Origin of the sequence: Nocardia amikacinitolerans NBRC 108937 (assembly GCF_001612615.1) — a bacterium.
In the GTDB taxonomy this organism is placed as follows: domain Bacteria; phylum Actinomycetota; class Actinomycetes; order Mycobacteriales; family Mycobacteriaceae; genus Nocardia; species Nocardia amikacinitolerans.
The window spans coordinates 173,015-285,129 of the sequence record NZ_BDAU01000019.1 but is presented as its reverse complement, the minus strand read 5'-3'; the positions used below and the strand labels follow the sequence as shown (position 1 = coordinate 285,129).

The 112,115-nt window shown below is 68.9% G+C and carries 105 protein-coding genes, 1 tRNA gene, 1 other RNA gene and 2 pseudogenes (2 of these 109 running past the window's edge); 58 read left to right on the top strand and 51 right to left on the bottom strand.

Annotated elements, in window-relative coordinates:
- A protein-coding gene (locus tag NAM01S_RS16585) for a TetR/AcrR family transcriptional regulator (protein WP_067786101.1) crosses the window boundary here: on the top strand, positions 1-65 show its end. It extends 568 nt beyond the left edge of the window; the window shows 65 of its 633 coding nt (coding positions 569-633); the start codon falls outside the window, past its left edge; it ends in the stop codon at positions 63-65.
- A 27-nt stretch (positions 66-92) separates the two neighbouring features.
- Here NAM01S_RS16585 and NAM01S_RS16580 read toward each other — a convergent pair whose 3' ends face one another.
- Entirely contained in the window at positions 93-362 is a 270-nt protein-coding gene (locus NAM01S_RS16580; protein WP_067786100.1) for a hypothetical protein, read from the bottom strand.
- 198 nt (positions 363-560) lie between these two features.
- Between NAM01S_RS16580 and mraY the strand changes: the two genes are divergently transcribed.
- Together mraY and NAM01S_RS16570 are read left to right on the top strand one after the other, a co-directional pair.
- Entirely contained in the window at positions 561-1,637 is a 1,077-nt protein-coding gene (gene mraY / locus NAM01S_RS16575; RefSeq protein ID WP_067786097.1) for a phospho-N-acetylmuramoyl-pentapeptide-transferase, read from the top strand.
- Between the two features lie 266 nt (positions 1,638-1,903).
- Positions 1,904-2,500 (top strand): TetR/AcrR family transcriptional regulator, encoded by a 597-nt coding sequence (locus tag NAM01S_RS16570; protein ID WP_067786095.1) that lies wholly within the window; start codon positions 1,904-1,906, stop codon positions 2,498-2,500.
- Here the strand turns inward: NAM01S_RS16570 and NAM01S_RS16565 are convergent.
- A complete protein-coding gene (locus NAM01S_RS16565) occupies positions 2,478-3,407 on the bottom strand; it encodes an alpha/beta hydrolase (RefSeq protein WP_067786090.1) in 930 nt (309 codons plus the stop codon). The genes NAM01S_RS16570 and NAM01S_RS16565 overlap by 23 nt on opposite strands.
- Before the next feature lie 577 nt (positions 3,408-3,984).
- Between NAM01S_RS16565 and NAM01S_RS16560 the strand changes: the two genes are divergently transcribed.
- The 3 genes from NAM01S_RS16560 to NAM01S_RS16550 all read left to right on the top strand — a co-directional run bounded on the left by NAM01S_RS16560 (position 3,985) and on the right by NAM01S_RS16550 (position 8,683).
- Complete coding sequence (locus NAM01S_RS16560; protein ID WP_067786088.1) at positions 3,985-5,901, top strand: ATP-binding protein; 1,917 nt, start codon at positions 3,985-3,987, stop codon at positions 5,899-5,901.
- 114 nt (positions 5,902-6,015) lie between these two features.
- The gene (locus tag NAM01S_RS16555) at positions 6,016-7,521 is read left to right on the top strand and encodes an ABC transporter substrate-binding protein (RefSeq protein WP_253784089.1); all 1,506 of its coding nucleotides are present in this window, start codon (positions 6,016-6,018) and stop codon (positions 7,519-7,521) included.
- Positions 7,522-8,017: 496 nt separating this feature from the next.
- Positions 8,018-8,683 (top strand): trypsin-like serine protease, encoded by a 666-nt coding sequence (locus NAM01S_RS16550; RefSeq protein WP_067786083.1) that lies wholly within the window; start codon positions 8,018-8,020, stop codon positions 8,681-8,683.
- A 52-nt stretch (positions 8,684-8,735) separates the two neighbouring features.
- Here NAM01S_RS16550 and NAM01S_RS16545 read toward each other — a convergent pair whose 3' ends face one another.
- Positions 8,736-8,933: a con-10 family general stress protein gene (locus NAM01S_RS16545; protein WP_067786230.1), complete on the bottom strand. Its 198-nt coding sequence runs from the start codon at positions 8,931-8,933 to the stop codon at positions 8,736-8,738.
- A 292-nt stretch (positions 8,934-9,225) separates the two neighbouring features.
- Between NAM01S_RS16545 and NAM01S_RS16540 the strand changes: the two genes are divergently transcribed.
- On the top strand, positions 9,226-9,693 hold the full coding sequence (locus NAM01S_RS16540) for an SRPBCC family protein (protein WP_067786081.1): 468 nt from the start codon (positions 9,226-9,228) through the stop codon (positions 9,691-9,693).
- Between the two features lie 80 nt (positions 9,694-9,773).
- On the opposite strand, the gene NAM01S_RS16535 is transcribed toward NAM01S_RS16540, so the two are convergent.
- Positions 9,774-11,231, bottom strand: coding sequence for an MFS transporter (locus NAM01S_RS16535; protein ID WP_067786079.1), 1,458 nt, complete (start codon positions 11,229-11,231; stop codon positions 9,774-9,776).
- 55 nt (positions 11,232-11,286) lie between these two features.
- Here NAM01S_RS16535 and NAM01S_RS16530 point away from each other — a divergent pair, with 55 nt between their 5' ends.
- Positions 11,287-12,030, top strand: coding sequence for a TetR/AcrR family transcriptional regulator (locus tag NAM01S_RS16530; RefSeq protein WP_084483007.1), 744 nt, complete (start codon positions 11,287-11,289; stop codon positions 12,028-12,030).
- 149 nt (positions 12,031-12,179) lie between these two features.
- On the top strand, positions 12,180-13,565 hold the full coding sequence (locus tag NAM01S_RS16525; RefSeq protein ID WP_067786075.1) for a vWA domain-containing protein: 1,386 nt from the start codon (positions 12,180-12,182) through the stop codon (positions 13,563-13,565).
- Positions 13,566-13,592: 27 nt separating this feature from the next.
- On the opposite strand, the gene NAM01S_RS16520 is transcribed toward NAM01S_RS16525, so the two are convergent.
- Entirely contained in the window at positions 13,593-13,868 is a 276-nt protein-coding gene (locus NAM01S_RS16520; RefSeq protein WP_067786073.1) for a hypothetical protein, read from the bottom strand.
- A gap of 266 nt (positions 13,869-14,134) precedes the next feature.
- Between NAM01S_RS16520 and NAM01S_RS16515 the strand changes: the two genes are divergently transcribed.
- Positions 14,135-14,428, top strand: coding sequence for a hypothetical protein (locus NAM01S_RS16515; protein ID WP_067786071.1), 294 nt, complete (start codon positions 14,135-14,137; stop codon positions 14,426-14,428).
- Between the two features lie 48 nt (positions 14,429-14,476).
- Here the strand turns inward: NAM01S_RS16515 and NAM01S_RS16510 are convergent, their stop codons facing one another.
- Positions 14,477-14,914 (bottom strand): globin domain-containing protein, encoded by a 438-nt coding sequence (locus NAM01S_RS16510; protein WP_067786069.1) that lies wholly within the window; start codon positions 14,912-14,914, stop codon positions 14,477-14,479.
- 177 nt (positions 14,915-15,091) lie between these two features.
- Between NAM01S_RS16510 and NAM01S_RS16505 the strand changes: the two genes are divergently transcribed.
- The gene (locus tag NAM01S_RS16505) at positions 15,092-15,571 is read left to right on the top strand and encodes an SgcJ/EcaC family oxidoreductase (RefSeq protein ID WP_067786068.1); all 480 of its coding nucleotides are present in this window, start codon (positions 15,092-15,094) and stop codon (positions 15,569-15,571) included.
- Positions 15,572-15,589: 18 nt separating this feature from the next.
- Here the strand turns inward: NAM01S_RS16505 and NAM01S_RS36145 are convergent, their stop codons facing one another.
- Positions 15,590-17,617 carry a TerD family protein gene (locus NAM01S_RS36145; protein ID WP_067786067.1) on the bottom strand — a complete coding sequence of 676 codons (2,028 nt, stop codon included), beginning with the start codon at positions 17,615-17,617 and terminating at the stop codon, positions 15,590-15,592.
- Between the two features lie 133 nt (positions 17,618-17,750).
- On the opposite strand from NAM01S_RS36145, the gene NAM01S_RS16495 reads away from it, so the two are divergent.
- A complete protein-coding gene (locus NAM01S_RS16495; RefSeq protein ID WP_067786066.1) occupies positions 17,751-18,245 on the top strand; it encodes a hypothetical protein in 495 nt (164 codons plus the stop codon).
- 6 nt (positions 18,246-18,251) lie between these two features.
- Here the strand turns inward: NAM01S_RS16495 and pabB are convergent, their stop codons facing one another.
- Complete coding sequence (gene pabB / locus NAM01S_RS16490; protein WP_067786228.1) at positions 18,252-20,627, bottom strand: aminodeoxychorismate synthase component I; 2,376 nt, start codon at positions 20,625-20,627, stop codon at positions 18,252-18,254.
- Positions 20,628-20,707: 80 nt separating this feature from the next.
- Here pabB and NAM01S_RS16485 point away from each other — a divergent pair, with 80 nt between their 5' ends.
- From NAM01S_RS16485 to NAM01S_RS16475, 3 genes are all read left to right on the top strand, one after another.
- Complete coding sequence (locus tag NAM01S_RS16485; RefSeq protein ID WP_084482992.1) at positions 20,708-21,772, top strand: phosphotransferase family protein; 1,065 nt, start codon at positions 20,708-20,710, stop codon at positions 21,770-21,772.
- 72 nt (positions 21,773-21,844) lie between these two features.
- Positions 21,845-22,429: a DinB family protein gene (locus NAM01S_RS16480; RefSeq protein ID WP_067786065.1), complete on the top strand. Its 585-nt coding sequence runs from the start codon at positions 21,845-21,847 to the stop codon at positions 22,427-22,429.
- Between the two features lie 146 nt (positions 22,430-22,575).
- Positions 22,576-23,706: an NDMA-dependent alcohol dehydrogenase gene (locus NAM01S_RS16475; protein ID WP_067786063.1), complete on the top strand. Its 1,131-nt coding sequence runs from the start codon at positions 22,576-22,578 to the stop codon at positions 23,704-23,706.
- Between the two features lie 247 nt (positions 23,707-23,953).
- Here NAM01S_RS16475 and NAM01S_RS16470 read toward each other — a convergent pair whose 3' ends face one another.
- Positions 23,954-25,144 (bottom strand): serine hydrolase domain-containing protein, encoded by a 1,191-nt coding sequence (locus NAM01S_RS16470; protein ID WP_067786061.1) that lies wholly within the window; start codon positions 25,142-25,144, stop codon positions 23,954-23,956.
- Between the two features lie 111 nt (positions 25,145-25,255).
- Here NAM01S_RS16470 and NAM01S_RS16465 point away from each other — a divergent pair, with 111 nt between their 5' ends.
- The 4 genes from NAM01S_RS16465 (at position 25,256) to NAM01S_RS16450 (ending at position 29,783) form a co-directional block, all read left to right on the top strand.
- On the top strand, positions 25,256-26,086 hold the full coding sequence (locus NAM01S_RS16465; RefSeq protein WP_067786059.1) for a serine hydrolase domain-containing protein: 831 nt from the start codon (positions 25,256-25,258) through the stop codon (positions 26,084-26,086).
- 96 nt (positions 26,087-26,182) lie between these two features.
- The gene (locus NAM01S_RS16460; protein ID WP_067786224.1) at positions 26,183-26,719 is read left to right on the top strand and encodes a DUF3145 domain-containing protein; all 537 of its coding nucleotides are present in this window, start codon (positions 26,183-26,185) and stop codon (positions 26,717-26,719) included.
- Positions 26,720-26,918: 199 nt separating this feature from the next.
- Positions 26,919-28,028 carry a flavin-containing monooxygenase gene (locus tag NAM01S_RS16455; RefSeq protein ID WP_067786057.1) on the top strand — a complete coding sequence of 370 codons (1,110 nt, stop codon included), beginning with the start codon at positions 26,919-26,921 and terminating at the stop codon, positions 28,026-28,028.
- 129 nt (positions 28,029-28,157) lie between these two features.
- Positions 28,158-29,783 (top strand): helix-turn-helix domain-containing protein, encoded by a 1,626-nt coding sequence (locus NAM01S_RS16450; protein WP_067786055.1) that lies wholly within the window; start codon positions 28,158-28,160, stop codon positions 29,781-29,783.
- 100 nt (positions 29,784-29,883) lie between these two features.
- Here NAM01S_RS16450 and NAM01S_RS16445 read toward each other — a convergent pair whose 3' ends face one another.
- The 9 genes from NAM01S_RS16445 to NAM01S_RS16405 form a co-directional block, all read right to left on the bottom strand.
- Positions 29,884-30,627 (bottom strand): YwaF family protein, encoded by a 744-nt coding sequence (locus NAM01S_RS16445; RefSeq protein ID WP_067786053.1) that lies wholly within the window; start codon positions 30,625-30,627, stop codon positions 29,884-29,886.
- A gap of 262 nt (positions 30,628-30,889) precedes the next feature.
- A complete protein-coding gene (locus NAM01S_RS16440; RefSeq protein WP_067786051.1) occupies positions 30,890-31,759 on the bottom strand; it encodes a metal ABC transporter permease in 870 nt (289 codons plus the stop codon).
- A 1-nt stretch (position 31,760) separates the two neighbouring features.
- Positions 31,761-32,510 (bottom strand): metal ABC transporter ATP-binding protein, encoded by a 750-nt coding sequence (locus NAM01S_RS16435; protein WP_067786049.1) that lies wholly within the window; start codon positions 32,508-32,510, stop codon positions 31,761-31,763.
- On the bottom strand, positions 32,507-33,376 hold the full coding sequence (locus tag NAM01S_RS16430) for a metal ABC transporter substrate-binding protein (protein ID WP_084483006.1): 870 nt from the start codon (positions 33,374-33,376) through the stop codon (positions 32,507-32,509). Before NAM01S_RS16430 ends, NAM01S_RS16435 begins: the two co-directional genes overlap by 4 nt.
- Positions 33,377-33,604: 228 nt before the next feature.
- Positions 33,605-35,086, bottom strand: coding sequence for a glyceraldehyde-3-phosphate dehydrogenase (locus tag NAM01S_RS16425; RefSeq protein ID WP_067786048.1), 1,482 nt, complete (start codon positions 35,084-35,086; stop codon positions 33,605-33,607).
- 1,423 nt (positions 35,087-36,509) lie between these two features.
- Positions 36,510-36,581 (bottom strand) — tRNA-Val (locus NAM01S_RS16420).
- 31 nt (positions 36,582-36,612) lie between these two features.
- Positions 36,613-37,077, bottom strand: a complete 465-nt coding sequence (locus tag NAM01S_RS16415) for a peroxiredoxin (protein ID WP_067786220.1) — start codon at positions 37,075-37,077, stop codon at positions 36,613-36,615.
- A gap of 73 nt (positions 37,078-37,150) precedes the next feature.
- On the bottom strand, positions 37,151-37,573 hold the full coding sequence (locus NAM01S_RS16410; RefSeq protein ID WP_067786218.1) for a DUF3052 domain-containing protein: 423 nt from the start codon (positions 37,571-37,573) through the stop codon (positions 37,151-37,153).
- Positions 37,574-37,690: 117 nt separating this feature from the next.
- Positions 37,691-38,248, bottom strand: coding sequence for an Rv2240c family protein (locus NAM01S_RS16405; protein ID WP_067786047.1), 558 nt, complete (start codon positions 38,246-38,248; stop codon positions 37,691-37,693).
- Between the two features lie 281 nt (positions 38,249-38,529).
- On the opposite strand from NAM01S_RS16405, the gene aceE reads away from it, so the two are divergent.
- The 8 genes from aceE to NAM01S_RS16365 all read left to right on the top strand — a co-directional run bounded on the left by aceE (position 38,530) and on the right by NAM01S_RS16365 (position 48,043).
- Entirely contained in the window at positions 38,530-41,448 is a 2,919-nt protein-coding gene (gene aceE, locus NAM01S_RS16400) for a pyruvate dehydrogenase (acetyl-transferring), homodimeric type (RefSeq protein WP_067786045.1), read from the top strand.
- 11 nt (positions 41,449-41,459) lie between these two features.
- Positions 41,460-42,794, top strand: coding sequence for a PucR family transcriptional regulator (locus NAM01S_RS16395; protein ID WP_067786044.1), 1,335 nt, complete (start codon positions 41,460-41,462; stop codon positions 42,792-42,794).
- A 128-nt stretch (positions 42,795-42,922) separates the two neighbouring features.
- On the top strand, positions 42,923-43,837 hold the full coding sequence (locus NAM01S_RS16390; RefSeq protein ID WP_067786042.1) for an ACP S-malonyltransferase: 915 nt from the start codon (positions 42,923-42,925) through the stop codon (positions 43,835-43,837).
- Between the two features lie 124 nt (positions 43,838-43,961).
- Positions 43,962-44,261 carry a meromycolate extension acyl carrier protein AcpM gene (acpM, locus tag NAM01S_RS16385; protein ID WP_040688302.1) on the top strand — a complete coding sequence of 100 codons (300 nt, stop codon included), beginning with the start codon at positions 43,962-43,964 and terminating at the stop codon, positions 44,259-44,261.
- A 9-nt stretch (positions 44,262-44,270) separates the two neighbouring features.
- A complete protein-coding gene (locus NAM01S_RS16380) occupies positions 44,271-45,521 on the top strand; it encodes a KasA/KasB family beta-ketoacyl-ACP synthase (RefSeq protein WP_067786040.1) in 1,251 nt (416 codons plus the stop codon).
- Between the two features lie 123 nt (positions 45,522-45,644).
- On the top strand, positions 45,645-47,078 hold the full coding sequence (locus tag NAM01S_RS16375; RefSeq protein ID WP_067786039.1) for an acyl-CoA carboxylase subunit beta: 1,434 nt from the start codon (positions 45,645-45,647) through the stop codon (positions 47,076-47,078).
- 69 nt (positions 47,079-47,147) lie between these two features.
- The gene (locus NAM01S_RS16370) at positions 47,148-47,378 is read left to right on the top strand and encodes a hypothetical protein (RefSeq protein ID WP_067786038.1); all 231 of its coding nucleotides are present in this window, start codon (positions 47,148-47,150) and stop codon (positions 47,376-47,378) included.
- 167 nt (positions 47,379-47,545) lie between these two features.
- Positions 47,546-48,043 (top strand): winged helix-turn-helix transcriptional regulator, encoded by a 498-nt coding sequence (locus NAM01S_RS16365; RefSeq protein ID WP_067786036.1) that lies wholly within the window; start codon positions 47,546-47,548, stop codon positions 48,041-48,043.
- On the opposite strand, the gene NAM01S_RS16360 is transcribed toward NAM01S_RS16365, so the two are convergent.
- Positions 48,033-48,728 carry a nitroreductase gene (locus NAM01S_RS16360; protein WP_067786034.1) on the bottom strand — a complete coding sequence of 232 codons (696 nt, stop codon included), beginning with the start codon at positions 48,726-48,728 and terminating at the stop codon, positions 48,033-48,035. The genes NAM01S_RS16365 and NAM01S_RS16360 overlap by 11 nt on opposite strands.
- 232 nt (positions 48,729-48,960) lie before the next feature.
- Between NAM01S_RS16360 and NAM01S_RS37310 the strand changes: the two are divergent.
- Positions 48,961-49,578: pseudogene (locus tag NAM01S_RS37310) on the top strand (HsdM family class I SAM-dependent methyltransferase); the annotation flags it as partial.
- 1,077 nt (positions 49,579-50,655) lie between these two features.
- Here NAM01S_RS37310 and NAM01S_RS16355 read toward each other — a convergent pair.
- Positions 50,656-51,273 carry a TetR/AcrR family transcriptional regulator gene (locus NAM01S_RS16355; protein ID WP_067786032.1) on the bottom strand — a complete coding sequence of 206 codons (618 nt, stop codon included), beginning with the start codon at positions 51,271-51,273 and terminating at the stop codon, positions 50,656-50,658.
- A 388-nt stretch (positions 51,274-51,661) separates the two neighbouring features.
- Between NAM01S_RS16355 and NAM01S_RS16350 the strand changes: the two genes are divergently transcribed.
- A complete protein-coding gene (locus NAM01S_RS16350) occupies positions 51,662-52,471 on the top strand; it encodes an SDR family NAD(P)-dependent oxidoreductase (RefSeq protein WP_157107758.1) in 810 nt (269 codons plus the stop codon).
- A 53-nt stretch (positions 52,472-52,524) separates the two neighbouring features.
- On the opposite strand, the gene NAM01S_RS16345 is transcribed toward NAM01S_RS16350, so the two are convergent.
- Together NAM01S_RS16345 and NAM01S_RS16340 are read right to left on the bottom strand one after the other, a co-directional pair.
- Positions 52,525-52,662 (bottom strand): hypothetical protein, encoded by a 138-nt coding sequence (locus tag NAM01S_RS16345; protein WP_245910181.1) that lies wholly within the window; start codon positions 52,660-52,662, stop codon positions 52,525-52,527.
- A gap of 177 nt (positions 52,663-52,839) precedes the next feature.
- Complete coding sequence (locus NAM01S_RS16340; protein ID WP_067786026.1) at positions 52,840-53,355, bottom strand: gamma carbonic anhydrase family protein; 516 nt, start codon at positions 53,353-53,355, stop codon at positions 52,840-52,842.
- Positions 53,356-54,379: 1,024 nt separating this feature from the next.
- Between NAM01S_RS16340 and ald the strand changes: the two genes are divergently transcribed.
- Positions 54,380-55,495: an alanine dehydrogenase gene (gene ald, locus NAM01S_RS16335; protein WP_067786216.1), complete on the top strand. Its 1,116-nt coding sequence runs from the start codon at positions 54,380-54,382 to the stop codon at positions 55,493-55,495.
- 22 nt (positions 55,496-55,517) lie between these two features.
- Here the strand turns inward: ald and NAM01S_RS16330 are convergent, their stop codons facing one another.
- The gene (locus tag NAM01S_RS16330) at positions 55,518-57,092 is read right to left on the bottom strand and encodes an MFS transporter (protein WP_067786024.1); all 1,575 of its coding nucleotides are present in this window, start codon (positions 57,090-57,092) and stop codon (positions 55,518-55,520) included.
- A 57-nt stretch (positions 57,093-57,149) separates the two neighbouring features.
- Here NAM01S_RS16330 and NAM01S_RS16325 point away from each other — a divergent pair, with 57 nt between their 5' ends.
- Positions 57,150-57,542 (top strand): MerR family transcriptional regulator, encoded by a 393-nt coding sequence (locus tag NAM01S_RS16325; protein WP_067786214.1) that lies wholly within the window; start codon positions 57,150-57,152, stop codon positions 57,540-57,542.
- Between the two features lies 1 nt (position 57,543).
- Here NAM01S_RS16325 and sigJ read toward each other — a convergent pair whose 3' ends face one another.
- Positions 57,544-58,488 carry an RNA polymerase sigma factor SigJ gene (gene sigJ / locus NAM01S_RS16320; RefSeq protein ID WP_067786022.1) on the bottom strand — a complete coding sequence of 315 codons (945 nt, stop codon included), beginning with the start codon at positions 58,486-58,488 and terminating at the stop codon, positions 57,544-57,546.
- A 129-nt stretch (positions 58,489-58,617) separates the two neighbouring features.
- Between sigJ and NAM01S_RS16315 the strand changes: the two genes are divergently transcribed.
- The 4 genes from NAM01S_RS16315 to NAM01S_RS16300 all read left to right on the top strand — a co-directional run bounded on the left by NAM01S_RS16315 (position 58,618) and on the right by NAM01S_RS16300 (position 62,414).
- Positions 58,618-59,565, top strand: coding sequence for a cobalamin biosynthesis protein (locus NAM01S_RS16315; RefSeq protein ID WP_067786020.1), 948 nt, complete (start codon positions 58,618-58,620; stop codon positions 59,563-59,565).
- Between the two features lie 341 nt (positions 59,566-59,906).
- Complete coding sequence (locus NAM01S_RS16310) at positions 59,907-60,725, top strand: class I SAM-dependent methyltransferase (RefSeq protein ID WP_067786018.1); 819 nt, start codon at positions 59,907-59,909, stop codon at positions 60,723-60,725.
- Positions 60,726-60,869: 144 nt separating this feature from the next.
- A complete protein-coding gene (locus NAM01S_RS16305) occupies positions 60,870-61,583 on the top strand; it encodes a FadR/GntR family transcriptional regulator (protein ID WP_067786016.1) in 714 nt (237 codons plus the stop codon).
- Between the two features lie 3 nt (positions 61,584-61,586).
- Positions 61,587-62,414, top strand: coding sequence for a sterol desaturase family protein (locus NAM01S_RS16300; protein WP_067786014.1), 828 nt, complete (start codon positions 61,587-61,589; stop codon positions 62,412-62,414).
- A gap of 50 nt (positions 62,415-62,464) precedes the next feature.
- Here NAM01S_RS16300 and NAM01S_RS16295 read toward each other — a convergent pair whose 3' ends face one another.
- Both NAM01S_RS16295 and NAM01S_RS16290 read right to left on the bottom strand, forming a co-directional pair.
- Positions 62,465-63,364 carry an SURF1 family cytochrome oxidase biogenesis protein gene (locus NAM01S_RS16295; RefSeq protein WP_067786012.1) on the bottom strand — a complete coding sequence of 300 codons (900 nt, stop codon included), beginning with the start codon at positions 63,362-63,364 and terminating at the stop codon, positions 62,465-62,467.
- Positions 63,364-63,867: a low molecular weight protein-tyrosine-phosphatase gene (locus tag NAM01S_RS16290; protein WP_067786010.1), complete on the bottom strand. Its 504-nt coding sequence runs from the start codon at positions 63,865-63,867 to the stop codon at positions 63,364-63,366. The genes NAM01S_RS16295 and NAM01S_RS16290 overlap by 1 nt, the downstream gene beginning before the upstream one ends.
- A 44-nt stretch (positions 63,868-63,911) precedes the next feature.
- Here NAM01S_RS16290 and cobC point away from each other — a divergent pair, with 44 nt between their 5' ends.
- The 3 genes from cobC (at position 63,912) to NAM01S_RS16275 (ending at position 67,080) form a co-directional block, all read left to right on the top strand.
- The gene (gene cobC, locus NAM01S_RS16285; RefSeq protein WP_067786009.1) at positions 63,912-64,979 is read left to right on the top strand and encodes an Rv2231c family histidinol phosphate aminotransferase CobC; all 1,068 of its coding nucleotides are present in this window, start codon (positions 63,912-63,914) and stop codon (positions 64,977-64,979) included.
- Positions 64,980-65,256: 277 nt separating this feature from the next.
- The gene (locus NAM01S_RS16280; RefSeq protein ID WP_067786007.1) at positions 65,257-66,381 is read left to right on the top strand and encodes a Nif3-like dinuclear metal center hexameric protein; all 1,125 of its coding nucleotides are present in this window, start codon (positions 65,257-65,259) and stop codon (positions 66,379-66,381) included.
- Positions 66,382-66,435: 54 nt separating this feature from the next.
- Positions 66,436-67,080, top strand: coding sequence for a hypothetical protein (locus tag NAM01S_RS16275; protein WP_067786005.1), 645 nt, complete (start codon positions 66,436-66,438; stop codon positions 67,078-67,080).
- Between the two features lie 7 nt (positions 67,081-67,087).
- On the opposite strand, the gene NAM01S_RS16270 is transcribed toward NAM01S_RS16275, so the two are convergent.
- The 4 genes from NAM01S_RS16270 to NAM01S_RS16255 are packed head-to-tail and all read right to left on the bottom strand — an operon-like array spanning position 67,088 to position 70,276.
- Positions 67,088-67,852 carry an ESX secretion-associated protein EspG gene (locus tag NAM01S_RS16270; RefSeq protein WP_067786003.1) on the bottom strand — a complete coding sequence of 255 codons (765 nt, stop codon included), beginning with the start codon at positions 67,850-67,852 and terminating at the stop codon, positions 67,088-67,090.
- Between the two features lie 52 nt (positions 67,853-67,904).
- The gene (locus tag NAM01S_RS36980) at positions 67,905-69,269 is read right to left on the bottom strand and encodes a hypothetical protein (protein WP_067786001.1); all 1,365 of its coding nucleotides are present in this window, start codon (positions 69,267-69,269) and stop codon (positions 67,905-67,907) included.
- Complete coding sequence (locus NAM01S_RS16260) at positions 69,269-69,673, bottom strand: hypothetical protein (protein ID WP_067785999.1); 405 nt, start codon at positions 69,671-69,673, stop codon at positions 69,269-69,271. Before NAM01S_RS16260 ends, NAM01S_RS36980 begins: the two co-directional genes overlap by 1 nt.
- Positions 69,674-69,721: 48 nt before the next feature.
- Positions 69,722-70,276: a DUF3558 domain-containing protein gene (locus NAM01S_RS16255; RefSeq protein WP_067785997.1), complete on the bottom strand. Its 555-nt coding sequence runs from the start codon at positions 70,274-70,276 to the stop codon at positions 69,722-69,724.
- 238 nt (positions 70,277-70,514) lie between these two features.
- Between NAM01S_RS16255 and NAM01S_RS16250 the strand changes: the two genes are divergently transcribed.
- From NAM01S_RS16250 to NAM01S_RS16240, 3 genes are all read left to right on the top strand, one after another.
- On the top strand, positions 70,515-71,252 hold the full coding sequence (locus NAM01S_RS16250; protein ID WP_067786212.1) for a zinc ribbon domain-containing protein: 738 nt from the start codon (positions 70,515-70,517) through the stop codon (positions 71,250-71,252).
- A 37-nt stretch (positions 71,253-71,289) separates the two neighbouring features.
- On the top strand, positions 71,290-72,738 hold the full coding sequence (locus tag NAM01S_RS16245; RefSeq protein WP_084482990.1) for a bifunctional RNase H/acid phosphatase: 1,449 nt from the start codon (positions 71,290-71,292) through the stop codon (positions 72,736-72,738).
- A 296-nt stretch (positions 72,739-73,034) separates the two neighbouring features.
- Positions 73,035-73,724 carry a chymotrypsin family serine protease gene (locus tag NAM01S_RS16240; RefSeq protein WP_067785995.1) on the top strand — a complete coding sequence of 230 codons (690 nt, stop codon included), beginning with the start codon at positions 73,035-73,037 and terminating at the stop codon, positions 73,722-73,724.
- On the opposite strand, the gene NAM01S_RS16235 is transcribed toward NAM01S_RS16240, so the two are convergent.
- On the bottom strand, positions 73,638-74,534 hold the full coding sequence (locus NAM01S_RS16235; RefSeq protein WP_253798873.1) for a helix-turn-helix domain-containing protein: 897 nt from the start codon (positions 74,532-74,534) through the stop codon (positions 73,638-73,640). The two genes, NAM01S_RS16240 and NAM01S_RS16235, sit on opposite strands and share 87 nt — an antisense overlap.
- 95 nt (positions 74,535-74,629) lie before the next feature.
- On the opposite strand from NAM01S_RS16235, the gene NAM01S_RS16230 reads away from it, so the two are divergent.
- Entirely contained in the window at positions 74,630-75,034 is a 405-nt protein-coding gene (locus NAM01S_RS16230; RefSeq protein WP_067786208.1) for a hypothetical protein, read from the top strand.
- A complete protein-coding gene (locus tag NAM01S_RS16225) occupies positions 75,031-75,435 on the top strand; it encodes an SgcJ/EcaC family oxidoreductase (protein ID WP_067785993.1) in 405 nt (134 codons plus the stop codon). The genes NAM01S_RS16230 and NAM01S_RS16225 overlap by 4 nt, the downstream gene beginning before the upstream one ends.
- A 130-nt stretch (positions 75,436-75,565) precedes the next feature.
- On the opposite strand, the gene NAM01S_RS16220 is transcribed toward NAM01S_RS16225, so the two are convergent.
- Positions 75,566-76,150, bottom strand: coding sequence for an NUDIX hydrolase (locus NAM01S_RS16220; protein WP_067785991.1), 585 nt, complete (start codon positions 76,148-76,150; stop codon positions 75,566-75,568).
- An 87-nt stretch (positions 76,151-76,237) separates the two neighbouring features.
- Between NAM01S_RS16220 and NAM01S_RS16215 the strand changes: the two genes are divergently transcribed.
- Entirely contained in the window at positions 76,238-76,558 is a 321-nt protein-coding gene (locus tag NAM01S_RS16215; RefSeq protein ID WP_067785989.1) for a hypothetical protein, read from the top strand.
- A gap of 5 nt (positions 76,559-76,563) precedes the next feature.
- Here the strand turns inward: NAM01S_RS16215 and NAM01S_RS16210 are convergent, their stop codons facing one another.
- A complete protein-coding gene (locus tag NAM01S_RS16210) occupies positions 76,564-77,451 on the bottom strand; it encodes an alpha/beta hydrolase (protein ID WP_067785987.1) in 888 nt (295 codons plus the stop codon).
- 64 nt (positions 77,452-77,515) lie between these two features.
- On the opposite strand from NAM01S_RS16210, the gene rnpB reads away from it, so the two are divergent.
- Positions 77,516-77,931, top strand: an RNA gene (rnpB, locus tag NAM01S_RS16205) — RNase P RNA component class A.
- A 118-nt stretch (positions 77,932-78,049) separates the two neighbouring features.
- Here rnpB and NAM01S_RS16200 read toward each other — a convergent pair.
- Positions 78,050-78,436 (bottom strand): hypothetical protein, encoded by a 387-nt coding sequence (locus NAM01S_RS16200; protein ID WP_067785985.1) that lies wholly within the window; start codon positions 78,434-78,436, stop codon positions 78,050-78,052.
- Between the two features lie 359 nt (positions 78,437-78,795).
- Here NAM01S_RS16200 and NAM01S_RS16195 point away from each other — a divergent pair, with 359 nt between their 5' ends.
- Both NAM01S_RS16195 and NAM01S_RS16190 read left to right on the top strand, forming a co-directional pair.
- Entirely contained in the window at positions 78,796-79,185 is a 390-nt protein-coding gene (locus NAM01S_RS16195; protein WP_253798870.1) for a hypothetical protein, read from the top strand.
- Between the two features lie 11 nt (positions 79,186-79,196).
- Positions 79,197-80,633 (top strand): RNB domain-containing ribonuclease, encoded by a 1,437-nt coding sequence (locus NAM01S_RS16190; protein ID WP_067785981.1) that lies wholly within the window; start codon positions 79,197-79,199, stop codon positions 80,631-80,633.
- Positions 80,634-80,868: 235 nt separating this feature from the next.
- Here the strand turns inward: NAM01S_RS16190 and NAM01S_RS16185 are convergent, their stop codons facing one another.
- The 4 genes from NAM01S_RS16185 to panB all read right to left on the bottom strand — a co-directional run bounded on the left by NAM01S_RS16185 (position 80,869) and on the right by panB (position 84,152).
- Positions 80,869-81,738 carry a CHAD domain-containing protein gene (locus tag NAM01S_RS16185; RefSeq protein ID WP_067785979.1) on the bottom strand — a complete coding sequence of 290 codons (870 nt, stop codon included), beginning with the start codon at positions 81,736-81,738 and terminating at the stop codon, positions 80,869-80,871.
- Positions 81,739-81,741: 3 nt separating this feature from the next.
- On the bottom strand, positions 81,742-82,704 hold the full coding sequence (gene pip, locus NAM01S_RS16180; RefSeq protein ID WP_067785976.1) for a prolyl aminopeptidase: 963 nt from the start codon (positions 82,702-82,704) through the stop codon (positions 81,742-81,744).
- On the bottom strand, positions 82,704-83,150 hold the full coding sequence (locus NAM01S_RS16175; protein WP_067785974.1) for a hypothetical protein: 447 nt from the start codon (positions 83,148-83,150) through the stop codon (positions 82,704-82,706). Before NAM01S_RS16175 ends, pip begins: the two co-directional genes overlap by 1 nt.
- Before the next feature lie 144 nt (positions 83,151-83,294).
- Positions 83,295-84,152 carry a 3-methyl-2-oxobutanoate hydroxymethyltransferase gene (panB, locus tag NAM01S_RS16170; protein ID WP_067786206.1) on the bottom strand — a complete coding sequence of 286 codons (858 nt, stop codon included), beginning with the start codon at positions 84,150-84,152 and terminating at the stop codon, positions 83,295-83,297.
- 310 nt (positions 84,153-84,462) lie between these two features.
- Here panB and NAM01S_RS16165 point away from each other — a divergent pair, with 310 nt between their 5' ends.
- The 3 genes from NAM01S_RS16165 (at position 84,463) to NAM01S_RS16155 (ending at position 90,744) form a co-directional block, all read left to right on the top strand.
- Positions 84,463-85,995, top strand: coding sequence for an alpha/beta hydrolase (locus NAM01S_RS16165; protein WP_067785973.1), 1,533 nt, complete (start codon positions 84,463-84,465; stop codon positions 85,993-85,995).
- 306 nt (positions 85,996-86,301) lie between these two features.
- Entirely contained in the window at positions 86,302-87,642 is a 1,341-nt protein-coding gene (gene glnA / locus NAM01S_RS16160) for a type I glutamate--ammonia ligase (RefSeq protein WP_067785971.1), read from the top strand.
- A 36-nt stretch (positions 87,643-87,678) separates the two neighbouring features.
- Positions 87,679-90,744 carry a bifunctional [glutamine synthetase] adenylyltransferase/[glutamine synthetase]-adenylyl-L-tyrosine phosphorylase gene (locus NAM01S_RS16155; protein WP_067785969.1) on the top strand — a complete coding sequence of 1,022 codons (3,066 nt, stop codon included), beginning with the start codon at positions 87,679-87,681 and terminating at the stop codon, positions 90,742-90,744.
- A 103-nt stretch (positions 90,745-90,847) separates the two neighbouring features.
- On the opposite strand, the gene NAM01S_RS16150 is transcribed toward NAM01S_RS16155, so the two are convergent.
- Positions 90,848-91,120, bottom strand: a complete 273-nt coding sequence (locus tag NAM01S_RS16150; protein WP_067785967.1) for an HPr family phosphocarrier protein — start codon at positions 91,118-91,120, stop codon at positions 90,848-90,850.
- Between the two features lie 110 nt (positions 91,121-91,230).
- Here NAM01S_RS16150 and NAM01S_RS16145 point away from each other — a divergent pair, with 110 nt between their 5' ends.
- Together NAM01S_RS16145 and NAM01S_RS16140 are read left to right on the top strand one after the other, a co-directional pair.
- Positions 91,231-92,172: an endonuclease/exonuclease/phosphatase family protein gene (locus tag NAM01S_RS16145; protein WP_067785965.1), complete on the top strand. Its 942-nt coding sequence runs from the start codon at positions 91,231-91,233 to the stop codon at positions 92,170-92,172.
- A gap of 259 nt (positions 92,173-92,431) precedes the next feature.
- On the top strand, positions 92,432-93,886 hold the full coding sequence (locus NAM01S_RS16140; RefSeq protein ID WP_067785963.1) for a neutral zinc metallopeptidase: 1,455 nt from the start codon (positions 92,432-92,434) through the stop codon (positions 93,884-93,886).
- 21 nt (positions 93,887-93,907) lie between these two features.
- On the opposite strand, the gene NAM01S_RS16135 is transcribed toward NAM01S_RS16140, so the two are convergent.
- The 4 genes from NAM01S_RS16135 to NAM01S_RS16120 all read right to left on the bottom strand — a co-directional run bounded on the left by NAM01S_RS16135 (position 93,908) and on the right by NAM01S_RS16120 (position 98,331).
- Entirely contained in the window at positions 93,908-94,375 is a 468-nt protein-coding gene (locus NAM01S_RS16135) for a 6,7-dimethyl-8-ribityllumazine synthase (protein ID WP_067785961.1), read from the bottom strand.
- 9 nt (positions 94,376-94,384) lie between these two features.
- The gene (locus tag NAM01S_RS16130; protein ID WP_067785959.1) at positions 94,385-95,224 is read right to left on the bottom strand and encodes an alpha/beta hydrolase; all 840 of its coding nucleotides are present in this window, start codon (positions 95,222-95,224) and stop codon (positions 94,385-94,387) included.
- A complete protein-coding gene (locus NAM01S_RS16125; protein WP_067785957.1) occupies positions 95,221-96,597 on the bottom strand; it encodes a M20 family peptidase in 1,377 nt (458 codons plus the stop codon). Before NAM01S_RS16125 ends, NAM01S_RS16130 begins: the two co-directional genes overlap by 4 nt.
- A gap of 84 nt (positions 96,598-96,681) precedes the next feature.
- Positions 96,682-98,331, bottom strand: a complete 1,650-nt coding sequence (locus NAM01S_RS16120) for a CocE/NonD family hydrolase (protein WP_253798867.1) — start codon at positions 98,329-98,331, stop codon at positions 96,682-96,684.
- A 202-nt stretch (positions 98,332-98,533) separates the two neighbouring features.
- Between NAM01S_RS16120 and NAM01S_RS16115 the strand changes: the two genes are divergently transcribed.
- Positions 98,534-98,986: a TY-Chap domain-containing protein gene (locus NAM01S_RS16115; RefSeq protein ID WP_067785953.1), complete on the top strand. Its 453-nt coding sequence runs from the start codon at positions 98,534-98,536 to the stop codon at positions 98,984-98,986.
- A gap of 22 nt (positions 98,987-99,008) precedes the next feature.
- On the opposite strand, the pseudogene NAM01S_RS16110 reads toward NAM01S_RS16115, so the two are convergent.
- The 3 genes and pseudogenes from NAM01S_RS16110 to NAM01S_RS16100 form a co-directional block, all read right to left on the bottom strand.
- A pseudogene (locus NAM01S_RS16110) lies at positions 99,009-100,264 on the bottom strand (type II toxin-antitoxin system HipA family toxin).
- The gene (locus NAM01S_RS16105; RefSeq protein WP_067785951.1) at positions 100,257-100,565 is read right to left on the bottom strand and encodes a helix-turn-helix domain-containing protein; all 309 of its coding nucleotides are present in this window, start codon (positions 100,563-100,565) and stop codon (positions 100,257-100,259) included. Before NAM01S_RS16105 ends, NAM01S_RS16110 begins: the two are co-directional and overlap by 8 nt.
- Before the next feature lie 245 nt (positions 100,566-100,810).
- Complete coding sequence (locus tag NAM01S_RS16100; RefSeq protein ID WP_067785949.1) at positions 100,811-101,701, bottom strand: tyrosine-protein phosphatase; 891 nt, start codon at positions 101,699-101,701, stop codon at positions 100,811-100,813.
- Between the two features lie 388 nt (positions 101,702-102,089).
- Here NAM01S_RS16100 and NAM01S_RS16095 point away from each other — a divergent pair, with 388 nt between their 5' ends.
- From NAM01S_RS16095 to NAM01S_RS16085, 3 genes are read left to right on the top strand one after another with little or no spacing between them, the layout of a single operon-like run.
- Positions 102,090-102,482, top strand: coding sequence for a hypothetical protein (locus NAM01S_RS16095; RefSeq protein WP_218018408.1), 393 nt, complete (start codon positions 102,090-102,092; stop codon positions 102,480-102,482).
- A 15-nt stretch (positions 102,483-102,497) separates the two neighbouring features.
- Entirely contained in the window at positions 102,498-102,854 is a 357-nt protein-coding gene (locus tag NAM01S_RS16090; RefSeq protein ID WP_218018407.1) for an STAS domain-containing protein, read from the top strand.
- Entirely contained in the window at positions 102,851-103,780 is a 930-nt protein-coding gene (locus NAM01S_RS16085; protein ID WP_067785945.1) for an anti-sigma factor RsbA family regulatory protein, read from the top strand. The genes NAM01S_RS16090 and NAM01S_RS16085 overlap by 4 nt, the downstream gene beginning before the upstream one ends.
- Before the next feature lie 83 nt (positions 103,781-103,863).
- Here NAM01S_RS16085 and NAM01S_RS16080 read toward each other — a convergent pair whose 3' ends face one another.
- Together NAM01S_RS16080 and glnA (NAM01S_RS16075) are read right to left on the bottom strand one after the other, a co-directional pair.
- Positions 103,864-104,568, bottom strand: coding sequence for a hypothetical protein (locus tag NAM01S_RS16080; protein ID WP_067785943.1), 705 nt, complete (start codon positions 104,566-104,568; stop codon positions 103,864-103,866).
- Between the two features lie 181 nt (positions 104,569-104,749).
- Positions 104,750-106,186, bottom strand: coding sequence for a type I glutamate--ammonia ligase (glnA, locus tag NAM01S_RS16075; RefSeq protein ID WP_067785941.1), 1,437 nt, complete (start codon positions 106,184-106,186; stop codon positions 104,750-104,752).
- Positions 106,187-106,576: 390 nt separating this feature from the next.
- Here glnA (NAM01S_RS16075) and NAM01S_RS16070 point away from each other — a divergent pair, with 390 nt between their 5' ends.
- Positions 106,577-107,029 carry an RDD family protein gene (locus tag NAM01S_RS16070; RefSeq protein ID WP_067785939.1) on the top strand — a complete coding sequence of 151 codons (453 nt, stop codon included), beginning with the start codon at positions 106,577-106,579 and terminating at the stop codon, positions 107,027-107,029.
- 119 nt (positions 107,030-107,148) lie between these two features.
- Here NAM01S_RS16070 and NAM01S_RS16065 read toward each other — a convergent pair whose 3' ends face one another.
- From NAM01S_RS16065 to NAM01S_RS16055, 3 genes are all read right to left on the bottom strand, one after another.
- Positions 107,149-107,700: a dihydrofolate reductase family protein gene (locus NAM01S_RS16065; protein WP_067785937.1), complete on the bottom strand. Its 552-nt coding sequence runs from the start codon at positions 107,698-107,700 to the stop codon at positions 107,149-107,151.
- A 271-nt stretch (positions 107,701-107,971) separates the two neighbouring features.
- Positions 107,972-108,715, bottom strand: a complete 744-nt coding sequence (locus NAM01S_RS16060; RefSeq protein WP_067786202.1) for a DUF4191 domain-containing protein — start codon at positions 108,713-108,715, stop codon at positions 107,972-107,974.
- Between the two features lie 56 nt (positions 108,716-108,771).
- Positions 108,772-110,973, bottom strand: coding sequence for an elongation factor G-like protein EF-G2 (locus NAM01S_RS16055; protein ID WP_067785935.1), 2,202 nt, complete (start codon positions 110,971-110,973; stop codon positions 108,772-108,774).
- 269 nt (positions 110,974-111,242) lie between these two features.
- On the opposite strand from NAM01S_RS16055, the gene NAM01S_RS16050 reads away from it, so the two are divergent.
- Positions 111,243-112,115, top strand: partial view of a vWA domain-containing protein gene (locus NAM01S_RS16050; protein ID WP_067785933.1) — the 5' end (the start) only. 978 nt of this gene lie beyond the right edge of the window; the window shows 873 of its 1,851 coding nt (coding positions 1-873); the start codon lies at positions 111,243-111,245; the stop codon falls past the right edge of the window.

The window sequence follows — 112,115 nt, the reverse complement described above, 5'->3', positions numbered from 1 at the left end:
TCTTCACCCTTGTCCTGGACATGCTGACGACCTACGCCGAATCCCTGGCGCGGCAGCGGAAATAGTTCGTCTCGATACTCGCGTTGCGGCGGTCAGTAGGGCCGGTCGATGGTCTGCGGGACTTCCCATTCGTCGGTGATGTCGAGGGCGCGGTTTCGGGCCTCGCCGAGCAGGGCGTGCGAATGCCTGCTGCGCTTGGTCAGTTCGTAGCGGCGGGCGCCGAGGCCCGTCGTGGTCTGCAGCTCGTAGTCGAGGTCGTCGATCAAGTGGTGTAGCTCGTCGACCTCCGCGAGTGTCGGCCGGTCGCCAAGACCCTCGAGTTGGTCGATGACGTCGCCGAATCGGTCTTCCAGACTGCGCATCGCGCGCCCTCCCCTGTATCGCCGTGTGCCCCTTGCCATCTCAGGGTAAGGCGGAATCCGGTATTCGGCGAACGATCGGGAACACGTCCGTGCCGGTTCGACCCGAATCCGGCGTACACCGCGCGCGTTGGCTAGCATCTGACCGAGGCGTACGGGTGTGGTGGATCGGGCGGAAGCTCAGCGGCGGTACGGGAGCCCATGAATCAGATCTTGTTCTCGGCGATGATCGCGCTGGCGGTGTCGATCATGGTGACGCCGTTCCTGATCAAGGCCTTCGTCACGAGGCAATTCGGTCAGGAGATCCGGGTCGACGGCCCGGCAAGCCATCAGGCCAAGCGCGGCACGCCGACGATGGGCGGCATAGCCATCATCGCCGGTCTGTGGGCCGGATATCTGGGCTCGCACATGATAGTGGTCCGGGACGGCGTCGATGGCCCGTCGGCTTCCGCGCTGCTCGTTCTCGGGTTGGCGACCGCTCTGGGGTTCGTCGGCTTCCTCGACGACTCCATCAAACTGCGCAAGCGACGCAATCTCGGCCTGACCGCAACGGGCAAGTACATCGGCCAGCTCGGCGCGGCGGTGTTGTTCGGCGTGCTTGCGCTGCGATTTTCCGATGGCGCCGGGCTGACGCCCGCCAGCAGGCACATCTCCTACGTCCGGGATTTCACCGCCATGTCGCTGGGGGTGGTCGGCTTCCTGCTCGTCGTCTGCTTCCTCGTGGTGGCCTGGTCGAACGCCGTGAACATCACCGACGGCCTCGACGGTCTCGCCGCCGGATCCATGAGCTTCGCGCTCGGCGCCTACGTGATCATCACCTTCTGGCAGTACACCAACGCGTGCGCGACCGGCGCCGCTCCGGGCTGCTACGAGGTCCGCGATCCGCTCGATCTGGCGGTGGTCTGCGCCTCGGGCGTCGGGGCGTGCATCGGATTCCTGTGGTGGAACGCCGCGCCGGCGAAGATCTTCATGGGCGACACCGGCTCGCTGGCCCTCGGCGGCCTGCTGGCGGGCCTCTCCATCACCACCCACACCGAGTTGCTGATGGCCGTGGTCGGCGCGCTGTTCTGCGCGGAGATCCTTTCGGTCCTGCTGCAAATCGTCGTCTTCCGCACCACGGGCAACCGGGTGTTCAAGATGGCCCCGTTCCACCACCATTTCGAACTCAGCAAATGGGCCGAAACCACGGTCATCATCCGCTTCTGGCTCCTCGCGGGCATCGCCGCGGCGGTGGGGCTCATGCTCTTCTACGGCGAATATCTCGCCGTCGTCGGCTGACCTCGAACGGCGTCTGTCTCGCAGCCGGGGCGAGGTAGAACCTGCGGTCGTCGCCGTGGGATACCGGCGCACCGCGTCACTGCCCTCCGCTTCGGCTGGAGAGCACTTCGGTCGCCGCGCCGGGCGCCCGATCATGACGGCCCGCCGGTGCACGCGCCGCCGGATTCGCCCCGCTCGGGCGACACCGTGCTGCTGGCTCCCTGCGTTTCTGGTGACGGACGGCGGGCGGGCGCGATGCGGGTGACGCGGACTACCGTGGAGGGATCATGGCCGATACACCGCGCAAGGCGCCGCGGCAGCGGCGGTCGAAGGAGACCGTGGACACGCTGCTCGAGGCGGCCGCGCAGATGTTCGGGCGGGAGGGGTTGGCGACGACGACGAATCGGATCGCCGAACGCGCCGGGGTGTCGATCGGGTCGCTATATCAGTATTTTCCGAACAAGCACGCGCTGTTGCACGCGCTTGCCGAACGGCATGTGGCCGAGGCGATGGTGCGGCTGGACGCGGTGTTCGCGGAGGCGCGCGAGACGCGGCCGGGGTTCGACGAGACCATGCGGGCGATCCTCGAGGCGGTTGTCGACCTGCACCGGGACCGGCCCACACTGCACGCGGTGCTGCATCGGGTCGCGCCCCGGTTGCCAGCCGAGGTGGCGGCGATGCGGGCGTTCGAGGACCGGTTCGTCGACGAGGTGGCGTTCCACCTGGAGCGGTGCGGCCGGGGTGGCGAGGATCCGAACTATTTGGCGCGCACCGTCGTTCATGCCGTGGACGTTCAGCTGCATCGGGTGCTGATCCCACACCGGCTCGACACCGAGCGGCTGTTGGAACTGGTCCGCCGGATCACCGCCGATCCGGCGGCGTGAGCGCGGACGTTTCGGCCAGCACCGCGCGCAAGGTCGTCGCCAGCTGGCTCAGGCCGGGTTCTTCGATCGGGAAGTGACCGCAGCCGTCCAGGAGAACGGCCCGGGTCCGGCCGGGGATCCTGGCCAGGAACCGGAGGCTGAGCGACGGCGGCGTCCACCGGTCGGCCCCCGGATGCACCAGCGTGACCCGTGCGGCGGTGAACTCCTCCGGCGGGGTGTGCCGGAAGTTCAGGAAGCTGGCGAGAAATCCCAGCGGGACGTGCACGCCGCCGCCCTTCGGGTCCCTGCCGCACAGGTCGGAGAGGGCGGGATCGAGGCTCATGTTCCGCATGTCGACCAACCACCGGATCGGCACCCGCAGTCCGGCCAGCGGTGTGAGCGATCGCAGCAATTCGGGAGCGAAGCCGCCCGTGAACGACCAGCGTGCCGCGGCCCGGCGCGCCGCGGGGTCGGCCGGATCCAGCAGGCAGGTGGCGACGACGTGCGCCACCGCTCGCGTCCGCGCGGCGGCCTCGTAGGCGAGCATCCCGCCCATGCTCGCGCCGAACAGGATCAGCGGCCGGTCGTCGGATTCCTTTTCGGCGCCGACGAATTCGCTGAGCAGCCGCACCCAGTGGGCGTAGCGCACCGAGTTCGGATCGGGTTCGACGGTGTCGCCGTAGAGCGGCAGATCGATGGCCATCGCCTCGACGCCCTCGTTCGCGGCGAGCGAGGCGAACGGCCAGAGCAGTCCCGCGTGCCCACCCGCACCGTGGATGAGCAGCACCCGCACCGCCGCATCGGGACGCACCGCCCGGGCGACGTGCACGCTGCGCCCGCGCCACTGCCACCAGGTCGAGGTCGGTTCGACCAGCGGTTCGCGTCGATAGCCGGCGGGCAGGAACTGGGCGTATCGCAGGTATTCCATGTACCCAGACTCCGGCCCGGCGTCCTGCCCCACAACTCGCATTCGACCCGGTCGACTCGGCCGCAAAGGACCCGCTGACCTGCGAAGATGGGCGCCTCCCGAGCCTCCGCGATAACCAGCTCACATTCGGAACCCCTTCGCCGCCGAAGGCTGACCGGGCGGGTGAGCACGCCGCCGCACCGACCGCCTGCTTGCATCGGGAGAGACCACGCGATATCCCACAAACCGTCTGCACGCCTCACATAGCCACCGCCTATGTGAGGCGTGCAAAACCTGTGTGCGAGCGAGGCTGCCGTGCTTGGGCGCGCGAAGGTCCGGCAGGCAGGCAGGTGGGCGGGACGGCTTCGCCGATGTGCGCCCGCTGGCCACCGACATGGACCCTTTGGATCCGGTGCCCCGCATGCTGTGCAAGATCTGCCACATCGACGGTCGGGTGTCGCGCTACCGCGGCGAACCCGCGCCCAGCCCACGCCGAGCCCGCCGCCACACCTCCTTGGGACGCGGATCGAGTTGTCTCACAGCGGAATCGGCGCCGCGCTGCTAGAGTCGCGCGCAAGCCCGAGGGAGGTGAGGCTTGGTGATCGTGGGGCGCGCCGAGCTGCTGGAACTGATCGACACCCTGGTGCGGGTTCCGAGGGGGAACACCGAAGAAACCGGGAACCCGGTGCTGGTGCTGGAAGGGTACGGCGGGTCGGGGCGCACCACCGTGCTCGAGCAGGTGCTCGACCGGTGGCAGCGACGGACGCCGACCGTGTTGGTCCGGCCGTTGGAACGTCCGTACGACCAATTCAACCCGGCCCGTCCGGTGCTCGCCGCGGCGATGCTCGGCCTGAGCATGGATCTGCCCGGCTTCCCGATGGCGTTTCCGCGCATCGTGGTGGCGCAGATCGCGATCAACGAGAACTTCACCGAGATCCCCGCGACCGAACATCGAGAACGGTTGCGCACGGTACTGAATCAGTACAAGGATCGCGCGGCGCTGGTCGGCTTCATCGGCGATCTGGTCGGGTTGGTCGGCGCGCAGGCCGCCAATATCAAGCTGCCCGGCGCCAGCGTGATCGCGCCGACCCTGAGCCAGCACCTGTCGAACCTGGTGGTGGGCAGGCTGACTCGCGGCAGGCTGATCACCAAGATCACCTGGGGCTCGGCGGTCTCCTGGTACGGACACCAGGACCTCGGGCTGCGGGCCGACGCCGAGACCGTGCTCATCGAACTCGCCATCAAAGCGGCCAGCGAGGACCCGGCCATCCGGCGCGGCGTGGACGACCTGCTGATCAGCGCCTTCCTCGCCGACCTGCGGCACAGCGCGGCGCGGGTCGCCGGACGACCGTCGAATGTCGTTGTGCTGCTCGACGATGGCGACGCCCCGGCCGCGATCGCCTTCACCAGCGCACTGCTGCGTGCGCGAAAGGCGATGGCCGCCACCGGTTCTCCACTGACGGATCCGCTGACGCTCGTCACCACCAGCTCCGGAGTGCTCGCGGAGGAACTCGACGGACAGGTCGCCGCGCCCGTGACGTGGACGCCGCGCCGGCGCGCCGACCCGACCGCACGCGACGCGTGGGCGCGGTTGCGGCTCGGCGACTTCACGGAGTTCGAGGTCAAGACCCTGGCCAAGGAGGTCACCTCGATCGAGGCGGACCGGATCGGCGAACGGGTCTACCAGCTGACCGACGGCCACCCCGCCGCGACCGCCTACGTCCTCGACCGGATGCGTCGGCAGTCGACCGACGATCTGGACGCCTTGTTGCGCGGCAACCACGCGGGGCCGGGAACCGCCGTCCAACGCCACCTGCTGGGGGCGTTCGCCAGAGACCTGGACCCGCGCAAGCAACTCGACGAGAGCATGCTCGACGCGCTCGTCACCGTGTCCGCGGCCCGCACCAAGGGCGACGCGCTTCGCCTCGTCCCGATGCTGCCTTCCGGGATCGGGGAGCGTTCGCCGCTGTTCCGATCCCCGTCGCTGTGGAGCGGACCGGGCAACAGCGCGGTGCTACCCGCCTTCGTTCGTCGCATGGGTCTGCGCGAGCTGGCGGCGCGCACGAACAGTCGCCCCGGCTGGGCCGAAGTGTTCGAAAAGCTGTTGGACACAGTGTCTTCCGGCGATCGAGCGAGCAGGCTGTATTACACGCGGCTGCTGCGCCGCGGCACGGACATCGTCGAGGAACTCGGTGAGCTGCTGCCGACCATGGCCGCTACCGGGTGGTTGTCGCTGTTCGACAAGATCGTGGAGATGTCCGATCCGCGCAGGCCGGACGCCGCCCTCGTCGACGGGAGCGACCGCGCCACGAGTCGCGACGAGCACATCGCGGCGCTGCTCGCGCTCGTGCCCGCGGAGGAGTCGGACCCGCGGGTCGCTCGCGACGAGCGAAGGTCGATCCTGTGCACACGGGTGGCGCACAGCTACGAACGGCTCGCCGACCATGCCACCGATCGAAGCCCGTTCCTGTTGCGCGCCAACGAGTATCACGAACGCGCTCGCCGAACCCGTTGACCCGACCTCGATGAGGAGCCCGCTGTGGAGTCGCGTTACTTGGCAGGCCTATTCCCCAAGCGGCACAGGCCCATTCCGCGACCATGGACCGACTGGGTCCGACTGGGCGTCGTCGTGATCTTAGTGGTCGGCGCGGTTGGCGCGTTCGCGGCACGCGATCCCCTGCGGCGCCTGGCCACCTGCAACGACGGCTGGCCGAACACGGCGGCGTGGGCGGCGGGCGACCAGTGCGTCGGATTGTCCGAAGGTCCCTACGCTTTCGGCCTTCCCGCGTTCGAGCACGTCATGCGGGTCGTCGACGAGCAGAACCGCACTGCGGCCGACGGATGTCCCGGCACGCCGGTGACCGTCGGTGTGCTGCTGACCATGACCGACCATTTGGCGGGCAGCCGCGCCGTGCACGAACTGGAGGGCATGGCCGTCGGTCAGCGCCGGGCCAACGGCACCGGATGCGTGCACCCGTTGCGGCTCGTCGTAGGCAATCTCGGCGATTACGGACGCCGGGGCGACGCGCTGGCGGTGGCGCGGAAGCTGGCGCAGCGCGGCGACGTGGTCGCCGTCGCGGGGATAGGGCTGAGCGATCAGACGACCGCCGAAGTGGCTGATCTGCTTGCCGCCGAGAAGATTCCGATGGTGTCGGACCTGGTGACCGCCGAGGGCTTCGATCAAAGCGGTTCCGCGGGCGACGATCCCGACTTCGCCCGGTGCGACGAGGACATCACCTACCCGGGGGGTGTCGGGAAGGACTACTTCTACCGGGTCGCCTTCCGCGTCGCGGTGCAGGTGCGCGCGTTGGGCGCCGTCGCGCCGACGCGGCCGGATTTCGTCATGGTTCCGACCGGCGGGTCCGACCCGTACACCTGCACGACGCTGCCGTTGCTGCACCGGCAGTACGGCGGCGAGCTGCTGGAGGTGAAGTTCGACGCCGAAGAGCCGACCACCGTCTCGCAGACGGCGCGACGGGTCTGCGCGACGGCCGCGGACGTGACGATCGCCTATCTGGCCCGCGGCCGCGATCTCGGTCGGCTGCTCTACAGCCTGGACGAGTCGTACACCAACGGTCAGTGCGCGGCCACCTCGATCACGGTGCTGAGCACCTCCGACGGCAATCGCCTGCGCACCGCGGAATCGGATGCCGCACTGGAGGATCTGCGCGGCAAGGCACTGCGCTCGCCGAGCTTCTCCAGCGGACGCGTTCGGCTGCTGTTCACCCGCGTCGCGGGGGCGGACGGACCCGACCAAGGCAATCCGCAGTGGGGCGCGTTCGAAGAGGCATACGCCGCAGCCGGATTCGACCTCGCGCACATCGGCGACGGCTGGGCGGTCAACGCCTACGACGCGCTTAGCACCGTCGTGGCCGCGGTGCGCGCCCTCCCGGCCGCGTCGACGGTTCAGCGCAGTCAGGTCAACATCACCATCGGCGGCTTCACCTCACCCGATCTCGCGGTGAACGGCGCGGGCGGCCCGATCGTCTTCGACAACAGCGGTAACCGGGCCGGACCGGGTCCCGCGGTGGTGCGACTGTGCCCCGCGGGTGAAGCAGGGGGCAGGCCGTACGTGCCGACCGTCGAGGCGAAGCCCGGCGAGCCGATTCCTAATTGTGCCCGGTCGACGGCGTGACGGGTTCGCGGCGGTCGGCACCCGGACCGCCGGCCCTCGACTGTGCCCGGTCGACGGCGTGACGGGTTCGCGGCGGTCGGCACCCGGACCGCTGGCACCGGCATTTCCGTCGCCGCGAACAGATCCCGGAGTGCACCAAGCCCGTGCGTGACGGGTCCGCGGCGGCCTGGGCAGGGTACCCTCGCGCCGCATCGGGCATTGCTCCGCACCACGGAGCAGCCGTGATTCATCAAGGGGCGCTGCGTATTCGGCGCTCTGACGGTGGTGTCGGCGGTGCGTGATACGGTACGGCGCGAACGGCGAGAGGTCGTTCGTCAGGGGTGAGGGGGAGTGGGCGAGTCCGCCGCGTGATCCGGGTTTCGGGTAGCCGATCGTCTCGCGTGTCGGGGCGTGCGTCGGTCGGCTGTCCGTGGATTCGCGGCGAGCCTTCCGCCGATCGGGCGCATCGAGTTACACCGGCCGACCGCGCCTCGGCCACCCATGAGGAAGCGTGAACATGAACTACCGCAACAAGCTGACGCAGCTCCTGCTGGCGGCGGCCTTGGCGACCGGTCTCGGCGCGGCGTTCCCCGCCGCCGCGCAAGCGCAGGGCATCGCCTACCCCGGCATGACCATCACGACGGGCGAGAGCATCTGCTCGGTCGGCGCGACCGGGCACATGGGCGACGCGCAGTACGCGGTCACCGCCGCGCACTGCTTTCAAGAAGGACGCACCGTCTACGACGAGAGCGGCAGGGTGATCGGCCGCTACGAGCAGAGCTACGGCGACGACGCCACCATCGGCGGGCTGGGCTTCGCGCTCATCCGGCTGGCCGCCGGGGTGGGTGTCTCGGCCTCGCTCGGCAACTTCGGCATCGAGTCGACCTACACCGATGCCCAAGTGGGACAGGAGGTCTGCCACGTCGGCTGGGCGACCAACTGGACCTGCGGCCGGGTCACCGAGGTCGGTGCGACCTTCTTCGTCGCGGATTTCGTGGCCGACCGCGGTGATTCGGGCGGCATCGTCTACTTCCCGACCCCGGAGGGACGTGCGGCCTTCCTCGGCATCGTGATCGGCAGCCTGGAATCCGGTGGCGTGCTCGTCGAGTCGGCCAACTACCTGCGCGACACCATCGATGCCCACGCGCAAGGTCCCGACCACTTCCGGTGGTACGTGGAGTGATTCGAAGCCGGGAAGAGCGGGACGCAAAGTCCCGCTCTTCCAGTGCGGTTCGCTAGCGGCCCTGGTGGCTGTGCCGGCCGCCGAGCCGCTTGGCCTCGACCGGCTGGGCCGCGGCGCCCTTCTTGCCCGCTTCGCTCGCCCTTCGCGGGTCGTTGTCGAAGCTGCCGCCGCTGGCCTTGCCGCCCTGGCTGGCGATCCTGCGCTGCTGCTCGGAATCCATTGCCGCGAAACCTCGTCGGTTGTCTGCCATCGTCATCCTCCCTCGGAAGGTCGGCGGTCGCGGTGACGCGGGATTGCGCCACCACTGATGGCGCTACCCGGGGCCGCTGGACACAAACATGCGCTGCGATCGTCGGTGCGGTGGACGGATGTCGGACACGCGCCGGGTTCGCGGCGGCGCAGGAGCTGTCCGAGGCAGGCGAGCCAGTGTGGTGCGTGAGTTGAATCACGGTCCGCGGCAGAGGCTTCCGCTGCGGGGCAGCATCCGGCATCACCACCTACCCTCGATATGAACGGGGCGGACCGGCGGAAGGGGAGCAGTCATGGGGCATGTCGAGCACTCGGCGACCGGCGAGGCGCCGGTGGATTTCGTGTTCGAGTACGTCGCGGACTATCGGAACGTGCCGAAATGGATGTTCGGAGTTCGGCATTTCACGCCGGTCGGCGAGCAGACCTCCGGCGTCGGCGCGGTGTTCGACACGGCACTGCACCTTGGCCCGACCACACTGCACATGCGCGCCGAGATCATCGAATGGGAAGACGGCGCGAAGGTCTCGCTGCACGCGATCAAGGGCATCGAGGGCACGGTCCGCTGGAGCTTCGCGGCCATCGACCAGAGCACGACCGAGATCGGCGTGGTTGTCGATTACCGGGTGCCGGGCGGATTCGCCGGACGCGCACTGGACAAGATCATCCAAGCCTTCGTCGGCCCCGCCATCCGGCACACCGAGAAGAGCCTGCGCGAACAGGTATTGGCGGGATACCGGGAATCTCTCGGCGACAAGGCCTGAGGGCGAGACGTATCGAGGTGCGCCGTCCAGCGGAACGGCGCGCCCTCGCGACTGATTCATCCAAGACAGAGCCCACTCGGCTACGCCCGCACGGACTCGGCCTCCGGTTCGGCGACCGGCGTCTTCCGCGCCCGCAGTAGGAGCAGGCCGAGCACGGCCGCGGCGATGCTGAAGCCCGCGCTGATCCACGCACCACTCGACATCGCTTCGGTGAACGCGGTCTTGGCCGGTTCCTCGAAGCCGAGTTGGAATGCGGCGCCGATGGATTCGCGCGCGGCCTCGGGCGCGTCGGCGGGCATGTTCGACGTGAACACCCCAGCGAGCACACTGCCGAGCACCGCGATGCTGATCGCCATGCCGACCTGTTGGAGCGTGTCGTTCATGGCCGAGCCGACGCCCGCGTGCTCCAGCGGAATGGCGCTCATGATGGCGGCGTAGGCGGCCGGTCCCGCCAAGCCGCCGCCGACACCCATCACCAGCATGCTGACCAGGACCCAGGTGTAGCCGCTTCCGACGGCGAGGATCGCGAAGGCCAGGCCCATGACCAGCAGACCGGACACGATCAGCGTCTTGTTGCTCAGCGTCTTGCCGAGCGTCGCGCCGAGTCCGTTGCACACGGCCGCCGCCACCGCGTACGGCAGCAGTGCCAGACCCGCCTTCATCGGGCCGTACCCGAGTACGAACTGCAGGTACTGGGTGAGCATCAGCATGATCGCGCCCATGCCGAAGACCATGAGCAGCAACGTGAAACAGGTGCCGGTGAAGTCCCGATTGCGGAACACCCCCAGCGGCAGCATCGGATGCTCCGATCGGCTCTCCCACGCGACGAATCCGAGCGCCGCCACCGCCGCGAGCACGATCACCGGGATGTTCCATTCGCGCTCGATGATGACGTAGACGATCGAGACGAGCGCGACGACCGACAGCAGCACACCGACCAGGTCGACGGGCCGCTGCTCGCCGGTGGTCTCCGGCATCAGCACGAGCGCGGCGACGATGGCGAGCACCGCGACCGGAATGTTCAACAGGAACACCGACCCCCACCAGTAGTGCTCCAGCAGGAACCCGCCCAGCGTGGGCCCCGCGACGATGCCGACCATCGAGACGGTGCTCCACGCGGCCATCGCGGTGCGCCGTTCGTCCTCGGCGAAGGTGGTCATCAGGATGGACAGCGTCGACGGCATGAGCAGCGAGCCGCCGACGCCCATCGCGGCTCTGGCGGCGATCACCTGCCACGGTTCGGTGGCGAGGACGGCGGCCAGCGACGCCGCGCCGAAGACGGCGAGGCCCGTGACGAGCATCCGCCGCCTCCCGAACCGGTCGGAGAGGCTGCCCGCCGTGAGCAGTAGTCCGGCGAAGACCAGCACGTAGGCGTCCAGGATCCACTGCACGTCGGAGGGTGTGGCGCCGAGTTCTCGGATCAGTGACGGGATGGCGAGATTGAGGACGGTGCCGTCGATCATCAGCACCAGCAAGGACAGGCAGAGGACCCCCAGCACCCACCAGCGGCGGGGATCTCGTACAGTGTTCGATTCCACTCGCACACCGTACTAGTTTCTCGAACAGTGTGCGAGTGAATATAGGATCATGGTCGTGGCCAAGCAGTTCACTTCGGTATGGACCCGCGAACTCCGGCAGCCGAGGGCGTGGGGGTTGGATCGCGCGCAGATCGTCGCGGCGGCACGCGAGATCCTCGATTCCGAGGGGCTCGACGCGTTGAGCATGCGCAAGATCGGCGCGAAGCTGAACGCGGGCGCGACCAGCCTGTACTGGTACGTCGCCAACAAGGACGAACTGCTCGAGCTCGTCCTCGACGAGTTCTGGGGGATGCTGCGAGCCCCGGAATCCGAACAGGCGTCCTGGCGCGAGGTGCTCACCGCCTTCGCCTACAGCCTGCGCGGCACCATGCGCGCGCACCCGTGGGTCGCCGGGCTCATCGGCCACATCCCGAGCATCGGGCCGAACGCGATGCGCATGACCGATCGGCTGCGGCGGGCGTTCACGGAGGCGGGTTTTCACGGTGTGGACATCTACCTCGCCAGCGGCACGGTGATGTCCTTCGTACTCGGCCAGGTTCTTCCGGAAATCGCGTACGCCAAGGCCGTCGGCGAGGACTACGACACCGAGGGCATCTTGCAGGTGATGAGCAAAGTCACCGCGGACTATCCCGAGATGTTCGCCGACTACCGCGAAGTCACACCGACCGACCCGGAAGTCGCTCGCGCGCTTGCGTTCGATTTCGGGCTGGTGTGCGTGCTCGACGGGCTGGAGTTGCGTCTGCGCGATGGTGACCGGTCGCGGCCGCGGAGTGAGGCGGCGGCGCGAGACGGTTCGTAGTTCGCGGATGCCGACGTGGGTGTGCACGGCCGAAGCGACTCGCATGCCCGGAAGGCGTTGCGGCCGACGCGATCCGCCGGTTGTGGAACCTCAGCCGGTCGGCTGCGGCCTGCCGTACGCTGAGCCGGTCGCGGCGACAGGAGTTTTCGGTGGGCACATTCTTGGTCAAGGGGCAGAACGGGCCGGTGGAGGCGAGGCTGGTCGTGGTGTCCGTGCGCACCGAGGCGGTGGTCGACGTCTCGGCACTGCTGGTCACCGAAGCAGGCACGGTGCGTTCCGACGCGGACTTCGTGTTCTTCAACCAGCCCGTCGCGCCCGGTGTCGAGCTGACGCCGGCTCCGCCCGCCGCACTGGCGATCTCGCCCGCCGACCTGCCCGACGAGATCGCGCAGGTGCGCGCGGTGCTCACCCTGGACGACCCCGCCGCCACCTTCGGACGATTCGCTCCGCCGGTCGCGACCGTCGCGGACGAGTTCGGAAATGTCCTGTACGAGTACGCGATCGAGGGGCTGGGCAGCGAATCGGTGGTGATCGCGCTCGAGCTCTACCGGCGCGGGCCGCAGTGGAAGGTGCGCGCGGTCGGGCAGGGGTACGCGGGCGGGTTCGCCGCGCTGGTCACCGATCACGGAGTGGTCGTCGACGAGCCGTCGCCGAGCGCCGATAGTGAACCGATGCCCCACGCGCACGTGGCCGGGGCCGTATCGCCGCCCTCCGCTCCGTCGACCGTCTCGGCCTCGGTATCGACGCAACCGGCCGTGGTGCGCCCCGGATCCGCCCTGGGCGAGGTGAAGCCGTCGGCCACACCCGAGGTCCGCACCGTCCCAGGGGAGGCCAAGCTCTCCTTCGAGAAGCGCACCGTGCTCGATATGCGCAAGCGCGAGGTCGCCAAGGTCCTCATCGACCAGCGGGCCGTCGGCGTCCGCGCGCGAGTGGTGCTCGTCATCGACAAGACCGGCAGCATGCAGAAGCAGTACCGGAAGAAGGTCGTGCACCGGGTGGTGGAGCGGATGATCCCGATCGCCACCCAACTCGACGACGACGGGACGCTCGAGGCCTACCTGTACGCGCTGTCGTACGCCAAGCTGCCGGATATCGAAGTGGCCGAGGGCGATCAGTGGTCGGAGACGCACCTGCATCTCAGCGGCACGCACGCGGGCATCGACTACGGCGCACTCGGCGGGCGCAACGACGAGTTGCCGATCATGCGCGCCGTCATCGATACGCTGCGCCCCGGCGATCGACCGACGCTGGTGCTGTTCTTCACCGACGGCGGCTTCGCCAAGAAGCCGGAGATCACCGCGCTGATGCGGGAAGCCGCACGGCTGCCCGCGTTCTGGCAGTTCGTCGGGCTCGGTCAGGCCAACTACGGTCTGCTGCGCAGCATCGACGAGATGGACGGCAGGCTCGTCGACAACGCCGGCTTCTTCGCGCTCGACGACATCGACAGCGTCGACGACGCGCAGCTGTACGCCAGGTTGCTCGGCGAATTCCCGCAGTGGTTGCGCGCCGCGCGTGCCGCGGGCGTGACGAGCTGAGCCGCGGCGTTCAGTGGTCGAGGGCGATCAGCCGATCACCGCGTTCATGATGGTGCCCGCGCTGGTGGCGACCACGCCGCCGATCATCGCGCCCGCCACCATCTTCGGCGACTCGAGTCCGCCGCCGGTCCACTTCTCCCAGGCGAACCGGCCGCCCGCGTAGATGATGCCGCAGACACCCGACAGCAGAACGAACCAGGTCAGGTAGCGGACGAGCTGCAAGATCTTATCGGACACCGGCGGCGCCTCGGGCGTCGGATTGCCGATCTGCGCCAGGGTGTCGTATGCGACGGCCAGGATCATCGTTGTGCTGCTCATTCCGGGTTCGGGACAAGGAGAATCACTGAAAAGATGGTATCCGGTTCTTCGGCCCGACGCAGACACCTCGCGCCCGTGGCGCGGTCGTCTCCGCCACCGTGACCGGCTCGGCGTAGCCAGGCTGTCGCTGTGGCGCAGACGTCGTTGTGGCACAGCGCCTTGCGAGCGGCCGGGTCCGTCCGGATCATGGGTGGGACGTGGTGGTCGACGCCCGGCCGCCGTGAAACCGGTGAATCCCGAGGTAACCAACAGTGAGCATGATCTTGATGTCGGTCGGGGACACGTATTCCACCCTGGCGCAGATCGGTAACCCGACTCCCGAGGCGCCGCCGTTGTCGGACAAACTCATGCAGTTCGTTCGGTACGCGACCTGGTTCGCGCTGCTGTCCGGCATCATGAGCATCATCTACGCGGGCGGCCGCTTCGCCTGGGAGAAATGGTCCGGCGGGGCGCTGCAGTCGCCGAAGATGGTGGCGGGCGCGATGATCGGCGGTGTGGTCGCGACCAGCGCGGGCACCATCATGAACGCCGTCGTCGGAGGCTGACCCGAGACCGACCGGTCCGAACTTTTCGGGCCGCGGTTTGTTGGGCGCTCAGCCCTCCCAAGTCCAGCGCGGCACCGCGCGGATCGGATGCAGTTCCTCGTCGGTGCTCGCGTGCGAGTTCTGCTGCGCCACCTCCGCGCCGAACTCCACATGCGAGCGCACCGCGTCGCGGAACGCCGCCGACTCCAGCAGGCCCGCTTCCTCGAACGCCGCCATGTACAGCTCGGCGAAGCGCTCGCGCTGCTCGTCGGTGATCTTCAGGTGCCGATGCACCGTGATGAGATAGTCGAACCCGAGTTCGCGGCTGAAACGATCCGGGCCGCCGAACGACTCCGCGGTGAACCAGGTGAGGTGATCGACGTGGTGCGGGCGGCGCTCGGGGAACAGCGACTTCAGCACCGGGTCGGCGAGCACCTTGTCGTAGAAGGCGGTCTCCACCCGGCGCAGCGCCTCCTCGCCTCCTACGTGTTCGTACATGCTCGTCATGGGTGACCTCCCGACTGGGTGCGATTGCTACCCATTAGAGGCCCGCGCGCCGCGGAAGGTGCCCGGTTTCGCCGAGAGCGGACCCGAAATCCGTGTTTTCTCAGGGTGTTTCCCGATTCTCCCGCGCGCGGTTCTTGCCGCACGATCGATGCGACCGAATCGAGACGAGGAGCCGAGATGACAGATCGGGCGAAGGACGAGGCACTGATCCGCGAGGTCGTGGCGCGCGCAACGCGGGCGTGGGACGCCAACGACGCGACGGCCTACGCGGCCGAATTCACCGAGGACAGCGACTACGTCGCGTTCGACGGGACGCTGCTGCGCGGACGGGAGGCCAACCGCGCCCTGCACGCCGGGCTGTTCGACAGCGTGCTGTACGGGACGCGGATGGAGGGCTCGATCGAGTCCATCCGCTTCCTCACCGACGACGTCGCCGTCGTCCACCTGACCGGCTCGGTGGCGTTCGCTTGGCAGCGCGAGGTGCCCAAGGGCCGCCGCTCCCGCAACACCTGGGTGCTCGTGCGCACCGCGGACGGCTGGCGCGTCGCCGCGTTCCACAACACCCGGGTGCGACCGATGCCAGCGGAAGGACCGCTGGTGCGGTTGTTCGGCGAGTACGTGCGCTGGCGGACCGCGCGGGCACGAGCGAACGGGTAGCGGAAGCGTCTGCGAGCCTCAGATCCGCGCCCCCTTCGCACGATTGCAAGCGCGGCAGAGGATCTGCAGGTTGCTCGCGCTGGTGGCGCCGCCGCGGCTGAGCGGGATGATGTGGTCGAACTCGAGGTAGTGGGCGCTGCCGCACTCGACACATTTGCCGCCGTCGCGTTGCCACACTTCGGCTTTCACTTCCTGGGAGATGCTGCGTGTGTCGCGCTGGCCAGGAGTGAGCACCAGGCGTTTCGCGACCCGTAGTGCGCCCTCCAATACGGCGGCGACGTAGTCGGCGTCGACGACTTCGAAGGTCGCGCCGCCGCGCGCCGAGGTCGCCGCGATCACCACGACCCCCGCCTCGACGTGCACCGAGACGACCCGCGACCACGGCATCTCGACTCCCGCGCCGGTGCCGACGAAACGCAGCTTCTTGTTGCTGGCGATCAGCCTGCCCTCGGTGAGCTTCGGCCCGCGGGCCAGCTGCCGCACATGCGTGGCGACCAGGTCGAGGTGCACCTTCTCTTCCGAATCCAGGTGCAAACCGGGTGTCCGGACCACCGGCAGATCGCCCTCGCGCAACCGGCACAGCGTGCGACCGCGGTGCATCCGCCTGCGCAGGTCCTCGATGAGCGGTCCGGTCAGCGCCAGCTCGGCGATGGCGCGTTCGAAGACGTCGTACTCCGACTGCTGGATCGCGCCGTCCGCGAACGCGAAGGTGACCAGCCGCTCGACGTAACTGAGCCCGACCTCGCGCAGTGCCGTTCGGCCGATGTTCTCGTCGATGCGCTGGTAGCGCAGCGACGCCCACAGCGCCTCCCACGGCTCGTCCTGCGGCCCCGAGCCGATCAGCACCCGCCAGGCTCTGGTGTGCCAGTGGGTGAGGAATTCCTCGATCTCGGCCTCGCAGTACTGGCACGGCGCGGTTCCACCGAACAGCTTGCGCCGCAGGGCGTTTCCGCAGCGCGGGCAGGCGCGTGGACCCGGCGGCGTGACGCGGAAGGTCGCCGATGTCCACTCCGAGCCGTCCCACCAGCGCATGCGGGACGGGTCCTCGGGGTCCGAATGCCAGTCGGCGCGTTCGGGATTCGGTGGCGGTGGTGGCGGGGCCGGTTGCCGCGATCGCCGGGTCAGGTCGACGTGCGGCGGGGTGCGCGTCGGTCCGCCCGCGGTGGAAGGGGTCGTCGGGTCCGCCGGTACAGCGGCTCCGACCGATTCGCGACCGGCGGTCCCTTGCCGCGCGGAAGTCCCTCCGCCACCGGCATCCTCGGCGCTGTGCGGAGCCTGCCGCGCTGGGTAGGGGGCGCCCGCGGGGAGGTGCCGGTCCGGTGCGGTCTGCGCGGTCCGCGTGCCGTGCGACGCGACAGCACCTTGCGCGCCGGACGGCGCCGCTTCCGCCGCGCGCTCTGCGGGCCGGGTTACGCCTGCCTCGGGCGCACCGGATCGCGCTGCTTCCACCTCACGCACTCGGGACCGCCCCGCTCCCACCTCGCGCACGCCACCACCGTGCGGTCGGGCGAACGGATCTGAAGGCCGCGCCGGACGCCCAGGCGACTCGTCGACCGCGACGCCGAACTCGGTGACCAGCCCCGCCAGCCCGCTGTCCCACCCCTGACCGATGGCGCGGAACCGCCAGCGACCGTCGCGGCGGTAGAACTCGCCGAACATCATGGCGGTCACCGCGTCGGCGTCCTCGATGTCGAAGCGGGCGATCGGGCCGTCGGCGGCGAAGACGGTCACCGTCAAACCCGCTATGTCGCCGAAGGTTCCGTGCTCGAGCGAGCCGCTGACCACGATCCGGTCCACGTCGCTCTCGGTGCGCGGCAGCGAGACGGACAGCCGCGCGGTCCCCGGCGCTGGCTCCTGATCCAGGGTCACCGCCTGCGACACGTGCCGAGGCGCGTTGTAGAACACCAGATCCCGGTCCGTGCGCACCGCGCCCGACCCGTCCAGCAACAGCGCGTGCGCGTCGACGACATGCTCCGACCGCCATGAAACGACCACGGCTAGAAGGGATGTCGGTACCGGCGCGTGCGCGCCCTTGCTCAGTTTCATCGTGCTCGAATATTGCCACGACCCTCCGACACGCCGAATTCGCGAGGTCCGCGCGCGGGCGCGCCGAGGCGACACAGACCGGGCGGTCCGGCATTTACCGGAGTTCCGGGGGTCGGTCGGGCACAGTAGTCCTATGAGTACCCCGAAGGGGTCGGGCCGCAAGAAGCAGACCCCGAAGACAACGGGACCGCGCGTCCCCGGCGCCGCGGAGATCCTTGCCGCCGCGCAGACGGCGGTCGAGGCGGCCCAATCGGCCGCGGGTCAGGCGCTGGAGTCGGCGCAGTTGACCGCGGGACACGCTTTCGACGCCGCCGTCCGGCTGCCACCGGCCTCGGCCCAGCTGGCCGCGCAGCTGCCCGATCTGCTCGAGAACCTGACGATGGCCATCGATCGGCTCAACGCGACCATCGACCGGTTGGACCGGACGCTCGCGCTGGCCGACCCGGCGTTCGCCGCATACGACCGGCTGCTGCCGCGCCTGGAGGCGATGATCGCCCTCGGCGAGGACGTGCTCGGCAGGCTGGCCAGGTTGCCGGGCATCGCGATGCTCGGCAAGGTGACCGGATTCGGCGGCAGACGGCCCGGTGAGGAGGAACCGCCGCCCCCGCCGCCGAAGCGGCGTCGCTGACCGGCCTCAGCGGGCGGCGGCGCGATAGGTGGCCGCCGCCTTCAGCAATACCTCCCGGTACTCCTCCTCCGGGTCGGAGTCCAGCACGATCGCCCCGCCCGCGCCGATGCGCCACTCGCCGCCGTGCCGGACGGCGGTGCGGATGACGATGTTCAAATCCGCCGTGCCGCCGAGTCCGAGGAAGCCGATGGTGCCGGAGTAGACGCCGCGCGCCTCGGTCTCCAGTTCGTCGATGATCTCCATGGTGCGCAGCTTCGGCGCGCCGGTCATGGAGCCGCCGGGGAAGCAGGCGCGCAGGCAGTCGATCACGTCGACATCCGGACGCAACGTGCCGCGCACCGTCGAAACCAGTTGGTGCAGCGTCGTATACGTCTCGGTGGCCATCAGCTTGGGCACGTGTACGCTGCCGATCTGGCAGACGCGGCCGAGATCGTTGCGCAACAGGTCGACGATCATCAGGTTCTCGGCCCTGGTCTTGGGGCTGTCGGCGAGTTCGCGGCGCAGGCGCTCGTCCTCGGCGGGGTTCGCGCCGCGCGGCGCGGTGCCCTTGATCGGCTTGCTCTCCACGGTGCGCGCGCGGTCGATCTTGAGGAAGCGTTCCGGTGAGGAACAGGCGATCTCGAGGTCGTCGAAGCGCAGGAACGCCGCGTACGGTGCGGGATTGCAGCGGCGCAGCGTGCGGTAGAAGTCGAGGCCTTCGGTGTCGGCGGCGACGGTGAGGCTGTCGGTCAGGCAGATCTCGTAGGACTCGCCCGCGTGCAGCCGGTCCAGGCAGACGTCGATGTCGGCGAGATAGCGGTCGCGGCCTCGGGTGAGCAGTCCCTCGACCGCCGCGATATCCGAATCCACTTCCAGCGTGGGCGGATTCGACCAGGTGGGCAGGGTGGCCAGCGCCTCCGCGGTGTCGCGCAGCCAGTCCGTGGCCGCGCGCGCGGTGTCGGAGCCGGGATCGGTGAGTGCGAGCAGATGGGTGCGTCCGGCGACGTGGTCGACTACAACGAGCCGATCGGCGAAGATCCACTGCGCGTCGGGTGTCGGCGCGCGGTGCGCCGCGTTCGCGCCGCAGTCGGCCTTCACCTCGTAACCGAGATAGCCGACGTACCCGCACGCGAAGTCGAATGGCAGCTCGGGGATTTCGGCGGTGCGCCAGCGCAATTCTGCGGCCAGATAGTCGAGCACGTCGCCGGCTACGGTGCGTCGGCCGCCGTCGGCGGTCTCCACGACCACCGCGCCGTCTCCGACCCGGTACCGGACCACCTCGGCCAGCGGACCGCTCGCGTCGCCGAGGAAGGAGAACCGGTCGAGCCCGGGTTCGACGTGCTCGCTGTCCAGCCAGAACGCGGTCGGGGAAGCCCGGTAGAGGCGAAGGAACGCGGCCTCGGTGTCGATGGCCCGGTCGAGGATCTCGTGGCGCAGCTGCCAGGGTCGCTCGGGTTGTCCTGGGCGATAAGGGCTTTCGGTGGACGGGCGGGGCTCCGGCGGCATCCGTCCGGTCTTGATCGCGCCGGGGCCGAGGTCGATCGCCGTTCTCTCGGTGCTGAAGCCGGACGTGCGGGTCGAGTCCCGCGACGGATCGAAATCCGCGGCCGGTCTGGTTCTCGCGGCGGCGTCGAGCACGGCGCTGCCGCGGGGCGGTCTGGAGCGCGCGAGAGGCAGCGCGTTGCGCACGGTCGGCGGCGCTTCGGCGGTCGGGCGATGGCGAGCCGCACGGGTTTCGGCACGTTCGACGGTCGCCGTTCCGCCGCGGGTGGCCTGCATGCCTCCGGGTCGTCGTCCGCCGGCGTGTTCGGCCCGGTCGTGGTGGGCCGCGGTGAGTTCGGCGAAATTGCGCAGCAGCGCCGCGCCGTACTCGCTCGCAATGGACTCGGGATGGAACTGCACACCCCACTGCGGTCTGCCGCGGTGCCGCACGCCCATGATCACGCCGTCGGGTGTGCTCGCGGTGATCTCCAGCTCGGCGGGCAGCGGCCGGATGGCGCACAGGGAGTGGTAGCGGACGGCGGTGAAGCCCTGCGGAAGACCGGCGAACAGGTCGCGGTTGTCGTGGCCGACCTCGTCCAGATAGCCGTGCCGCGCGATGGGCGCGGGCGCGACGAGGCCGCCCGCCGCCACGACGATGCCCTGGTGACCGAGGCACACACCGAGCAACGGTAGTTCGACGGTGGCGATGACGGCCGCGGAAATGCCCACGTCACGGGCCACATCCGGGCGGCCGGGGCCGGGGGAGACGACGACGTTGTCGAAACGGTGCAGGCCGAGCCGGTCCGGGTCGTCCACCTCGTCGTTGCGCACGACCGTCGGCTCGACGCCGTTCACCTCGCTGATCAGCTGATACAGGTTGTAGGTGAACGAGTCGTAGTTGTCGATCAACAGCGTGTGCATGGTGTGCAAAACCCTACGCCTGGCGGCGCGGCACGAACTGTGGTCATGTGCCTTCAGTTGGTGTGGACGGGTGGTGCAGAATGTGGGGCATGTCTGTTGCGCAACCGGTCGAAGTGGATCGCGACGTCGTCGATTTCGCGATCGTCGGGAAATGGATGGAAGAACAGGGCCTGCCCGGCGGCGCGTTCGAGGAGGTGACTTCGCTCGGCGGCGGCACACAGAACATCATGTTGCGGTTCCGTCGCGGCGGCCGGGACTACGTGCTGCGGCGCGGACCGAAGCATCTGCGCGCCAAGAGCAACGACGTCATTCGTCGGGAGGCGCGGCTGCTCGGCGCGCTCAGCGGTGCGGGCGTGCGCGCGCCCGAGGTCATCGCCGCCTGCGCCGACGAGTCGGTCATCGGCGCGGTCTTCTATCTGATGGAGCCGATCGTCGGCTTCAACCCGCAGAACGAACTGCCCGAGTTGCACGCGAAGGACCCCGAGATTCGGCGGCAGATGGGCTTGTCCGCGGTGGAGGCCATCGCCCGGCTCGGCGCGCTCGACTACAAAGCGCTCGGCCTGACCGACTACGGCAAGCCCGAGGGATTCCTGGAGCGCCAGGTGCCGCGCTGGCTCGGCGAGCTCGAATCCTATTCGGCCAACGAGGGTTACCCCGGACCGGAGATTCCCGGCGTGCGGCAGGTCGGGGAGTGGCTGGATCGCAACCGGCCCGCCGAGTGGACGCCGGGCATCCTGCACGGCGACTGTCACCTGGCCAACATGATGTTCTCCTACGAGGGCCCCGAAGTGGCCGCGATGGTGGACTGGGAGATGTCGACCATCGGCGATCCGCTGCTCGACCTGGGCTGGCAGATCGCGACCCGGCCGGAGCCCGGCACCACCGGAGCGGCGCTGGTCGGCAAACTGGGCGCCGTCGGCGGGCTGCCGACGCCGGAGGAGATGGTCGAGCACTACGGCCGGTTCTCCGATCGCGACCTGAGCCACGTCACCTGGTACACCGTGCTCGCCTGCTTCAAGCTGGGCATCGTGCTGGAGGGCACGCACGCGCGCGCCTTCGCGGGCAAGGCGCCCAAGCAGGTCGGCGACTTCCTGCACGCCATCACCCTGGAGCTGTTCGAGCGGGCGCAGCGCCTGATGGAGTGACGGACCGGATCTCGACGAAACCTGGCCGTATATGGGTGGAAATCCATATACGGCCAGCTCTAGTTTCGACGCATGCCGATCGTTCCCGACGTGAAGAACTGGACCTGGGTGCTGGAGCGCGCCTGCCCCGAATGCGGTTTCGACGCCGCCGCCACCGGCTACGAGCAGGTGCCGACGTTGGCGCGCGAGAGCGCCGACCGGTTGCGCGCGGCGCTCGGACGTCCCGATGCTCGGCGGCGCCCGGACGAGTCGACCTGGTCGCCGCTGGAGTACGCGGCCCACGTGCGCGACGTGTGCCGGATCTTCGCCTATCGCGCCGCCGTCACCGCCCGCACCGCCGCCGTCGATCCGCGGGTGCCCGCCTTCGACGCGCGTGGGCTCACCCCGGAGGAGACGCCGGACGGCTTGCCGGTCTTCTCGAATTGGGATCAGGACGCGACCGCGATCGCCGACCGCTACGACGCGCAGGAGTCCGTCGCGGTCTCGGGTGAACTGGCGCTGGCGGCCGAGGCGGCGGCGCGGGCGTTCGAAGTGGTGCCCGCGGCGGATCGCGGTTTGCGGGTGCGGCGTAGCGACGGGTCGATCTTCACCGTCGACTCGTTGGCGAAGTACTTCGTGCACGACCTCGTCCATCACGTGCACGACGTGCGCGGCTGAAAACGAGTTCCAATTCTAGAACGTGTTCGGGCATCGCGCCGAGCCGCACCGATGAATTTCCCGATCAGTACTAGAACGCGTTCCACTTTTCTCGTACTGTGGGTGCAGTCACATTGAAGCACTGTGCACGCGAGAGGTCGACAGGAATGAAGACGAAGGGCGCGATCCTGTGGGGGATCGACGAGCCGTGGTCGGTGGAAGAGATCGAGATCGGTGACCCGGTCGCCGGCGAGGTGCAGATCCGGATGGAAACCGCCGGTATGTGCCACTCGGATCACCACATCGTCACCGGTGCGACACCGATGCCCGCCTTCCCCGTGATGGGCGGCCACGAAGGCGCGGGCGTGATCACCAAGCTCGGCCCGAACGTGCCGAGCGACCTTCAGGTCGGCGACCACGTCATCCTGTCCTTCATCCCGGCCTGCGGTCGCTGTCCGGCCTGCGTCTCGGGCAACATGGCCCTCTGCGACCTCGGCGCGGGTCTGCTGCTCGGCCAGGCGATCAGCGACGGCACCTATCGCATCCAGGCGCGCGGCCAGAACGTCATCCCGATGTGCCTGCTCGGCACCTTCGCGCCGTACATGACCGTGCACCACACCTCGGTGGTGAAGATCGACCCGACCATCCCGTTCGAGGTGGCCTGCCTGGTCGGCTGCGGCGTGCCGACAGGTTTCGGCTCCTCGACCCACGTGGCCAACGTGATGCCCGGTGAGACCGTGGTGATCGCGGGCATCGGCGGCGTCGGCATGAGCGCGCTGCAGGGCGCGGTGCTCTCCGGCGCGTCCAAGGTCGTCGCCATCGACCCGAACCCGTGGAAGCGGGAGCAGGCGCAGAAGTTCGGCGCCACCCACACCTACGCGAGCATGGCCGAGGCGATCATGCCGCTGATGGACGCCACCGAGGGACGGATGGCCGAGAAGGTCATTCTCACCATGGGCGAAATGCACGGCGACTACATCGAAGAGGGCCTGATCCTCACCGCGAAGGCGGGCACCCTGGTGGTCACCTCCATGGGCCGCATGGACGCGGGCGAGGTGAAGATGAACAGCTTCCTGCTGTCCATGCTGCAGAAGACGGTGAAGGGCTGCATCTTCGGCGGCGGCAACGCCCGCCAGGACGCGCCGCGCCTGCTCGCGCTGTACAAGTCCGGCCAGCTCAACCTGGACGACATGGTGACCCGCAGCTACAAGCTGGAGGAGATCAACCAGGGCTACCAGGACATGTTGGACGGCAAGAACATTCGCGGCATCATCCGCTACACCGAGAACGACTGGTAGATCGTCGGCCGACCCGCTCGGCGAGCCGGACCGTGTGCTGGGGGGACCAGGTCCGGGATCGGTTCGCCGAGCGGGGACTTCACCGTCCTTCTCTATGGGATCCGCGGAAAGCCGTGTCGCCCCGCGAGATCGGACAGGCCGACGTTCCGCTGTCGCCGGTGGATGACCTCGCGGATTCTCGCGGTGCCGCATACCGAGTCGACGTTGGTGTCGTCGGTGCTCGGTCCCGCGTGCCGAGTGCGGACGATCAGATCTTGCAGCGCAACAAAGCCTCGCGGAGATTGCGGCTGCGCACGTCGTCGAGGACGGCCATGCCGAGGCGATTCATGGTGTAGCCGAAACCGAGACCCGTGCTCGGATCGGCGAATCCGAAGGAGCCGCCGAGACCCGTGGTGCCGTAGGCGCGTTTGTCGGAGCCGAATCGGAACGAACCGCGGGACTTGCGGAAGCCGAGGTGGTAGCGGCTCTTGGTGTGCAGCACCAGATCCTCGGCGGGCACGTCGTCGGCGGTGTCGGCGGCGGCGAGCAGCTCGAGCAGGTCGTCTGCGATGGGCAGCGCGCCGGTGCACGCCGCGGCCGCGCCGTAGACCTTGGCCAGCGAGCGGGCGTTGCCCACGCCGTTGGACGCGGGCAGCTCGACCTCGAGGAATTCGCGGCGGGCCGCTCTGGCGGGTGCGCCGCACCGCGGATTGGTCAGCGCCGCATGGGCATGCCCGCGCTCCAAGAAGATCTCGGCGCCGATGCGCAGCGGCAGGTCGCGCTCGTAGCGCAGGATGTCCAGGCCCTTGGTGGCCGAGAGCACGGCGACGCGCTCGATCGGCTCGTCGGCGGGCAGGCCGATGAAGAAGTCCAGGCCGAGCGGCCCGGCGATGTCCTCGGCGAAGACGCGGCCGAGGGTGCGGCCATGCGGATCGACGCGGCGCACCAGTTCACCCTGGTAGAGACCGAGCGTGATCGCGTGATAGCCGTGCCGGGTGCCGGGCTCCCACGCGGGCTTCTGCGCCGCGAGGATTTTCGCGAGCCCGTCCAGATCGGCGATCTGGGCGAGTTTCACCACGGTGTCGAGTCCATGCAGGCCCGCCTGATGATCGATGAGCTGGCGTACCGTGATCGCGCCCTTGCCGTTCGCGGCGAACTCCGGCCAGTAGTCGGCGACCGGCTTCTCGTAGTCGAGGAGACCCTTCGACACGGCGGCCGCGACCACGAACGCCGCCATGCCCTTGGTCGAGGAGAAGACCGGCGCGATGGTGTCCTGCTCCCACGGCTGGGTGCGGCGCTGGTCCCGGTATCCGGCCCACAGATCGACGACGGGGCGATTGCCCGCGAAAACCGCTACGGCCGCGCCGATTTCGCCGTGCCGGGAGAAATTGCGGCGGAACGCGTCGGCGACCGGACCGAAGCCGGGTGCCACCTCGCCGTGGATCGTGGGTTCGTTCATAGTGGCTCGATGGTACCGGCGGTACCGATATCTCCCCTAGGGCTCCCATTCATCGGATCGATTTCCGGTGGCGGTACTACCGCGCCGCCGCGGTCTCGTAGGCTCGTTTTCGTGCGCGCACTCGAGCAGATTCAGGACTGGCCGGTTCGACACGCGGCGGCCGGTGTGGTCACCGGCGCGGGCGCGGTATCGCAGGGCGACGCCGAGCGCGTCTTCCCGCTCGCCTCGGTGACCAAGCCGCTGGTCGCCTACGCGGTGCTCGTCGCGGTGGAGGAGGGCGCGATCGAGCTCGACCAACCCGCGGGCCCGCCCGGAGCAACCGTCCGGCATCTGCTCGCGCACACCTCCGGACTCGCCTTCGACACCACCGACGTGCTCGCCGAGCCGGGAGCGCGCCGCATCTATTCGAGTTCCGGCTTCGAGGTGCTCGCCGAATTCGTCGCGGACCAGACCGGAATCGCGTTCGACGAATACCTGCGGGACGCGGTGTTCGAACCGCTCGGCATGAAATCCTCGGTGCTCACCGGACCCGCCGGACACGCGTGCAAGTCCTCGGTGGCGGACCTGCTGCTGTTCGCCGCCGAACTGCTGAACCCGCGGTTGATCTCGGCCGAGACCCACGCCGACGCCACCACCGTGCAATACCCCGGCGTGAACGGCATCCTGCCCGGATACGGCTCGAAGCGCCCCAACGACTGGGGACTCGGATTCGAAATCCGCGACGCGAAATCCCCGCACTGGACCGGCGGAGCGAACTCCCCGCGTACCTATGGGCATTTCGGCCAGTCCGGCACCTTCCTGTGGGTCGATCCGGAAATTGGAGTGGCGTGTGTCGCGTTGGCGGACGAGAATTTCGGCGACTGGGCACGGGAGGTGTGGCCGGTACTGAGTGACGCGGTGATCGCCGAAGCGAGACTCGCAAGCAACACGGTCGCGAAGTAACATACGTAACTTCGGGCACTCCAGTACACTCAGGCAACGCCAGCTGGACGAGTCGTTGGGGAAGACGTCCCTCGTCGAAAGCTGGAGGTATCGGTGGTGCGCGCATCGAGTCAGTTCGCGGACGCGACGGCGGGTGTGGTGTGGATCCACTCGTCGCCCGCCGCGCTGTGCCCACACGTCGAGTGGGCGCTCACCTCGGCCCTCGGTTCCCCGGCCAAACTGCGCTGGACCACCCAACCGGCCGACGGACAACTGCGCGCGACCAGCGACTGGATCGGCCCCGTAGGCACCGCCGCCCGAATCGCCCAATCGTTGCGGTCTTGGCCGGTGCTCCGATTCGAGGTCACCGAGGACCCGAGCGATGGGGTCGACGGCGAGCGGTACAGCTTCGTGCCCGGCCTTGGACTCTGGCACGGGTCGACCAGTGCCAATGGTGATGTGACACTTGGCGAAATGCGTCTGCGATCGATGCTCCAAGCGGCGCGAGAACTAAGCAAGTACTCCGCCTACGACCTGGCCTCCGAAATCGATCGCGCACTGGGGACGGCCTGGGACGAGGATCTGGAAGTCTTCCGCTCCGGCGACGGCGGGGTTGGTGCCGAGGTCACCTGGTTGCGCCGCGACGTGGGGTGAGCCGCGGGCGGACTCCTCGGCGACATGGTCATGTCGATCGACGTACGCATGCAGGCCACATCGAATGGCGGTCGATCTTCAGCGGTACGCGAATCGACCCAGTATGCGCATTCGCCACATGGGCAGTTCGCCCGATGCGACGTCACGCGGCGGCCGCCTAGCGTCGGAATCCTGGTAACCATCGGGTCAGGAGGACGACATGACCATCCAGCACATCGAGACGCTCATCATCGGGGCCGGGCAGGCGGGGTTGTCGACGGGTAGCGCGTTGCGGCGGGCGGGACGGCCGTTCCTCATCGTCGACCGCAACGAGCGCATCGGGGACAACTGGCGGCGACACTACGACTCCCTGCGGCTCTACACCCCGGCGAAATACAACGGTCTACCCGGGCTCCCGTTTCCCGCGGCCGACGGCTGGGGTTATCCGGGCAAGGACGATGTGGCCGCCTATCTCGAGCAGTACGCCCTGCACTGGGATCTGCCGGTGCGGATGAACACAGGCGTCGACCGGTTGTCCGCCCGCGAGGGCGGCGGCTACCTCGCGCACCTCGGTGCCGACGTCATCGGCTGCGACAACGTCGTCGTCGCGACGGGAACCTTCGGGCGCACGCCCAATGTGCCGGAGTTCGCCGCCGCGATGGATCCTTCGATCACTCAACTGCATTCGAGCGAATACCGTCGCCCGAGCCAGCTGAGCAGCGGACCGGTGCTGGTGGTCGGCGCATCGCATTCGGGCACCGACATCGCCTATGAACTCGCCGCCACCCACCCGACGATCCTGTGCGGCCGGGACTGCGGTCAGATTCCGCTGCGCTGGAACTCCCGCGCGATCAGGTTCGGGCTGCCGATCTTGGTGTTCCTGTGGCGGCATGTGGTCACCAGGCGGACGCCGATCGGCCGGAAGCAGATGCCGGAGGTGCGCCATCACGGCGGACCGATGCTACGGGTCAAGCGCTCCGATCTCGCCGAGCGCGGTGTCCAGCGGACCACCCAGCGCGTGCAAGGGGTGCGCGGCGGCCGTCCGGAACTCGCCGACGGCACCGTGCTCGATGTGCGGAACATCGTGTGGGCCACGGGATTCCGTCAGGCTTTCGATTGGATGGAGGTGCCGGGCATCGGCGCGGACGGCTGGCCGAAGGAGTATCGGGGCGTGGTCGACGATGCGCCCGGACTGTTCTTTTGCGGGCTGAGCTTCCAGTACGCCTTCACCTCGATGCTCCTTCCCGGCGTCGGCCGCGACGCCGAGTACATCGCGCGCCAGATCGTGGCGCGGGCGAAAGATGCGCCGTTGGTCGGCGCGGCCGCTTGACTGTTGTGGGTCAGGTGCCGCCCGTCCACCTGGATGGATCGGGTCCGGGCCGCCGCTCTGCTCCCGGACGGTCCGTCCCGCGAGTCGGATCGCCCACCAGCGCGTATCCTCCGTAGCAGGTGATGTGCGATGGGCGTGGTCGACAGCTTGCTGCGGGCTCGGGAGGCGTACGAGCGACGAGAATGGGTGGCGGCCTTCGAGACGCTGTCCGATTCGGATGCGGACGCGTTCCGCGGCGATGATTTCGCCCGGCTCGCCACCGTCGCCTATCTGACCGGGCGGACCAACGACAGCATCCAGGCCATGCAGCGCGCCTACCAGGTGCACCTGGACGAGGGCGACCCGCTGGCCGCCGTGCGCTGCGCGTTCTGGCTGGCTCAGACTTTGCTGACCACCGGCGAATCCGCGGTCGGCAGCGGCTGGGTGGCCCGAGCACAGCGGTTGCTGGACGATGTGCCCGGCGATGTCGTGGAACGCGGCTACGTTCTGGTCTCGGTGATGCTGCGACACCTGTTCGCGGGCGAGTTCGCCGACGCGGCCGAATGCGCCGACCGCATCGCCGACTACGGCCGCGGATTCGACGCACCGGACCTCATCGCGATGGGCTTGTCTTCCCAAGGCAGACTCGCGATCTACGCCGACCGGGTGCGCGACGGCCTCGCGCTGCTGGACGAGGCGATGGTATGCGTAGCGGCGGGCGGGGTTTCGACGCTGTTCGCCGGACACGTCTACTGTTCGATGATCGAGGCGTGCCAGGAGATCTCCGATTTCGTCCGCGCGGAACAGTGGACTCTGGCGTTGACGACGTGGTGCGCCGATCAGCCCGGTCTCGTGCTGTTCACCGGCCAGTGTGCCGTGCACCGGGGGCAGTTGATGCGTATGCACGGAGCCTACGACGCCGCGCTGGAGGAGTTCGGGCTCGCGGTCCGCCGCTACCTCGCGGCGGAGACGACGGCGCCGGCGGGCCTGGCGCTGGCGGAGCGTGGCGACGTGCTGCGCATTCGCGGCGCCCTCGCCGAGGCAGGCGACGCCTACGCCGAGGCCGTCGGTTACGGTCATGACCCGCAGCCGGGGTTGGCCCTGCTTTGGGCGGCCCGTGGACGGCTCGCCGCCGCGTTGGCCGCGGTGCGGCGGCTGGTCGCCGAGGCGCCCGATCCGGTGCACCGTTCTCGGGTGCTTCCCGCGGCGATCGATGTCCTGCTCGCGTCGGACGCGCCGGAGGAAGCCGCGAAACTGAGCGCCGAATTGGCCGATATCGCCGCGAGATTCGGCTGCGCCGCACTGCGGGCGATGGCCGCCCGGGCGGCGGGCTGCGTCGCGATGGCGCGCGGCGATCACGTTACCGCGGTTCCCGAGCTGCGGCAGGCGGCACGGCTGTGGGCCGATATCGGCGCGCCCTACGAGACGGCGCGATGCCGGGTCGACCTCGGCCGGGCCTTGCGCGGACTCGGTGACGAGGAGTCGGCGTGTACGGAGTTCGGCGCCGCGCGCCACGTTTTCGCGGAGCTCGGCGCCGCTCCCGCCGAACGCGAGGCGTCTACCCTGCTGGGACCTTCGGCGCCCGCCGGGCTGACAGTTCGCGAGATCGAGGTGCTGCGCCTGGTCGCCGCCGGACGCACCAACCCGCAGATCGCCGCGGCACTGGTGCTCAGCGAGAAAACGGTGGCCAGGCACCTGTCCAACATCTTCACCAAACTCGATGTCACCTCACGCACCGCCGCGGCCGCGTTCGCCTACCGGCACAACCTCACCTGAACTCGGCCCCCTGGCAACGTCGACTCCTCGCGGGCGCTATCGCTTGGTTCGGCGCCCAGATCAGGTGGTCGCGCGACGCGGAGCAGGTTTGTCCGGCGAATCAGCCATGTTCGGTGTGTGGCGAGGTCGTCGGCTGAGCGGGCAACCTCGACGCCGCCGCGGATCGGACCCACGGCCACGTCATCAAAGCCCACACGATGAGCAGGATGATGGCCACTGTTCCCCAGTACCACGGCCAAGGGCCGAGCACGTCGAGTAGGGACGGGGTCGACGGCTTGCGGTTGACGAAGCCGTAGTTGGTGTCGGCGAAGGTGTTGAAGACGAAGGTGACCGCGACCCACACGACGGTGACCGCAACGGCGAACCAGTAGCTGCGCCAGGTCGGGTGCATTCCGATGCCCCAGGTCAGGTAGATCGCGGCCCAGACAACGGCCAGGTGGATCGCCCAGAAGGCGAGGAACTCGTAGTGCGGGAACTCGGGGCTTTCCAGCGCCGGTGAGATGAGCGCCTGGGTGCTGAGGGTGAGGCACCAGTAGTAGGTCAGTGCGTACGCCCAGCGTTGGTGGGTCAGGAGCGCGTAGCCGGCGACGATCGTGGCGAGATCGGTCAGGCGTAGGGGAACCGAGCGGCCGAGGGTGGGCGGAAACAGCGTGGAGAGGTAGATCGCCAGATACGTCCCCAACGTCACCGCGCCGAACATGTGGCTGAAACGGCGTGCGGCGGAAGGGGTTTGCGTGCGCCCGAGCACGACGACCAGCACCGCGCCCACCGCGAACACGGCGAGCACGATCCAATGCGACAGCCCGTACGCGGAGAACTCCCGCTGCGCGGTGGGTGCGTCCACCTGCTCAGTTTAGTTGTGGAGCGGCGGAGATTCGGTCGTCGCGCGACAGCGGGGCGTCGGCGCGGCGCGGGTCGAGGGCTCGACTGTGGTGCGCCGTCTCATTGCCGCTGAACCGATCGGTGTCCGCCTGGTAGCGGATGCGACCCAGGCCGTGTCCTCGGTCCGTGTCGGCGGCCCTGGTCGAGGCCGCGCCCTCGGTCCGTGGCCACGGCAGTTGACTCGGGCCGCGGCGTCCGTCGGCGCTGATCGGACAGCGGGTGCTTCAGGCCGCGACCGCGGAGCGCCGACGAGCCGCGGCGATCCGGCGACCGATGATCCCTTGCCGCGGCGCGAACAGGTACGCCAGCGTGAACGCGACGCCCTGCACCACGACAACCATGCCGCCGGGCGCGGTGTCCAGGTGATAGCTGACGTACAGCCCGATCACCGAACACAGGGCCGACACCGTGGGAGCGATCACCAGCATGCGACCGAAGCGATCGGTGAGCAGATACGCGGTGGCTCCCGGAATGATCAGCATCGCGACCACCAGGATGACTCCGACCGCTTGGAGCGCGAGGACCGCGGTCAGCGCGAGCAGCGCCAGCAGCGCGGCGCCGAGCAGGCGTGGGCGCAGGCCGATGGCGTGGGCGTGGGTGCTGTCGAAGGCGTAGAGGGTGAAGTCGCGTCGCTTCAGGACGAGTGCGGCGAGCACGATGACGCCGAGGATGACGATCTGGACGAGCTCCTCGCGGCTCACGCCGAGCAGGTTGCCGAAGATGATGTGGTTGAGGTCGGTTTGGCTCGGCGTTATCGAGACCAGGACGAGCCCGAAGGCGAACAGGGTGGTGAAGACGATGCCGATCGCCGCGTCTTCCTTCACCCGGCTGGTATTTCGCACGACGCCGATGAGCGCGACGGCGAGGAAACCGAAGACGACCGCGCCGACCGCGAACGGCGCGCCGACGATATAGGCCAGAACGACACCGGGCAGCACCGCGTGCGACACCGCGTCACCCATCAGGGACCACCCGATCAGCACCAGCCAGCACGACAGCGTCGCGCACACGACGGCGGTGACCAGGGTGGTGGCCAGCGCCCGGACCATGAACTCGTAGCGCAGCGGGTCGACGAAGAACTCCACGAGCGACATGTCAGCCCGCCTTCGGTAGTGAATCGCGTTCCAGCACATCGAGTCCGAAGGCGAGCGCCAGCTTCTCGGGGCGAAGTACCTCGCGAGTCTCGCCGTGCGCCAGCACCTTTCGCATGAGCAGCACCGATTCGTCGGCGAGGTCGGGCAGCGCGTGCAGGTCGTGGGTGGAGATCAGGATGGTTGCGCCGTCGGCCGCGAGTTCCCGAAGCAGCGTGGTGATGGTGGCCTCGGAGCGCTTGTCCACTCCGGCGAACGGTTCGTCGAGCAGCAGAATCGTTGCGCCCTGGGCGATTCCGCGCGCCACGAAGGCGCGTTTGCGCTGGCCGCCGGACAGTTGCCCGATCTGACGGTCGGCGAGATCGGTCAGTTCCACTCGTTCCAGGGCGTGTGCCACGGCTTCCCGGTCCGCGCGCCGGGGGCGGCGGGTGAAACCCATGTGGCCGTAGCGTCCGGTCATCACGACATCGCGCACCGACAGCGGGAAACTCCAGTCGACCGCCTCGCTCTGCGGCACATAGCCGAGCGATCCGGCGCGACGCGCGTCCGCGGGGTCGGTCCCGCCGATGCGTACCGTGCCGCGATCGGGTCGCACCAGGCCCATGATCGTCTTGAACAGCGTCGACTTGCCGGAGCCGTTCATGCCGACGAGTCCGCACACCCGCCCGGAACGCAAGGTCAGATCGACGCCGTCGAGCGCGAGCACATCGCCGTAATGCACTGTGACGTCACGGATTTCGATGCTGGGTGTCATGGCCGAGCTCCAGTCAGCGCCGCGGTGATGGTCTTGACGTCGTGCCGGATCAGATCCAGGTACGTGGGCACCGGGCCGTCGGCCTCGGACAGCGAGTCGACGTAGAGCACACCGCCGAACCGCGCGCCGCTCGCCTCGACCACGCGTTGCATGGGTGCGTCGGACACCGTCGATTCGCAGAACACGGCGGGCACCCGGTTCGCGCGGACGAAATCGATCGCCGAGGTGATCTGCTGCGGTGTCGCCTGCTGTTCGGCATTGACCGCCCAGATGTACTTCTCGGTGAGCCCGGCGTCGCGAGCCAGATAGGAGAACGCGCCCTCGCAGGTCACCAGTGCGCGCTCGTTGGGCGGCAGCGTGGCGAGGGTGCTCACCAGTTCGTCGTGGATCTTCTGCAACTCGGCCTGGTAGGCGGCGCCGGCGGCGCGGAAGTCGGCGGCATGGTCGGGAGCTAGTTCGCTGAAGGCGCGAATCATGTTGTCCACGTAGATCTTCACGTTCAGCGGAGACATCCACGCGTGCGGGTTCGGCTTGCCCTGATACGCGTCCTCGGTGATCGACATCGGCGTCACGCCCTCGGTGACGACCACGTGCTTCACGTCGACGTCCTCGACGAACTGCGCGAACCACGCCTCGAGGTTCATGCCGTTGTCGACGATGAGATCGGCGGTCGAGGCGCGGCGGACGTCGCCGGGGGTCGGCTCGTAGCCGTGAATCTCCGCGCCCGGCTTGGTAATCGATTCGACGGTCAGATGCTCACCCGCGACTTGGCGCGCGATGTCGGCGAGCACGGTGAATGTGGTGAGCACCACCGGCTTTTCGTTCCGATTCGCGGACTCGCCACAGGCGGCGAGCGTCGCGGTCATCGCGACGGTGCCGAGCAGAGCGGCGAACACGCGAGCAGTCGTGCGGAACAACGGATGGAGCCAGACCTTCACAAGCCGAATGATAAGTTTCGGGTTGCCTAAATTTCAAGTTCAAGATTGCCGAACGATGCCAATTTCACAGCGTGACCAGGATGTATCCGGGGAGAAAACACGGAGACCGTGCCAGATTCACTGGCACGGTCTCTCGGTATTCGGTTGTCCCCGGGTCTACCGGGCGTCGGCCAGCGCGGGCACCTCGCCTGCGCTGGCCGCCGCGCTCAGCTGCGGGTACGTCGGGTACTCGATGCCCGAGATGTACTGCACGGTCCGCACGACCTGGCACGAGTAGCCGAATTCGTTGTCGTACCAGAGGTACAGGATCACGGTGTCACCATCGACGATGGTGGCGTTGGCGTCGACGATCGACGCGGCGCGCGAGCCGATGAAATCGCTCGAGACCACGTCGGTGGCCGCGGTGTAGTCGAGGTTGCGGCTCAGCGGTCCGGACAGCGACACCTGGCGCAGGTACTCGAGCACCTCGGTGCTGGTGGTCTCCCGCTGGAGCTGCAGGTTGAGGATCGCGACCGAGACGTCCGGCGTGGGGACGCGGATCGAGTTGCCGGTGATCTTGGCCTTGAAGTCCGGCATCGCCTTGGCGACCGCGGACGCGGCGCCCGTCTCGGTGAGCACCAGGTTGAACGGCGCGGAGCGACCACGGCGATCGGCCTTGTGGAAGTTGTCCAGCAGGTTCTGGTCGTTGGTGAACGAGTGCACCGTCTCCACGTGACCGCGGACGATGCCGTACTCGTCGTCCATCGCCTTGAGCGGCGGAACGATCGCGTTGGTCGTGCAGGAAGCGCACGAGACGATCTGCTCCGACAGATCCAGCCCGCGGTGGTTGACGCCGTGCACGATGTTCGGAACATCGCCCTTGCCTGGCGCGGTCAGGACGACCTTCGCGATGCCGGGACGCAGGTGCTGCGACAGGCCCTTGCGGTCGCGCCACTTGCCGGTGTTGTCGATCAGGATCGCTTCGTTGATTCCGTACTCGGTGTAGTCGATCGTCGTCGGGTCATCGCTGTAGATGAACTTGATGACGTTGCCGTTCGCGATGATCGTGTTGTTCTCGGCGTCGACCTTGATCGTGCCGTTGAAACTGCCGTGCACCGAATCCCGGCGCAGCAGGGAAGCGCGCTTGGCCAGATCGCCCTCGCCGCCCTTGCGCACCACAACGGCCCGCAGGTTCAGTCCGTTGCCGGAGCCGACCTTCTCGATGAGCAGCCGAGCGACAAGGCGGCCGATCCGGCCGAAGCCGTAGAGGACCACGTCCCGAGGGCCCTGCGGCTCGGCCTTGTTGCCGTCGGTGATGTCGGCCAGCACCGCGGCCGTGAACTCGGGGATCGACAGTCCACGCTCGTCGTTGCGGTACGCCATGACCAGTCGGCCGAGGTCGATCTTGGACGGCCCCAGATCCAACTGGCTGAGCGCTTCGAGGAACGGAAGGGTCTCCTCGATCGACAGCTCCTCGCCCTCGATCTGCCGCGCGAAGCGATGCGTGCGCAGGATGCTGATCACCGATTTGTTCACCAGCGACCGGCTGTGCAGGAGGATGGTCACCCCCTTCTCGCGATACAACCGTCCAATGATCGGAATCATCGCCTCCGCCGAAGCCTCGTGAGCGTTCCAGCGGTCAAGATGGTCTGTAGTCAACGCGCGTCCTCGGGGTTCCCTCGATCTGTACGACGATTGATGCTAGCCAGGCCCGCGCTATCACAAGCCGCCGCTACCACCCTGTGAGGAGCAGCGGGTGGTCCGGAGCACAGTCGGCGTCGATGGGCAATGGAAGGAGAGCAACGCACGATGCGGGCTCCGCTGGGATGGTGGTCCGGCGAAACCCACTGCGCTGCCACAGAACAGCGCGCGACACCAGCTCGTCTGGTTCGAAGCGAAGCCCGGCCGCAGCATGAGATCAGCGAGCCGAAATGCGAGCGCGGGGGAGAACTGACGTCACGCGGGCGAGCCGAGGCGGGCGTCGGGGATGAAGCGGCGTCAAGTGGGTGAGCCTGGGCGAAGTGGCCCCGGCCGGCAACCCGAGGCCGAGCCCCGAAGCCTGGACAGGCGAGCTCGTGATGAGGCTCGGAAGGCAGCAGCTTTGGGAGCGAGCGAGAGGAGTGGCCGGGCGGAAAGTGGCTTCGGGCACGAAACCGAAGTAGACGTCCAGGGAACAGCGACTTTGAGTGCGAGCCCAGCTGGGTGTCCGGGGTCGAGCGTCTCGAGGGGGCGCCGGTGCGAAGTGGCTTTGGCTGTGCCGGCCGAGACGGGGGCCCGAAACGACTCGGGTGGGCGAGCAAGGGCTCGGGACGACTGTCCTCGAGGCGAGCCGAGGTAGGGAACGGGCCGACGCGGCTCGAGGTGGGCGAGCCGAGGCGGGGCCACGGGGGACCGAACGACCTTCGGGCAGGCGAACCCAAGCAGGGAGGCCTTGGGCCGGAGCAACTTTGGCAGGCGAACCTGAGGTGGGCAGCCCGGGGGCGGGAGCAATTTTGGCAGGCGAACCCGAGGTGGGGAGGCCCGGGGGCGGAGCAACTTTGGCAGGCGAACCCGAGGTGGGGAGGCGCGGCGGGCGGAGCGACTCTGGCAGGCGAACCCGAGGTGCGAAGGCCCGGGGGCGGAGCGGCTTTGGCAGAAGAACTCGAGGCGGGGAGGCCCGGGGGCGGAGCGACTTTGGCAGGCAAACCCGAGGTGCGAAGGCCCGGGGGCGGAGCAGCTTTGGCAGGCGAACTCGAGGTGGGGAGGCCCGGGGCGGAGCGACTTTGGCAGGCAAACCCGAGGTGCGAAGGCCTGGAAGCGGAGCGACTTTGGCAGGCAAACCCGAGGTGCGAAGGCCTGGAAGCGGAGCGGCTTTGGCAGGCGAACCCGAGGCGGGCAGGCCTTGGAGGCGAAGCGGCTTGGGTACGCGGACCAGGGGAGGGGTGGATGCCGGGGGCGATGCGGCTCCGGGTAGGCGCGCCCGAGGCGGGGGTCCGGGGGCGAAGCCCGCCGGGCGGGGCGTGGGGGCTGCGCCCCCACAAAACACGACGGAACGAGAATCGGCCCACGCCCTCCGTGGGCATGGGCCGAGCATCGAGTGGAGTGGGCGCAGAGGGGATCGAACCCCCGACCGCTGGTGTGTAAAACCAGTGCTCTACCGCTGAGCTATACGCCCGTCTCCGTCGGCGGGGCCGACGGGCAACGGTCTATGAATCTAGCGCGGCGAGCGCTTTCTCCCAAGCCGCCTGGTCACGGGGCTCTCCTGGACCGTTCATCTCGGAGAAACGGATGTAGCCGTCGCGGTCGACGACGAAGGTGCCGCGGTTGGGGTAGCCGGACTTCTCGTTGAAGACGCCGTAGGCCTGGGCGATGGCGCCGTGCGGCCAGAAGTCGGAGAGCAGGGGGAAGGTGTAGCCCTGTTCGGCGGCCCAGATCTTGTGGGTGGGCGGCGGGCCGACGGAGATGGCGAGGATCTCGGCGTTGTCGTTCTGGAACTTGGGCAGCTCGTCGCGCACCTTGCACAGCTCGCCCTGGCAGATGCCGGTGAACGCCAGCGGGTAGAACACGATCAGCACGTTCTTCTTGCCGCGATAGTCCGACAGCGTGACGTGCTGGTTGTTCTGATCCCGCAGCGTGAAATCCGGCGCGAGGGTGCCCACCTCGAGCGGCATACGCGAGTCCTCCATCGGTTCGGGTCTCCACCGGGCGGCGACAACACCGCCCGGCGAAACCATAGCGAAAGGGTCAGCGCTGCTTCGACGGCGCCTTGGGCTGGACGAGACGACTGCCGGTCCAGCCGCCGAGGCTGATCGCCGAGGTCTGCGTCAGACCCGCGGTGGGTGCGGCTTCCGCGATCTCGCTCGGGTCGACGTGCCCAGGCTGACCGGTCTTGGGGGTGAGGACCCAGATGAAACCGTCGTCGGCGAGCGGGCTGATGACCTCCATCAGCTCGTCGGCGAGATCGCCGTCGCCCTCGCGCCACCACAGCAGCACGGCGTCGACCACCTCGTCGGAGTCCTCGTCGACCATCTCCCCACCGCTGGCGTCCTCGACATCAGCCCTCAGGTCGTCGTCGGTATCCTCGTCCCAGCCCAGCTCCTGGACAACCATGCCGTGTGTAATGCCAAGCTTCTGAGCGTAGTTCTGCGCGTCCGCCGCGGCGACCACGGTGGTGTCCTCCTCAACTCCCGACAATAGATAGTTGCAAGCGAACATGGTTATCGGCTCGAGCGCAAGCCGATCGGCCGAAAATGATCACCGAATGTCGCGTCGGCCGCCGTGTCGTCAGCGTTTCGGGCACGCGTCGCGGACCGCGTTGCGCGCGTCGTTCACCCGTTTGCTGGCCTCGTTGAGCGGACCGACCGGCGCGGTGTAGGTCATGGTGCGGGTCTCCGCGGCCAACGCGCGTGCGGCGGCGACGTATTCGTTGAGTTTCGCGACGAGGTCGTCGGGCAGCGCGCCCGCCGCGGTGTTCACTCCGGTCTCGACTTTCGTCGCCGCGTCCTCGAGGGTTTGCGCGGCCAGATCGCGCTTGGCGGCGTAGTCGGGAGCGTTGGAGTCGTGCGCGTCGACGAAGGCGTTGTAGGTCGTCACGCCGACGCCGGTGGTGGTGGGAAACTGCGCGCAGTTGTCGTTGATCGCCTGCGCTTGCGCCGCGGCCCGCCGCGAGGAGGTGGCCGCGGCCGACGAAGCCGCCGCCTCGGTCTTGTACGCGGCTAGCTCCGAAGTGTTCGGCTGGGCGCTGCCCGCCACCCGGTCGGCGCAGCCCGCGACCGTCAATCCGGCCGCGACCGCGGCGGTCGCGCACACCAGTCCGAACCCGCGTGGGTTCAGCAGCTTCATCGTCCTCCCCGCTCTTGTTTCGTCCATCGGCGGTATTCGAAAAACAGGTGGTCAGGCCAGCTGGGCGACATCCGGTTCCCGGCGCGTTCCGGGGCAACTGGGGAGTAACCCATTTCTTGCAAACGGTACTGGATTTCCTGCTGACATGATGACCTGGGACGCATCCTCGGCAAGGATGGAGGGTGCGCCCGAACCTTACGTAACGGGTGGTCCGCCCACCAGCGCGCCCGCCCGGGGAAACAGACGCCATCAGCTTGTCCACCCCTGTACGAGGAGCAGATTTGACCGACCTGATCGACTCTTCCGTTCCAGCGAAATCCGCTGGAACCAATGCCGCCCCTGCCCCCGCCGCGGGCCGCGAATCGAACGGTTCGCAGCCGCAGTCGGGTGGACGTGTGCGGGTGATCCGCGAAGGGGTGGCGTCCTACCTGCCGGACATCGACCCGGAGGAGACGAGCGAATGGCTCGAGTCCTTCGACGAAATGCTCGACCGCGAGGGCCCAGGCCGGGCCCGCTACCTCATGCTGCGCCTGCTGGAGCGAGCCGGTGAGCGCCGGGTCGCCATCCCCTCGCTGACTTCGACCGACTACGTCAACACCATCCCCACCGAGAACGAGCCGTGGTTCCCCGGCGACGAAGAGGTGGAGCGGCGCTACCGGGCCTGGATCCGCTGGAACGCGGCGATCATGGTGCACCGCGCGCAGCGGCCCGGCATCGGCGTCGGCGGCCACATCTCGACCTACGCGTCCTCGGCGGCGCTGTACGAAGTCGGCTTCAACCACTTCTTCCGCGGCAAGAACCACTCCGGCGGCGGCGACCAGATCTTCATCCAGGGTCACGCCTCGCCCGGCATCTACGCGCGCGCCTTCCTGGAGGGCAGGCTCAGCACCGACCAGCTCGACGGATTCCGGCAGGAGTACAGCCACGGCGGCCTCGGCCACGGACTGCCCTCCTACCCGCACCCTCGGCTGCTGAACAACTTCTGGGAGTTCCCGACGGTGTCCATGGGCCTCGGCCCGATGAACGCCATCTACCAGGCGCGGTTCAACCACTACCTGCACGATCGCGGCATCAAGGACACCTCCGACCAGCACGTCTGGGCGTTCCTCGGCGACGGCGAGATGGACGAGCCGGAGTCGCGCGGCCTCGCGCACGTGGCGGCCATGGAGGGCCTGGACAACCTGACCTTCGTGGTGAACTGCAACCTGCAGCGCCTGGACGGTCCGGTGCGCGGCAACGGCAAGATCATCCAGGAGCTGGAGTCGTTCTTCCGCGGCGCGGGCTGGAACGTCATCAAGGTGATCTGGGGCCGCGAGTGGGACGCGCTGCTCGGCGCCGACCGCGACGGCGCGCTGGTGAACCTGATGAACACCACGCCCGACGGTGATTTCCAGACCTACAAGGCCAACGACGGCGCCTACGTCCGCGACCACTTCTTCGGCCGCGACCCGCGCACCAAGGCGCTCGTGCAGAACATGTCCGACCAGGACATCTGGAATCTCAAGCGCGGCGGTCACGACTACCGCAAGGTCTACGCCGCCTACGCCGCCGCGATGGCGCACAAGGGTCAGCCGACGGTCATCCTGGCCAAGACCATCAAGGGCTACACCCTCGGCAAGCACTTCGAGGGCCGCAACGCCACGCACCAGATGAAGAAGCTGACGTTGCAGGATCTGAAGGACTTCCGCGATCTGCAGCGGATCCCGATCACCGACGCCGAGTTGGAGAAGGATCCGTACCTGCCGCCGTACTACCACCCGGGTATGGAGGCGCGCGAGATCCAGTACATGCTGGATCGGCGCCAGGCGCTCGGCGGGTTCCTGCCCGAGCGACGCAGTATGGCGAAGCCGCTGCAACTTCCGGGCGACGAGGCGTACCGCTCGGTGCGCAAGGGCTCCGGCAAGCAGAACGTGGCCACCACGATGGCGCTGGTGCGCCTGATGAAGGAGTTGTTGCGCGACAAGGAGATCGGCAAGCGGATCGTGCCGATCATCCCCGACGAGGCCCGCACCTTCGGTATGGACTCGTGGTTCCCTTCGTTGAAGATCTACAACCGCAACGGTCAGTTGTACACATCGGTCGACGCGGAATTGATGCTTGCCTACAAAGAGAGCTCGGTCGGGCAGATCCTGCACGAGGGCATCAACGAGGCCGGTTCGACGGCGTCGTTCACCGCGGCGGGCACCTCCTACGCGACCCACGGCGAGCCGATGATCCCGCTGTACATCTTCTACTCGATGTTCGGCTTCCAGCGCACCGGCGACGGACTGTGGGCCGCCGCGGACCAGTTGGCGCGCGGTTTCGTCCTCGGAGCTACCGCCGGGCGAACCACGCTGACCGGTGAGGGTCTGCAGCACAACGACGGCCACTCGCTGCTGCTCGCCTCCACCAATCCCGCTGTGGTGACCTACGATCCGGCCTTCGCCTTCGAGATCGCCCACATCGTGCGCGACGGCCTGCGCCGGATGTACGGCGGAGGTACGACGCCGCCGCATCAGGCCGCGCTGCCGGGCACCGAGCCCATGGAGCGGCCGGACACCGACACCTTCGGCGGCGAGGACATCTTCTACTACATCACCCTCTACAACGAGCCGTACCAGCAGCCCGCCGAGCCGGAAGGCCTGGACGTCGCCGGTCTGCTCAAGGGCATCTACCTGTACCGGCGCGGGGGCGAGGGCGACGTGCGCGCCCAGATCCTCGTCTCCGGCGTCACGGTGCCCGACGGCCTCCGGGCGCAGGCGCTGCTCGCCGAGGAGTGGGGTGTGCAGGCCGATGTCTGGTCGGTGACGTCGTGGGGCGAGCTGCGCAAGGAGGCGCTGGCCAAGGAGATCGCGGCGCTGCGCAAGCCGGGCGAGGATCCGGGCGTCCCGTACGTCACCGAGGCGTTGTCGCGGGTCGAGGGCCCGTACGTCGCCGCAACCGACTGGATGCGCGCCGTGCCCGATCAGGTGCGCAAGTGGGTGCCCGGCGACTTCACCACCCTCGGCACGGACGGTTTCGGCTTCTCCGACACCCGGCCCGCGGCGCGGCGCGTCTTCAACGTGGACGCGCAGTCGATCGCGGTCGCGGCGCTGGAAGGGCTGGCGCGGACGGGCAAGATCGACGAATCGAAGGCGGTGGAAGCGGCCGCGAAGTACCGCATCGATGATGTGGACGCCGCGCCGAAGGCAGCCGTGAGTTCGGACGAAGATCTCGCATAGCGGAATATTGGATGGTGGAACGTAAACCGCCGCGGCCTCGTCGGATCACCGAAGGCTCCTCCGAGCACGAGGTGTATCTGCCGACCGGCGCGCTCTCACCGAACCGGCAAAACCGCGACCCGCTCCCGGACACGCTGCTCAAACGGGTGAAGCAGTTCTCGGGACGGCTCTCCACCGAGGCGGTGGGGTCGATGCAGGATCGCTTGCCGTTCTTCGCCGATCTGGACGCCGCGCAGCGCGCCGGCGTGCAGATGCTGGTGCAGACCGCGGTGGTGAACTTCCTGGAGTGGCTGCAGGACCCCGACAGCGACATCCGGTTCAGCCTGGACGCGTTCCAAGTCATTCCGCAGGATCTGGCCCGGCGGCTGACGCTGCGCCAGACCGTCGACATGGTGCGGGTCGCCATGGAGTTCTTCGAACAGTGGCTGCCCGCGCTCGCGCGCAACGACCGGCAGCTGGTCGCGCTCACCGAGGCGGTGCTGCGATACGGGCGCGAGCTCGGCTTCGCGGCCGCCTCGGTGTACGCCAGCGCCGCGGAATCGCGCGGCGCGTGGGACACCCGCCTCGAGGCACTCGTGGTGGACGCGGTGGTGCGCGGCGACACCGGCCCGGACATGCTCTCCAGGGCGGCCACGCTGAACTGGGACGCCACCGCGCCCGCCACCGTCCTCGTCGGCACGCCGCCGGGGGAGCAGGGCGTCTCGTCGGTCGGTTCGGTGCATGCCATCGCGGCACGGCACGGGCGCGCGGCGCTCGCGGTCGTGCAGGGCACCCGATTGGTCATGGTGGTGAGCGGACATCTCGGCGACGCCGGGTACGTCTCGCCGTTCCTCGCCGATTTGCTCGCCGAAGTGTTCTCGGACGGTCCGGTGGTCATCGGCCCGACCACCCGGACCCTGGGCGCGGCGCATGCGAGCGCCGTGGAGGCGTTGGCCGGTATGGAGGCCGTGGTCGGCTGGCGCGGGGCGCCGCGGCCGGTGCACGCGGCGGAGTTGTTACCCGAACGCGCTTTGTTGGGCGATCGAGGTGCGATCGACGCGCTGAACGAGTATCTTGTCCTCCCGTTGGCCGCCGCTGGTTCGGCGCTCGCGGACACCCTCGATGCCTATCTGGATTGCGGGGGAGCCGTCGAGACGTGCGCCCGTCAGCTGTACGTCCATCCAAATACCGTTCGCTACCGACTCAAGCGGATCGCCGAGATAACGGGCCGGGATCCGATGAATCCGCGGGACGCATACGTACTCCGGATCGCAGCAACAGTGGGTCGTTTGACACGAACGCGTAACGAATCGACAACTCCAAGCCCAGAGGCAACTCCGGTACCAATCGGTCACGAGGGCCTGTAACGCCGAAGGCGAGTCGGTCGATCGGGACGACCCACGTGGGATTTTGTGGGACCCCCACAAAACGCATCGGAAAGCTTCATTCGCGCCGACATCTCTTGCGGCGGGGCTCACAGTGTTTTCTTAGAGACGTGATCGCGTTGTTCGCCCCTGGACAGGGGTCCCAGACACCCGGCATGCTCGCGCCTTGGCTCGACCTTCCCGGCGCGAATGATCGCCTCGCCCTGTGGTCCAAGGCCGCAGGCCTCGACCTGGTCCGTCTCGGCACCACCGCGACGGCCGAGGAGATCGTCGACACCGCCGTGACCCAGCCGCTGGTGGTCGCCGCCGCGCTGCTGGCGTACGCGGAGATCGAACAGGATTCGCTTCCTGCCGCTACGATCATCGCGGGACATTCGGTCGGCGAGTTCGCCGCCGCCGCCGTCGCCGGGGTGATCAGCTCCGACGAGGCGGTCACCCTGGCCGCCATCCGCGGTGCGGAGATGGCCAAGGCGTGCGCGCTGGAGCCGACCGGGATGTCCGCGGTGCTGGGCGGCGACGAAGCCGCTGTCCTCGCGCGACTCGCGGAACTGGACCTCGTTCCGGCCAACCGCAACGCGGTGGGCCAGATCGTGGCCGCGGGCAAGCTGGACGCCCTCGCGGAACTCGCCGCGAACCCGCCGGAAAAGGCGCGGGTTCGGGCGCTGCCCGTGGCGGGCGCCTTCCATACCGCGTTCATGGCTCCGGCCCAGGACGCGGTGGCGGAGGCCATCGCCAAGATCACGCCCAAGGATCCGACCCGGGTGCTGCTGTCGAACTTCGACGGGCAGCCGGTCGCCTCGGGCAAGGACGCGATCGAAAAGCTCGCCGCACAGGTCACCCGACCCGTGCGCTGGGATCTGTGCACCGAGACCGTCCGACAGGCCGGTGTCTCGGCGGTGGCGGAGCTGCCACCGGCCGGAACCCTGGTCGGCATCGCGAAACGAGAGCTGAAGGGCACGCCGAACCTGGCGCTGAAGACCCCCGAGGACCTCCCCGCGTTGGCCGAACTGTCGACCTCCGGCTAGCTTTCCTCCGCGACCGCGCATCGAAAAAATGCGAGGTCGTGACCGAACCGACGGTAACCCCCGGCGGCCTCGGCCCGAAAAACACAGAAGAAGCCCTACAAAGTAACAAGAAGGGAGCCACCAAGTGGCCGCTCTGACCCAGGAACAAATCGTCGAGGAACTCGGCAAGATCATCGAAGAGGTTACGGGCATCGAGCCCTCCGAGGTGACCATCGAGAAGTCCTTCGTCGATGACCTGGACATCGACTCGCTGTCCATGGTCGAAATCGCTGTGCAGACCGAGGACAAGTACGGTGTGAAGATCCCGGACGAGGATCTGGCCAGCTTGAAGACGGTCGGCGACGCTGTCGCCTACATCCAGAAGCTCGAGGCCGAGAACGCTGAGGCGGCCGCGGAGCTCAAGGCCAAGTTCGACGCCGAGTAGGGCCGAAAAGTGACCACTCCTTCCACCTTGAACGGGAATTTCCCCAACGTCGTCGTAACGAGCCTGGCGGCGACCACGTCGATCGCGGGCGACGTCGATGCGACGTGGAAGGGACTCCTCAACGGCGAGAGCGGCATCGACGTTCTCGAGGATTCCTTCGTCGAGGAATACGACCTGCCGGTCCGCATCGGCGGCCACCTGAAGGTCAACCCCGACACCCTGCTGAGCAGGGTCGAGATCCGTCGCATGGCCTATGTCGAGCGACTCGCGACCGTCCTCGGCCGCGAGGTGTGGAAGAACGCCGGCAGCCCGGAGGTCGATCCCGACCGTCTGGGTGTGGCGATCGGCACCGGTCTCGGCGGCGGCGACGCGCTCATCGACTCGGTCGACAAGCTGAAGAACGGCGGCTACCGCAAGATCTCGCCGCTCGCTGTTCAGATGGTCATGCCGAACGGGCCGTCGGCCTGCGTCGGACTCGAGCTGAAGGCCCGGGCAGGAGTGGTCACTCCGGTCTCGGCGTGCTCGTCCGGATCGGAAGCCATCGCCAACGCGTGGCGGATGATCGTGATGGGTGACGCCGACATGGTCGTCACCGGTGGCGTCGAGGGCTACATCGACTCGGTGCCGATCGCGGCGTTCTCCATGATGCGTGCGATGAGCACGCGCAACGAGGACCCCAAGGGTGCGTCGCGTCCGTTCGACAAGGACCGCGACGGCTTCGTCTTCGGCGAGGCCGGTGCGCTGCTGACCCTCGAGACCGAGGAGCACGCCAAGGCGCGCGGTGCCACCATCCACGCCCGTCTGCTCGGCGCGGGCATCACTTCGGACGGCTTCCACCTGGTCGCCCCGGATCCCGAAGGCACCGGCGCCGCCCGCGCGATGACCCGCGCGATGCAGACCGCGGGCCTGTCCAAGCAGGACATCACGCACATCAACGCGCACGCCACCGCCACGCCGATCGGCGACACCGCGGAGGCGAACGCGATCAACAAGGCTGTCGGCAACCACCCCTCGGTGTACGCGCCCAAGTCGGCGCTCGGCCACTCGATCGGCGCCGTCGGCGCGCTCGAGTCCGTGCTGACCGTGCTCAGCATCCGGGACGGAATCGTTCCGCCGACGCTGAATCTGGAGAACCAGGACCCGGAGATCGACCTCGACGTGGTGAAGGGCGAAGCCCGCCGCCAGGAGATCGAGTACGCGATCAACAACTCCTTCGGTTTCGGTGGGCACAATGTCGCGCTCGCCTTCGGTCGCGCATAGCCGCCCGACTGACTGCAACAACGATCCCCGGTGGGGTCGGCCAGTACCCCTGGTCCGACCCCACCGGTGGTTCGACATACGCAGCCGCGGTAGCGGCACTCTCTTGATTGAGGAGAAAACGCGATGACAATCATTGCTCCCGCGTTTCAGCCGGAAACAGCGACCGATCCGCGTGACCCGCTTGGCAGGCTCCAGCGTTTCTTCGATCCCGGCACTGTTCTTCCGCTGCACCCGCGCGACAAGTCCGGCGTCCTCGCCGCGATCGGCGAGGTGGACGGCGTCCGTACCGTGGCCTACTGCTCCGACGCGACCGTCATGGGCGGCGCGATGGGCGTCGAGGGCTGCAAGCACATCGTCGACGCGATCGACACCGCCATCGACTCCGGCGTTCCCGTCGTAGGTCTCTGGCACTCCGGTGGCGCCCGGCTCGCGGAGGGCGTCGAGGCCCTGCACGCGGTCGGCCTGGTCTTCGAGGCCATGGTTCGCGCGTCCGGTCTCGTCCCACAGATTTCCGTGGTGCTCGGCTTCGCGGCCGGTGGCGCCGCCTACGGTCCCGCACTCACCGACATCGTGATCATGGCCCCCGAGGGCCGGGTCTTCGTCACCGGCCCCGACGTGGTGCGCAGCGTGACCGGCGAGCAGGTCGACATGGCGACCCTCGGCGGTCCGGAGACGCACGGCAAGAAGTCCGGCGTGTGCCACATCGTCGCCGACGACGAGGCCGACGCGATGCACCGCGCCCGTCGCCTGGTGTCGATGTTCGCCGAGCAGGGCGAGTTCGACCTGACCGCCGCCGCGCACGGCGACGTCGACCTGAAGGCGATGCTGCCGGAGTCGGCCAAGCGCGCCTACGACGTCAAGCCGCTCGTGCACGAGCTGCTCGACAATGTCGACGGTGAGTCCACGTTCGAGGAACTGCAGGCCGGATACGCCCGCAGCATGGTCGTCGGCCTCGGCCGTCTCGGCGGGCGCACCGTCGGCGTGCTCGCCAACAACCCGCTGCGCCTCGGCGGCTGCCTGAACTCCGAGAGCGCCGAGAAGGCGGCTCGGTTCGTGCGGCTGTGCGACGCGTTCGGCATCCCGCTGATCGTGGTCACCGACGTGCCCGGCTACCTGCCCGGCGTCGGCCAGGAGTGGGAAGGCGTTGTCCGCCGCGGCGCGAAGCTGCTGCACGCCTTCGCCGAGGCCCGCGTTCCGCGCGTCACCCTGGTGACCCGCAAGATCTACGGCGGCGCCTACATCGCCATGAACGCCCGCTCGCTCGGCGCGACCGCGGTGTACGCGTGGCCGGGGTCCGAGGTGGCCGTGATGGGCGCCAAGGCCGCGGTCGGCATCCTGCACAAGAAGGCACTGGCCGCCGCTCCCGAGGAGGAGCGCGAGGCGCTGCACGAGCGGCTCACCGCCGAGCACGAGAAGATCGCGGGCGGCGTCGAGCGCGCCATCGCGATCGGGGTGGTGGACGAGGTCATCGACCCGGCCAAGACCCGCAGTGTCATCGCCGCCGCGCTGGCCGCCGCGCCCGCGCGCAAGAGTCACCACAAGAACATCCCGCTGTGATGTGAGGACTCCGCTTGGGCCCCGGGAAACCTCCCGGGGCCCAAGCTTTTTCGCTCGAAGGAGACCGTCGTGCCGGAACGCTACGAGGTCGGCAAGGTACACAGCTGCGAGTTCTGCGACACCGAGGAACAGACGATCGGTTCCCGCGCCGCCCTCGCGGACGCGCAGTCGCTCGCCGAGCAGGACGCGAACCGGCCGCTGGAGTGGCGTCGCGTGCTGGAGGCCGAGCCGTGGCCGTTGCGTGCCGATCCGGAGGACGGGCACTTCCAGTACGTCATCCACCGGCGGACGGACGCCTGATTCGGACGCGGGCGTACCTCCGCGTTCGCCTCGGCCGGGCGCGTTCGACGACGGACCGCATCCACAGCGCCCGCTGGGCGTACCTCCGCCTTCGCTCCGGCCGTGCGCGGGCTGAGGGCGGACTGCGTCCGACAGCGCCTGCCAACGGGGCTGGGTAGCATCGAGGGATGCGTTACGAGGATCTCGCCGACGAGCCGTGTTCGATCACGCGGCCGCTGGTGGTTCTCGGTGACCGGTGGACGTTGGTCATCCTCAAATACGCGTTCTCCGGCATTCGCCGGTTCAACGGCTTTCAGAGCGCGCTCGGCATTTCCCGCAGCAGGTTGCAGGATCGGCTCGACCGGCTGATCGAGCACGGCATTCTGGTGAAGCGACCGGCCGCGGTCGGCGCGCACGAGGAGTATCGGCTCACCAAGAAGGGGCACGACATCTACCCGATCCTGATGGCGATCCGGGATTGGGGCGACACCTACATGGCGCCGGACGGGCCGCCGGTGCACTACCGGCACCACGACTGCACCGGCGAGGCACACGTGCGGCTCGAATGCGACTCCTGCGGAAGCGAAATCGCCGCCCGCGACGTCAGCCCCGAGCCGGGGCCGGGGCTGACCGGGGCGGATCACCGGGTCGCCGGACCGCTGAGCGGTGGTTCGATCAGTCGGTGAACCAGGTCGCGACCCGATCGGTTTCCGCACGGCGGGTGCGGAAACCGTTCACGGGGTGGTCGCTGTCGGGATAGCCGAACGAGATTGCGGCGACGATTCTCCGGTTCTCGGAGAGCTCGAAATACTCACGCAGAAAAGGGGAGTACGAGGCGAGAGCCGCCTGCGGTGCGGCGCCGAGACCGAGGCTCTGGGCCGCGAGCAGGAAGGTGCCGATGTAGAGGCCGCAGTCGACGGCGCCGTAGACGCCGAGATCGGTCTCGGTGCTGATGATCGCGACGTGCGGGGCGTCGAACAGTTCGAAGTTCCGCATCGCTTGTCGCATGGTGCCCGCCTGATCGCCCTTGACGACGCCGACGCTTTCGTACAGTTGCAGGCCGCATTCGCGCCTGCGGTCGCGGTAGACGCCGGTGTACTGCGCGGGGAACGCGAAATCCGGTGCGGGCGCGGAACTTTGGACGTGCTCCAGCAGCTCCTTGCGGAATCGGTCGGTGGCGGCGCCTTCGGTGACCGCGACCTGCCACGGTTGGGTGTTGCACCAGGAGGGAGTGCGCTGGGCGGCTCGCAGCAGGGCCTCGATGGTGGGGCGCGGTACCGGGTCGGGCCGGAACTGGCGGCAGGTCCGTCGCTCGTCGAGGATCCGGGTCAGGGTCGCGAACGCGTCGGTGGGCGCAGTGGTCGGGCTCATGGACCCGCCTCCTTCGATTTGGTTCTATTTCGAGACTGAATGCTAGCGGGTGTGGTCTCATTTCGGAACTGGGCTGAGGTCTCTCGAACCGTGGCCGGGATCCATCAGCGCGTGCACGCTCCGCTGATGCGCGGGCTCGACGGACGCCGCACGGCTGGGCCACCGCCGACGACGCGCGCGGGTTCCGGGCATCAGCACTCCCGCGGCTCTCCGGCGAGGCACAATCCCACCCATGGGTTCGCACACCCGCGCCGCGCGGGAGCGCAAACGGCATGGGCGGCACTACACCCCGCCCGCGCTGGCGCGTTTCCTCGCTCGGCGGTTGCTCGCGCATGTGCCGCGCCCGAGCACGGGTGGCGAACTGCGCGTGCTGGATCCGGCGTGCGGTGACGGGGAACTCTTGCTCGCCTTGTATCGGGAAGCCGCAGCCCGCCTTCCCGGCGTCCGGCTCCGGCTCACCGGGTACGACTTGGACGAAGCAGGGCTCGCCGTGGCGCGGACGCGGGCGATGGTGGAGGGCGTCCAAGTCGACTGGCGCGCGGGGGACTTCCTCGCCGACGCCGTGGACCTGGACGACAGCTCGTTCGACGCGATCATCACCAACCCGCCCTACGTGCGCACCCAGCAGCTCGGCGGCGCCACCGCGCAGTTGCTGAGCAGGCAGTACGGGCTGCGCGGTCGCATCGACCTCACACACCCTTTCGTCGCCGTCGCGTCGCGGCTGCTCACTCCGGGTGGCGCGTTGGGTCTGTTGTGCGCCAATCGTTTTCTGACGACGAAGGCGGGTGCGAACATTCGCGCCATCCTGCTCGGCGAACTGTCCCCGGTCGAGCTCTACGACTTGGGCGACACCAAGCTCTTCGCGGCCGCCGTGCTGCCCGCTGTCACCATCGCCACCCGGGGCCGTGGCGGTCCGGTGTGCCGTCACGTCTCGGCCTACGAGGTGCCGTTCGATGAAATGCTGTGCCCTACAGATCTTTTCGATGCACTCATCGCGGAGTCCGGCTCCTTGGTCAGGCACAACGGGCGGACCTTCGCGGTCGAGGTCGGCACCCTGTCGACGGGCGCGTCGGTAAGTGCCATCGCGCACGACCGAAGCGGGAGTACACAGTCCGCGTGGCGGATGTCGCGGCCGAGCGTGGATTCCTGGCTCGCTCGCGTCGGCGCGGGGACTTGGCGGAGCTTCGGTGAGGTCGCCCGCATTCGGGTCGGCATCAAGACGACCGCGGACCGGGTGTTCATCTCCGATCGCTGGGCCCAGGTGCATCCGCGACCGGAGGCCGAGTTGCTGTTGGAGCTGATCACCCACCACGATCTGGCGCCGTGGCGGATCGAGCGGGCCGCCGACACTCGCGTGCTCTATCCCTACGACACCGCCGCCCCGCGTCGCGTCCCGGTGGATCTGCGCGAATTCCCCAGTGCGGCAGCGTATCTGCGGGATCACGAGTCCACGCTCGCCGCGCGCAAATACCTCACCGACAGCGGCCGCGAGTGGTTCGAGATCTGGGTGCCGCAGCGGCCCAACCTGTGGCGGGTGCCGAAACTGGTGTTTCCCGATATCAGCGAACGGCCGCGTTTCGCGCTGGACCGGTCCGGCGCGGTGGTGAACGGGGACTGCTACTGGATCTCGCTCGAGGATCTCGGCGTCGCCGAGCGGGCCGAGCGGCTGGCGTATCTCCTTATGGGCGTGGCGAATTCGGCACTCGGTCTGCGCTACTACGACGCCGTGTGCGGTAACCGCCTGTACTCGGGCAGGCGGCGGTGGATCACGCAGTACGTGTCCCGGCTGCCGCTGCCGGATCCCGACCGGGCGGCGTCCCGGGAGATCGCGGCGCTGGTCGCCGAGCTCGTCGACGGCGACGGCACGCCCGACGACGCCGCGCGGCACCGGCTCGACGAGCTGGTGAACGCGGCGTTCGGGTTGAACTCAGGCGGACGCGCGGACGCCGACCATGGGCAGCAGGGTGCGCCGGGCGAACGCGCGACCGGCTTCCGCGTCGCCGAGCGGGATGAGCCCGTCGGGGGTGAGCGCCAGCGAGAGCGCCAAGCGGGCCATGATCTCGGCGACCAGATCGGCGTCGAAGTCGGCGTCCCCGGCGCGTAGCTCGCGCAACTTCTCCGCCAGGTACGCGCGACCGACGGCCAGGATCGGACCGCCCTCGGTGGTGAGTCGCGGCAGGATCAGGTCCGGCTCGGTACGCAGCAGCCTGCGCAGCAGTTCGTTGCCCGCGATCGCCGTGATGAAGGCGACGAAGATCTCCACCAGCTGGTTCTCGGTGCCCTCGACAGTGCGCACTCGCTTGTCGATCTCGGCGACGAAGCGCTGCGCCTCCCGCACGCTCACCGCCTCGACCAGGTCGTTCTTCGATTCGTACCGCCGGTAGAGGGTCGCGGGGCTGATGCCTGCCCGGCGCGCGATCTCGCCCATGCTGGTGCGCTTGATCCCGAAGTCCAGGAACGCCGAGAGTGCGCTCTCCAGGAGTTTCTCGCCGTCGGAAACGGGCTTGTCGAGGATGCGCTGGAGCATGGACGGAACGGTGGGCATCGATTCTCCAGTCGTTCGCGCGGAAACCGGTGCGCTGCGGCGCCGCGACGGTGCGGGTGATGGACGTTCATTATTTCACCAGCGCGCGAGGTGGGGGTCGGAGATGCCGCGAAGGTGTGAGACCGAGCGGAATGGAAGTCCCGGACTTCGGCCTCGGGTGCAGCAGGCCGCGGCGCATGAGCGATCGGGCTGGCGCACCCGATGGGGCGCAAACCGGGCGGTGCAGATGTAGCTCCGGCTGCGGTGCGTCGTCGGAGAGGTGCGCGTGGGCTGGTGCGAGTCGACGTGGTTGGCGGTCCGGACCGCTAGTTGATCTTTCCCGAGCTCCTTCGTTCTGGATAACCTGATCGAGTGCCCGATGCGGGTATGGGGTGAAAGGGGTTGGACCGTGGGGTATTTCGCCGACAAGGTGGTGGTCGTCACCGGGGCCGGTTCGGGGATAGGGCGGGAGCTGGCGCTGGGGCTGGCGCATCGGGGCGCGCGGCTGGCGCTGTCCGACAAGTCCGATCACGCCGTCGCGACGACGGGAAAGCTCTGCGCCGCCGTCGGGTTCGCGCCGACGGTGACCGTCCTCGATGTCACCGACCGGGACGCCGTGCTGTCCTACGCCGAGCGGACCGCGGCGTACTACGGGCGGGTGGAGGCGCTGTTCAACAACGCCGGGATCCTGCACGTCGGCGGGGTCGCGGAATCCCCGTTCGCGCATTTCGAGCAGGTGATGGACGTCGACTTCTGGGGCGTCGTCAACGGGACCAAAGCGTTTCTGCCGTATCTCCAGGCGGCCGAGCGGGCCAATGTGGTCAACGTGTCGTCGGCGTTCGGTTTGGTCGCGGTGGCGGGGCACGGGCCGTACAACTCGGCCAAGTTCGCGGTGCGCGGGTTCACCGAATCGCTGCGCCAGGACATGCGCGCAGCGGGCGGGCGGGTGCGGGTGACCGGCGTCTATCCCGGCGGCGTGCTCACCACCATCGCGCGCACGGCGCAGTTCGCGCCTGGCATCGACGGGGCCGCGGTGGCCAGGCGATTCGAGGACGAAGTCGCGCGCACCAGCCCCGAGGCCGCCGCCCGCACCATCCTGCGCGGTGCGGCGCGCGGGCACGCGAAGGTGCTCGTCGGACTGGATGCGCTACTGGTCGACCTCGTCACTCGGTACGCGGGTTCGTACCACGAACGCGTGCTCGATCTGGTCCTGCGCTGAGATCACGGCACTGTCAGGGCGTCGCTGAATCGCCGAAAATTACCGTGCCGGGTTCACTGCCGGGGCAGGTCCAGGTCCGCCATCTCTTTTTCGATCGCGTTCGCGGCGAAATCGACCCCGCGGGAACGCAATTCGTGGACGCGACGATGAAGCGCCTCGATCCCGCCCGGTTGGGCCGCGATGTCGGCCACGCTGATCCGCCCCTTCGGCCGGTGCATACTCGAGTCCCGGTACGACACCGTGATACCTCCTGCCTGTCACGCATCATGCTCGCCGTGCGGACGGTCTCGCCGAGCCGTCGGACGCCGAGCATGCAGGCAAAATGCTATCAGCCGTTGGTGCTGGACCCTTGATCAGTGTGTGATGTATCACAGCACTTTCGCGCTGCGGTGATTGGCCATGTTGTGTAAATAGACCGCGCCGTTGAGCCGGATTCCATCCTGCTCCGCCTCGCTCAGCTCGCGGCGCACCTTGCCTGGCACACCGGCCACCAGCGAGCCCGGCGGGATCTGCGCGCCCTCGGGAATCAGCGCGTTGGCGGCGATCAGGCTGCCCGCGCCGATCACGGCGCCGTTCAGCACGGTGGCGCCCATACCGACGAGCACGTCGTCGCCGATGGTGCATCCGTGCAGAATCGCGTTGTGCCCCACCGACACTCCGCTGCCGACGGTCAGCGGGAAGCCGGGGTCGGCGTGCAGCACACAGCCGTCCTGGATGTTGGTGCGCGCGCCGACGGTGATCTGTTCCAGGTCGCCGCGCAACACCGCGCTGTACCACACGCTCACCTCGGCGCCGAGCGCCACGCGCCCGATCACCGTCGCGTTCGGCGCGAGCCACGCGCTCTCATCGATCTCCGGCGCGAACCCGCCGACCTCAATCCTCATGCTGGCAACGTAGCCGCGCGGCCCCCGCCGTCGCGCGCGGGGGCGTCGACCGCGGCGCGGTGCGCGGCGGGACTTGTGCCGAGCGGGCGGCGGAAGTGGGACTCGTCGCAGGACGACTTTCCGTCGTATCCGCATTCCGAATGCTTCGAAAAGCAGGGGCTGTTCTACGAACCTGGCAATTCGAAATGCGCTGTGCGGCAACGGGAAAGACTATGTGATATGCCTTTCTGGCCGCGGCGAGTTCGTGGCGGCGAATTCCGCATTCCAAGGACGTGAACTGAATGAATTCGATGCGTACGACCGGAGCGGCGTGTCTGGCTGCCCTCGGCATAGCACTCGGTGGTGTCGTGGTCGCCGCCGCCGACCCCGCTCCGGCGATCCCAGGTGCGATCGGTAGCGGATCGTCATCGGGCAGCATCCCCTCCACGCCGACGGCCCCGGTCGATCCGAACCCCGGTGGCGGCGGTTGCGTCGGGTTCCCCGCCGGTTGCCCTCCGGTCGATCCGACCACGCCGCCGGTCCCGACGGTCCCAGTCGACCCCAACCCCGGTGGCGGCGGTTGTGTCGGGTTCCCGGCCGGTTGCCCTCCGGTCGATCCGCCCGCGCCAACGGTGCCATCGGTGCCGACTGTGCCGACTGTGCCGACCGTGCCGGTCGATCCGAACCCGGGTGGTGGTGGCGGTGCGTGCGTCGGCATTCCGGTCTGCCCGGCGGCGCTGCCCGTCCCGGTCCTCCCCTAGCCCTCGCTCGGTATCGGGTCGTCCCGAACATTCCGGCCGACTGATGGCCGAAGTCCGTCCGGCGGGCGGGCTGAGTCGTGGCCGAAGTCCGTCGGCGATGGGCGCGCCGAGCCGTGGCGGAAGTCCGTCGGCGGCGGGCGGTCGAGTAGTGGCGCGGATAATTTTCGGCCGTGGGGTCGGGGTGGTGTGCGGTGGCGCAGTTGGGGGCGGATTGGGCGGAAGTTATCCGCTGGGGTGTGCGCGCCGTCGTGGCGAACCTTCGCCGGGTGGTCCACGATGGCGATATGAGGATAGGAGTGCCACGGGAGGTCAAAGAGCAGGAGTTCCGGGTCGCGCTCACCCCCGCGGGCGCAGGGGAGCTGGTTCGGCTCGGGCATCAGGTGCTGATCGAAGCGGGCGCGGGCGTCGGGTCAGGGTTCGCCGATCGGCACTACGTCGAGGCGGGTGTGACGCTGGTGGACGGCCCGGACGCGGTGTGGGCGGATGCCGAGTTGGTTCTGAAGGTGAAAGAGCCGATCGCGCAGGAGTACCCGCGGATGCGCCGGGATCAAGTGCTGTTCACCTACCTGCACCTGGCCGCCTCGCGGGACTGCACCGAGGCCATCTTGCGCTCCGGCATCACCGCCCTCGCCTACGAGACGGTGCGCGCCGCCGACGGCTCGTTGCCGTTGCTCGCGCCGATGAGCGAGGTCGCGGGCAGGTTGGGTCCGCAGGTCGGCGCGTATCACCTGATGGCGCCGCTCGGCGGGTCCGGTGTGCTGCTCGGCGGCGTGCCCGGCGTGCGGCCCGCCGATGTGGTCGTCCTCGGCGGCGGCGTGGCGGGGACCAATGCCGCGATCATGGCCGCCGGAATGGGCGCGCGGGTCAGCGTGCTCGACACCAACCTGGGGAAGCTGCGCGAACTCGACGCGCGGTTCCAGGGGCGGATCACCACGGTGGCGTCGAATGCCGCCGAGGTCGAGCGCGCTGTGCTCGGCGCCGATCTGGTGATCGGGTCGGTGCTCGTGCCGGGTGCGCGCGCCCCGAAGTTGGTCAGCGAGGAGATGGTCGCGGCGATGCGGCCGGGGTCGGTGCTGGTCGACATCGCCATCGACCAGGGCGGCTGCTTCGCGGGTTCGCGGCCGACCACGCACGCGGATCCGACCTTCCGGGTGGCAGACGCGCTGTACTACTGCGTCGCGAACATGCCGGGCGCGGTACCGCACACCGCCACCGTCGCCCTGACCAACGCCACCCTCCCGTACGTGCGCGCCATCGCCGACCACGGGTGGCGCGACGCGTGCACCACCCACCCGGACCTCGCCCACGGCCTCGCCGCCGACAGAGGACGCCTGCTCTCCGCCGAAGTGGCCGCGGCTCATGGCTATCCCGTCACGGAGACGGTCGGCCTGGCAGGTTGACCCCGCGCCGCCCGCGCACGCTTCACAAGTGCGGCGCCCTGTCTGCCTCGTGCGAGGAAGAAGCCGCGGCGGGTCGCAGCGACGTGAGCGCCACGGCGGTCAACGCGGCCGTGATCGCCGCACACACGAGCGCCGTGCTGTTGAGGCCGCTCGTGAACGCATCGCGAGCCACGGAGAGCAGCGTGTCGCCGAGATGGGCGGGCAGATCGGTCGCCGCGGCGTCGGCGGCGCCGAGCGAGTCCTCCGCAGCCTCCTGCACCCTGGGCTGCACTCCCGGCACCGGGGAGCCCGCGACGTCCGCCCGGTAAATCGCGGTGCCGATGACGCCGAGCACGGCGATACCGGTAGCGACACCGAACTCCATGCTGGTTTCCGACATAGCCGCAGCCGAACCCGCTTTCGCCGGTGGCGTCGTCCCGATGACCAGATCGGTACCGAGAACCATGAGCGGGCTGATACCGACGTACACCAGCACGAAGCCGGAAACCAACACCGGAAGCCCACCGATGGCGTCGACGAAGGCAAGCGTCAGGTAACCGAGCGTCGCGATGGCCAGTGCGGCCGTGACGATGAACCGGGGTTCGACCTTGCGTGCGATGATCGGCGTCAGCATCGACGCCAGGATCAGCGCCCCGGCCGGAGGCAGCAACCACAGCCCGGCCCCCAGCGGCGTCAGACCGCGCACCAGCTGCAGGTATTGCGTGATGAACAGGTAGATGCCACCGACGGTGCCGAGTCCGAAGAGCAGGATCAGCAGTGCCGCGCGGAACGTCGGGTTGCCGAACAGCCGCAGATCGAGCAGCGGGTCGGCGAGTTCGCCTTGTCTGCGGACGAAGAGCAGGCCGAAGCCGATACCCACTGCGATCGCCGCGACCGGCACCGCGGAGAGGCCCGCTTCGGCCAACTTCTTGATGCCGAAGATCACGGGCAGGATGGTCGCCAGCGACAGCAGTACGCTCGGCAGGTCGACGCGGCCCGCCTCGGGGTCGCGATATTCCGGCAGCAGTATCGGCGCGGTCACCAGCAGCAGAGCCATCACCGGCACGGCGAGCAGGAAGACCGAACCCCACCAGAACGACTCCAGCATCGAGCCGCCGATGATCGGGCCGAGGGCCATGCCCGCCGACAGGCAGGTGGCCCACACCCCGATCGCCATCGCGCGTTGTCCGGCATCGCGGAACATGTTGCTGATCAACGCGAGCGTCGAGGGCATCAGGGTCGCGCCCGCGATCCCGAGCAGCGCGCGGGCGACGACCAACAGTAGCGGGCCGGTGGCGAAGGCGGCAAGCACCGACGCCGCGGCGAACGCGCCCGCGCCGAGCATCAGCAGTTTGCGTCGGCCGATGCGGTCACCGACCGTGCCCATGGTGATCAGGAAGCCGGCGATCATGAAGCCGTAGATGTCGGCGATCCACAGCTGTTCGATGCCGGTCGGCCGCAGATCTTCCGTCAGGTGCGGCACGGCCAGATACAGGACGGTGACGTCCATCGCGAGCAACAGGGTCGGCAGGGCGAGGACGGCGAGGCCGAGCCAGTCACGGGGACCGGCAGGTGCGGTGGTGGTTCGGTTGGGGTGCAAGGGATCTGGATCGGACATGCCGCTACGCTAAAGTTTCACATCAATGTGAGAGTCAAGTACGTATCGGAGGTCGCGATGCGAATCGGGACATTGCAGCGACGCACGGGCGTCAGCCAGCGCCTGCTGCGCTACTACGAGGAACAGGGGCTGCTGCGGCCGCACCGGCAGCCTTCGGGGTATCGGGAGTACACCGAATCCGACGTCGAGACCGTGCTGAACATCCGCAGCCTGCTCGCCGCGGGTCTGTCCACCACCACCATCGCCGACCTGCTGCCGTGCCTTTCCACCGGAGATGGGCAACTCATCGCCGACTGCCCCGAACTCCTGGTCGACCTGTATCGCGAACGCGACCGCATCGACGCGAGTATCCGCGACCTCGAAACCGCCCGCCACGCCCTCGACACCGTCATCGCGACCGCCCCACCCGACGTCGTTCGCGCCGTCGACGATCTGGTGCGCAGCGACTGACCTATCCCTGGTCCGGGCCGAGGAACCAATCGGGGGTGTCGGTTTCAGGGAGTTCGCGCAGCTTGTCCGGGTTGCGGACGATGTGCAGCGCGACGATGCGGCCGTCGTCGACGGTGAAGGAGAAGACGCCGGTGTGGGCGCCGTCGAAGACGACGAGGCCGGGCTCGCCGTTGACCAGGACCGACCGGCCCCACGCGCCGCGCGCGGACGGCGCGTTGTACCAACCGAGCAGCAGCTTCGCCACCAGCTCCGCGCCCTGCACGCCCTTGCGGATGGCGGGCACCTTGCCGCCGCCGTCAGCGGTCAGGCTGACGTTGGCGTCGAGCACGCCGAGCAGCGCGCTGAGATCCCCGGACCGCCACGCCACTGCGAACGCCGACACCACCTTTTCCTGCTCGTCGGGTGAGGCGGGGAAGCGGGGTGTTCCGTCCTCGACACGTTTGCGGGCGCGCGAGGCGAGCTGACGGACCGCGGCCGGTGTACGCCCCACCACCTCGGCGACCTCCGGGCCGCTCATGCCGAACACGTCTTGCAGCACGAACGCGGTGCGCTCGGCGGGCGAGAGGGATTCGAGCACGACGAGCAGCGCGGTGGTGACCCGCTCGTCCTGGGTGATCCGGTCGGCCGGATCGTCCACGGTGGTGACCTCCGGCTCGGGGAGCCAGTCGCCGACGTACTGTTCGCGGCGGGCGCGGGCCGAGCCGAGCTGGTCGAGCGCCAACCGGCCGGTCACGGTGGTCAGCCAGGCGCGCAGGTTCTCGATCTCGCCCGCGGTGCCCGCCTCGTGCTGGCGTTGCAACCGCAGCCAGGCATCCTGCACCACGTCGTCCGCGTCGGCCAGGCTGCCCAGCGTGCTGTAGGCGAGCCTGCGCAGATACGGCCGGTGCTCCTCGAAGCGGCGCGCCAGCTCGGCGGTGTCGAGGGGCTCGGGCTTCTCGGATGTCACTGCAACCACCGTTCGGTCGGGCGGCCCCGATCGCGGGGTCGTAGCGGGCGTCGCCGGTATGACGAGGCAGGACCACAGAGTGTGACATCCCGGCGGTCGCGACCGTCGTGTGCCCGCTACTCTCGCCAGGTGCACACGGGGATCTCGGCCGGTAGCGGTCTGCTGCTCGGCTTCGCGCTGGATCGCGCGTTCGGCGACCCGCGCCGGTGGCATCCGGTGGCCGGGTTCGGTTCGGCGGCAAGCGCGCTCGAATCCCTGACCTACGCTGACCGGCGGCTTGCGGGGATCGTGCACGAGGCCGTCGCGGTCGGGGCCGTGCTCGGTCTCGGGTTCGCGGCGCGGCGGGGCGGCATCGTCACGACCGCCCTCGCCACCTGGACCGTGCTCGGCGGGCGCAGCCTGGCGGCCGCCGGTCGCGCCATGGCCGATCACCTGGAGTCGGGTGATCTGGCAGGGGCTCGCGCGCTGCTGCCCTCGCTGTGCGGGCGGGACCCTTCGGTGCTCGACGCCGACGGATTGGCTCGCGCCGCACTGGAATCCATCGCCGAGAACACCTCCGACGCCACCGTCGCGCCGTTGTTCTGGGGCGCGGTGGCCGGCGTGCCCGGGCTACTCGGCTATCGGGCGATCAACACCCTCGACGCGATGATCGGTTACCGCGACGACCGCTACCACCGCTTCGGCTGGGCCGCCGCCCGGCTCGACGACGTCGTGAACCTCGCGCCCGCCCGCGTCAGCGGACTGCTCACCGCCGGGTTCGCGCCGCTGGTCGGTGGACGTCCCGGCGCGGTGCTGCGCGCGTGGCGGCGCGACGCGGCGAAGCATCCAAGCCCGAACGCGGGCGTCGTCGAGGCCGCGATGGCGGGCGCCCTCGGTGTCCGACTGGGCGGGCGGACGCAGTACCGGTACGGGACGGAACTGCGGCCGACTCTCGGCGACGGGCCCGCGCCCACGGTTCCGGATCTGCGGCGGGCGGTGCGGATGTCGGAGGCCGTTCAGGTGGGAGCGGTGGTGCTCGCGGCTGGTGCGGCGTGGGTTTGGCCCTCGCTGCGTCGGCGGCTGTCGCGCTCGCGCTGATCTCGCGCGGTCGGTGGCCTCGCGCGGGCTCGTGTTCCTCGTGTCGCACCGCATTGTGGGCTTCGTGTGCCGCGTTGTGGCCTCGCGCGGGCTCGTGTTCGTCGTGTCGCACCGCATTGCGTGCCGCGTGGTGGCCGCGCCGACTTCTACGTAGCTGGGCGAATTCTGTCCTCACCCGCTCAGCCGCTCAGCCGCTCAGCCGCGCAGACGTCAGCGTGAGGCAGCGCGGAATTCGCCTTGCGCCCAATGGACCTCGGCGGCGAAGGGGAAGTGCGCGGCGATGAGCGGAGCGCCGAAATTCGCTTGCCCGCGCCCCCGGGACCGCTCCTAGGATCGACCGCATGACCGAAACCAGCCCCGCCGACCTGGTCGAGCAGAACAAGCGTCACTGGGACGAGCGGGTCCCGATCAATGCCGCGAGCACGTTCTACGACCTCGACGGCTTCCGCGCCGGTGCCGAGGACTTCGATCCCTTTCAGCTGGACGAGGTCGGTGACGTCGATGGCCTCGAACTGGCCCATTTGCAATGCCACATCGGTCTGGACACGTTGTCGTGGGCACGTCGTGGCGCCCGCGTCGCAGGTCTGGATTTCTCCGCGCCCGCCATCGCCGAGGCCACCGAGCTCGCCGCCGAGATCGGCGTCGCCGACCGGGCCCGATTCGTCGCCGCCGATGTGTACGACGCGGTCGATGCGCTGGGCGCGGCGGCGTTCGACCTCGTCTACACCGGCATGGGCGCGCTCATGTGGTTGTCGGACATTCGGCGCTGGGCGCGCACCGTCGCCGGTCTGTTGCGGCCGGGTGGACGGCTCTACCTGGTCGAGATCCACCCCCTGACCGATGTGCTCGACGACGCCACCGGCACCACCGTCGCGGGCGACTACTTCGGCCGCGCGGCGCGCACCTACGAATTGGCGGGCTCCTACGCGGACTGGGACGCGCAGACCACGCACAACACGGTCACCGAGTGGCATCACACGCTCGGCGATGTCGTCAGCGCCGTCGCGGGCGCCGGGTTGCGCATCGAATTCGTGCACGAGCACGACGTGATCCCGTTTCGGCGCTACGGCACGCTCGTCGCCGACGGCCCGCGTTTCCGTCAGCCCGACCCTGCCTTGCGGGTGCCGTTGCTGTACTCGTTGGCCGCCACGTCGGGTTAGACATACCTTCGCCTTCGCTCCGGCCGGGCGCGGAGTCACCGCCCCAAGGTGGCCCTCACCGTAGCTCAACCTGGGTCCGCCACGAGCCGAGGCAAACTGGTCCAACCAGTTGACCACTAGACTGTGACGCGGCACACTGCTCGCATGGAATTCGCCGCCGTCGATCGCGCCGCCGTCTCCGATGCCGTCTTCGGTCAGCTGGTCGACGCGATACTCGCGGGGCGGATCGCGCCCGAGGAACCGTTGCCCTCGGAGCGGGAGCTGGCCGAAACGTTCCAGGTGAACCGGCACGCGGTGCGCGAGGCGCTCAAGCGGGTGCAGCAGAGCGGCCTGGTGCGCGTCGCGCACGGCGGCAAGACCCGGGTGCTGAACTGGCGGGAGAACGCGGGACTCGACATCCTCTCCGCACTCGCGCGCTCGGGTTCGATACCGCCGCAACGGGTTCTGTACGACATCGCCGTCATGCGCCGATCCGTCGGTGCGGACTCGGCGCGCCTGTGCGCGCAGCGCGCCGATCCGGATCAGCTGGCCGCGATCCTGCGCGCCGCCGCGGCCTACCCCGACGCCACCGCCGACCTCGCCACTGTGATCGCCGCCGACCACGCGTTCTGGATCACCGTGATCGAGGGTTCGGGCAACCTCGCGTATCGGCTCGCGCTCAACACCTTGGTCGCCGGTTACGCCGATATCGGCTGGGAGCTCATCGCCCGGCTCGGCCTGAACGAGGAGTACGCCGACCGCGACGTGCATCGCGAGCTCGCCGTCCGCATCGCCGCCCGCGACGTCGACCACGCCTACGCCTACGCCTATCGCCTGCTCAGCCGTCTCGTCGACGCACTGGACGTACCGAAAGCCTGACCCATGTTCGACCTCATCGCCCACGCCATCCCGGTCTTCGTGCTCTGCCTCGTGCTCGAGGCCGCCTCGTTCTACTGGCTGCCCGACGACGAGGAGCGCGGATACGAACTGCGCGACACCAGGACCAGCTTGCTCATGGGTCTCGGCAACGTGGTGATCAACATCGGCTGGAAGCTCGTGGTCGTCGCGGTCTACGCGGCGGCCTACCTGGCGGCGCCCGTACACCTACCGGCCGACCACCCGCTCACCTGGGTCGCGCTGTTCTTCGCCGACGAGGTCGCCTACTACTGGTATCACCGCACCCACCACACCGTGCGGGTGTTCTGGGCCTCCCACGTGGTGCACCACTCCAGCGAGTTCTACAACCTGTCCACGGCGCTGCGTCAGACGTGGACGCCGTTCACAGCACTGCCGTACTGGCTGCCGCTGGCGCTGCTCGGATTCCCGCCGTGGATGATCCTGCTGCAGCAGTCGGTCAGCCTCGTCTACCAGTTCTTCGTGCACACCGAGCGGGTCGGAACGCTGTGGCGGCCCATCGAATTCGTCTTCAACACGCCATCGCACCATCGCGTGCACCACGGCTCGAACGACGCTTACCTCGACAGGAACTACGGCGGCATCCTCATCGTCTGGGACCGGCTGTTCGGCACCTTCGAACCGGAGGGGGAGCGGGTGCGCTACGGGTTGACGAAGAACATCGGCACCTTCAACCCGGTGCGCGTCGCCACCCACGAATACGCGGCGATCTGGCGGGATGTGCGCGGCGCCCGGCGGTGGCGAGATTGGTGGGGGCACATGTTCCGCGGGCCGGGGTGGGCGCCTGCCGAGTGAGGGGCAGGTCGGCAGTCCGGTCGGACGTGCTTCCGCAGCCGCGGGTCGAGTCAGGTGCGGTTGCGGCCGTAGCGGTCGGCGAGCTTGGCCTCGGTCGTCGACGGCGCCGGTGTCGGTGTCGCCGCGGCGGGTTCGGTCGACGTGGGTTCGGTCGGTGCCGGTTCCGTCGGCGTCGACTGCGCGGCCGCGGCCTTCTCCCTGCGGCGTTCGCGGATCTCCGCGTAGACGAAGTACCCGAGGCCCAGCGGCGCCATGATGCCGAAGGCCAGCCACTGCAGCCCGTAGGAGAGGTACGGTCCCGCGTCGAGCTGGGGGAGCGGGGTCGGGGTGAACGCGCCCGGCTGGTTCTCCGAGAGCTGGAGGTACCCACCGCGCTCGCCGGCGGGAATCGGGGTGAGCGGCTGACCGAGCACCTCGGATTCCTGGGCGGTGTCGATCGAATACACCTGGCGGTAGCCGTCCTGGGTGAGCGGCGTCCGGTCCGCGCTCACGCCCTCCGACATCCGGACCCGGCCCTCGAGGCGCTGCGGGCCCGACGGCGGTTCGGGGATCTGCGGCGGCCGGGAGCTGCCGTCCACACCGGCGACCAGACCGCGATCGACGAGCAGCGTGCGCCCGTCGTCCAAGCGGAAGGCCGCGAGCACCGCGTAGCCGGGCGCGCCGTCCAGGTGGCGAAGGCGCACCAGCACCGTCGAGTCGGGCAGGTAGCTGCCGGTGGCCGTGACGCGCCGCCATTCGTTGTGCCCGGCGCCGGAGGTGTCGAGCACCGTGGTCACGTCGACCGGGTCGGCGCGCACCGAGTCGGCGATCAGTTGATTGCGGTGCTCGGTGGCGGTGTTCTTGCCGAGCTGCCACGGCGCGAGCACGGTGAAGCACAGGTACGCGAAGGCGGCCACCAGCGCGGCGAGGATCAGCCAGCTGGGGCGCAACAGGAACGCCAGGCGGCGCATCACGGCCGCCCGTCCGAGACGGGGACCCGGTCCAGCGCCGCGCGCACCCAGTCCAGCAGGCCGGGGATCGCGGCCTCGATCTGCGCGCGGACGAGCTCGAAATCGGCGGCGGTGCCGTAGTACGGGTCGGGCACGTCGGGGCCGTCGGCTCCGAGATCGAAACTGCGCAGCAGCTTGCGGCGATCGGACGGGACGCCAAGTCGGGCAAGCGCCCGCTCGTGCCCGGTGTCCAGGGCGATGAGCAGGTCGGCCGCGCGGTGATCGGCGCCGACGACGGCGGCCACGTGGCCCGTCGGATAGCCGTACTTCAGCAGCGTCTCGGTGGTGCGCGGGTCGGCGTCGTCGCCGACGTGCCAGGAGCCGGTGCCCGCGCTGCTCACCCGCACCCGGTCGGCCAAGCCGGCCAGGCGCAAGTGGTGCGCGAACATCTTCTCCGCCATCGGCGATCGGCAGATATTGCCGGTACAGACGAACGAGACGTGCAGGTCACCCACGACAGCCATTCTGGCCGGTCTCCTCGTTCGCCCGCCACGTAGGGTGTGATCCCGTGCCCTCCGACACAGTCGACCCCGCGCTGCTTCGCCACCACGGCGACGTCGACGCGCGCCCGGGCATGCTCGATTTCGCGGTCAACGTGCAGGGCAGCGAGCCGCCGCCGTGGTTGCGCGAACGCCTCGCCACCCGCCTGACCGACCTCGCCCGCTACCCGAGCGCCGCCGACGACCTGGCCGCCCGCACCGCCGTCGCCGCCCGGCACGGCCGCCGCCCGGACGAGGTGCTGTTGCTCGCGGGCGCGGCCGAAGGGTTCGCGCTCCTGCCGAAGCTCGCCCCGCGCCTCGCCGCGGTGGTGCACCCGTCGTTCACCGAACCGGAACTGGCGCTGCGCCAGGCCGACGTCCCCGTCGCGCGAGTGCTGCTCGAACCGCCCTACACCCTCGACCCGCGCGCGGTGCCCGACGAGGCCGATCTCGTCGTCCTCGGCAACCCCACCAACCCGACCTCGGTCCTGCACCCTGCCGAAACCCTGCGCGCCCTGCGCCGTCCCGGCCGCCTCGTCGTCGTCGACGAGGCCTTCGCCGACGCCGTCCCCGGTGAGCCGGAATCCCTCGCGACCGCCGCCACCCCGGACATCCTCGTCCTGCGCAGCCTCACCAAGACCTGGGCGCTCGCCGGCCTGCGCTGCGGCTACTTCCTCGGCGCCCCCGATCTGCTCGCCCGCCTCGACCACGGCCGCCCGCACTGGCCGCTCGGCACCCTCCAACTCGAGGCGATCGCCGCCACGGCCGCACCGCACGCCGTCGCCGAATCCGACCGCCACGCAACGGCTCTCGCCGCCGCGCGTGAGGTGATGGTCGAACGTCTCACCGACCTCGGCGTCCACGTCCACACGCCCGCGCACGCGCCGTTCCTCCTTGTGCATGTCGCGGACGGGGAATCGTTGCGTCGGCACCTGGCCGATGCGGGAATCGCGGTGCGCCGGGCGAATACGTTTCCGGGGCTCGGGCCTGATTTCCTTCGGGTGGCCGTGCGGGAGGGTGCCGCGGTAGACCGCTTGTGCGCTGCCATCCGCACCGCGCCCGGTCGTCTCCAGCGGGCGAACCTCGACGGAAGCTGACGGCAGCACTGCTGCTCCGGGCCGGACGTCCGCCCGAGCGGATGGCCGCGACGGTGGCGCCGACGGTGGCGAGGCGACCGACGGCGGGTGCCTCTCGCCTTCGTAGACGGCGGAGGTAGTCGTCGGCGTCGTCTCGTTCGAGCGGAGGCGTGCCCTCTCGGTCGGGCGGACACGGCGGGAAGCCGGGTGTGTTGTCCGGGCCGAACTCCCGAGTTGGATGATGGAGGACGGCCGGCGCGCGCCGGAACGGTAGTTCGGGAGGAGTGAGGGTAGGCGGATGGTGACGACGCTGGCGGATCTCATCGGGGTGCTCGACGCGGCGTATCCGCCGAAGCTGGCGGAGTCGTGGGACTCGGTCGGGTTGGTGTGCGGTGATCCGGAAGACGAGGTCACCAGGGTTTTGTTCGCGGTGGACGCGACCGCCGAGGTAGTAGACGAGGCCATCGACTGGCGCGCCCAGGCCTTGGTGGTGCACCATCCGCTGCTGCTGCGCGGCGTCGACACCGTGGCCGCCGACACCGCCAAAGGCGCTCTGCTGCACCGTCTCATCCGTTCCGGATGCGCCCTGTTCACCGCCCACACCAACGCCGATTCCGCCGACCCCGGCGTCTCGGACGCGCTCGCCGCGGCGATCGGGCTGACGGTGACCGCTCCGCTGGACCCGAAACCCACGGCCGCGGTGGACAACTGGGTCGTCCAAGTCCCGTGCACCCACACCGACGCGGTGCTCGACGCCCTGTTCGCCGCGGGTGCGGGCACCAGCGGCAACTATCACGACTGCGCGAGCTGGGCGCCGACCACCGGACAGTTCCGTCCCGCGCCGGGCGCGAATCCGGCGATCGGCACGATCGGCGAACTGGAGCGCGTCGACGAGGACCGTGTCGAGGTCATCGCCCCGCCCGCGGCCCGCAGCGCGGTATTGGCCGCCCTGCGCGCCGCGCACCCGTACGAGGACCCGGCGTACCACGTCACCGAGCGCGCCGCCCTGCCGTCCGGGCTCGGCATCGGTCGCGTCGGCACCCTGCCCGAACCGGAACCCTTGCGCGCCTTCACCGCTCGCGTCTCCGCCGCGCTCCCGTCCACCGTGTGGGGGGTCCGCGCCGCGGGCGATCCGGATCGGATGATCGAGCGGGTCGCGGTGTGCGGCGGCGCGGGCGACTCCTACCTGGCCGCGGCCACCCGTCTCGGCGTCGACGCCTACCTCACGTCCGACCTGCGCCACCACCCCGTCGACGAACACCTCCGCAAGGGCGGACCCGCACTCGTCGACGCCGCCCACTGGGCCACCGAATTCCCTTGGTGCGCGCAAGCGGAAGGCATTGTCGCCGCGGCGCTTCCCGACGTGGAGACCCGCGTCTGCACCATCCGCACCGATCCGTGGTCGGTGGGCGCCGCGGACTGACGGTTCCTCGCCGTTCCCCGGAATCGAAGCGCCGGAAGCGGGTACAACTACCGCATGAGTTACCCGGTGGATTTCGGGATCCTGCAGATCGGATTGATCCTGCTGATCCTGATCGCGGTCGCGCTGCTCGTTTCGGCGCTGGTGAAGGTGCGCAGGGTCGGGCCGCGGGTGCTGCTCGGCCGGGGTGCGGGCGGCCTCGTGCTCCTCGTCGTCGCGGTGCTGCTGCTGTGGGTCGCGACCCTCATGCAGACGTACCTGGGACTGAGCGGCGAGATCAAAGCCGCGCACGTGGTGGTGAGTGAGGTTGCGGGAGAGGAACATCAGCTCGAAGTCGACCTGACGCTCTACGGCGACGACGACGATCCGGACCGACGCGAGAAGTTCCGCGTCCAGGGCGATCTGTGGGTGCTGCAAGCCAACATCGTCGAGCTGGAGCCCTGGGTGAACGCCCTCGGCTTCCACTCCGGCTACCAGGTCACCCGCCTGTACGGCCAGCGCCTCGACGGCGTCGCCACCACCCAGAACCACATCTTCCTCAACGGCGGCGACGCCGACTTCTTCGCCGACATGCGCGACGGAAAGTGGTGGACCGACCCCTTCGTCCGCTCCGCCTACGGCAACGCCGTCATCGCGACCCCCGGCGAATACGACGTCTACATCTCCCGCGACGCCATCAAGACCCGCGCGCCGGGAAGCTGACCGTGCGTCACCACGTGTGCGTGCGCTCCCGGTTCACCACATCGATCCGCTGCTGAAGCTGTCGCATGATCTCGTCGGGGGGACCCGGCGCGATGTCGAAGTCGTTCCTGCCGTGATTGACCAGCAGGTATCGCCCGTCGTCCGGGTAGTCCAGCCAGATGAACGCGTGCCCGTCCAGCGTCGGCCTTGCGTCGTAGGTGATGCCCGGGTAGACGGTGATCTCGCCCGCACCGCTACGCGGCCGCCGGAAGAATCGGTTCACCTCCTCGGTACGGGACAGGCGCGTGGGATGCCGGGAGTACAGCGGCTGGTCGAGGTCCGTGCGGCGAGCGCTGAACGGATGGTGGGCGCCGCCCCGGCAACGCGGCAAGCGCGCCGCGATCTCCGAGACAACCATGTGCGAGTAACACATGGTGAGCACGACATCGCGCCCGTGCTCCCGATCCGGACCGGGTTGCTGCACCGCGATCGTCGCGACCTGATCCACTATGCCCGCGTGCATCCGCACGACCTGCTTCAACTCCGGACCGTAGAAGCCGTGAATCTCGATGCGCACCTGCGGTTCCAGCAGGACGGTGAGCGCGCGGTGCAGCCGCTCGTCGAAGATCGTCTGCAACCGCTGCGCCGTCCGCATGCGCAGCCGCTCGAAATCCGCCTGGGACTCCATGAATTCGGGCCGGAAACTCAACGGATACGGCAGCCGATCCCGGCCCATCGCTTCCATCGCGATGCCGAACGCGAGACCGTCCAGCTGCCAACGCCATTCGGTCATGCCAGCGCCTCGTCGGCGCACGGCCGTGGCACGCGCGCTGAATTCGGTTCGCTCATCCGCCGATGACCCCGCCCGGCGGCAGGACCCGCGGCTGCACGCCGAGCAACTCGGTGGTGCGGTCCTGCACGAGGTAGTCCGGAATCTTGTGCTCGCTCTCGTCGTCCTCGCCGCGGCGTGCGGCACCCGGCGCGCCCATGCCTGGCATGCCGGGACGCCCCGCGGTCGGCGACGCGGCTCGCGCACCCGGTGTGCCTGCGGGTGCGCCTGGCTGCCCTGGTTTGCCACCCGGGATGCTCTTCCCCGGGCCGGGATTCGATCCCGGACCACCGGGACCACCGAGGCCGCCCGGGAAGCCCGGCGAACCGGGTGAGCCCGGTCGATTCGGATCGGGTCTGCTGAGCGGGTCCTCCAGGTACGACTTCGGCTTGTCCGGCGTCGGCACGCCGCTCTGCGGCACCGTGCTCTGCGGATCGGTGCCCGCCGGATTCGTCCCGGCCGGGTTCGTGTTCTGCGGGTCCGTGCCCGGATCATCCGCTTGCGCCTGATTCGGGTCGTCTCCCGCATTCGGATCGTCACCGGAGCCGCCGGGATCGTCGGTACCGCGCGGATTCACCGGTCGACCGCCGGGCGGCCAACTGCCGTTGTCGTCCTTCGGCTTGTCACCGGGATTGCCGACCGGATTGAACGGCTCGGGGAGCTTGGGAGTGTGACTGTCGACCTCTTGCGCGCCCGGCACATAGATCTCTTGCATGATCCGGCGAGCGTTCGCCTCGGCCTCGTTCGCGCGATGCTGCGCCAGCTTCAACACACCGTTGCCGGGGATGTGCCCCATGAATTCGTCGAAGCCGGAAACGTGCGGCGCGGGCGGGATCGAGATCTTGACCTGATCGAGGTAGCCCTGCAACAGGTCGATGCCGTTGGCGACCTGCTGGAAGCTGGTCGGCAACTTCTTGAACTCGTCGGTGTAGGCGCGGGTGGCTTCCATCGCGGCGTTCGCCGCGCGGCCCTTCCAGAGTTGTTCGATGTCCTGGTCGACGCCGGTGCGGAACTGGCGGACCGCCTCGTCGGCGCGGTCGCGTAGCCGCCGCCAACCGTCCGCGCCGCTGTTGATGTCGGCCTGCGAGACGCCCTTGCCGCCCTCGTGGTCGTTGAGCGCCTTCCAGATCTGCTCGTGCGACCACGTGTCGAAGGGCTCCATGTCTTTCAGCACCGTGGGCGCGCGGTCACCGTACTGACCGTTGAGGGTGTTCCACTCGTTCTGGATGTGGCTCCGGTCGTTCTTCCACTTGTCCTCGCCGGAGTCGCGGAGATTGGTCTCGTTGACCTTGTTCTCGTGGGAGTCGTTCTGCGCGCGGGCGATTCCCGCACCGCCCGCGATGACGCCGATGACCGCTGCCGCGGCGACGAAGAAGGGCATCAGTTCATCCCTTCGGTGTGGGCGGTCAGTTGGGTGCCTGCGGTTTGGTCGGTTTCTTGCAGTTTGCCGATTGCGGCGGCGTAGGTGTCGTGCATGAGTTGGACGACCTCGATGTGCTGCTGCAGGCGAGTTGCCGCCGAATCCTTGCTGTCGTGCGGTCCGCCGTTGACGGCTTTGTTCTGGAACTTCTCCTGCAGTGCGACGGCTGAGGGCAGGCTGCCGTAGCCTGCCAAGTACTGGAGTTGCTGCGCATCTCGCACCATGGTGTCCAAGTCTCTGAGCATCGTCTCGCAGCGCTTTCGAAGGGCTTCGCCGATGCCTTCATCCATACGGAACTCACCCGTGACAGCCTGTTCTTTGAGTTGCTGCCACTGCCTCATCTGTGCCTGCAGGTCGTCCGACACGGCGTCCCACCCCCTTGTCAGTTGGTAAACGTTGCAATTCGGCGGTTGTTACTTCGGTAGATGTGGTTCGAGATCCTCTGCATGCTGAACCGCAAGCTCGCATCGGTCGTGAGTGACGGGCTTGGATGCGCGCCAATCTGCGCTGATCACGAACATGCCTTGCTCGGCGGGAATTGCGACGCGACAGATCAGTCCACGAGTGTCGGATTTGTCCTGGTGAATCAGTCCCGGGCGAGGCCCGACAGGCACCTCGCGGAAGCCAGTTTCATCAGGGTTGGAACGAACCTCGTCAATGGTGTGGCTGCTCGACGCCACCGTAATGAAGTACGGAAGAGTTGTGGAGTCCCACGAACAGATGCGCCACGCCGCAGGACCCGTAGGGGGATCCGTCACCACGTCCTTGCTTGCCGGGTCCGCGCCGGTCGCCCGCAGCGCATCCTCACTCAGGCTGGTACACGGATTGAAGACCTCGATCTCATCCAGATTCCGAACCGTGGTCGTCGGCGTCGCGGCGGTCCCGCCGACCGTCGACCCGCACCCGGCGACCAACCCGATGACAGCGGCGCCCGCGGCCGCGGTGCGTAGGGCGTCGGCGGTTCGCATAGCTCTCCCTGTCGTCGGCGTCGGGCGATTTCCCCCGTCGTAACTATAAGACGCGGGCAACCGCGCGTCGGTTCCCTCGGATTCCGGCCGCTACCCGGCATCGCGGGCGCGCGACCCGCACATTCCTCGGCCCGGTCTCGGAACCAACCGCCCGGGGGCCGGGGTACGGTTGAGCACTGGCATTCGCCGCCCGGCGGATACCCCCGACCCGTCCACAGTGCTCAGGAGTTTGTCCGCGTTGAATGTCGAACCACCGATCCAGGCCAAGCTGCTTCAGCTCGCGGCTGTCGACGCCGAACTGACGCGGATCGCGCATCGGCGCACCGTGCTGCCCGAGCAGCAGGAGGTGGCGCGGCTGGAGGGGGAGCGCAACAAGCACAAGGACGCCGCGGTGGCGGTGGAGATCGTGCTGGACGACCTCGATCGCGACATCCGCAAGCTCGAGGGCGAGATCGAGGCGGTCCGCAAGCGGGAGGAGCGCGACCGCGGCATGCTGACGGCCGGTTCCATTGGCGCCAAACAGCTTTCGGAGATCCAGCACGAGCTGGGCAGTCTGGAGCGGCGGCGCGGCGTGCTCGAGGACGAACTGCTGGAGGTGATGGAGCGCCGCGAGGCGTCCGCCTCCGATCACGATCACGCGGGCGCCCGGCTGAGCAAGACCGAAGAGGAGCTCGCCGACGCGCAGCGGCTGCGCGACGAGGCGCTGGCGGATCTGGATGTGGCGCAGGGGCGCTGCGCGGACGAGCGGTCCAATCTGATCGGACTGTTCCCCGCGGAGCTGCTGAGCGCCTACGACAAGCAGAAGGCCGAGCGCGGTGTCGGCGCGGCGCTGCTGCAAGCGCGCAAGTGCGGCGCGTGCCGGATCGAGCTGGACCGCGGCGAGATCGCGCGCATCGCGAAGACGGCGCCCGACGTGGTGGTGCGCTGCCCCGAATGCAACGCGATCTTGGTGCGCACCAAGGAATCCGGTCTGTGACCTGCGGGTCCGATCGTCCGGATGCCGAGGAGGTCCGGTGAGTTACGAGCACGTGATCGTCGAGGCGGACGGTGGTTCGCGAGGCAACCCGGGGCCCGCCGGGTACGGCGCGGTCGTCTTCGCTGCCGACCACGTCGCGGTGCTCGCCGAGCGGCGGGAAAGCCTCGGCATCGCCACCAACAACGTCGCGGAATACCGCGGGCTGATCGCGGGCCTGGAGGCCGCCGCGGAGCTGGGCGCGCGCACGGTGGACGTGCGGATGGACTCCAAGCTCGTGATCGAGCAGATGTCGGGCCGCTGGAAGGTCAAGCACGCGGCGATGATCCCGCTGGCGGACCGAGCCCGCCGCTTGGTCGCGGGTTTCGACCGGGTCGGCTTCACCTGGATTCCGCGCGCCCAGAACTCGCATGCCGACCGCCTGGCCAACGAGGCGATGGACGACGCCACCCTGGTCGACGAGGTGCGGGCCGCCCGCGATGCCGGGCACGAGATGCGCGACACTTCCACAGCTGCCCGCGAGCCGGAGCGCCCGGCGCCTGCGGGTGACGCTGCGGGTCGCGCTCGCGTGGAGGCATCTACCGGTTCGGCGCACGACGCGGCAGCTACGGACGCTGTGGCTGAGCAAGGCCTCGCAAACGGGGCGGCCACCGAAACACAGAGCAGCGAGACCGGGCTCGGAGCCCCACCACGCATCGGAACCCCGGCGTCCGGCACCGTCGACGACGGCACCGAAGCTGCCACCGCTGCACGGCCTTCCGTTCGAGGATCCGAACAGAACGCCCCCAGCTGGATCGACGAAGTCCGCGCCTCCCGAGTGGACCCCGCGAACACCGACGCCGCCTCCACCGGTCCCGGCTGGACCGGCGCGATGGGCCGCCCGACCCGCCTGCTCCTGCTCCGCCACGGCCAAACCGAGCTCTCCGTGCAACGGCGCTATTCGGGCCGCGGCAACCCCCCGCTCACCGCGCTCGGCCGGGAACAAGCCGCGCGCGCCGCGAAAATGCTTGCGGCCAAGGGCGATATCGCCGCGGTTCTGAGCTCGCCGCTCGGCCGCGCGCGGGAGACCGCGGAGGCCGCGGGCGCGGCGTTGAACGTGCCGGTGCGCACGCACGACGGGCTCATCGAAACCGACTTCGGCACATGGGAAGGCCTGACGTTTCTCGAAGCGGCGCAACGCGATCCGGAGTTGCACGCGCGCTGGCTCGGCGATCCGTCGGTGGCGGCGCCGGGCGGGGAGAGCTTCGACGAGGTCCGCGAACGGGTCGAGGCGGTGCGCCGCGACCTTGTCGCGCTGTATCCGGGCAGGAACGTGCTGGTGGTCAGCCACGTGACGCCGATCAAGACGCTGTTGCAGCTGGCGCTCGGGGTGGGACCGTCGCTGCTGTACCGGCTGCATCTGGATCTGGCGTCGCTGTCCATCGCCGAGTTCTACCCGGACGGCGGGTCCTCGGTGCGGCTGGTCAACGACACCTCCTACCTGTCCTGACCGTTCCTTTTCCGACCTGACCGACGCATCGGCGGCCGTCTCCGGGTACGGTGGCGCGGCACACATCGCATTGCGCGCACCGGCCGCTACCCCGACGCTGAGGTAGCCGACAGTCGACCGAGGCCGCGTACTCGGTTCGCTCCGCAGCCGCGCGGAGACATCCGGAACGAGCATCGCGTCACCGTTCTGTCGGTGCGACGCTGCACGATGTGTCGGGTGGGTCGATTCCTCGATCGAAATCGAGTGTCGGCCTGTGTCTTTCGAGAAGGAGAGTTACTGCTGTGAGATTCAGGTGGATGGCGGCCGTGACGGCCGTCGTCGCGGGTGTGGGCGCCGCCGTCTCGGGCGCCGCGCAGGCCGCTCCGGGGAGTGCGGTGCTGGGCGGAAGCTCCGGCCTCGTCTTCGAGAACAACTCCGCGTGCTCGCTCACCGCCATCGGCCACGACAACGCCGGTCGTCTGGTGGGCCTGACCGCGGGCCACTGCGCGCCCGCCGGTTCGCGGCTGGCATCGGAGGCGGCGCTTGACGTGGGCGCGGTCGGTGTGGTCGCCTACTCCGACAACGGGGAGGGGCTGGATTTCGCTGTGCTGCAGTTCGATCCGGCGAAGGTCACGCCGGTTCGCACGGTCGGCGCCACCACCATCAACGGGATCGGCCCGACGCCGGGTCCCGGCACTACCGTGTGCTCCAACGGTCGCACCAGCGGCCCGGGTTGCGGTGTCGTCTGGGGCAACCTGGACGAGACCATCACCCTGAACCAGGCCTGCTCGAAGCCCGGTGACTCCGGCGGCCCTGTGACGGTCGGCGACCGCCTGGTCGGCATGAACCAGGGCAGGCTGACCGGCCTCGCCGGCATCGGCTTCGACGTGCCGTGCACCACCGCGGCCAACCCGATCCACTCACCGGCGTTCTTCGCGCCGATCGACGTGATCCTCGCCGCCGTCAACGCCATCGGCGGCGTCGGCGCCGGATTCCGCCCGATCTGAGTCTTTTCCGGTCGAACCGTTCACCGCCGTGGTCCCGCGCAGGACCGCGGCGGTGAATTCGTCCAGGGGATAGAACAATTCGATGGCGAGCTCGGAGAGCGTCACGTCCGCGGGCGCGCCGAACGTCGCCATGGTGCTGAACATCGCCATCTCCCCGAGCGGCGTCCTGATCCGGACCGGCACCTGGAACGGACCCGTCGGCGCCGCGCGATCCGCCGCCGGATCCGACGGCGCCGGATAGCTCAGCACCTCGTCGTACAGCGCGCGCAGGCGCTCGTCGCCGGTCGCCTCGGCTTGGCGGCCCAGGCGTTCCAGGAACAGCTCCCGCACCTGTACGGGATTGGCCAGCCGCGCGATCAGACCGTCCGGATGCAGCACCAGCCGGTAGACGTTCGGACGTGGCGTCAGCAGATGCTCAGGAACGCCCGCCGTGAGCACCGACATCGCGGAGTTGCCGGTGACCACATTCCACCACCGGTCCACCACCACCGCGGGGTAGGGCTCGTGCGCGGCGAGCATGGTCGCCACCGCCGAGCGCACCGCGGTCAGCTCGGCGTCATCGAGGTGGGACTCGCGATACGCCGGTGCGAAACCGGCGGCGAGCAGCAGCGTATTGCGTTCCCGCAGCGGCACATCCAGCGCCTCGCACAGTCGGAGCACCATCGCCCTGCTCGGCGCCGCGCGCCCGTTCTCCAGGTAGGACACGTGGCGGGCCGAACTGTCGGCGGCCAGCGCCAGATCCAGTTGGCTCAGCCGCCGTCGCTGCCGCCATTCGCGCAGCAGCGGGCCGATACGGGAACCGTTCTCCACCTCAGCAGGGTAGCCACATGACCTCCGAGGTTATTGAGACGCTTACCGCGCCCCGGCATCGTGGGTGGCGGAAGCTCGATCGACAGGAGATGGACATGAGTACGGCAGCACTCGCCGCCCCGCCCACCGACCCGTTGCGCACGGCACTGCGTGTCGACGGCTGGAGTACCGGCGCGTTCGGCGTCGTCATGCTTGGCGGAGCGGCCGCGCTGCGCGACCCGCTCGGGCTGCCGACGGCGTGGTCGATTCCGTTCGGGGTCGCGATGGTGGGTGGTGCGCTGGCGCTCCTGCTGATCGCCGGGTATCCGCGGATTCCCACGCGGCACGCGAAGGCGGTCGTCGCGGTGAACACCTTGTCGGCGGTGGGAATGGTGGCGTTGGCGTTCTCCGGGGTGCTCGAGCTGACCGGGTTGGGCGTGCTGTTCGTGCTGATCGGCGCGACCGTGGTCGCCGCCTTCGCCGCGACCGAATACACCGCGTTGCGGCGGGCGGCGCGGTGAGCGCCGACGAGGCCCGATTGCTGGAACTGCTGGACGCGCAGACCGCCGCGTGGGCCGCGGGTGACGGTGTGGCGTTCGCCGCGACGTTCACCGAGGACGCCGACTTCGTCTCGGTCATCGGCGAGTTCGTCCGCGGCCGAGCGCTATTGGCCGAGGTCATGCAGCAGGGTTTCGACGGCTTCATGAAGGGCACGCGCCTCTCGCCTCCGCGGGAAACCACGATCCGGTTTCCGGCGCCCGACGTGGCCCTGCTGGTCACCGACGGCGTCTGTGTGCTGCGGGATGGCGCGAACACTTGCCGCCCGGAAGACCTTTCGATCCAAACCCGCACCGCCGTGCGCGTGAACGGACAGTGGTTGTTCACGTCCTTCCAGAACACCCGCATCCGATCGGCGCCATGACGCGCGGCCGCGGTGACGGCCCCTATTCCGTCCCGCGCGGGCGGTGATCAGGCGGAACCGAGCCATGATTCCCCACCAACTCGGTTGCCTGAGTACCGCTTTCGGCAGAGGTCCGACCGATCGCCTGGATCTACGCCGCGACGGGATCCAGGCCCGTTCCGAGGACCGCATCCAGCTTCGACAGAAAGCGGGCGAAATACGGATCGGACTCCGGAACCGCGAACCGGTCGATGTCCCACCACCGTCCACCGTCGAATTCGCGCGGGTCCAGCCGGTACTCGCGGGTGCGATCGCCGCGAATCACGTACCAGAGACTCACGTCCTCGTGGCCACCGCCGATTCCGACGGTCGTGGTCACGGTGAGGAACAACGGCGCGGAACCCACCACATCGAAGTCGGCGGCGATACCGAGTTCCTCGCCCGCCTCCCGACGGGCCGCGTCGAACGGATGCTCGCCGGGGTCGAGATGACCGCCCATCGGCAACCAGAGTCCGGCCAGCCGATGGCGCCCGAGGAACACCGCGCGCGACACCGGGTCGACCAGCACCGTGTACGCCACCAGGTGCCGCGGCGGCACCGCCGGTTTCTCCCTGCGGAACACGTCGTCGGTCGACGCCAGCCAGTCCAGCGCCGTCGCGATGTGTTCGCGCTCGAGCTCGTCGCACGGGTCGATCCCACGGACGATCTCGGCAACCGCGGCAGTCGCTGCGTTCATGGCCCGCGACTGTAGCGGCGGGCACCGACAAGCTGTTTGTTCCGCACACACCCGGGTACGCGACCTCGAAGCGACAAGGAGGTACCCATGGACCCGCGACGCCCCACCGACCCGGACACCGACAAGCTGCACGACCTCGTCGACACCGCCAAAGACAAGGCCACCGACGCCAAACACCGCGCCGAGGACCGCAGCGCGGCGGCCGCGCTCGCGGCGACCGATCTGGTGGATCGCGCGACCGCCCGGGTTCTCGACGCGGCCGAGCACGGCGAGGAGGTGCTGCCCGAACCGGTCGCCGAGCGCGGCCGCGATATCGCCACCGCCGTCCGCGAACGACCACTGCCGTTCGCGCTGGCCGCCCTCGCCGCGCTGCTCATCCTGTGGCGGACGCTGCGCCGTTCACGCTGAGGTGCTCACGGCCGCAGTACCGAGACAAGGAAGTCGGTCTGGTCGTAGACCGCCTGCTCGAAGACGTCGTCGAAGTACACGTCGAAATGCCCGACGGGATAACGCTTCACGACCGCGTGCTTGGTGCGTTCGGCCGCTTTCAGCGCGGGCTTGGCGGGCGCGATCGAATCGTTGTCGGCCACCGCGTAGAACACCGGCATCTTCAACGCCTTGGCGTGCCGTCCGGGCGAATCGAACAGGGCCGGAAAGGCAACGCGCGCTGCGACTTTCGGGTCGTACGTCTCGCTCTCCTCGGCCAGCCTTCCGAAACCCTCCGGCACATCGGTCGCGCTCATCAGCGCCGCTGACCGCTTGCGCCCGGCCAGCCGAATCCGCACCGGCTTGCGCCGCAGCGGCCCGATCAGCAGATCGGTGGCGGCGATGGTGGCGACCTTGGTCATGCTGATCGGCCCCTTCGCCCATGCCGAAGCCCACCCGCTGGTGAACGGCACTTGAGCGACCACGGCGGCGATGTAGTCGTCCTCCGGCGCCACCGTCAGCACGTGACCGCCGCCGAACGACGTGCCCCACAACGCGATTCGGGTCTTGTCGATGCCGCGCAGGGTGCGCGCGTACGCGATGGCCGACCGCCAGTCCTCCCGCTGTCGCGCGATGTGCAGCAGCTGGCGCGGATCACCTTGGCTCGCACCGAAATGTCGGTAGTCGAACACGAGCACGGCCATGCCCGCCGCGGCGAATCGTCGGGCGTACCTGTCCAATCCCATATCCCGCGTGCCCCCCAGACCGTGCCCCATCACCACGAGCGGACGGGGCTTGGGGACGCCTGCGGGGGGATACAGCCAGGCGGCGCATTGCTGGCCACCTGAGGGAAAACTGACCTCGAGACGTTCCATGACGTCTAACCGTACTGGCGCGAGCGGCCGCTCACCTGCCGGGGAGTATCCTGGCACGCGCGGACGAGTTGGTCGGGCGGCCGCGGCGATGGGAACGGGCACTCCGGTGCCGCCGCCCGTCGCCGAGGAAAGTCCGGACTCCACAGAGCAGGGCGGTTGCTAACGGCAACCCGGGGTGACCCGCGGGACAGTGCCACAGAAAACAGACCGCCCGTGTCCCTTCGGGGACGCGCGGTGAGGGTGAAACGGTGCGGTAAGAGCGCACCAGCGCCCCGGGTGACCGGGGCGGCTCGGTAAACCCCGCCCGGAGCAAGGTCGAAGGTCGCACTTCTCGGAGTGCGGCTGCGCAGGCGTTCGAGGGTTGCTCGCCCGAGCCTGCGGGTGGGCCGCTCGAGGCACCCGGCGACGGTGTGCCCAGATGGATGGTCGCCGCCCGGTGCGAACCGGGAACAGGATCCGGCTTACAGACCAACTCGTCCGCCCCACGCCCGGCATCGAGGTGTGCCGAGCCCGCGAGGATCGGCGCCGGAAGAACGAGAGTCGAACCGCCGGATGCGGGCCGCGCACCGAGGCTCCCGGCCCGCATCGGCGGCGTGGTTCAGCAGAGGTACTTGGCCGTGGTGAAGATGGCCTGCGCTTCTTCCTTGCTCGCGGCGGTCTGGCCGGACTTGGAGCGGTCGACGGTGGACTGCACGATGGCGTCCTCGGCCTTGCCGTCCTTGATGTCCTTGCAGGTCGCGGTGAAGATCTCCGCGATCTGCGCGTCGCTGCGGCCCTCGGCCAGCTTCGGGAAGGCGCTGCGGTAGCTCACCACGAACATGCCTGCCTTGGCGCTGTCGGGCACGGCGGCGCCGCTTGGCTGGGCGGCGGGGGAGGCGGAGGTGGACGACGCCGTCGCGGTGTCCTTGTCGTCGCTGCTGCAACCCGCGACGAGCAGGGCGAACAGGGTGGTGCTTACCGCGATCGCGGCGGAAGTTCTTCTCACGGTGCCGGATGCTAGCGGCCCCGGACGAAAGTCGCCTTCCGTGAGGTTAACGGAAGGCGACCGTCGTGTGGCGTTCTCTGTGAGATCAGGTGGGATCGACCATGAAGACCTGCGCCCAGTATGCGGCCTGCTCCGGGCCGAGCAGCGGCATCAGGTAGTCGAAGATGATCGATGACATCAGTGCATAACTCCCAATTGTCGACGTACGGGGTCACTTCGGAATGGGCGGTTGGATCACGGCCCGCACCGGCCCCGAACAGTAGCAGTCGCGCGCGACACGACGGGTGCGGCCGGGCGATTCGTACGGAACTGGCCTAAAGGTGACCGACGTCATACAGTAGTCGCCGTTGGCAGGCCCGATGCCGGGCAGCAGCGGGCCGATTCATTCTTCGATTGCGGAAGCAGGTCTCAACTCTATGCGGGTAGTTCGTTCACTGGTCGCCGGCGCGCTCATCGCCGGGGCCGCATCGGTTTTCGCCGCGCTGGGCGCCGGGTCCGCCAACGCGGTCGCGGTGACTCCGCTTCCCGGCGGGGTGCAGGTCGATCTCAGCCCTGCCGACACCAAGTGGGTGGCCGACAACAACTTCGGCCGCACGCTCGCCGGTCTTCCGCACCCGTCGGCGGCGTCCTTCGGTGAGGCGCTCGACGCCGCGGCCGATCTGTCGTCGACCTACCCCACCGGGCGGGTCACGTTCACGGTGTTCGGTCCGTTCAACGAGCTGAACGGCACGATGCTGGCACTGCAGTAACGTAGTTCTACGTGGAACTGCACCAGCGGATCATCTCGGCGCCGGTCGATTTCGGCGCCATCCGATCCGAATTCGGTCTGGCCTCGGCGTACCCCGCCGAGGCCGCCGTGGAAGCCCGCGGCGCGGTGGACGCGTTCGCGGGCGACCGGATCGATCGCACCGACATCGAGCTGGTGACGATCGACCCGCCGGGCGCCATGGATCTCGACCAGGCCCTCCACCTGGAGCGGACCGCCTCCGGCTTCACACTGCACTACGCGATCGCCGACGTCGGCGCCGTGATCGCCCCCGACGGCGCGCTCGCCAGAGAATCCGGCGCGCGGGGCCAGACCTTCTATCTCCCGGACGGCACGGTGCCGTTGCATCCGCCCGTCCTCTCCGAGGGCGCGGCGAGCCTGCTGCCCGAGCAGACCAGGCCCGCGGCCCTGTGGACCATCGAACTCGACGAGAACGCCGAACCGCTGACCTACTCGGTGGTGCGCGCGACCGTCCGCTCCCGCGCCCGACTCGACTACGCGGGTGTCCAAGCCGACGCCGACGCGGGCGCCCTGCACCCCTCGATCGCGGCCCTGCCGGAATTCGGCACGCGGCGCATCGAGGCCGGACTCGCCCGCGGCGCGATCGGGCTGCGGCTGCCCTCGCAGAGCGTCATCCGCGACGACGCGAACGACGGCCATTGGCGGCTCGTCGTCGAGCCGCGCACCGCGGCAGACGACTGGAACGAGCAGGTCTCCCTGCTGACCGGCATGTGCGCGGCACGCATCATGCTGGATGGCGCCGACGCCGACGGGCAGCGGATCGGCCTGCTGCGCACCATGCCGCCGCCCACCGAATCCGCCATCGCGTCCATGCGCCGCACCGCCGCCGCGCTGGCCGTGGACTGGCCAGCGGATCAGCCGGTCGGCCGCATGCTGGCCGGGCTCGATCCCAATACCCCCGCCGCCCTCGTGCTCATGTCGGAGGCCACCGGCCTGCTGCGCGGCGCCGCGTACACCGTGATGAACGGGTCGCCGCCGGAGGTACTGGCGCACAGCGGGATCGGTGCGCCCTACGCGCACGTGACGGCTCCGCTGCGCCGCCTCGCCGACCGCTTCGCCACCGAGATCTGCCTGGCCCACTGCGCGGGAACCCCGGTGCCGCAATGGGTTCGGGACGGACTCGAGCCGACCGCCGACACCATGAAGCGCACCGACGGCGTCTCCGGCAAAGTGGACCGCGCCTGCATCGACCTCACCGAGGCCAGCCTGCTCGCCCAACGCCTCGACGCCGTGTTCGACGCGGTCGTCGTCCGCGAGGCCAACGGCAACCGGCCCGCGGAGGTCTTCATCGCCGATCCCCCGGTGCTCGGACCCTGCACCGGCAGCCCGAAGGAAGGCGCGTCCGTCCGCGTGCGGCTCGTCTCCGCCGACCCGGTCACCCGCAAGGTCGGCTTCGCCTTCCCCGCCTGACTTCTCGTGAACTCTGCCCTCGCGCAGACCCTGGGTCAGTCGGGGACCGTTGCGCTCACGCGGACGCCGGACCTTCGCGCTCACGCTGACGCTTCTCCATCACGGACTCCGCGCTCACGCTGACGTAGTCTCCGCCGTTGAGCTTCGCCCCACACCGACGTTGTCTCTGTCGCAGGCCGGTGTGCTCAATGCGGTCGCTGTGACCGCTGCGGGGGCGTGCGCTGGAGTCGCGAAGTCACCAGAGGCTGGTCGAAAGCGCTTCGGCTGCGTCGGGATAATGGCCGAGGGCGCGGTCGGCCGCGGCGTTCTCCGCCACGGTGAGACGGCGGTAGACGTTCACGTCCTCGCCCGCCGCTTCGGCCTCCGCCGCGCGCTCGATGATCGCCGCGCCGGATTCGATCGCGTCGCGGTGGTCGCCGAGCACGGACTGCAGGCGCTTGGCGCGACCGCCGAGATCGGCGGCGGACTCGCCGATGACCTGTTCGGCGGCCTCGCAGGAATAGCGTAAACGCTTGGCGCTCTTACGGATATCGTGCAGCGCCTCGATGCGCTCCGGTCCGGGCACCGTCGGCTCGTGCCGGATCAGCGCCGCCACCCGTTCGTGGTCGCGCAGCAGCACGACGCCGAAGAAGTCGGCGGCGGGCGCGGCGGCGCGGGCTGGGCGCAGCGGTGGGTCGGTGCGCCAGCGGGTCAGTCGCTCACGCAGCGCGCGATAGCGGTCGGTGTCGAGTGCGGTGAGCACCTCGGCGTGCGCGGCGTCGTAGCGTGCGCGTTCGGCGCCGACGAGGCGCTCGGCGACCACGTCCGGCACGTCCTCGCCCTGATCGTCGAGCAGGTCGGCGAAGCGGTCGGCCCGCACTTCCGCGTCGCGGGCGACGCCGAGCAGCGTGGCAAGCCACTTCAGCTCCGCGCCGATCTCGGCCGCGGGAGCCTTCTCGAACAAGCCGCGATAGGAGCGAAGCACGCTGCGCAGCCGCCGGGTCGCGACCCGCATCTGGTGCACCGAATCCGCCGCGTCCGCGCGCACCTCGGGCTCGGCGGCCAGCAATCGGTCGATGTCGTCGCGCAGGGCGGCGATCAGGGCTTCTCCGGCAACGGCCGCCACGGCTCAGCCCACCTTCGCGAAGCCGTCGGTGGCGCGCACCAACCGGTCGACGATGCCGGGTTCGTTGGCCGCGTGCCCCGCGTCGTCGACGATGTGCAACTGCGAGCCCGGCCAGGCGCGGTGCAGATCCCAGGCGCTCACGGCCGGGCAGACGATGTCGTGGCGACCCTGCACGATGACGACCGGCAGGTGCGAGATGGCGCCCACATCGCGCAGCAGCTGTCCTTCCTCCAGGAATCCGCCGTGCCGGAAGTAGTGGTTCTCGATGCGCGCGAATGCCAGCGCGAACCGCGGCTCGCCGGTCTCGGCGACCCGATCCGGGTGCGGCAGCAGCGAACTGGTGGAACCCTCCCACACCGACCACGCGATCGCGGCGGCCGTCGCCACCTCGGGATCGGGGGAGCGCAGCAGCCGGTGATAGGCCTCGACCAGATCACCGTCGCGCTCGGCCTCCGGCACCGGCGCGAGGAACTTCTCCCACTCGTCCGGGTAGACGTTGCCCGCCGCGCCGTTGTAGTACCAGTCGATCTCCTTGCGCCGCAACAGGAAAATGCCGCGCAGCACCAGTTCGGTGACCCGCTCCGGATGCTTCTGCGCGTACGCGAGCGCCAGCGTGGAGCCCCACGAGCCGCCGAACACCTGCCAGCGCTCGACGCCGAGATGCGCACGCAGCGCCTCGATGTCGGCGACCAGGTGCCAGGTCGTGTTGTGCGCGAGATCGGCGCCGTCGGCGAGGTGCGGGGTGGACCGCCCGCAGCCGCGCTGGTCGAACAGCACGATGCGGTAGGCCGACGGGTCGAAGAACTGCCGGTGGTACGGCGCGGTGCCGCCGCCCGGGCCGCCGTGCAGGAACACCACCGGCTTGCCGTCGGGATTGCCGCTGACCTCCCAGTACACCGACTGCCCTTCGCCGACGTCGAGCATGCCCGACTCGTACGGCTCGATCGGGGGATACAGGGTGCGCATCACAGGCCGACGATGATCGAGGCCAGGTCCGGCGTCTGTAGCGCCTCGATGGCCTGTTGGCGGACGTCCGGGCAGCTCTTGGTGGTGACGGTGTCGACGACGGCCTTGTTGCCGAGCACGTCGATACCGTTCTGTAGACCCCACGGGTGCACGATCAGGTTGAGCCCGACCCGCCCCAGCGTCGGACCCTGCACCCGGAAATTGGACAGCTCGGGCCGGATCGCGTCGCACAGCTGGGTGGCGGCGGCGTCGGTGACCGTCGGCGTCGGCTTCTGGGTGCCGGTGGCCTGGGCGGTCGTGGTCGCCGACGTTGGCGCCGAGGTGGTCGATCCCGTGCTACCGGTGGGCTCGGGGTTCCCGTTCGTCCCGCACGCGGCCAGTGTCGCGGCGGCGAACGCGGCGACCACCAGCGAGGTGCTGCGGAAAATCCAACGGCTGTGCGGCATCGGTACCTCTGCTCGTGTCGAGAATGTCGGCATCGAGTCTGCCATTGTTTGCGGCCCGCGGCCCGCACCGCTCGTTCCACGCCTCGCGGCGTGACGACGAATCGAGCGGCGCGGCAAGGTACGCCGCGCCGCTCGTCCGGTCGATCAGAAGCTGTGCTCGGGTCCGGGGAACGTCCCTCGGCGCACCTCGTCGGCGTAAGCCGCTGCCGCCGAGCGCAATTGGTCGCCGACATCGGCGAAGCGCTTGACGAACTTTGCGGTCTTGCCGCTGGTGTAGCCCGCCATGTCCTGCCAGACCAGCACCTGGGCGTCGCAGTCGGCGCCCGCGCCGATACCGACGGTCGGGATGGTCAGCTTGCGGGTGACCTGCCCGGCCAGCTCGGCGGGAACCATCTCCATGACCACGGAGAACGCGCCCGCCTCCTGCACCGCGATGGCGTCGGCGATGAGCTGCTCGGCGCCGTCGCCGCGGCCCTGCACCCGGAAACCGCCGAGGGTGTTGACGCTCTGCGGTGTGAAGCCGATGTGCGCCATCACCGGGATACCCGCCGCGGTGATCAGCGCGATCTGCTCAGCGACTCGCTCGCCGCCCTCGAGCTTCACCGCGTGCGCGCCGCCCTCCTTCATGAACCGCGTCGCCGTCGCCAGCGCCTGCTGCGGGGAGGACTCGTAGGTGCCGAACGGCAGATCGGCCACCACCAGCGCGTGCGGCGCGCCGCGCACCACGCCGCGCACCAGCGGGATCAGCTCGTCCACGGTGATGGGCACCGTGGTGTCGTAGCCGTACACCACGTTGGCGGCCGAGTCGCCGACCAGCAGTACGGGGATGCCCGCCTCTTCGAACAGGCGGGCGGAGGAGTAGTCGTAGGCGGTGAGCATCGCCCAGCGCTCACCGTCGGCCTTCATCTGCTGAAGGTGGGGGACACGCGTCTTGCGCCGCGCCTTCTTGGTCTCGGCCTGAGCCGCGCCGTAGGCAGGGGTTTCCGCATCGGATACGGACATCATCGTCCCTTTCGTATCGTCGCCTCGAGGCCCTGGCCGGGTCCCCGGGTTTTCTGACGGTTCCAGTGTGCCACCCGCCTCCACGGTCGCTTAAGGGCGTCGTTCGGTGCGATTGCTCACAGCTACGGGCCACCTGACGCGACCGCCGCACAGCACCCCGACGGCGTCCTTACGACTTCGCAAAGTTCCTACGCTTCGCAGGCGCTGCACCCTCTGCGAAGCGTGCGAAAGGTTTGCGAGGGCGGTGGCGCTGCCGTCGGGCGGGTGGGGGAGGAAGTGCTCGGCAAACCGTTGCTGGCAGGATCGAAGTATGGGATTGCGGCGTGGGCGTGGCGTGCTGGTGGCGGCGGTGCTGAGCATGGTCGCGGCCGGGTGCGCGATCGAGCGGGCGCAGCCGCAGGGGCCGATGCCCGCACCGCAGGCCGGGTTGGAGCGGTTCTACGGGCAGACGCCGGAGTGGGGGGAGTGCCTGGAATTCGCGGGGCCGGGTGATCGGTTCCCGCCGAACGCGCAGTGCACGCGGATCACGGTGCCGGTCGATTACGCGGATCCGGCGGGGCCGACGGCGCAGATCGCGTTGAGCAGGGTGCCCGCCTCGGGGGCGAAGATCGGTTCGCTGCTGATGAACCCTGGCGGGCCCGGGGTGTCGGGGTTGTCGATGGCGAGCCTCGCGAACAGGACGCCGCTGTCGGAGCGCTTCGACCGGGTCGGGTTCGATCCGCGCGGTGTCGGCGCGTCGACGCCCGCGATCGCGTGCCTGACGCCGCAGGAGAACGACGCCGAGCGCGCCGAGCGCCCCGAGGACAACACGCCCGAGGGGATCGCCGCCGCGGAGGCGGAGAACAAGGAGTACGCGGACAAGTGCGTCGAGCGCACCGGTGACGAGCTGCTCGCGCACGTCGGCACCCGCGAGGTCGTCCAGGACATGGACGTGATCAGGGCGGTGCTCGGCGACCCGAAGCTGACCTACCTGGGCTATTCGTATGGCACCAAGCTCGGGTCGCTGTACGCGGAGAAGTACCCGGACCGGGTGCGGGCGCTGGTGCTGGACGGCGCCGTCGACTCCTCGCAGGATCCGGTCCAGGAGTCGCTGCGCCAGGCGGCGGGCTTCCAGACCGCGTTCGACGCCTACGCCCAGGCCTGCGCGAAGGAACCGGACTGCCCGCTTGGCACCGACCCGGCCCAGGCCGTGGCCCGTTTCCGCGAGCTGGTCAACCCGCTGTGGGACCGGCCCGCCGAGACCACCGACCCGCGCGGCCTCAGCTACAACGACGCCATGACCGGCGTCACCCAGACGCTCTACTCCGACGACCTGTGGCAGGTGTTGACCCTCGGCCTCGACGAACTGCGCGACGGCCGCGGCGACACCCTCCTGCAGCTGGCCGACATGTACGACGGCCGCCGCGACGACGGCACCTACAACAACACCCAGGACGCGTTCAACGCCATCCGCTGCGTCGACGATCCGCGGGTGACCGATCCGGCGGTGGCGGCCCGCCAGGACGCCGAGTACCGCAAGGCCGCCCCGTTCCTCGACGACGGACGCGGCACCGGACAGGCCCCGCTGGAACTGTGCTCGACCTGGCCGGTGCCCAACAGCGGCAACCCGCACCGGATCGCCGTCGAAGGTCTGCCGAAGGTCGTGGTGGTGTCGACGACGGACGATCCGGCCACGCCGTACCAGGCGGGCGTCGACCTGGCCGCCCAGCTGGACGCCGCGCTGATCACCTTCACCGCCAACCGCCACACCGCCGCGCTGGTGGCGGGCAACCAGTGTCTGGACGACGCGGTGATCACGTACCTGGTCGATCTGAAACTCCCCGAGCCCGGCCTGACCTGCTGAACGTCAAGGCGACTTGCCGCCGGACTCCACTGCCCCTCAGCGTCCGCCGCGACGTTGCGCGCGGCGTGCTGTGCGAACGGAATCGGAGGTCGTGCGAATTCCGCTGGGCCGGCCGACGTTGTCCCGACGGCAATTCCGGAACGATCCGCGGCGGCGGATCCGACGCACGCGGAATCGCAGGGGACCGCTCACCGACCGGTCCGCACGGTGGTGAACTTCGTTCCGAACAGCCCCTCGCGGACCCGAAACGCAATCCCGAGGCCGTACGTAACACGGATTTAACGCCAGGTGCTTACGCTCGCGGACATGGATCGCCAGAAGGAATTCGTGCTGCGGACGCTCGAAGAGCGGGACATCCGCTTCGTGCGTCTCTGGTTCACCGACGTCTTGGGCTACCTGAAGTCCGTCGCCATCGCTCCCGCCGAGCTCGAGGGCGCTTTCGAGGAGGGTATCGGCTTCGACGGCTCGGCCATCGAGGGCTTCGCCCGGGTGTCGGAGGCCGACATGGTCGCGCGCCCGGATCCTTCCACCTTCCAGGTGCTGCCGTGGGCCACCAGCAAGGGCCATCAGCACTCCGCGCGCATGTTCTGCGATATCACCATGCCGGACGGCTCGCCGTCCTGGGCCGACCCGCGCCACGTGCTGCGGCGGCAGCTGAACAAGGCGGGCGATGTCGGGTTCAGCTGCTACGTGCACCCGGAGATCGAGTTCTTCCTGCTGAAGAACGGCCCGCAGGACGGAAGCCCGCCCGCGCCCGCCGACTCCGGTGGCTTCTTCGACCAAGCCGTGCACGACTCGGCCCCGAACTTCCGGCGCCACGCGATCGACGCGCTGGAGTCGATGGGCATCTCGGTGGAATTCAGCCACCACGAGGGCGCGCCGGGTCAGCAGGAGATCGACCTGCGCTACGCCGATGCGCTGTCCATGGCCGACAACGTGATGACCTTCCGCTACCTGATCAAGGAAGTGGCCATCGACGAGGGCGTGCGCGCCACCTTCATGCCCAAGCCGTTCGCGGAGTACCCGGGCTCGGCGATGCACACGCACATGAGCCTGTTCGAGGGCGAGAACAACGCCTTCGCCGACCCGGACGACCCGATCAACCTCTCCGAGACCGCCCGCGCGTTCATCGCGGGCATCCTGGAGCACGCGCCCGAGATCAGCGCGATCACCAACCAGTGGGTGAACTCCTACAAGCGGCTCATCCACGGCGGCGAAGCCCCGACGGCGGCCTCCTGGGGCCGGTCGAACCGCTCCGCGCTGGTGCGCGTGCCGATGTACACGCCGAACAAGTCGTCCTCGCGGCGCGTCGAGATCCGCAGCCCAGATTCCGCCTGCAACCCCTACCTGGCGTTCGCGGTACTGCTCGCCGCGGGTATGCGCGGCATCGAGAAGGGCTACAACCTGCCGCCGGAGGCCGAGGACGACGTGTGGGCGTTGACCACCGCCGAGCGCCGCGCGATGGGCTTCCGCGAGCTGCCCGGCACCCTGGACGAGGCGTTGCAGGCGATGGAGCGCTCGGAGCTGGTCGCCGAAACCCTCGGCGAGCACGTCTTCGACTTCTTCCTGCGCAACAAGCGCCGGGAGTGGGCCGACTACCGCAGCCAGGTGACCCCGTTCGAGCTCAAGGAGTACCTCGGACTGTGACGTGGACGCGCGGCCGGGCCATGTAGTTTTAAGACTATGGTCCGGCCACCGTCTGCGCGCTCCGCTGTTCCCGGTGTCGGTCGGCTCGGCTTGCTCGAGCCGACGGCCGCAGCCTCGCTGCGCGAATTGGGCTGGGACAACGTCGAAAGTATCCCGGTCCTCTGGTCGTTGTCCAGGGCGCCCGACGCCGACCTCGCGCTGAGCACCCTCATGCGCCTCCGCGAAGGGCTCGGAAGCGACTGGGCCGCAGTGGATTCCGCGCTGCGCACCGATAAGTCCTTGCGCGGCAGGCTGTTCGCGCTGCTCGGCTCGTCGAGCGCCTTCGGCGACCACATGGTGGCCGAGCCCGCCTCGTGGCAGTTGCTGCGCCGTCCGGACCTGCCCAAGCGCGAGGAGGTCCTCGCGGATCTGCTCGACGCCGTCGACGCGGTGCCCGAGGAGGGGCCGAACGCCCAATCGGACACAGCGTCGCATCGCGACTCGATGAGGGGTGGCGGTCGGGCGACGGGCGGGCTGTTGTACAGGGCGGGGATCGCCGGACCTGAAGCGGTGGCGCTGCTGCGCAGGCGCTACCGCGACCAGCTGATGCTGCTCGCCGCGCTGGATCTGGCCGCCACCGTCGAGAACGAGCCGGTGCTGCCGTACCAGACAGTCGGCAGGCATCTCACCGACCTGGCCGACGCGGCGCTCACCGCTGCGCTCGCGGTCGCGGTCGCGCGGGTCTGCAAGGACGGGCCGTGCCCGGTCCGGCTCGCGGTGATCGCGATGGGCAAAAGCGGTGCGTGCGAACTGAATTACGTCAGCGATGTGGACGTGGTGTTCGTCGCCGAACCCGCCGACGCCACCGCGACCCGGTTGGCCGCCGAGACGATGAGCGTTGGCAGTCTGGCCTTCTTCGAGGTGGACGCGGCGCTGCGCCCGGAGGGCAAGCAGGGCGCGCTGGTGCGCACCCTGGAATCGCATATCGCCTACTACAAGCGGTGGGCGCGCACCTGGGAGTTCCAGGCGCTGTTGAAGAACCGGCCGATGACCGGCGACCTCGAACTCGGGCACCAGTACCGGGACGCGGTGATGCCGATGGTCTGGACCGCCTCGGAGCGGCCCGATTTCGTCGCCGACGTCCAAGCGATGCGCCGCCGCGTGGAAGACCTGGTGCCCGCCGACCTGCGCGAGCGCGAGCTGAAGCTCGGCCACGGCAGCCTGCGCGACGTCGAATTCGCCGTGCAGCTCCTGCAATTGGTGCACGGCAGAGTGGACGAGTCGCTGCACGTGCAGGGCACCGTCGAGGCGCTGACCGCGCTCGCCGCCGGCGGATACGTCGGCAGGGACGACGCCGCGAACCTCACCGCCTCCTACGAATTCCTGCGCCTGCTCGAGCATCGCCTCCAGTTGCAACGGCTCAAGCGCACCCACACGCTGCCCGCGGCCGACGACGAGGAGGGCATGCGCTGGCTGGCCCGCGCCGCGCACATCCGTCCCGACGGCAGGCAGGACGCGGTCGGCGTGCTCGCCTCCGAGATCCGCCGAAATGCCGTGCGGGTCCGGCGTTTACACGCGAAGCTGTTCTACCGTCCGCTGCTCGACGCGGTCGCGCGGATGGACTCCGACGCGCTGCGGCTGAGCCCGGACGCCGCCATCCGGCAGCTGGCCGCGCTCGGCTACGCGGCCCCGGAGAACGCGCTCGGCCACCTCAAGGCGCTCACCGGCGGGGTCTCCCGCAAGGGACGCATCCAGGCGCTGCTGCTGCCCACCCTGCTCGAATGGCTCGGCGACACACCGAATCCCGACGCGGGCCTGCTCGCCTACCGCCGGGTGTCGGAAGGCCTGGACGACCAGATCTGGTTCCTGCGCGAACTGCGCGACGAGGGCGCGATCGCGCAGCGGCTGATGATCGTGCTCGGTTCCTCGGAGTACCTGCCCGATCTGCTGATCAACGCGCCGGAAACGATCCGCATGTACGCCGACGGTCCCGGTGGGTCGCTGCTGCTCGGACCGCAGCCGGAGGACGTCGCGCGCGGCATCCTCACCGCGGCGGCCCGCTACGAGGATCCGAAACGCGCTGTGGCGGCGGCCCGTTCGCTGCGCCGCCACGAACTCGCGCGGGTCGCCTCGGCGGATCTGCTCGGCATGCTCGAGGTGCCGGAGGTCTGCCGCGCCCTGTCGTCGGTGTGGGTCGCGGTGCTGGAAGCCGCGCTGGCTGCGGTGATTCGGGCGAGCGAGGCGGAGACCGGTGCGCCAGCGCCCGCCGATTTCGCGGTGATCGGCATGGGCAGGCTCGGCGGCATGGAACTCGGCTACGGCTCCGACGCCGACGTGCTGTTCGTCTGCGATCCGCGTCCGGGCGAGGACGAGACCAAGGCCGTCAAATGGGCGATCGGCATCGCCGAGAAGGTGCAGCGCATGCTCGGCGCGCCGAGCACCGACCCGCCCCTGCACGTCGACGCGGGCCTGCGTCCGGAGGGCCGCAACGGCGCGCTGGTCCGCACCCTCGCCGCCTATCGCGCCTACTACGAGCAGTGGGCGCAGCCGTGGGAGGTGCAGGCGCTGCTGCGCGCCCACCAGATCGCGGGCGATCAGGACCTCGGGTTGCGGTTCCTGCACGTCATCGACAAGGTGCGCTACCCGGTCGGCGGCGTCTCGGCCGAGGCGGTGCGCGAGATCCGCCGCATCAAGGCCAGGGTCGACTCCGAACGCCTGCCCCGCGGCGCCAACCCCGCGACGCACACCAAGCTGGGACGCGGCGGTCTGGCCGACATCGAATGGACCGTGCAGCTCATGCAGCTGCGCCACGCCCACGAGGTGCCCGCGCTGCACAACACCTCCACGCTGCAATCGCTCGACGTCATCGAGGAGACCAAGCTGCTCGACGCCGAGGACGTGGCGCTGTTGCGCGACGCCTGGCTCACCGCGACGAAGGCGCGCAACGCGCTGGTCCTGGTGCGCGGCAAGGCGACCGACCAATTGCCGGGCCCCGGTCGGCTGCTCTCGGCGGTCGCGCGGGTGGCGGGTTGGCGCAACGACGACGGCAGCGAGTTCCTGGACAACTACATGCGGGTGACGCGACGGGCGAAAGCGGTGGTCGAGCGCGTTTTCGGAAGCTGAGACCCGCGAGCGTTCGCCATCGCGCGACGGCGGCCGCACTGTCGGCACCGGGTGCGGCGTGCTCGGCGACCTCCCAGAGGCGCGAGGAAGGGATAGGCGATCGTCAGTCGCCGACGTGCTGCATGTGGCAGACGAAATCGCGCAGCGCTTTCCGATCCTCCTCCGGTCCCTGCCGTCCGCCCTCGACGGTCACCGTCACCCGGCTGCCCGCCTTCATCGGCAGCTCGTCCCACGCCGCCGGCAGGACCAGCGCGTGCACGTCGCGCCCGCCGCAGCTGACGGTGATGCGTGAGGTGTAGCGGCCCGCGATGTCCGCGAGTTCCTGGGCTTCGTCGGCGGACAGCGGCCCGACGGCCGTGAATTCTTCGACGTACATCTCCAGCCCCTTTCCGCGGAATCTGCCGCCAAGTGTAGGAAGTGTGCGGATCCTGTGGCGTTATGCGGCGCGAAAGGTTTCTCCAGGAAAACCCGCTTAGGGTCGATCGCATGCGTGTATGGGTGAACCGGGTGCTGCTCGGTCTCGGGTGGTGCGCCCTCGTCGTCGGACTCGTGGGCATCGTCTTGTACTTCAGCAGTTGGCAGCGGCGGTTGCCGGTGCTGGTCGCCTCCGGGGCGTCGTATCTGATGCTCGGCGCGATCGTGGGACTGCTGCTGTTCGTCGTGGCGCGCGGGTGGCGCAGCGCGGCCGCCGCGGGTGTCGTCGTGGTGGGGGTGTTGTGGACGCAGCTGCCGCTCTTCGTGCCAGACGGGCGAGCGGCCAGCGGACCGGAGATTCGACTGCTCCAGTCGAATCTGCTGTTCGGTGGCGCCGACCTGCCCGTGGTGGTGCGTGAGGTGCGCGAGCGCCGCGTCGACGTGCTCACCCTCGAGGAGCTGACACCGGAATCGGCCGCGCGGCTGACCACCGAACTGGCCGGTGATCTCCCGTACCACTACCTGGAACCCGGGAAATGGGGCGCGGGCACCGGCATCTTCAGCCGATACCCATTGCGCGACACCAGGAAATACGACGGCTTCGTCATGAACAACCTCTCGGCGATCATGGAGCACCCGCAGCGCGGCCCCGTCGCCGTCTACGCCTTCCACCCGATGCCGCCGCCGCTGGACTTCGCGGCGTGGAGCGCGGAGATGCGCCGCGTCCGCGAAATCCTCGACGCCCAAACCGGTCCGGCCGTCGTCGGCGCGGATTTCAATGCGACACGGGATCATTCGGCCTTCCGCGACCTGGTGCGCGGCCGGTTCGATTCCGCCGCCGACCTCGCGGGCGCGGGTCCGCTGCCCACCTATCCCACCGACCGGGCTTGGGGACCGGTGATCGGAATAGACCACATCCTCGTCGCGGGCGGCACCGCCGAGGAAATGGAAAGCCTCTCGATCCCCGGATCGGACCACCGCGCGGTCTTCGCGGTGCTGCGCCTCGATGCCTGAACACCCGAGCAGCTGTTCCCACACACCGTCTGCACGCCGCACATAAGCACCGCCTGTGTGCGGCGTGTACAAGGTGTGTGGCGACGCACGAGTTCGCGCCTCGAGGGTGCGGGGCACGCGTGAGTTCAGGGCGCGCAAGGCGATACGCGCGAACGAGAGTCAGCGATTACCATGTGAACGCTCGACCGGCGGTGTGGGTAGACCACCGTCCGGCGGCGGCGCGGGCGGGTGCCCGCGCGGGACCGGGGAGGAAGACCTGATGAGGACCAAACGGCTGCGGTTCGCGGCTATCGCGGTGCTGGTGGCGGTGGGCGCGACGCTCGCGGGCTGCGCGAGTTCGCAGACAACGACGAGCTCGGAGAACGCCGCCGCCACCGATCCGAACAACCCGTGGATGCTGGCAGGCGCGGCAAGCAACACCGGCCCGAGCGGTCCGCGTCCCGGCGTCCCCGACACGACGTTGACCGCGGAGAACGGCGACGGCGGACCGGTCGACCAGCTCGCCCTCAATGCCATCGCCGACATCGAGGAGTTCTGGAAAGCCGAGTACGCCAAGACTTTTCCCGGCACCTTCGAGCCGGTGAACAAGTACATCTCCTGGGACGCGCGCGCACCCAAAGAGCAGTCGGTGAAGTTCTGCAAGACCGACACCCACAAGCTGGTCAACGCCGCCTACTGCGGGCTCGACCACACCATCGGCTGGGACCGCAGGGTGCTGCTGCCGCTGCTGGAGGACAAGTACGGTCCGATGTCGGTGGTGATGGTGCTCGCGCACGAGTACGGCCACGCCATCCAGGGGCAGGCCAAGATCGCCGGGCTGTTCACCGGCGGGCTGGTCAAGGAGCAGCAGGCCGACTGCCTGGCCGGTGTGTTCCTGCGGCACGTCGCCGAGGGCGACTCGCCGCACTTCACCATGAACATGACCGACGGATTGGACGGCGTGCTCGGCGCAACCATCGCCGTGCGCGACACCGATCCCAGCGACCCCGACAACGTGCACGGTTCGGCGTTCGAGCGGGTGACCGCCGTGCAGCTCGGCTACACCGACGGCGCGGAGGCGTGCAAGAGGATCGACAGGAAAGAGATCGAGCAGCGCCGCGGCGGTCTGCCGGTGACCTTCGAGGTGGACGACGAGGAGAGCCAGCAGCTCCCGGTCGACCAGGCCTCGCTGACCAGCGTGAGCCAGGCGCTGCTGAAGAACTTCCCGATCGCCGACGCGCCGCAGTTCGACTACACCGGTGTGGTGCGCAACTGCTCGAAGGTCACCACCACCGAACCGGTGTCGTACTGCCCGAGCTCGAACAAGATCGGCACCGATATTCCGGAACTGGCCGAGCGCGGCGGTCCGCTCGACGGTGACGACGAGCCGTTGTCGGCTGTCGTGCAGGGCGATTACAACGCCTTCGTGGTGTTCGTCTCCCGCTACATGCTCGCCGTCCAGCAGGATCGCAAGCTCTCGCTGACCGGCGCGGAGACCGCTGGCCTGCGCACCGCCTGCCTCAGCGGCGCGTTCACCACCAAGCTGAGCGAGCCGACCAGTGATCCGCGCCTGTCTGCGAACGACCTCGACGAGGCGGTCTCCGGCCTGCTCGCCGACGGGCTCGCCGCCGCGGACGTGGACGGCAAGGTCGTCAAGAGCGGCTACCAGCGGCTCGAGGCGTTCCGCACCGGCGTGCTCGACGGCGAGCAGGCCTGCATGACCAAGTTCAAGTGAGCCGGTCCGCCGCGGCCGGACCTAACCGGCCGTGGCGGGCAGCGAGCGCAGCGAGCTGAGCGTGGTCGCCAGTGCGCGGGCGGCCTCGGCGCCCTTGGTCACGAAGTGGCCGGTGAAGTAGTCGACGTGCTCGCTGTGCTCGTGGAAGTGGTGCGGGGTGAGCACCACCGAGAAGACCGGCACGTCGGTGTCCAGCTGCACCCGCATCAGCCCGTCGATCACGGCCGAGGCCACGAAGTCGTGCCGGTAGATGCCGCCGTCGACCACCAGCGCGGCGGCCACGATCGCCGAGTACTTGCCCGTCTTGGCGAGTCGCTTGGCGTGCAGCGGGATCTCGAACGCGCCGGGCACCTCGAAGACATCGATGGTGGCCGGGTCGAAGCCGAGGTCGGTGTACTCGGTGGTGAAGCCCTCCAGGGCCTTGCCGACGATCGAGCTGTGCCAGGTGGCGCGGACGAACGCGACGGATCCGTTCGGTGTGGTTCCCATGACCGGATCTTACGGCTGGGTAACGTGCGCCTCCAGCCATGCCACCACATCGATCAGCACCCGATCTTGCTCCGGCTCGTTGAAGATCTCGTGGTAGAGCCCCTCGTAGCGGATGACGGTCAGGTCTTTCGACCCCGCGTCGCGTTCGATCAGATCCGAGCTGGACGGCGCGGCGAGAGCGTCCGCGGTGCCGTGCATCACCAGCAGCGGAACGGTGAGCTTGTCCAGCCGCTGCTTGACCGTTGCGGTCGCGTTCAAAATCTCGGTGCCGGTGCGCGCGGGCAGCTTGCCGCGGTAGACCAGCGGGTCGGCGTCGTAGGCCGCGACCACCGCGGGGTCGCGGCTGATCATCGACGAATCCAGTTTCAGCACACCGAGATTCGGCGTCAGCTTGGACAGCACCGGAGCCAGTAGTCGCTGCACCGGGTTGCCGACCTCGATGTCGAGCGGCGGCGCGGAGAGCACGATACCCGCCACGTCGATCGGCGCGCGCGTGGCCAGGTAGAGCACGATCAGGCTGCCCATCGAGTGCGCGAGCAGGAACTTCGGCACGCCGGGGTGTTCGCGGGCGGCGATGTCGAGCATGCCCTCGACGTTGTCGGCGGAGCCCTCCATCGAGCCGATGTTCGCCTTGCTGCCCGCCGACTTGCCGTGGCCGAGGTGATCGAGCGCGTAGACCGCGAAACCCGCTTCGGCCAACCGCTTCCCGACGTGGGCGTACCGGCCGGAATGCTCGGCGATGCCGTGCACCAGCACGATCACCGCCTTGGTCGTGGTCTCGGGAAGCCAAGCGCGCCAAGCGATCCGGCTGCCAGTGCCCTCGAAATCGCCATCCTCGGTGCGGGTCACCTGCGCTCCTCTCGGGTCGATCCGTGCGCGAGTTCCTCGATCAGCCGTCGATTGAACTCGATGAGCCGAGCGTAGTTCACCCGGGAGATGCGCTCGTCCGTTCCGTGGATTGTCGCCAGGTCGGCCTGGGTCAGCACGATAGGCGCGAAGTTGCACCGGGTGGCGGCGAGGTCGTCGTAGTGGCGCGAGTCGGTGGCGCCGGGCACCAGGCCGGTCGTGACCGCGACGCCGGGAACGATGTGCTCGGCGAGCCGGGCGATCAACTCGAACGCGGGGCCCGGCGCGGTGGTCCGCGAGGGTTCCGACGACATCCCGACCAGCTCCAGCTGCACACCGGGATCGCGAATCACCTTGCGGCAGTGCGCGAGTACCCCGGCCACCGAATCGCCGGGCAGGATGCGGAAGTTGACGAGCGCCTCGGCGCGCTGGGGCAGCACGTTCGCCTTCACACCGCCGCTGATCACGGTCGGTGCTGTGGTGGTGCGCACCAGCGCCTCGGTCTGCGGGCGTGCGGCCATGATCCGGGTGATCATCGGTCCCGCGAGCCCGGCGATGCCGAGCAGCCGCCTGCGCGTCTCCGGCATCGCCGCGCGCAGGCGCGACAGCATGTCGGCAATCACCGGCGTCAGCCGCAACGGCATCGGATGGTCCTGCACCCGACCGACAGCCCTGGCGATCCGGCCGACGGCGGTCTGCCTGCCCGGCATCGAGGAATGCCCGCCGGTCTCCTGGACCCGCAGCCGCACGGTGGCATAGCCCTTCTCGCCCAGCATGATCGACGCCACCGGACGGTCCACGCCGTCGGCGACGCCCTCGGTGATCACACCGCCCTCGTCCAACAGCAGATCCGCCCGCACCCCGGCTTGGCGCAGGTGCTCCGCCATCCGGACGGCGCCTTCGTCGCCGAAGATCTCCTCGTCGTGCCCGAACGCGAGGTAGATGGTGTGCCGGGGTCGCAGGCCCGCGGCCAGCGCGGCCTCCACCGCCTCCAGGATGGCGATGAGCCTGCTCTTGTCGTCGATGGCGCCGCGACCCCAGATGAACTCCTCGTCCACCACGCCGTCGAAGGGCGGATGCGTCCAGCGGCGCGCGTCATCGACCGGCACCACGTCCTGGTGGGCGAGCAGGATCGCGGACACCCGATCCGGCTCGGTGCCCGGCCAGCGGTAGAGCCTGCTGTGGCCGAACAATTGGAGCTCGAGTTCGGCGTGCACCAGCGGGAACGAGCGCTCCAAGTGCGCGGCGAGCTGCTCGAAGGCTTCGTCGGCGGCGCCGGTCGGATCCTCGGTGGAGACCGTGGCGCAGCGCAGGGCCGCGGCGAGCCGCTCGGCGACGCGGTCGTCGACGTCGGTGGGAGTGGTCTCCGGCGTCATCGGGCACCGGTGGGGTTCGTGAGCATCACTGCATTCTTCAACACTCGGTGCGAGACGGGAGACCGACCGGTCGGACGGGCGGGGTCACCGTGCCCGGGGCAGGTCGATGGCGGTCGCCGGGTTGTTCAGGATGTCCGGTGCGACGGGGAAGGTCTTCTCCGTCCGCCATCTGGCGTGCCAGTCGGGCGTGCCGCCGGGGAGATCGGGGCTGCGCGTCGCGGTGGGCACGGGCAGTTCGAGGCGTGCGGAATGCACGGTGACGGCGGCATTGCTCGGCGCGTGCGACCACACGTCGTCGATCACGTCGGTGATCTTCGCACCGAGCCGGTGTCCCGCGGCCAGCGGCCAGTCCTGAGCCAGCAGCCGGATGTCGGTGTCCGGGCGGACCGGGGCGATGCCGCGGGTGATGATGGTCGCGCGGCCGTCGGGGGCGATGTCGTAGAGCTCGACGGTGACCGTGGCGGACTCAGGACCTGCGAGCTGGAGCCGCGCCGTCGCCACGCCCGACAGGTGCGTCGGTTCCGCCAAAGGTTGTGATACCGACCAGATCTCGCGGTCGCGGCCGGGCAGCAGTCCGCGGTCGGTGTAGGTGCCGGTCCGCAACTGCACGGTGACGCGCTCGGAATCGGCGGGCGGCCAGGCGGTCTCGGAGCGCCAGCCGCCGTCGAACTGGCCGACCCTGATCCGGGGTCCGGGCACCTCGACGTCCTTGCCAGCGACGTGCCGGTCGAAGAACGCCATGATCTCGGCGTCGAAAAACGGTGTGCCGCACTTCTCGTGGCAGTCGGTGTGACCCCACTGGCCGAACCAGGCGCGGTGTTCGCCGGGCCCGAGGCCCTGCCACATCTCGAAGACGCGATCCGCCCGCGTGTTGCCGTCGAGGAAGCCCTGACTCACGAACAGGGGAATGGTGTTGCCGCGCAAGTCGTCGACCAGGTCGCGCTCGACCCATCCGGGGTTGGCGGCGTCGTGGTCGGTGGTGAGATCGACGTAGCGCTCGGCGCAGCCCGGCGGCATGCTCACGGCGTTGGCCTGGTATTCGGGGGAGTCTTCCCAGTGCGCCGGGGTCGAGGCGATCGCGAGATGCTCCAACCCGACCTGGTCGGCGGGACGGATACCGTTGTCGGTCACCGGCTTTCCGGAGAACTTCCAGGAGACGCCGCGCATGTACAGGTACGAGTACGGGTCGACCACCGGCGCGAACGCGGCCACCGCGGCAAGGCCTTTCGGCTTGGCCGCCAGCGCCAGCATGCCCGTCCACGCCTCGTACGAGGTGCCGGTCATGCCGACCCGCCCCGTCGACCACGGTTGCGCGGCAGCCCATTCCACCGCGGTGACCACGTCCGAGCGCTCGCCGGGCCCGCCGTAGTCCGGACAACCGTTCGAGCCGCCGAACCCGCGCAGATCCACCAGCACGTAGGTGTAGCCCGCGCGCAGCGCCTGCTCGACCGGCAGGTTCTCGACGGACGGGCCGCCCTCCGGCAGCGGATGGGTCAGGTAGGCCAGGTGCGAGCGGTACGGGCTCACCGTGAGCAGCACCGGCGTCTTGGCGTCGTCGGCGATCCCCGGCGGGCGCAGCACGTCGGCATGCAGGCGGGTGCCGTCCGGGGCGGTCAGGTAGGTCTGCCACCAAGTGAACGGCGCACCGGGCGGTTCGGCCGCGGCGGGCACCGCCATCCCGAGCATCAACGCCACCCCGGCCGCCACCCGCGCCACCACAGAACCCACTCGCACCAGAGGACTATCGTGCCTCACCTGGGCTTGCGTCCAGCCCCGGAATCTGGGGTGCGGGGGACCGCTCGGCGGCCGCGGCGGTGAGACTTGTCGCCGAACCGCATCAATCCCGCGAACCTTCCATCGCGCCACCAAGATTCACTCTGGTGTCTGAGCCAGGTCGGCGTATGATCGGGCTCCAGTGCGATCGACCGGGGGAAAGATGAGCGAGCCGGTGACCACGGATTGGGACCGATTCGTGCAGGCACTGGCCCGCTGCCTAGCCCAACTGCCCTCGCGCGCGACACTGATCATCGCCGCGCCCGGCAACCGCTACGTCCAATTCGTGCAGTACGACATCAAGCTGTCCGCCGAGCTCGCGGGCAATCGCTATCTCGACCGGCCGATGTCGTCCGACGCCGAGCGCATGCTCCGCGAACTCGGTTGGCAGGAACCGATTTCCCGCCGCGAGATCGACAACTGGCAACGCAGCCTCTTCTGGCCGCTCGCCGAAACCGTGCTCCTCGAATTCGCCCGCTCCGTCGCCCTCGGCCTGCACCACGCCCTCGGCGTCGGTGCACCCACCGAACTGCGCGCCATGGGTTGGACCGAAGCCTCCGGCGACCTGGACCTCACCGTCCTCGGCCTCATCTCGAAACCCAGCACGAACAACTGAACACCACCGAGCCCCGCGTGAATTACGGTGTGGGCTTCAGAAGCTCCTTACGCCGTTCCGAGATCAGCGTTGCCAGACGGCGGGTTGTCTTGTCCTCGAACCCGATTTCCGATACACGATCGATCCACGGCTCTGCTGAGTCTGTGATGCGTGCCAAGCTCCGGTTGATCGCCCGTTGCGGGATGCCGAGGCGGGTGGCTGCGTCTGTCCACCAGCGATGGCCGAGCTTTCCAGCTCGCCCATACAACGAAAGTGCCATTGGATCGTTCCAGCTCAGGTACGGCTGGGTACTGAGCAGGTCGTACGCCGGGGTCACTTCCCAGATTCCGTCAGGGGTTCGTCGAATCGAAAGGTTCTTGCCGTGTAGGTCGCCGTTTCCGATGAGGTAGCTGAACGCGGCCATTTCGAGCAGCTGCAAGATCGCCAGTGGTCGCGAGCCCCCACCTTCGGTGACCGCCTCGGCAAGGCCCTTGATCGCCTCCTGCAAAGTGATCCGGTATTTCGCGGCCGGATATCTTCCGAGGACTTGGCAGGCGTCCTCCTGCGCCATGCGCCGGATTCGCCCTTCCTCGACGAGTCGGTCGAATCTGTCGATGAAGAGTGCGGTTCGACCGTTCTTGTCAGAAGCCAGTTGGTGGCGCGGAACTCGTATGCCGCATGCGCTGGCCATGTCGAGAAAAAAGCTCTCGTTCTCGACCAGGAATGGATACTCGGGCGGGTTCAGTTTGAGAATGGCTGGGCCGTTCACGGTGGAGACCGGAGTCGAGATCATCTGTGCCGATACCTTGATCTGGACGCCGGGAAGGGCGGTTCTGTCGAGATCATCGACATCGGTCGACGTCGCCCGTGTGAACAGCATCGTGAAATCGGAGTTCGCGGTGTCGGTCTCGCCGAACAATGGCGGCGGGTCGGTGGGAGCTCTTCCGGCGGGCAATACCTGGACGTCACCGATCGTGTCGGCGCCCACCGCGAGCAGGATGCTGAAGTGGTCGTCCTCACTGGTTCGAGTTGCCGTGGTAATCGCGGTGAGCCGCAGACCTTCGGGTAGCAACCCGCGAAGAAGGCGGGGACCGATCCTCCGGTCGACCGAAAAGAGCCCTTCTGCTTCGGCAGCGTGAAGGCGATCGCCGGTGCCGTCGGATCGGTGAGATAGGGCTCGGCGTAGCTGAACTCGACGTCGTCGTGCGCGCGGCGCAGCTGGCCCGCAAGGCGGCCGGCCTTGTAGACATCCGCCGCATCGACGGTTCGAAGTCGTTCGAGATCCAGCGCTTCAGTCATCGTTGCCCGGTTTCGAAGCGCGGAGTTCGACGGTGGTGCCGGTCAGAGTCCTGGCATCCGTATGCGGCATGCTTACGAGCGTCAGTCCGAGTGCGTCCAGGATTCGCAAGGCCACCGCGAGTGTCGGTGAGGTCCGCCCGGCCTCCAGATTGCGTACTGACGACACCCCGACATCGGCGAGGTCGGCGACGTCGAGTTGCGTCAGCTCGAGCGTGCGTCGGCGCGCGGCAATGAAGCCGCCGAAGTCGGCGAGCGGGCCGGAGGTGTCGCGCTCTCGTCGCCGGGGTCGTGGCCTGGCCATTCGCCTCCTATCGTTGCTATCGAAATGTTAATGCTGCGAGGTGCAGGAAGACCCCGGGCATTTGGCGTCATGCGAACCTTAACGGTGCGATGGCAACGATAGCGGATTCATTCGCGCGAAGTTGGCGGGATCGTGCCGCTAATCGTTGTCATCGCAGTGATAACACGCTGGCGGAGAGCGATCGGCGGCTCCGTTCACGCACCGAGCCCCCGCCACCCGGGTGGCGAGGGCTCGGGAGCGGGGTGTCAGCCGACGAGGTTCTTGCGCAGTTTCAGGATCGTGCCCGGATCGAGGCCGAGTCCCTGGGTGAGGAACTTGCCGAAGTCGCCGTAGTTCTGCTCCATCTGCTGGATCGCGGTGTTCAGGTAGGCGTCGCGCACCTCCTGCAGCGGGATCAGCAAATCTGGATTCTGCATCAGCCCAGCCTGTTTCACCTGCTCCCGCAGTTTGGCGTCGGCGGCGGCGCGGTACTGGTTGGACAGCAGGTAGTCCTGGCGCGCGGTGCGTTCCGGCACGCCGACGGCCCGCAGCACCACGTAGGTGAGCCAGCCGGTGCGGTCCTTGCCCGCCGTGCAGTGGTAGAGCGTGGCCCTGTCGGAGTTCGCCAGATCGCGGATGGTCTGCCCGAACGCGTTGCGGGAGGCGTCACCCAGGAAGCTGCGGTACACACCTGCCATGATCTGCTCGGCCCGTCCGTTGCCGAGCAGCTCCTCCTGCTTCTGCGGATCGCGCGACTGGATCGCCTGCAACATCTGCTGGAACAGACCGGTGTCGTCGATCGGCCGCGCCACCGCCTGGACCCCCGCGGGCAGCTTGTCCGGCCCCGCGAACTGCACCTCGGCCGGAGTCCGAAGATCCACGGCCGCACGCAAATTCAACGTCCCGAGTTTCTGCACGTCCGCCTCCGTCAACTTCTCCAGCGAATCGGCGCGAAACGCCTTGCCCGACTTGACCCTTTCCCCGTCATACGTCCGATACCCGCCGATATCCCGAACATTGACGGCCCCTTGCAAGTCGATCCGCGTCGCCGACGCCTCCACCGTCGGCTCGGCCACCGCGCTCGGCGGAAGGGGAGTGGAAACGAGGGCCAGCGCACTGAACGCCGCACCGATGAGAGCAATGAATGAAATCTTCATGCCCGGCGACACTAGAACGCGTTCTAAGGAACCTCTCAGGTTCGCGTGACCCCACCCGCTCACCGGGACTCGCAACCCGCCCAACGGTATTCGTTCTTACCCCCGCACCGCCGCCGTTCGCCCCGGCAACTCGGTGGCATCCTCGAAACCGTAGCCGACCCATGACTTCTCGCCGTTCGCGGGGCCGAAACCGGGTGGCTGCCCGCGCTGAACGAATCTGTGAGACCGGGCGAGGCTGGCTTCTCAACCTCGCCCGGCACCAATGGCCTAGCCGCTAACCGCCCCGAGCAAACACACCATCCCCGCCCCGGCCGCGGTCGTGCTCGCCCAAGCGCCTGCCACGCGGGGTCGCCGCTCGCCAGCGACCCGCCATGCGCGGTGCCGCGGCGTGTGGCGTGCCCATTCGGACCGGGAGTGTTTGCTCGGTGAGATCGCGACGGTGTTCAACGGCATGGTGGACCAGTTCTCGCTGTTCACCTCCGAGGTCACCCGCGTCGCGCGCGAGGTCGGCACCGACGGGCGGCTCGGCGGTCAGGCCGAGGTGCCCGGCGTGTCCGGCACCTGGAAGGACCTCACCGACTCGGTGAACGCCATGGCGGGCAACCTGACCAGCCAGGTGCGCGACATCGCCCAGGTCGCCACCGCCGTGGCGGCGGGCATGATCGACGCCGCCGGGCCGATCCCAGGTGACTGGCAACGTCGGCCACCCGGATACACTGTGCCGCTGGAAGCTCGTCCTTCCGCTGCTCGTGGCTGTGACGGTAGCGGCGGCCGATGGTGACGAAGGAGTCCGAGCGTGGATGCACCGCACGTGGTGGGTGAGTCCGAACGGGCGCTGCCCGTGCCTGCCGAGCTGGTGGTGAGCCCGCTGCCCGATCGTCCCGGGGTTCGCGCCAGCGGCGAGATCACCGCGGTCACCCGCTCTTCCTGGGAAGACGCTCTTGCCGAGTTGGCCAGGCGGCACACGAACGTCTCCTACGTCGAGCTGTCGGATGTGGCTTACATCGATGTGTCCGGGGCGACGGCGCTGGCGGTGACCGTTATGAGCTTGTCCGCCGGGCGGGTGGTGGTGGTACATCCGCCCTCGTCGTTGCCGCGGGTACTCGAGATGTTCTGGCCGAACCTGAATCGAATCGAGGTGACGCCGCGATGAGTGCAGTGGCCGCAAGCGAGGCGTTCGAGCATCCTGCCCTGTTCTACCGCACCGAACAGGAGTACACGCGACAGACGGTGTCGTTCCTGCGGGAGGGCATGGCGGCCGGTGAGCCGATGGCCGTCGCGGTGCCCGGCCCCAACCTCGAACTGATACAGAACGGGTTGGGCGCGGACGCCGACGGCATCTTGTTCCTGGACATGACCGAAGCGGGCCGCAACCCAGGACGAATCATTCCCAAGGTGCTCAGGGGATTCGCCGACTCGCATCCCGAGGGGCGGGTGCGCATCATCGGCGAGCCGATCTGGGCCGGACGCAGCGCGGTGGAGTACCCCGCGTGCGCGCAGCACGAAGCGTTGATCAACGCGGCGTTCGAAGGGCGCGCGGTGACGATCCTGTGCCCCTACGACGAGGCGCGACTGGACGCGGGTGTGCTGGCCGACGCGCGCGTCACCCACCCGACCGTCATCAGTGACGGGCTCGAGGCGGCCAGCGACGTCTACGACTGGCAGTCGATCGTGGCCCGCTACAACGAGTCGCTGCCGCAGGCGCCGAATGCCGCCGTCTTTTCCTTCGGCGCGGACGAGCTTCGAGCGGTCCGGTACTTCGCCGTCGAGCAGGCCGGGAAGCTGGGCCTCACGGGAGTGCGGCTGCAGGATGTCGAGCTCGCCGTCGGAGAGCTGACGACCAACAGCGTGGTGCACGGCGGTGGCAGCGGGACTTTCGCGATCTGGGCCGAGCACGGGCAGCTGGTGTGCGAGGTGCGTGACGGCGGGCGCCTGACCGACCCCCTGGCCGGTCGCAGGCCGCCTCAGCCGGGGCAGTTCGGTGGCCGAGGGTTGATTCTGGTGAACTACATGGCCGATCTGGTGCGCGTGCACACCGGCGATGACGGCACGACGATTCGCTTCTATCTCGGCCTCTGACTCAGCGTGCGCAGGGCACTGATCACTACGTCGAGGCCCGCCGAGCCGAAGGACGTCACCCGCGACAGATCCATGACGAGCGCTCAGAAGTAGACGCCCGGGAAGCGATAGCCAGTGACGAGTTGACGGTCGCCGTAGCGTACGGCGGCCGGATCCCAGTGCGCGCCAAGTCCTTCGATGAAGGCTCGCGCCACGTCGAGGTCGGCTCGGTCGGCGATGAAGATCAGCGTGCCGTCCGCGGTGACCCAACCGCCGCCTATCCGTTCTCGCGCCACCGGGTCGGCCATCAGCGCGTCGTGCACACCGATCAGGTCGACGCCCGGGACGCGGACGAGGAACCCGTCGGCTCGCTCGTCGTCGGCGGGCAGGTACTCGATGCCGAGGACGGCTTGCTGGTTGTAGCGCACCCGGAGGTCGTCAGCGATCCAGCACAGGTTGTCGCGGCCGGTGCAGGCGAACTCGAAGCGGCGGGCGGGTTCGTAGGTGATCTGTTGGGATTGCTCCGACCAGTGCACGCCGTCGACCGGTTCGGAAGAGACCGGCAGGCCCGCCTCCATGACCGCGGTGAGGTCGACCTCCAGCTCGAACTGGGTGAGCGGGTCGTCCATGCGGGGGTCGGCCGGGTCGGTGATGGTGGCGTTGTTCCAGGTGCCGAACAGTTCCGCGGTGGGTTGCCACGGGTTGTCTGGCGCACACGACCAGGGGCCGTACGCATCGGCGGTGCCCGAGCCAGCGGTGAGCAGAGCACCGATGATCATGGCGATGGCGGCGATTCTGCTAGCGATCATTTCCGTCACTACTCCCTTGGGCGGGGTCGAGGAAGCGACAAATGCTGGAGATTCAGAATCAATCGAATGATATTGCGATGACGAGGGCCATCGTCGCGGTACGCGCGAGTATGTCCGAAACGGGACGAGCCCTCCCGCACCGAAGTGCGGAAGGGCTCGAAACGTCTTGCCGTACGACGACTTACACGTCGAAGTACAGTTCGAACTCGTACGGGTGCGGACGCAGGTTCACCGGAGCGATCTCCTGGGTGCGCTTGATGTCGATCCAGGTCTCGATCAGGTCCGGGGTGAAGACGTTGCCCTCGGTGAGGTAGTCGTGGTCCTGCTCGAGGCGGTCGATCACCGACGCCAGGCTGGTGGGGGCCTGCGGGATGTTCTTGGCCTCCTCCGGCGGGAGCTCGTAGAGGTCCTTGTCGACCGGGGCCAGCGGCTCGATCTTCTTCTTGATGCCGTCCAGGCCGGCCATCAGCATGGCGGCGAAGGCCAGGTACGGGTTGCCCGAGGAGTCCGGCGCGCGGAACTCGATGCGCTTGGCCTTCGGGTTGTTGCCGGTGACCGGGATGCGGACCGCGGCGGAGCGGTTGCGCTGCGAGTACACCAGGTTGATCGGGGCCTCGTAGCCAGGAACCAGACGGTGGTAGGAGTTCACGGTCGGGTTGGTGAACGCCAGCAGCGACGGCGCGTGGTGCAGGATGCCGCCGATGTAGTGACGCGCCATGTCCGACAGACCGCCGTAGCCGGCCTCGTCGTGGAACAGCGGCTTGCCGTCCTTCCACAGCGACTGGTGCACGTGCATGCCCGAGCCGTTGTCACCGAAGAGCGGCTTCGGCATGAAGGTGACGGTCTTGCCTTCCTTCCACGCCGTGTTCTTCACGATGTACTTGAACAGCTGCAGGTCGTCGGCAGCGTGCAGCAGGGTGTTGAAGCGGTAGTTGATCTCCGCCTGGCCCGCGGTGCCGACCTCGTGGTGGCCGCGCTCGAGCTCGAAGCCCGCGTTCTGCAGGTTGGTCGAGATCTTGTCGCGCAGGTCGACGTAGTGGTCGTACGGTGCGACCGGGAAGTAACCACCCTTGTTGCGAACCTTGTAGCCGCGGTTCGGGGTGCCGTCGAGGTTGAACTCGGCGCCGGTGTTCCAGGAGCCGGAGATCGAGTCGATCTCGTAGAAGGCGCCGTTCATGTTCGACTCGTAACGGATCGAGTCGAAGATGTAGAACTCGGCTTCGGGGCCGAAGTACGCGGTGTCGGCGATGCCGGTCGACCGCAGGTACTCCTCCGCCTTGCGCGCGATGTTGCGCGGGTCACGGGAGTAGGCCTCGCGGGTGAACGGGTCGTGGACGAAGAAGTTCAGGTTCAGCGTCTTGGCGGCGCGGAACGGGTCGATGCGCGCGGTGGTGTAGTCGGGGAGCAGGAGCATGTCCGACTCGTCGATCGACTGGAAGCCGCGGACGGACGAACCGTCGAACGCTAGACCCTCTTCGGCAAGGTCGGCCGTGAAGGCCTTGGCCGGGATCGAGAAGTGCTGCTGCACACCGGGAAGATCGCTGAAGCGGATATCGACGTACTCGATGTCCTCTTCCTTGATGTACTGGATGACCTCATCGGCCGTGCTGAACGTCACTTGTTCTCCTTACGGATCGGTTCCCAGCCAGTGTCGATTGCATGGGTTCGTCGCGACCAGACGCTATGGACGCGGTGTTTCCCTACAGTCAAGGCTGTGTTTCGCCAGTGTTACACGTGCGGCTGGTCGAGTGGTGATGGCCACCCGGGCTCGCCAAGCATGGTAGTCCTGCTGTTCACGACGCGTCCTGTGAGGCTGAACTCCCCTTGGACGCGGCCGGGCGGAATGCGGTCACCGCATGTCAGGCGCTGTCGGACGCGTTCCGTCCGCAAACCCGCGCCGGGCCGAGGGCGGGCGGGGCCGCCGCCGATCAGGCGCTGTCGGACGCAGTCCGTCCACAAACCTGCGCATGGCCGGAGCGGATGCGGAGGTACGCCTATCCTGGAGGCCATGGCGCGTATCACCGGATCCTGGCTTTCCGGACCTTCGGCGGACCCCGGTGACCCGGCTACGCCCGAGTTTCCCGGCGAACACCTCGGCCTGCCCCGCGACGGCGCCGGTTCGCTGGCCGGGATGGGCCGCCGGATCGCGGCGCTGTTCGTGGACTGGATGATCGCCGTCGGCGTCTCGGCCCTGATCGTGCGCGGTGTGAACGCGAATCTTCCGCTGCTCATCTGGTTCGTCATCGGCGTCGCCGCGGTCACGCTGTTCGGTTTCACGCCCGGGCAGTACTTCCTGCGATTGCGGGTCATCCGGATCGACGCGGCCGCGCCGGTCGGGTTCGTTCGCGCGTTGGCCCGCCAAGTGCTGCTGATCTTCGTGGTGCCCGCGTTGTTCACCGACGGAGATGGCCGCGGTATGCACGACCGCGCGACCGGCACCGCGCTGGTCAAATCGCGCTGACGCGGCCAGCGCCTCGGATCGCTGCCACACACCTTTCGCACGCCTCACAGAGGCGGTGCCTATGTAGACCGTGCGCAACGTGTGTGGGACCGGCTGGGGTGTCGGGGCTACGACGGGACTCAGTCGGCGACGTAGCGCAGCATCACCGCGGTGTCGAACTGCCTCGTCTCGGCCAACCGGAGCGGGATGCGTTTGTCCAGCGAGGGGAACATCGGTGTGCCGCCGCCGAGCACCATGGGCGAGACGAACACCTGGTACTCGTCGATGAGCCCGTGCGGCATCAGCGAGGCGGCGAGAGTCGCGCCACCGACTTCGATGACGCCATCGCCTCCTTCCTTGAGCCCGCGCACCTCCTCGACCACGTTCTCGCTGATCAGCGTGCTGTTCCAGTGGACCTCGGTGAGCGTCCGGGAGACGACGACCTTCGGCTTCTCCGTCCAGAGCCTGGCGAACTCGCGCTCGATCGGCGGCGCGTCCTCGGGCACGTGCGGCCAGTACTCGGCCATCAGCTCGTAGAGGCGACGGCCGTGCAGCGAGATCTCGATCTGGCGGTAGCGGTCGTTGTGGAACTGGTGCAGCTCGTCGTCCGGGTTGGTCCAGTCGATGCTGCCGTCGCGGTCGTTGATATAGCCGTCCAGGGACATGCCGATCCCATAGATCAGTTTCCTCATGACGGGTAGACCTCCTGCGCGCTCGAAACTCATCGGCTCTCATCGGAAAAGCTGTTCCCAACCGTTCCATGCCAACCAGTCAGCCGCGCGCGATTCGCGGAGAAGCCGCCGAGTGTCGGCCACCCCGCTGGGCCGTCGATCGGTATGCGGCCATGCCTGGATCGCGCCGCTTGGTGGACCGCGCGGCTCGCCGGGTGGATCGTCTCGAGTACCCGGAAAATGACGAAGGCCCGTGTCCCCAATCGTGGAACACGGGCCTCGCGAAACCGGATCAGCGCCTGCGAATGGTGCGCTGCACCCCGCGCATCTTGGCGCCCGCGGGCATCGGACCCTTCGGCAGCGCGGGCCCGCTGCGCGAGCTCAGGGCGGCGAGCCGGCCTTCGATGTTGTCGATGCGCTTGGTGTCGATGTTGCGCGGCAGCTTGGTCAGGTAGCGCTGGAGTTCCTTCAGCGGGACCTGGCCTTCCTCGTTGCCGATGATGACGTCGTAGATCGGGGTGTCGCCGATGAGCCGCGCGGTGCGCTTCTTCTCCTGGGCGAGCAGCGCCTTGAGCCGCTGCGGCGAACCCTCGCCGACGAAGATCACGCCGGGCAGGCCGATCACGCGGTGCACCGCGTCCAGCTGGGTGGTCGCGGCGACGCCGTTGCTGACCCGCCACTTGCCCTGCAGGTTGTCGAGCACCCACGCGGCCGCGCCCGCCTGGCCCTCGGCCTTGGCGTAGACGTTCTTCTGCACGCGACGTCCGAAGACGATGAACGCCACAAGCACGCCGAGCAGGATGCCGATCGGAAGCAGGAACCACTGCAGATCGAAGACCAGACCGATCACCAGGAACAGCACGGTGATGCCGAGCACCGCGCCGATCATCAGGGGCAGCAGGAGCTTGTCTTCCTTGCGCTGCATCTGGAACGCCTGCCAGAGCTGCTGGCGCCGCTCCTTCGACGCCTTCTTGCGCGCCGCCTTAGCCGCGGCCTTCGCTTCCTTCGACGGTGTACCGCCCTTGCCTGCTGCCATGTGTTTCAGAATAGTGGCCGCCGAGCTCGCCATTCGCGCCGGGACGGCGGTCGTATTCAGGCCTTGGCGTTTTCCCGGAGCGCCCCCGCGATCTGCGACGGCATCGGCTCGTGCCGCGCGTAGGTCCGGCTGAAATCCCCGGTCCCGTGCGACAGCGAACGCAGGTCGATCGCGTAGCGGCTGAGTTCCAATTCCGGCACTTCCGCGCGGATCCTGGTGCGACCGGTCCCGTGCGGTTCCGTGCCGAGCACCCGTCCGCGACGGCTCGACAGATCGCTGAGCACCGGCCCGAGGTAGTCGTCGGAGACCACCACCCAGACCTCGGCGAACGGCTCCAGCAGGTCGATGCCCGCCACGGCCGCCGCCTCACGCAGCGCCAGCGCGCCCGCCGTCTGGAACGCGGCGTCGGAGGAGTCGACCGAATGCGCCTTGCCGTCGAAGAGCGTGACCCGCACGTCCACCAGCGGATACCCCGCGGCCACCCCGCGCGCCGCCTGCGCACGCACCCCCTTCTCCACCGAGGGGATGAACTGGCGCGGCACCACGCCGCCGACCACCTTGTCCACGAACTCGATCCCCGAACCGCCGGGCAGCGGCTCCACCTCGATCTCGCACACCGCGTACTGCCCGTGCCCGCCCGACTGCTTCACGTGCCTGCCGCGCGCTGTCGCCTTGCCCGCGAACGTCTCTCGCAGCGCGACCTTGTGGTCGACGGTGTCCACCTGCACCCCGAACCGGGTGCGCAGCCGCTCCAGCGCGACATCGCGATGCGCCTCGCCGAGACACCACAGCACCAATTGGTGTGTCTGGCTGTTGTTTTCGACGCGCAGGGCGGGATCCTCGGCGGCCAGCCGCGCGAGTCCCTGCGAGAGCTTGTCCTCGTCGGCCTTGCTGTGCGCGCGAATCGCGATGGGCAGCAATGGATCCGGCATCGGCCACGGCTCGATCACCAGCGGCTTGCCGGTGCCGGAGAGGGTGTCTCCGGTCTCCGCGTGACCGAGCTTGGTGACGCAGGCGATGTCACCCGCGATGGCCTCGCCCAGCGGACGCTGTTGTTTGCCGAAGGGCGCCGTCACCGCGCCGACGCGCTCGTCCACGTCGTGGTCCGGATGCCCGCGATCGGCCAGACCGTGCCCGCAGACGTGCACGGTGTCGTCGGCGTGCAGGGTGCCGGAGAAGATCCGCACCAGCGAGATCCGGCCGACGTAGGGGTCCGACGCGGTGCGAATGACCTCCGCGGCCAGCGCGCCGTTCGGATCGCAGGCCAGCGGTGTCGGCGCGGCGCCGTTGGTCGCGGGCGCCGCCGAGACGATGTGTTCGGTCGGCGCCGGAAATCCGCCGGTGATCAGGTCGAGCAACTCCATCGTGCCCAAGCCCTGCCGCGCACCTTCCGGCGCGGGTGCGCCGAACAGCACCGGGTGGAAACTGCCGCGCGCCACCGCGCGCTCCAGATCGGCGACCAGCGTGTCGAGCTCGATGTCGTCGCCGCCGAGGTAGCGCTCCATGAGCGACTCGTCCTCGCTCTCGGCGATGATGCCCTCGATGAGCCGATTGCGCGCCTCGTCCAGATCGGCGGCCTGCTCCGCCGACGGCGCACCGCGCACCCCTTCACCGGAGGCGTAGTCGGCGACGCAGTTGGGCAGCAGCTCGATCAACCCCGTGACCGGCCGATGACCGTCCACGCCACGCGGCCCGTACACCGGCAGATGCAGCGGAAGGATGTTCTCCGACGCTCCGCCACTGAGCACGTCACGGCACGTCTGCACCATCTCGTCGAAGTCCGCGCGCGCGGTGTCCAGGTGCGTGATGACGATCGCCCGCGGCATGCCGACGGCCGCGCACTCCTCCCACAGCGCGCGCGTCGCCCCGCTCACCCCTTCGGAGCCCTCGGCCGCCGAGATGACGAACAACGCCGCGTCCGCCGCGCGCAACCCGGCACGCAACTCGCCGACGAAATCCGCGTATCCCGGCGTGTCCACCAGGTTGACCTTCATCTCCTGCCACGCCACCGGCACCACCGACACCTGCACCGACCGGTGCTGCCGATGTTCGATCTCGTCGTAGTCCGACAGCGACGTGCCGTCCTCCACCCGCCCCGCGCGATTCACCGCGCCCGCCGTCAGCGCCATCGCCTCGACGAGCGTCGTCTTCCCCGCCCCGCTGTGACCGACCAGGACCACATTTCGAATGCGTTCCGGCCGATCCACCGTCACCACTCTGCCGTTGCCTCCGGCAGGTCCACTCGATTTGTCCACCATGTGTCACGCTTCCTCGCCTCGACACCGCGGTTGTATCGAGCTTCCCACCATCGGCAGGTGTGCGTCCACGAATCGGGGGAGAAGGGGGGAGGAGCGGGGTGCACGATCCGCGGGTCCGAGGTGGTCGAACAAGATCGTCTCGGCAGCGCTGGGAACATCCGCGATCGACAGCGACAGGTGGCTTGTGCCACCTGTTTTGGGGCTGGAGGGTGGGTCGCTCCATCGGTAACGTCTGTCCGGTTTCATCCGGGTAGCCGAAATCGAGGACAATGTCGAGATATCGCACGCTGACCGCGGCACTGACCGCCGCGGCACTCACCTTTCCGCTTGCGGCGCTATCGGCCGTCGCGCACGCCGAACCCGGCCAGTACGCCCCGACCATGCTCATCCTGGACGCGTCCGGGTCCATGCAGCGGCCCGACCAGGGCGCCACGATGATGGACTCAGCGAAGCAGGCCGTGCGCACCTTCGTCGACTCCGCGCCCGCCGAGGCACAGGTCGGGCTCACCACCTACGGCACGGGCACCAGCAACGACGAGGCCGACAAGGCGACAGGCTGCCGCGACGTCCAGATCCTGCGGCAGCCGAACACCCTCGACAAGACCGCGCTCACCAGCGCCGTCGACGGTATCCAGGCTCGCGGCTGGACGCCCATGGGCACCGCGCTGCGCCAGGCCGCCGACGCCCTGCCGTCCTCGGGGCCGCGCTCGATCGTGCTCGTCTCCGACGGTGACGACACCTGCGCGCCGCCCGACCCGTGCGACGTCGCCAAGGAGCTGAAGCAGAAGGGTGTCGATCTCGTCGTCCACTCGATCGGTTTCGCCGTCGACGACAAGGCGCGCGCCCAGCTGACCTGCATGGCCCAGGCGACCGGCGGTACCTATAGCGACGCCGCCGACGGCGCTGCGCTGGAACGCATTCTGCCCCGGGTGAGTTCGGCCGCCCTGCGCAACTACCAGGCCACCGGCACGCCCATCACCGGCACCGACGGCTACCAGACCGCGCCAGTCGCGAAGCCAGGTCAGTACCTCGACACCATCGGCCAGCACGAAAAGCGTTTCTACGCCGTGGATTTGCCCGCGGGCGCGACCGCCTACTTCACCGGCATCGTCTCCTTCCCTCGAACGACCGGCGTATCCGTC

What these genes read in the sequence shown, in the direction of transcription:
- NAM01S_RS16150 (WP_067785967.1), bottom strand. Translation starts at nt 91,120, where the DNA reads ATGTACGTCGAAGAATTCACGGCCGTCGGGCCGCTGTCCGCCGACGAA.
- NAM01S_RS16570 (WP_067786095.1), top strand. Translation starts at nt 1,904, where the DNA reads ATGGCCGATACACCGCGCAAGGCGCCGCGGCAGCGGCGGTCGAAGGAG.
- panB (WP_067786206.1), bottom strand. Translation starts at nt 84,152, where the DNA reads ATGTCCGTATCCGATGCGGAAACCCCTGCCTACGGCGCGGCTCAGGCC.
- NAM01S_RS16330 (WP_067786024.1), bottom strand. Translation starts at nt 57,092, where the DNA reads ATGTCCGATCCAGATCCCTTGCACCCCAACCGAACCACCACCGCACCT.
- NAM01S_RS16240 (WP_067785995.1), top strand. Translation starts at nt 73,035, where the DNA reads ATGGCGGCCGTGACGGCCGTCGTCGCGGGTGTGGGCGCCGCCGTCTCG.
- NAM01S_RS16495 (WP_067786066.1), top strand. Translation starts at nt 17,751, where the DNA reads ATGAGTACCCCGAAGGGGTCGGGCCGCAAGAAGCAGACCCCGAAGACA.
- NAM01S_RS16475 (WP_067786063.1), top strand. Translation starts at nt 22,576, where the DNA reads ATGAAGACGAAGGGCGCGATCCTGTGGGGGATCGACGAGCCGTGGTCG.
- NAM01S_RS16435 (WP_067786049.1), bottom strand. Translation starts at nt 32,510, where the DNA reads ATGACACCCAGCATCGAAATCCGTGACGTCACAGTGCATTACGGCGAT.
- NAM01S_RS16080 (WP_067785943.1), bottom strand. Translation starts at nt 104,568, where the DNA reads ATGATCGCTAGCAGAATCGCCGCCATCGCCATGATCATCGGTGCTCTG.
- NAM01S_RS16275 (WP_067786005.1), top strand. Translation starts at nt 66,436, where the DNA reads ATGAGTTACCCGGTGGATTTCGGGATCCTGCAGATCGGATTGATCCTG.
- NAM01S_RS36980 (WP_067786001.1), bottom strand. Translation starts at nt 69,269, where the DNA reads ATGCCCTTCTTCGTCGCCGCGGCAGCGGTCATCGGCGTCATCGCGGGC.
- NAM01S_RS16310 (WP_067786018.1), top strand. Translation starts at nt 59,907, where the DNA reads ATGACCGAAACCAGCCCCGCCGACCTGGTCGAGCAGAACAAGCGTCAC.
- pabB (WP_067786228.1), bottom strand. Translation starts at nt 20,627, where the DNA reads ATGCACACGCTGTTGATCGACAACTACGACTCGTTCACCTACAACCTG.
- pip (WP_067785976.1), bottom strand. Translation starts at nt 82,704, where the DNA reads ATGCGCACCCTGTATCCCCCGATCGAGCCGTACGAGTCGGGCATGCTC.
- NAM01S_RS16360 (WP_067786034.1), bottom strand. Translation starts at nt 48,728, where the DNA reads ATGAGCCCGACCACTGCGCCCACCGACGCGTTCGCGACCCTGACCCGG.
- NAM01S_RS16580 (WP_067786100.1), bottom strand. Translation starts at nt 362, where the DNA reads ATGCGCAGTCTGGAAGACCGATTCGGCGACGTCATCGACCAACTCGAG.
- NAM01S_RS16545 (WP_067786230.1), bottom strand. Translation starts at nt 8,933, where the DNA reads ATGGCAGACAACCGACGAGGTTTCGCGGCAATGGATTCCGAGCAGCAG.
- NAM01S_RS16270 (WP_067786003.1), bottom strand. Translation starts at nt 67,852, where the DNA reads ATGACCGAATGGCGTTGGCAGCTGGACGGTCTCGCGTTCGGCATCGCG.
- NAM01S_RS16395 (WP_067786044.1), top strand. Translation starts at nt 41,460, where the DNA reads ATGGTGGAACGTAAACCGCCGCGGCCTCGTCGGATCACCGAAGGCTCC.
- NAM01S_RS16405 (WP_067786047.1), bottom strand. Translation starts at nt 38,248, where the DNA reads ATGAAGCTGCTGAACCCACGCGGGTTCGGACTGGTGTGCGCGACCGCC.
- NAM01S_RS16100 (WP_067785949.1), bottom strand. Translation starts at nt 101,701, where the DNA reads ATGAAGATTTCATTCATTGCTCTCATCGGTGCGGCGTTCAGTGCGCTG.
- NAM01S_RS36145 (WP_067786067.1), bottom strand. Translation starts at nt 17,617, where the DNA reads ATGAAACTGAGCAAGGGCGCGCACGCGCCGGTACCGACATCCCTTCTA.
- NAM01S_RS16220 (WP_067785991.1), bottom strand. Translation starts at nt 76,150, where the DNA reads ATGAACGCAGCGACTGCCGCGGTTGCCGAGATCGTCCGTGGGATCGAC.
- NAM01S_RS16355 (WP_067786032.1), bottom strand. Translation starts at nt 51,273, where the DNA reads ATGCCCACCGTTCCGTCCATGCTCCAGCGCATCCTCGACAAGCCCGTT.
- glnA (WP_067785971.1), top strand. Translation starts at nt 86,302, where the DNA reads ATGGATCGCCAGAAGGAATTCGTGCTGCGGACGCTCGAAGAGCGGGAC.
- NAM01S_RS16215 (WP_067785989.1), top strand. Translation starts at nt 76,238, where the DNA reads ATGGACCCGCGACGCCCCACCGACCCGGACACCGACAAGCTGCACGAC.
- NAM01S_RS16085 (WP_067785945.1), top strand. Translation starts at nt 102,851, where the DNA reads ATGAGTGCAGTGGCCGCAAGCGAGGCGTTCGAGCATCCTGCCCTGTTC.
- NAM01S_RS16415 (WP_067786220.1), bottom strand. Translation starts at nt 37,077, where the DNA reads ATGCCGCTCGAGGTGGGCACCCTCGCGCCGGATTTCACGCTGCGGGAT.
- NAM01S_RS16060 (WP_067786202.1), bottom strand. Translation starts at nt 108,715, where the DNA reads ATGGCAGCAGGCAAGGGCGGTACACCGTCGAAGGAAGCGAAGGCCGCG.
- NAM01S_RS16305 (WP_067786016.1), top strand. Translation starts at nt 60,870, where the DNA reads ATGGAATTCGCCGCCGTCGATCGCGCCGCCGTCTCCGATGCCGTCTTC.
- ald (WP_067786216.1), top strand. Translation starts at nt 54,380, where the DNA reads ATGAGGATAGGAGTGCCACGGGAGGTCAAAGAGCAGGAGTTCCGGGTC.
- NAM01S_RS16055 (WP_067785935.1), bottom strand. Translation starts at nt 110,973, where the DNA reads ATGGTGGACAAATCGAGTGGACCTGCCGGAGGCAACGGCAGAGTGGTG.
- NAM01S_RS16550 (WP_067786083.1), top strand. Translation starts at nt 8,018, where the DNA reads ATGAACTACCGCAACAAGCTGACGCAGCTCCTGCTGGCGGCGGCCTTG.
- NAM01S_RS16065 (WP_067785937.1), bottom strand. Translation starts at nt 107,700, where the DNA reads ATGAGGAAACTGATCTATGGGATCGGCATGTCCCTGGACGGCTATATC.
- NAM01S_RS16280 (WP_067786007.1), top strand. Translation starts at nt 65,257, where the DNA reads ATGGTGACGACGCTGGCGGATCTCATCGGGGTGCTCGACGCGGCGTAT.
- NAM01S_RS16455 (WP_067786057.1), top strand. Translation starts at nt 26,919, where the DNA reads ATGACCATCCAGCACATCGAGACGCTCATCATCGGGGCCGGGCAGGCG.
- NAM01S_RS16470 (WP_067786061.1), bottom strand. Translation starts at nt 25,144, where the DNA reads ATGAACGAACCCACGATCCACGGCGAGGTGGCACCCGGCTTCGGTCCG.
- NAM01S_RS16295 (WP_067786012.1), bottom strand. Translation starts at nt 63,364, where the DNA reads ATGCGCCGCCTGGCGTTCCTGTTGCGCCCCAGCTGGCTGATCCTCGCC.
- NAM01S_RS16375 (WP_067786039.1), top strand. Translation starts at nt 45,645, where the DNA reads ATGACAATCATTGCTCCCGCGTTTCAGCCGGAAACAGCGACCGATCCG.
- NAM01S_RS16165 (WP_067785973.1), top strand. Translation starts at nt 84,463, where the DNA reads ATGGGATTGCGGCGTGGGCGTGGCGTGCTGGTGGCGGCGGTGCTGAGC.
- NAM01S_RS16520 (WP_067786073.1), bottom strand. Translation starts at nt 13,868, where the DNA reads ATGATCCTGGCCGTCGCATACGACACCCTGGCGCAGATCGGCAATCCG.
- NAM01S_RS16175 (WP_067785974.1), bottom strand. Translation starts at nt 83,150, where the DNA reads ATGCCGCACAGCCGTTGGATTTTCCGCAGCACCTCGCTGGTGGTCGCC.
- NAM01S_RS16340 (WP_067786026.1), bottom strand. Translation starts at nt 53,355, where the DNA reads ATGAGGATTGAGGTCGGCGGGTTCGCGCCGGAGATCGATGAGAGCGCG.
- NAM01S_RS16450 (WP_067786055.1), top strand. Translation starts at nt 28,158, where the DNA reads ATGGGCGTGGTCGACAGCTTGCTGCGGGCTCGGGAGGCGTACGAGCGA.
- NAM01S_RS16230 (WP_067786208.1), top strand. Translation starts at nt 74,630, where the DNA reads ATGAGTACGGCAGCACTCGCCGCCCCGCCCACCGACCCGTTGCGCACG.
- NAM01S_RS16105 (WP_067785951.1), bottom strand. Translation starts at nt 100,565, where the DNA reads ATGGCCAGGCCACGACCCCGGCGACGAGAGCGCGACACCTCCGGCCCG.
- NAM01S_RS16480 (WP_067786065.1), top strand. Translation starts at nt 21,845, where the DNA reads ATGCCGATCGTTCCCGACGTGAAGAACTGGACCTGGGTGCTGGAGCGC.
- NAM01S_RS16145 (WP_067785965.1), top strand. Translation starts at nt 91,231, where the DNA reads ATGCGTGTATGGGTGAACCGGGTGCTGCTCGGTCTCGGGTGGTGCGCC.
- NAM01S_RS16135 (WP_067785961.1), bottom strand. Translation starts at nt 94,375, where the DNA reads ATGGGAACCACACCGAACGGATCCGTCGCGTTCGTCCGCGCCACCTGG.
- NAM01S_RS16255 (WP_067785997.1), bottom strand. Translation starts at nt 70,276, where the DNA reads ATGCGAACCGCCGACGCCCTACGCACCGCGGCCGCGGGCGCCGCTGTC.
- NAM01S_RS16210 (WP_067785987.1), bottom strand. Translation starts at nt 77,451, where the DNA reads ATGGAACGTCTCGAGGTCAGTTTTCCCTCAGGTGGCCAGCAATGCGCC.
- NAM01S_RS16290 (WP_067786010.1), bottom strand. Translation starts at nt 63,867, where the DNA reads ATGGCTGTCGTGGGTGACCTGCACGTCTCGTTCGTCTGTACCGGCAAT.
- NAM01S_RS16540 (WP_067786081.1), top strand. Translation starts at nt 9,226, where the DNA reads ATGGGGCATGTCGAGCACTCGGCGACCGGCGAGGCGCCGGTGGATTTC.
- mraY (WP_067786097.1), top strand. Translation starts at nt 561, where the DNA reads ATGAATCAGATCTTGTTCTCGGCGATGATCGCGCTGGCGGTGTCGATC.
- NAM01S_RS16140 (WP_067785963.1), top strand. Translation starts at nt 92,432, where the DNA reads ATGAGGACCAAACGGCTGCGGTTCGCGGCTATCGCGGTGCTGGTGGCG.
- NAM01S_RS16510 (WP_067786069.1), bottom strand. Translation starts at nt 14,914, where the DNA reads ATGACGAGCATGTACGAACACGTAGGAGGCGAGGAGGCGCTGCGCCGG.
- NAM01S_RS16155 (WP_067785969.1), top strand. Translation starts at nt 87,679, where the DNA reads ATGGTCCGGCCACCGTCTGCGCGCTCCGCTGTTCCCGGTGTCGGTCGG.
- NAM01S_RS16430 (WP_084483006.1), bottom strand. Translation starts at nt 33,376, where the DNA reads ATGACCGCGACGCTCGCCGCCTGTGGCGAGTCCGCGAATCGGAACGAA.
- NAM01S_RS16300 (WP_067786014.1), top strand. Translation starts at nt 61,587, where the DNA reads ATGTTCGACCTCATCGCCCACGCCATCCCGGTCTTCGTGCTCTGCCTC.
- NAM01S_RS16365 (WP_067786036.1), top strand. Translation starts at nt 47,546, where the DNA reads ATGCGTTACGAGGATCTCGCCGACGAGCCGTGTTCGATCACGCGGCCG.
- NAM01S_RS16565 (WP_067786090.1), bottom strand. Translation starts at nt 3,407, where the DNA reads ATGGAATACCTGCGATACGCCCAGTTCCTGCCCGCCGGCTATCGACGC.
- NAM01S_RS16505 (WP_067786068.1), top strand. Translation starts at nt 15,092, where the DNA reads ATGACAGATCGGGCGAAGGACGAGGCACTGATCCGCGAGGTCGTGGCG.
- NAM01S_RS16440 (WP_067786051.1), bottom strand. Translation starts at nt 31,759, where the DNA reads ATGTCGCTCGTGGAGTTCTTCGTCGACCCGCTGCGCTACGAGTTCATG.
- NAM01S_RS16325 (WP_067786214.1), top strand. Translation starts at nt 57,150, where the DNA reads ATGCGAATCGGGACATTGCAGCGACGCACGGGCGTCAGCCAGCGCCTG.
- NAM01S_RS16485 (WP_084482992.1), top strand. Translation starts at nt 20,708, where the DNA reads ATGTGGGGCATGTCTGTTGCGCAACCGGTCGAAGTGGATCGCGACGTC.
- NAM01S_RS16115 (WP_067785953.1), top strand. Translation starts at nt 98,534, where the DNA reads ATGAGCGAGCCGGTGACCACGGATTGGGACCGATTCGTGCAGGCACTG.
- NAM01S_RS16125 (WP_067785957.1), bottom strand. Translation starts at nt 96,597, where the DNA reads ATGACGCCGGAGACCACTCCCACCGACGTCGACGACCGCGTCGCCGAG.
- NAM01S_RS16195 (WP_253798870.1), top strand. Translation starts at nt 78,796, where the DNA reads ATGCCGGGCAGCAGCGGGCCGATTCATTCTTCGATTGCGGAAGCAGGT.
- NAM01S_RS16070 (WP_067785939.1), top strand. Translation starts at nt 106,577, where the DNA reads ATGGCGCGTATCACCGGATCCTGGCTTTCCGGACCTTCGGCGGACCCC.